Source organism: Rhizobium sp. Root1204 (assembly GCF_001424965.1).
In the GTDB taxonomy this organism is placed as follows: domain Bacteria; phylum Pseudomonadota; class Alphaproteobacteria; order Rhizobiales; family Rhizobiaceae; genus Pararhizobium.
The window spans coordinates 1-104,021 of the sequence record NZ_LMCZ01000021.1; the positions used below are offsets into that span (position 1 = coordinate 1).

Below are 104,021 nucleotides of genomic sequence, written 5' to 3' on the forward strand. Positions count from 1 at the left end.
AGCCGAAGCCGAAGAGCGATACTACGCCATGCTGGACGAGCCAGCCATGGCCGCATAACTTAAACGAAATGGCCTCCGGCAAACCCGGTGCGGTTCACACTGAAGTAACCGTCGAATGCCGGAGTTCCCGATAGAGAAGTCTCTATTCTCTCGAACGCGGCATCTGCATCTATGAAGGTGCGAAAGAAGATGGCCATTGGCCCTCCAAATTAGGCGTAATGTCAGGTCAACCTGATTGTGATGGACGGTCATTGAGGGCGAATCGGGTTCACAGGTTTCATGGCGAAGCTTGCCTGGACCTGAAGGAGACGTTCCTGATTGCCGGACGAACCGAAGTCATGCGCGTTGTGGCGATCCTGCTCCTTTAAGAGAGATCATATCTGATCAACCTTTCCACGCCCGAATTTCGCCACCCAAAGCCGGCCCCTTTGATGCGAGACCAAGACCCCACGGGCAGCCAGCAAGCCCTCGACCATTCGCAGGCAGAGAGGTAGGCTGAAATTGAGCCACACGGCGTTGGCAATGATTTCAACGAGAGAGCAATGGTGCCACAGTGAACGGCAGGCTGGCGTGTCTTTCGATCACAATGCAGCAGCGCTTTGCCAAATCACGTAGATGCTGACCGTGAAGATGACCCAACGAAAAATAACGGCTAGTGCGGTCCGATGGCTGGCAAGATGACCGGCCGCAATCGTCCCAACGATCCCCCCGCCCACGCCTCCGGCGATAAAGTATCCGGCCATCAGCCAATCGACATAACCCGACAGGGCGTAGTTCACCGCTGTCGTGAGCCCGAACGTGCCGACGGCGAACAGGGATGTGCCGACCGCGTTGATGAGAGGCATTCGGGTCGATAGCAGCAGCCCAGGCACAATCAGAAACCCGCCTCCGATGCCAAAGAATCCGGACCCGAACCCTGTTGCGAGCGCGACCGCACCAGTTTTGCCCTGCGTTTGTATTGTCAGCGAACGAGCGGTGATGTCCGCTTGGTTCTGCACATTGCGCATTGCAAAGCTGACGAACATCATCAACAGGCCAAAGGCGAACAACAGGCTCTGGCCGTTCACGAATTTACCGAAGCTGGAACCGAGATAGGCGCCGAGGGCGCCGGCAAATGCAAAGATCAGTGCGCAGCGCCACCAGACATGGCCCTTGATCGCATGGCCGATCAGATTGAGGTAGGCGTTAACCGAGACGCAAAGCGCCCCGGTTCCGATCGCCGTATGAACGTCGCGGATGCCAACCACATAGACGAGGAGTGGCGTCGCTAATATCGACCCGCCGCCTCCGATCAGACCCAGCACGCAGCCAATCAGCGATCCGGAAGCGATTGCGAGCAGGACCTGGTGGAGCGAACCGTCCAAGTGGTCAAGCTCCCCATACCGACCCGGGAAGGGCATCAAGCGGAATCTTCAAGTAACGCCGGCCGTTCTCCTCGCAAGCTGGCAATTCTCCGCCGCGAATATTGATCTGCAGCGCATGCAGTATGAGCTTAGGCATTGGCAAGGTTGCATCACGCGCCTCGCGCAGTCCGACAAAGTCCGACATAGACCGGCCTGCGACATGGGGATTGCTAGCCTTCTGCTCGGCGATAGAGCTTTCCCAAAGCGCCTCACGCCCACCTGGCCGATAGTCATGGCCAGTGAACAACCTGGTTTCCTCCGGCAGGTTCAGGATATCGTTGATCGATTTCCAAAGATCGGTGGCGTTGCCGCCGGGGAAATCCGCGCGCGCGGAACCGCTATCGGGCATGAAGAGCGTGTCGTGGATGAAGGCGGCGTCGCCAATCAGATAAGTGATCGAGGCCAGCGTATGCCCCGGCGAATGCATCACTCGAGCGTCGAGATCACCGATCTTGAAGGTTTCGGCGTCGGCAAACAGACGATCCCATTGCGAGCCGTCGCAGGCGAAATCCGGCCAGTTGTAGATCTGCGCCCAGATTGTCTGCACGTCCCTGACATGCTCGCCGATCGCAGTGAGGGCACCGGTCTTAGCCTTCAGGTATCGCGCTGCGGAAAAATGATCCGCATGCGGATGGGTATCCAGGATCCACACGACCTGAAGGCCGTGGCTACGAACGTGGTCGAGGATGGCGTCGGCGTTGGCGGTGGCCGTCGAGCCCGACTTCTCGTCGAAATCGAGAACCGGATCGATGATGGCGCACTGGCGGGTATTCGGACAGGCGACGACATACTGAATACTGCCGGTACGGGCATCGTAGAAGCCTTTGACCTCAGGCTGCAGCATGAACGGAGCCTTTCCTGACTTCTGCTCGCGGAGAGAAGATCGCCCGGCTAGGATCGACATCGTAGTCGGCCTCGAAATCCGTAGCATCCATGGAGATCTGCGCGACCGAATCGAGAATGAACTGCACCTTGTCGTCTGGCAGCAGAACGCTGAAGTTCAGCCGAATGAACCCCGGCTTTTCGATTTCATCACCGGACAGGATGGCCTGACGGATAGTCTCGGACTGTTCGCCGTCGATCGACAGCAGCCGATGCACGTAAGGGCCGGCACAGGCACAGCCGCCGCGGGCCTGGATGCCGAACCGGTCGCTCAGCATGCGGGTCACCAGTTGCTGGTGGACATGGCCCCCCTTGCCGTTCTTCACACGGAACGAAAAGATCGGCAGCCGATCCGGCTCCACGAGACCGAGAATTTCCAGTTGCGGCAGGCCTTTCCAGGCATCGAACGCGCGCTGCGCCAGTTCGCGGTTGCGCGCGGTCATGGCTTCGGCACCGATTGCCTCCTTGACGATGAAGGCAAGTGCTGCACGGATATCGCCGACGACATTCGGCGTGCCTGCCTCTTCGCGGGATTCAACGCTGTCGGAATAATCATGCGTCTGTGGCGAGACGAACTTGACCGTTCCACCGCCCGGCCACGAGGGTTTGTCAGTCACCAGGCTGTCGCGGCGAAGGATCAGGATGCCTGAGGCACCTGGGCCGCCGATGAACTTGTGCGGTGATACAACGATCGCATCGATGTCGGCGCCGGGCGCCGGCGTCATGGAAATCGGCAGGTAGGGACCGGCGCCGGCATAGTCCCAGATCATCCTGGCACCCGCGGCCTTGACCATCGCAGTGATCGCCGCGACATCACTGATGATGCCAGTGATGTTGGAGGCCGCAGACAGGCTGCAGATGGTCAGATCCGCGCCTGTGTCCTCAAGTGCAGCCTTTAGAAGCGACAGATCAGGACCGCCCTGCGGATGCTCGGCGATTTCGATGATCTCCGCGCCGCTTTCGCGCCAGGGCAGGATGTTTGAGTGGTGTTCGTAAGGGCCGATAATGACGCGGGCATGTTTGCCAGCCGCAACCGTCGCGGTGACACCGAACAGTTTGACCAGGCGGTTGATACCCGCGGTCGCGCCGGAGCCGGTGAAGATCACCGCATGCTGGTCCGTCGAACCGCAGAATTCACCGATCAACGCGCGTGCTTGCCGACGCATACGGGTCATGAAGCCACCGCAATAGGACGCTTCCGTATGGCTATTGGCATAATAGGGGAGCACTTCCTCAAGCACGAAGCTCTCGATCTGGTGAAGCGCTCGACCCGATGCGACATAGTCGGCATAGACCAGCGGCTTGTCACCATAAGGCCCGCAAACCCTCGCCTTCGCGCCAACGAGACCATCGCGCAACTCGGCAATAACGTCCGCAACATTCAGGCTTTGACGAAACCTCGTCAGAGGAGAGCTCTGTTTCGGCACGGGTTGAGCAAGGTCCACGGTGATCTCCTGACATCAATCTATTGACGCAGATCGTATCCTGCTCCACGATCAAATAAGTCACCTATTTTTTGCCTATTTTACGAGAGAACGTGTCATATGAGCGGTGAATCATTCAAAATAGATGATTTTGATATGAAGATTTTGTCCGCCATGCAAAGCAATGCCAGCCTGTCGCAGCGTGACCTCGCCGACAAGGTCGGTATGTCCCAAAATGCGTGCTGGCGCCGCCTGCAGCGCCTTCACGCATCCGGTCTCATTCGCGGCACGCATAGTGAGATCGATCTGAAGGCTCTCGGGCTCGACCTGACCGTTTTTGTGATGATCCGCACCCGCCACCATTCAAAGGAATGGATCGATGGTTTTCGCGTTCATGTGGAACGCCTGCCTGAGGTGATCGACTTCTACCGGATCGGCGGTGACTGGGACTACCTGATCAAGGTCGTGACCCGCGGCATGTCAGGATATGACGCTTTTTACCAGAAACTCATCACGAACTTCGATCTTGCCACTGTCACCGGCTTCTTTTCCATGGAAGCGATCATCAATAATCGCCCGGCCGATTTGAGCCGACTTCGTTAAAGGTTGGCGCTGCCTTAACTTGTCGCAATTCGCGGTGAGGATTTATAACCGCGTTTCAGGCAGCGATCGGCCATAAATCCCCGGGAATCAAGCCGATTCCGAGCAGAAACCTTCTGCAATCGACCGCCCGTTGTCAGCGACAAACTCCCTCTGCTCTTCGGGGAAGACTCTCGCTCAGTTCACAAATTTCCGAAACATTCGCAGACGTGACCCGCCGAAATGTTATCTCTGCATTGCCTACGGAGATCCATATTAAAATTTCCTAAAATGTTGATAACGCTGGAAATTTCGTCTCTCTCTCAAATGCTAGGATGGATCGTATGTCGCCACGTATGCACCTGCCCCTCACGTAGATCTCAAAATAAAAACGATTTTATTCTTGTTGAAAACGTTTTTATTGCCTGATACGAGTCCCGTCATCAGGTCGGCGAGCTGGGAGGCATGCATGGCGGAAACTGAATCAGCGCGCCGCACACCGCCGACCATCAAGACGCTGGCCGATCTCACCGGCTATTCCATCGCCACCATTTCCAAAGCACTCAGGGACTCGCCCGTCGTTGCTCAGGCAACCAAGGATGCTATCTTCAAGGCGGCACAGGAGGTCGGCTATCAGGCCAATGCCCGCGGCATGGCGCTTCGAACCGGCAAGACCTATCAGGCGGCGGTGCTGATGCCGGTGACCGCAGTGCGCGACTATGAATGGGACGGTGTCGAATACACCCAGATCCTCAGCGGCATCAGCCAGGCACTGGAAGGGTCCGACTATCGCATCTCCGTTCATGTCATCCGCGACACCCAGGATGGCTGCGACATGGCGCGCCGGATCATGGATCAGGGCCTTGCCGATGGTATCATCTTTTCCGGCATCCTCGCTGACGATCCGCGCATCGATCTTCTGGTCGAAAGCGGTTTTCCCTTCGTGTCACTCGGCCGCTGCCGCAAGCCGCTCACCTACGCGCATGTCGATATCGACAATGAATGGGCAGCCTTTGCCGCCACGGAACGGCTGATTGCCGGCGGTCATCGCCGCATCGCGCTGATCAACCCTCAACGCCCCCTCTCCTATGCCATGGACAGGATCGACGGTTTTTCCCGCGCATTTGCGCAAGCCCGGCTTCAGACACCGGCGGACCTGATCGCCGAAGGGGACCTGTCGACCCGCTTTGGCCGCGAAAGTGCGCTTGACCTGCTGCAGCAGCCGGAACCGCCGACAGCCTTCATCTGCATCAACGAATCCACGACGCTTGGCGTACTCTCGGGGCTTGGCAGCCTCGGGCTACAGGCGGGCACTCATATCGACGTCATCGCTTACGACGATATCAATGTCAGCGCCTATTTCACGCCGCCGATCACGACCTTTTACCAACCCATCGAAGTCCTCGGCAGGACGCTCGGAGAGTTCCTGTTGCAGCGGATGGCGGGAGGAGATCCGCAGACGCTGAGGCAGGTTTTCAGGCCAACCCTGATCGAAAGGCAGCCCGACAATCTCGGCGCGCGCCCGGCCTGACACCCATTCACAAACGGAGGAGAACGAACGTGAAGACATATTTGATTGCCCTTGCCATGGCAGCACTTGCAGCCGGCGCTTCGCATGCAGCCGATCTCGGCGGCAAGCTTCTGAAGGTCGGTTCCGACACCACCTCGCCGCCAATGGAAAGCATCGATCCGGCCAGCGGCCAGATCGTCGGTTTCGACGTCGATGTGGTCAATGCCATCTGCGCCAAGATCAACTGCCAGGCGGAGTTCGTCACCACCGGCTGGGACGGCATCTTCGCGGCACTCGATCAGGGCAGCTTCGATTTGGTCGCCTCCGGCGTTTCGATCACCGACGAACGCAAGAAGGCGATGGACTTTTCCGACCCCTATATCGTCAACAGTCAAGCAGTGCTGATGCGCGTCGCCGACCAAGGAATTTCGCTGGATGACTTCAAGTCGCAGGGCAAGAAGCTCTCGGCGCAGGCCAATACGACAGACGCACAGGTTGCCGAAGGCATCGTGGGCAAGGAAAACGTCGCCGCATACGATAGCTTCTCAGCCTCCGTCATTGCCCTGAAGAACAAGGATGTCGACGGCGTCGTCATCAATGGCGCCAACGCTGCGGCCTATGAGCGCGAGTTTGCCGGCGAACTCGTCGTTGCCATCAAGGATCTGCAGTCCGACCCGCTCGGCCTCGTCTTCCGCAAGGACGACGCCAACATCGCCGCCTTTAATGAAGGCCTGAAGGCAATCAAGGACGATGGCACGCTCGATCAGCTGATCGGCAAATACTGGGGCCTCAAGTAAGCCCGGCGAACCCGGAGCGTTCGCGCTCCGGGAACCGCTTTCAAAATGTTTCCGAACCACTCCTGCGGAGGAATGAATGTCATTCCTGAAACGCGTGCGGCCCAGCAATCTCATCATCCTGACCGCGCTACCCTTCATCATCTACCTGTTCACGTCCTCGGCAGATTATCAGCGCTCGCTGCGCGCCATCCTTGGCGTCGAAAACGGTTCGTCCGCCTTCGTGCCCGGTTTCCTGGCGCTGGCGATCGCCTTTTCGTCCGGCATTGCCCTGCTTGCCTTCTCGCGCGCCAAGTCAAACCGGCCGCAGCTGGCGCTCGGCTGCGCCGCGCTTAATCTGATGGCGGCGGCAACAATTTTTGCCAGCGGCGCCATTCATCCGTTTGCCGCTTCGGTCGTGGCCAATGGCGTGGATTCTTTCACCTCGACACTCGTCGTCAAGGGTGTCACCCCCCGGCAGCTGACCGAGGCCGCCGATCTCACGCTGCGCCAGGTCGAAGCCATCCTTTATCCCGTCTATTTAATCCTGACGCTGATTGGCCTTGGTCTTTTCATCGCGACACGGCACAAAGGCTCCGAGAACGGTCTGCGCCGCACCGGACGCTGGATTGTCGGCCTGATCAATGGCGCTGGCGCGGCAGGTCTGTTCTTCTTTGCCCATATTGCCTTCGCCGCCGGGGTCGCCACGACCATCCGCGCCGCCGTTGCCGCCTATCTTCTCGCGGCCCTGATGGGGCTGGTCTGGGTTGGACTGCTGCAACTGCATTACAAGAAGCGGACGGGCCAGCTGTTCACAGCCGCAACGCTGCTTCTGGCACTGGCAGCCACCTGGTTCCTCACCCAGCCACGCGACAGCTTTGTGCTGACTGGGACACTGACCGGCAAGGTCGCTATCGTCAGCAATACCCCGTCATCGCTGATTGGCGCTGTTCGCTATGGCCAGTATCCGGGCGGACCGGCGACCGAAACGCCGGTGAGAACCTTCCTCGGCCCTGCCGAAGCGATCGCCGCGCTCGCAAAGAAAGAAGATGTCAGCGCGGCCCTTCTACCAACTGCCTCAGTCCCAGCCGGCTGGCCCGTGCTCTGGCAGACAGAAATGCTGAACGACCGTGACCGCTCGACGGGCATCACTATCGCCGTGCTGGCGATCATTCTCGGCCTGCTCACCTTCGGCGGTTTTCTGCACAGAAGGCATCCATTGGCAATCGGCTCGGAATTCATCGTCGATACCATTCGCGGCATCCCGATGCTGGTGATCGTGCTCTATGTCGGCCTGCCGCTCAGTGGTGCGCTGAAGGATGCGACGCAGGGTGTCGTCGATCCGCCGAACCTCGTGCGCGGTATCGTCGCCATGGCGGTCGCCTATTCCGCCTATCTTGCTGAAATCTTCCGCTCCGGCATCAACGCCATTCCCGCAGGCCAGGTGGAGGCCGCGTATAGTATCGGCCTTACCCGCTGGCAGGCGGCCCGTCTCGTCGTCCTGCCGCAGGCGTTCCGGATCATCATCCCGCCGCTCGGCAACGAGCTGATCGCCATTCTCAAGGACACCTCGCTCCTGTCCATCCTGTCAATCCGCGATATCACCCAGCGCATGCGCGAGTTCCAGTCGGCAAGTTTCCTGCCGTTTGCTCCCTACAACTCGGCTGCCATCTTCTACATCGTCCTGACGCTTGCCGCGGCAAGCCTCGTCAACACCATCGAGAGAAAATATGACGTCAAACATCGCTAATGACCGCAAGATTCTTGAAGCACGCGCAGCAGGTCTCGTACTGCCGCAGGGCTTCGTCTTCGGCGCCGCCACCTCCGCCTACCAGATCGAGGGCGCGCCTTTCGAAGACGGCAAGGGCGAAAGCATCTGGGACCGCTTCTGCAAGGTGCCCGGCGTTATCGTCGACGCGTCCAGCGGCGACGTCGCCTGCGATCACTACCATCGCTGGGGCGAAGACATCGCTGTTCTGAAAGCCATCGGGCTTGGCGCCTACCGGTTTTCCTTTGCCTGGGCACGACTGATCCCGGACGGCTCCGGCGCCGTCAACCAGAAGGGCATCGCCTTCTATGACCGGCTGATCGACGATCTGCTCGCTGCCGGTATCGAGCCCTATGCGACCCTCTATCACTGGGATCTGCCACAGGCGCTGCAGGATCGCGGCGGCTGGTACAATCGCGAAACGGCTGAGCATTTCGCCGATTATGCCGCCGTTGCCACCCGCGCCTTCGGCGACCGCGTCAAGAAATGGACGACGCTCAACGAACCCTGGACATTCTGCTGGTCGGGCCATGCCAGCGGCGAGGATGCGCCCGGTCTTTTCGACGGCACCAAGGGCGGCGTCACCGCCAGCCATCATGCGCTGCTCGCCCATGGCCGCGCAGTGCCCGTCATCCGTTCAGAAGTTCCCGACGCCGCGGTCGGCATCGTCTTCGATCTCAACGTGACAGAGCCCGCAACCGGCGACCCGCGCGATATCGCTGCAGCCAGACGCTTCGACGGCGCCCAGAACCGCTGGTTCCTCGATGCGGTGTTCAAGGGCAGCTATCCGCAGGACATGCTCGACCTCTATGGCGATCTGCTGCCCCCGATCCATGCGGACGACAATGCCGTCATTGCCGCCCCGGTCGATTATCTCGGCGTCAATATCTACCGCAGGTCCGTCATGGCCGAGGGCACGGAGCTGGCACCGCTGAATTTCCAGCGCGTACAGCCGGAAGGCACCTATTCCGAGGTAAACTACGAAATCTGGCCGCGCTGCATCTACGATGTGCTGCACTATGTGCATGAGAATTACGCACCGAAGGAAATCTACATTTCGGAAAACGGCGTTGCCACCGCACCGGAAACCGTCTCGGCCGACGGCCATGTCTGGGACGACATTCGCGCCGCCTATTATGTCGACCATCTCGATTATGTCGCCAAGGCCGCCAGCGAAGGCGTGCCGGTCAAGGGGTACTTCGCCTGGACGCTGACCGACAATTTCGAATGGGCCTATGGCTACACGACGCCGTTCGGCATCACCCATGTCGATTTCCATACGCAGGTAAGGACGATCAAATATTCAGGCGAAATCTACGGCCGGATCGCAGCACAGAGCCATTCGGAATCGGCAAGGAGCGCTGGCAGTGGCCGCTGAAGGCATTCAGTCAACGGTGTTGATTACCGGTGCCATGCGCGGCCTCGGCCGCGTGATGGCACAGCAATATGCAGCGGCCGGTTGGCGTGTGATCGCTTGCGGCCGCGCCATGACACCGGCGGCCGAAGACGGCATCGTGCCGGAGACGCTCGATGTGGCCGACCCGGCATCCATTCTCGATCTGGCGCGCCGCCTGGATGGTATGCCGATCGACGTGCTGATCAACAATGCCGGCATCCGTGGCGACACCGGCGGACTTCAATCGCTGGAGCCTGTCGATTTCCTGGAGGTCATGCGCATCAACACACTCGGGCCCCTGCTCGTGACACGCGCGCTTTTGCCGAACCTGCTGTCCGGCAAACGAAAAATTGTTGCCAATATCAGCAGCCGTGCCGGCTCGATCGCCGAGGGCACGCTGGATGACGACGATGGTGATTATGCATATCGCTGCTCAAAGGCGAGCCTAAACATGGCAACCGTCAAACTCGCTCAGGACCTGCGTGCCGACGGCATCACAGTTGTGTCGCTGCATCCGGGATGGGTGAAAACCGACATGGGCGGCGATGACGCCGTCGTGCCCGTCGCAGATAGCGCTACGGGATTGCGCCGTATCATCGATGGAGCCACGCTGGCGGGCAGTGCCAGTTTCCGCGCCTTCGATGGACAAGCCGTTTCCTGGTGAAGATTAGGCTGGCCGGAAGCCCCGGTCAGCCTAGCGCCAATCCTGTCTGCGCGTCGAACAGATAAAGCGCATCCTCGTCAAAGCTGAAGAGCATCGATCAAAATGTGGGATCTGGTGGGATGACCAGATTTACCCGTGATCCTCTTTATCTTCGCCACCGATTGCTCTTGGCAGGGTAGAAGGCGAGAGTGGTCATGCGACCGCTGTGCGCTAATTTTCGAATTTACCCCATGGCTGACATCGTTGGAGCACGTCGAAAGGTTAGGTGGTGAGACGTAACTTAGATCGCACGCGCGGCTGCGCGATTTCGGCGTGGACCGCGCCCCTCTGGCAGTGCTCACGATGCTCAGACTTTCATCGCGCGGGAAGAGGTCGGTCCTTTCAGCATCCTTTCGAATGGAGGTAAGTCACGGCGATCTCGCGCAACCGCTCTCTCCCAAACGCCGGTCCATGCCCTCCGTGAACGAGGTCTGCGTCAAGCTCTGCCAGTCGTTTCATGGTGCCTTTGTAGTGTTCGACGTTGCATCCCGGCAGATCATCCACCAGACCTCCTTCGTATATGGCGTCTCCGCTAAAGAACTCCCCCGTCCTCTGGTCGAGCAGCCCGATGGATCCGGGAGAATGGCCGGGAAGATGCAAAACCGTGTAACAGGCGTTGCCGATGTCGATGGCGTCGTTCTCCGCCAGCACCCTGGTGAGCGGTGCGGGCGTAATTCTGTAGGTTGCCGGCGTCATTCCCCCGGGAGCTGCTGCGATTAAGGCGTCCGGCTGCCTGCGAAAATAGCCGGCGAGCGTGTCGGCATCCGGCATGAGCGCGAAGGCCTCGGCCTCAACTGTGTGGCCAAGCCGGTCTTCGAATTCGTGGAACGAGCCGACATGATCAACGTGAACGTGAGTTGCTACCGCGAGCACCGGCTTGCCATAAGGAATGCCTAACGCGCTCCCCAGATTGGCGAGGCCCACGCCGAAATCGATGACGAGGTCGGCGTCCTTGCCGATGACATGGAATATATTAGCCTGAAAGAACTTATGGACATGAGGCTCCCAGACGCGGGTGAGCCGATCCGAAATCCTCTCCTTTGAAAACCAGTTCGTGTTGGTCAAGATGGCCTCGCTCAATGCAGCAGCTTGCCGAGGAAGCGCTTTGTGCGCTCGTGTGTCGGTGCGGAAAACAGGATGCCGGGCTTGTTGCGCTCGATGATCTGGCCCCCATCCATGAAGACCACTTCACTCGCGACCTCGCGCGCGAAATTCATCTCGTGGGTGACGCAAACCATGGTCATGCCGTCAGCTGCGAGCGAGATCATCGTGTCGAGCACCTCTTTGACCATTTCAGGATCGAGTGCCGAGGTCGGCTCATCGAACAGCATGATGCTTGGGTTCATGCAGAGGGCGCGTGCAATCGCGACCCGCTGCTGCTGGCCGCCGGAAAGCTGGCCCGGATATTTGTCAGCCTTTTCCGGAATGTGCACACGTTCGAGATATTTCATCGCTACCTCGACTGCCTGCTTTTTTGGCAGCTTGCGCACCCAGCGCTGGGCAACCGTGCAGTTTTCCAGAACCGTCAGGTGCGGGAACAGGTTGAAGTGCTGAAAGACCATGCCCACGTCGCTTCGCACGCGATCGATGCGCTTGAGCTGGCTGGTGAGCTCGACGCCATTGACGACAATCGAGCCCTGCTGATGCTCCTCCAGACGGTTCATACAGCGGATCAGCGTCGATTTTCCCGAGCCTGATGGGCCGCAGATGACAATGCGCTCGCCCTTGTTCACGGCCAAATCAATGCCCTTAAGGACCTGGAAAGTTCCGTACCATTTGCTGACGCCAGAAACCTGAATTGCGGTTTGCGTGTTCATATCCACCCCATGGGTTTACGGCAATCAGCGGTAGCCCCGCGAAAGCACATGTTCGATGCGGTTCTGGGCGAGCGTCAGCACAGAAACGATGACAAGATAGTAGACAAGGGCTGCACCGTACCATTCGAGGAAGCGGAAGCTGGTGGCGATCGCGAATTGCGACACGGTCATCAGTTCCTTCAGCGAGATCACGGTCGCAAGCGACGTGGCCTTCAATAGCGAGATGAACTCGTTCATCAGCGCGGGAACCGCGATCCTGAGCGCCTGCGGCATGGTGATGATCAGAAAGATCTGCCAGCGATGCATACCGAGCGCGGCCGCGCCCTCTCGTTGTCCATGCCCCACAGCGGCAAAGGCGCTGCGCAGGATTTCTGCCAGATAGGCGATCTGGATCAACGATAGCGCCAAGAAGGCCGCGAAGAACGGCGTGAACCAGCCTGCCCGAAAGATTTCGGAAATCTGTGGCAGGCCGTTCCACACAAACAGCAGGACGAGGAGTGCGGGTGCGCCGCGAAACAGCCAAACATAGAACGTTGCCAGCCAACGGGCAGAGCGGCGCGGTGAGCCTGCCATGGAGCCAAGTCCCATGCCAAGCGCGAGGGACACAGCCATGACGCAGAGAGAGAGGCCGATCGTTAGGAGTGCCCCCTTTAAAAGGGGGGCACTGAAGATCGCCTGCAGGAAGAGGTCGAGGTCAAACAACGTGGACCACCTATCGTCAGTTCACGTCGTGGGCAACGTCGGTCGAAGCTTCCGGCAGGTTCCACTTCTTGAGAAACGCCTTCATCTCGCCGCTCGCCTGCAGAGCCTCGATCGCGTCCTTCAGCATCTGCCGGTCGCCATCGCTCTTGCGCAGGTAGATGCCGTAGTTTTCGCTTTCATCGTAAGTATAAGGAATGGCCAGTCGACCCGGCACCTGAAGCATACGATATGCAGCTGTCGTATCCTGCGTGATCGTTGCGGTCGCGCGGCCGACCAGGATTTGCTCGATCACGCCGGACGCGGACGGGTAGGTCTGCGCCTGGATTGGCTCCTTGCCGGCAGCTTCCAATTCGGCATTGAGATCGGCCACCGTCTTTTCGTAAGTCGTGCCGGCCTCGATCGCCATGATCTTGCCGCTAACATTGGCCGGGACCCTTGTCTCCGTGTCGTTCGCCGCAGTGACCAGTACGACGTGAGAACCGAAATACGGGATGCCGTCATATTTTTCCAGGCGGGGCGGCGTGATCATGATGCCGCTTGCAACAAGGTCGCAGCGCTTGGAATCGAGCGAAGGAAGCAGGCCCTTGAAGTCGCCGACGATATATTCGGCCTTAGCACCCCAGCGCTTGGCGATCGCGTCCATGACGTCAATCTCGAAGCCAATCAGGTCCTTATCACCGGGATTTTCATAATACTCCATCGGCGGGAATTCGCCGCTGGTGCATATCTTCAAGATGCCGCCCGATACAAAATCGGGCTTTTGGTCGGCGGAAAGAGCTGTACCGGCGCTGAGGAAAGCGGCAAACATTGTGCCTGCCACAAAAGTCAATTTCGTTCCCAGTGTTGCTTTCATCGTGGTCGTGTTCCCTTGTTTTTGGTTTCTTGGATCAGCCTTTAGTGAAGTCGTATACGAGCGCCATTCGCAAACAAGCTAAATGTTTTCATGAAAAATCCGCAGAAAAACTAAACTTTTTCCTAGCCTACGGCATTTAGAATCTGGCCGTATGTCTCTGTGTCGAATGCCGGGAGGATAAGCGGCTCGACATGTCCGTCGCGGCGCGCGGTGAGGACGTATTGCATCATCGCTTCATTGCTCGGCATTTCAAAAACCTGCATGAAATCATAGTTCCCAAGCAGGGCGTAAAAGGCGATCGACCGCCCGCCGAGCGCTGCGACGCGGTCCTCGCTTACCTTCCGGCGTTTCGCGCTGTCGGTCAGTTCGGTGAGCCCCTTTTGCGTGAGGCGCATCAGGGAGACGTATTTTCGGATCTCGCTCATCGTTTGGAACTTTCCAGTCTTTTCAAACCAGCGAGCACCGCTGCGGTATCGGTCAGCGCGCCAAAAATGCCGTTCTCTACTGTGACCATGTGCAAGGCAGCCTCATGCGCATATTGATCACCGCTGGCGCAGGCGTCCGAGATTGTCAGGCACTGGAAATTCCGGTCGCAGGCTTCGCGCAGCGTCGTGTGGACGCAAACGTCGGTGGTGCAGCCTGAAAAAAGCAGGTGTGTAATGCCCTGCGCGCGCAACACATGCTCGAAATCGGTGTAGGTAAAGGCGCTGTTGCAGGTCTTGTCGACAATGATGTCCTGCGGGCGCACGTCAAGTTCAGGAACGATCTGAAAACCGGGGCTGGACCGTAGCAGCGCAGTCGTACCCTCTAGACCCGACCGCTGCCGGCGCCATTTTTCGTAAGGCGTCATATCCGCAAGGTCTTCGCGATACCCCTGCCGGGTATGAATGATCCGGATGCCCGCCTCGCGGCAGGCAGCGATGAGCTGGTTCACCGCGGGAAGGATCGCGCGAAGGGGCGCTGGATCATAACCCTGGCGGGCGAAATAACCCGTGGTGGAAAGGAAATCCTCCTGCAGGTCGATGACAACAAGCGCCGTTTTGCGAGCATCGAGATTGCCGTCATAGGGGTAGTCGAATGGTTTTGCCGAGATCATTAGAAAGCTCCTCTTTGCAGATTGGATAGCACCCTTAACAGTTTTAAAAAATCAATTTAAAATCACCAATATCGTTCTATAATGCTAAACGATCAGCCGGATATCCAGATGAGCCGCCTCCCGCCCTACCTGCAATATCTCCCCGCGTTCGAAGCGACTGCGCGCCTCGGCAGCGTGAGGCAGGCGGCGGCGGAATTGCACCTCAGTCCGAGCGCGATTTCGTTGCAACTCAAGAAGCTGAGCGATGCGACAGGCATTATCCTGTTCCGGAAGTCAGGCCGGAATGTCGCCCTCACCCAGGCGGGCAGGGATTTTTCGCAGACCGTCGCCATATCCCTCGGCCAGCTCGATACGGCCACGCGGGCATCGCGGAAACTGATCTCCGGAGACCATCCCGCATCACTGTCGGTTTCGGTACCGACTGCGCTCGGGATCGCATGGCTGACAGCGACCCTCGTCGATTTTGCTCAGGGGCACGGCATTTCCAACCTCACCATTAACGAGGCGATCACCGCAGCAGAGGTCGACTGGGCGGAAAACGACATGGCGATCGTCTACGATAATCCGCCGTTCACCGGAAAATACTGGCGCTCGCTTAGCGAGGTCCGGCTCTGCGCCGTGTGTTCGCCAACTTTGTTCCCTCGGCTCGACCTGCGCAATCGCGACGGGAAACTAAGCTCCGTCGCGCTATTACATGAAGATGACGGCGGGGAATGGGCGAAATGGTCCGTCGCGGCCCGGATCGCCCTTGAAGGCAATACACGTGTCCGGGTGAACTCGGTAGCGCAGGCGATCGCTTCCGCTGTTCAGGGCCGCGGCGTGGCACTCGTTTCGGATGTGCTGACGCGAAACTTCCTGAACGAAGGGCGGCTTATCCAGCCGTTCTCCACTACGATCAATGCGGCGCGGGAATATTATATTGTCTGCCCGGTTGACCGCGCGAACGACCCCATCCTGCGGACGCTGGCCGATCGTGTGGTCGAGCAGTTGCGTCCAGGACGGGATCAAAATGCTTGATCCGTTGAACGCCGATTGAGGAAGAATTCGATGTCGCTGCCACCCCTTCATGCATTTCGTGTCTTTGAGAGCGTCGCGCGGCTCGGTAATGTCAGTGCGGCGGCAGCGGAGCTGCATGTGACGCCGGGTGCTGTCAGCCAGCAGATCCGGGCCTTGCAAGTGACACTGGGCGTCGACCTCTTCCAGAAACGCGGCAGGCAACTGGCTTTGACCCCGAGCGGAAGCCAACTCCAGCGCTCGGTGGCAAGCGCCATGGACGCCATTCACACCGGCGTGCGCCAGCTCTCGGTGCATAAATATGGCGGAGCACCAAAGCAGGCCCTGACCATCTCCATCCCGCAAGTTCATGGTGTTGCATGGCTTGCCACCCGACTTTTCACTTTTATGGAGGAAAGCCCCAGTTTCCAATTGAAGGTTCTTACTTCCAGCCGCTTCCATGACGTTGACTGGCGCAAGACCGATGTCGCGATCGTTTATGGCATGCCACCGTGGCCGGGTTTCTGGTGGCGCCTGCTCCACGGAATCCGCATGACTCCGGTTTGCAGCCCCCAGCTCCTGCGCGGACCGAACGCCATCCGACAACCCTCCGATCTCGCCTATCATCGACTGCTGCACGAAGACGACGGTTCGCAATGGCGTCGCTGGCAGGCGGAAGCTGGCATTCCCTATGCTGGTGAGGCCGATGTGCACTTCGACGACTTCGGCATCGTGCTCCAAGCCGCCCGAGATGGCTTTGGCGTGGCGCTTAGCGATGAAGTCGTTTCCGCGCGCGATCTCAATGAGGGACGCCTTGTTCAACCGCTTCAACTCAGCGTCCCAGCCCTTCACAATTACTATTGCATCTGCGCGGAAGCGAAACGGGAGACTGCCGAGGTAAACTCGTTCATCGATTGGCTAATCGAGGAGGCGTCAATGCCTTGAATGCCACATGAACATCAATACGCTTGAAATAAAAGACCCGAGGTCTCCGACGGATTTCAGAGTTAGGTGGGAAGCCACTGAGCATTCTTGCTTGAATCCAACGAAACTCGCGTTGGTCGGACAAACAAGCTCTTGAGAGGATCTTCCCGCCGCCCGGACTAAAATGCAGTAGAGCTTTTATTCTCAATTTTCCGAATTTGAGAATGCGCTACAGAAAATCGTCACGACTTGGCGTGAACGTATCGATCAGCAACCCGTCCTCCAGCGCCACGACGCCGTGGACGAGATTTGGTGCGACGATGAAGCTACTGCCGGCCGGCAGTGTCGTAGTCACGCCATCGGCAGTGACCTCGAAACTCCCCTTGGCCACGTAGCTAACCTGCGTATGCGGATGCGAATGGAGAGCGCCGATCGCCCCCTTGTCGAAGCTGAAGGCGACCAGCATCATTTCGGGACGGTGCGCAAGAACCGCCCGGCGGTTACCAGGCGAGGTTTCCGTCCATGTCAGGCTTTCTGGAAGGGTATAGAAATCAGGCATCATAAATAACTCCTTTATCGTGCCAGCCATCCGCCATCGACGGGCAGGATCGTACCATGCACATAGTCCGACGCACGCGACGCGAGGAAAACAGCAGCACCCGCCATATCGTCCGCGCGCGCCCAGCGCCCGGCGGGAATACGTTTCAGGATATCGGCATTGCGTTCGGCATCCGCCCTGAGCGCCGTGGTGTTGTTGGTTTCGACATAGCCCGGGGCAATCGCATTGACATTGATGCCGCGCAACGCCCATTCATTGGCCATCAGCCGTGTCAGTCCGGCCAAACCGCTCTTGGCTGCGGTGTAGGACGGCACGCGAATGCCACCCTGGAAGGACAGGAGCGAGGCAATATTGATGATCTTGGCCGGCATTTGCGCCGCGATCGCCATCTTCGCGAAGGACTGGCAGAGAAAGAACGCCGATTTCAGGTTGGTATCCATGACGGCATCCCAATCTTCCTCGGTAAAATCGATCGTATCGGCGCGGCGGATAATCCCGGCATTGTTGACCAGGATATCCGGGTGTGGCCGCAGGGCGGAGGCACGCTCGATAAGGATACGGACCTCCTCCATCTGCGAGAGATCGGCCAGAAGCGAATGGAAGACGCGGCCCGTTGCCGCCACCTGACCAGCTGTCTCCGCCATCGGCGAACGGCCGACACCGATGATGTCGGCCCCTGCCGCGGCGAGACCGGCGGCAATCGCCTGACCGATACCGGTATTGGCGCCGGTGACGATGGCGCAGCGGCCCGAAAGATCGAACGGGCTCATCGCAGACTGTCCATCGGCACCCTGTCCATGTCGGTAAAGCTCATATTGTCGCCCGCCATCGCCCAGATGAAGGAGTAGCGGCCGGTGCCGGCACCGGAGTGGATGGACCACCCCGGCGACAGCACCGCATCATGGCTCTTCAGCACGAGGTGGCGTGTTTCATGGGGCTCACCCATGAAATGAAAGATCCGTGTTGATTCTTCCATGCCGAAATAGAGATAGACCTCCATTCGCCGGTCGTGGACATGCGCTGGCATCGTATTCCAGACCGAGCCCGGCTCGAACATGGTGAGCCCCACCAGAAGCTGGCAGCTTTCGCAGACATCCGGATGGACATATTGGTTGATCGTGCGGGCATTGGCCTCCTCAGCGGAACCGGTACGCACCTTCTTGGCCATGTCGAGCGTGATGAGCACGGTGGGGCAGCTGCGATGCGCGGGGGCGCTCAGGACATAGAACTCGGCCGGACTGGCTGGATCGTCGCTTCTGAAGGTCAGATCCCCCTCGCCCATGCCGACATAAAGCGCCTCCTGGAAACCAAGGGTATATTCGGTTTCACCGGCAAGAACCCGACCGCGTCCACCGATATTAAGGATCGCGGCCTCACGCCTTTCGAGAAATTGCTCGGTACCGGTTTCCTTAACCTGGCCGATCATCAAGTCTCTATCCGTCGGGACGACACCACCGACGATCATCCGGTCGAGATGGCTGTAAGTGAGATTGATACGGCCCTTGGAAAACAGCCCCTCGATGAGAAACCCGTCGCGCAGGCCGTTCGTATCGCGCTTCGCAGCATCTTCGGGGCCAACAACTTGGCGAACATTTACGGAAATTGTCACGGATTTGCCTCTTGGCGTTGGATGGGATTGTCAGGTGAGAACGACGTATTCTGTCAGCTGACTGATCGTCGTATCGGCCTTCTTGACGTCGAAGACCTTGGTTCCATGGCTCATGATCACGAAGCGGTCGCAGACCTGATAGGCGTGATAGAGATTGTGCGTCACCAGCACGCTCGAGACGCCTTCAGCCTTCAGTTTCAGAACCTGCGACAGCAACGCCTCGGTTTCTCGCACGGAGAGAGCCGAGGTAGGCTCGTCGAGCAAAAGTACCCGCCGCTTGAAGAACACCGCGCGGGCGATGGCGACTGCCTGCTTTTGCCCGCCAGAGAGATCGCCCACAAGCTTGTCGGGAGAATCGATTCCGGAGATATGGACGGCCTTCTTCAGCACCTCCATGGCGATGTCGCGCATCTCGGCCTGCTTCAGGAAGCCGAAGGCATTGGTGCGCTCGCGGCCCATGAAGATATTGCGGGTGATCGACAGCGAATCCACCAGAGCTGTGTTCTGATAGATGGTTTCGATACCGGCATCGGCAGAATCCGAGCGGCAAGTGAAGAGCGTTTTCTGGCCATCGACGCTCAGATGGCCGGAGGTCGGTTTGTGAATGCCGGAGATCAGATTGACCGTGGTCGACTTGCCGGCGCCGTTGTCGCCGAGAAGACCGACGACTTCGCTTGGGCCGATGTGAAACGATAGGTCCCGCAGCGCTGTCAAGGCACCGAAGCTTTTCGAGATATTGTGCAGTTCGAGTAGATTGGACGCGGACATCACGCAGCCCCCCGGCGTTCGATAAGATGGTTGAAGGCGGCAGCAACGACGATCAGGGTTGCAATGAACATGTCGAGGTAGAAGCCGGGTGCGCGCAGGAGCAGAAGCACGTCGGTGATGGTGTGGATCAGCATAACACCGAGGAAGATGCCGATGATCGAGCCACGGCCGCCGCGAAGGGAAAGCCCGCCAATGACGCAAGCCGCGATCGCCTGCAGTTCGAGACCGGCACCCTGCCCCGGCTGGACGCTGCCGACACGCGCCGTGGCAAGGATGCCGGCAACAGCCGCCATGCCGCCGGCGATGGCAAAAGCGACCATCTTGACGCGATCGGTATTGATGCCGATCGCCGTTGCCGCCGCAGGATTGCCGCCGGTGGCGAACACATGGTTGCCGAACTTGTGACGGTGCATCAACAGATAGAAGCCTATAACGAACAGGACAATCCAGATGAAGGCGGCGTTAATGCCAAAAAGTGTACCGGCAAAGAGGCCGGAAAAGGCCGGTTCCGGATCGAAGCGAACCTGCACGGCGCCATTGTAGAGCAGCACCGCACCCCGCCAGAACAGCAGGCCACCGAGCGTGACGATGAAGGATGGCAGGCCGAAGCGCAGCGTGATCGCGCCATTGAGCAGACCGATCATGATACCCAAGAGAATACCGAGCGGCGCGGCAAGAAAAGCGCTCATGCCGCTATCGACAAGGCTCGCCATCAGCACAGCGGTCAAGGTGTAGACAGAGCCGATCGACAGATCGAACTCTCCGGCGATCATGAGCACGCCGGCGCCCAGCGCCAGGCAGCCGAGGACCGGAATGGCCTTCATCAGGATTGTCAGGTTCTGCGGCGAGAGATAACGGAAGCTGTCGGGATAAATGAGCGCACCGGCGATGCAGACGATCTGCAAGGAGACGAAAACCAGGAGAATGGCTCCGGCCGGCATGGTCATGATCTGCTTGAGCAGCGATTGTTTTTTCGTGCGCGATTTCGGCACGGCACTGTCGGTCATGGCGTAGGTCACTGTCGTTACTCTGTTCCAGGGATCGCGGTGACCTTCCGGCTTGTCGCCGGAAGGCCTTCAGGCGTCTCGCTTACCGGTAGCTGCCGATCAACGGTTTGACGGACGAGATGCGCGACTTGTCGAGGAAAGCGCCCTGGCCGGTGTCGACGTCAGTCGGGGTCAGGCCGTACTTTTTCGCCAGCGCGATCTGGGCGATCGGATAGTAGCCCTGCAGGTAAGGCTGCTGGTCCATCGTCGCGAACATGGCACCTGATTCCACCGCGTTGACAATTTCGACCGCGAGGTCGAATCCGCCGAACGGAATGTTGACACCAGCGTCCTTGATGGCGCCCGCTCCCACGGTCGAGGTAACTGAGCCTGTGCCAAACAGAGCCTTGGTGTTGGGGTTGGCGATGAGGAACTGAGCGAGAATGTTCTGCGCTTCGGCCGGATCGAGGCCGGACTTGACCGTCTCCACCTTGATGCCATGCTCCTTCATCGCCTTTTCGATGCCGCCGCCACGGGCGACGGCGAAACTGGCTTCCGGAATTTCGCGCGGATTGAAGACCATGTCGCCTTCCTTCAGGCCGAACTGCTCGACCATCCGATTACCGAGCTCATAACCCGAGGCAAATTCATCCATGCCGACATAGGCTTGGCGGCAATTACCCTTGGCACCGTCGAGATCGTCGTTGTTGAAGCCGATGACGATGATGCCGGCCTTGACCGCCTTGCAGATGCTTTCGTCGAAAGCGTCAGACGAGGAGATAGCGACGGCGATGCCGTCGACTCCGCTCGCCGTGGCGCTCTCGATCAGGTCATTCTGGCGTACCGGATCGTTGTTGGCATATTGAACGTCGAGATCGACGCCGAACTGTGCTGCAGCATCTTGTGCGCCCTTCACGACGGGGTTAAAGAACTGAACACTCGGATCGAGGTAGATGATCATCGTCGCCTTGACATCGGCCGCCATGGCGGACGTTGTGAAAGCCATAGCTGCGCACGCCGCAAGCATTGCGGTTTTCAGTCTGGTCAATTTCATTTTGCGTATCCTCCCTTTGGATGTGCAATCGGGGTCGAAAGACCCATGTCTCGGCTGGCGGGCTCCGACCAAAGATCGCGCCAGCCGAGATTTTCCTCCTCTGCCTCAGTGTCGAATGAGCAATCTCACCCGAACCAAGGATCCGGCCGGCCCAAGGTCACGTGAATGCCCTTGAACTGCGAATATTCATCGAAGCCGTAGCGGCCGAGCTCCCGCCCGAGACCACTCTTCTTGTAGCCGCCGATTGGCAGTTCAGGCGCACCGTCGATGACGCTGTTGATCCAGCAGCGCCCGGCCCGGATACGGCGGATGCTCTGAAGTGCGTTTTCAAGATTGGTGGACCAGACGCTGGCCGAAAGACCGAATTCCGATGCGTTGGCGAGCGCGACAGCCTCATCTGCCGTCTTGAAGGTCAAGGTCGATAGGACCGGCCCGAAAATCTCCTCGCGGGCAATCGACATGTCGGCGGTGACACCGGAAAAGATTGTCGGCGCATAATAGAGCCCGGCGCCCTCGCCGGCCCTCGATCCACCGAGCAGCAGTTCGGCGCCGGCAGCCTGCCCGGCCTCCACATAGGAGTGCACCTTGGCAGCATGCGTTTCCGAGATCATCGCACCGATCTTCGTGCGCTCGTTCAGCGGATCGCCGAAGGTGACTTTGCGGGAAATTTCGAGCAGGCGATCGAGCAACGCGTCGCGGATGCCTTCCTGTACGAGGAGGCGGCTGCCGGAAATGCAGCACTGGCCGGCATTGTGATAGACGCCGTAGGCGATACCATCGGCAGCCGCCTCGAGGTCCGCATCATTGAAAACGATCTGCGGCCCCTTGCCGCCAAGCTCGAGACCGACGCGCTTGACGCTACGAGCGGCGATTTCGCCAAGTTTGACGCCGACGCGGCCAGAACCGGTAAAGGCGATCATGTCCGTGCCCGGGTCCTCGGCGAGGACTTGGCCCGCCGGGTCACCGTATCCCGTGACGACATTGAAAACGCCATCGGGGATACCGGCCTCGCGGGCGAGCTCCGCCATGCGGATCGAGGTGCCGGAGGTAAATTCCGATGGCTTCAACACGACTGTACAGCCACCGCCGATCGCCCACGGCACACGCTCGGATGCAATAATGAATGGGAAATTCCAGGGCGTGATGATACCGACAACACCGACCGGCTCCCGCAGCACGAGGCCAAGACGGTTATCGCCGATATTGTTGTGCGTCTGGCCTTCCAGTGCGCGCGCCTGCCCGGCCGCATAGGACCAGAGATCGGCGCAAAAGGTGATTTCGCCGCGAGCCTGGGCGATCGGTTTTCCAACCTCCAGACTTTCGATCAGGGCGAGTTCTTCGACATTGGCCAGAATGCGTTCCGCCGTCTTGAACATGAGGCGTGAGCGCTCGGCGCCAGACATGCGTGGCCATGGACCGTTGTCGAAGGCGCGGCGGGCAGCAGCAATCGCCAAGCGAACATCATCGGCGGAAGCCTCCGGCCAGGTTCCGACGACGACGCCGGCATGCCCCGGGCTCACACGGTCGATGGTTTTTCCCGATGCCGCATCAACCGACTTGCCGTCGACAAGCATCTTGTAGCGGGATTTACTCTGCAGACGCGGATCACTAGAATCTGGGCTTATGAAATTGGAATGTATCGTCATCAACTGACCGGGATTTTCACGTCCCGGCTCCTCCATCCTGGCTTGGCGCTTCGAGCGCCGCGCTTGTGCTGTCGTCAAGTTGTATGGTACTGTATGGTGGCTAAAAACGAATGTCAACGAGACCGCGGTGGCGAAAAGCATGAACCTTGAAACTTTGAAGATTGATCCGTTGAAGATCGAGACCGGGGAGACGACGGCTGCTCAGGTCGAGCGTGATTTGCGCGAGGCGATCATCCGCCTCGAGCTGGCGCCAGGCTCCCGCCTGTCCGAACAGGAAATCGCCTCCCGTCTCGGCGTGTCCCGGCAGCCCGTGCGCGAGGCACTGATTGCGCTTGGAAAATCAAAGCTGGTCGAAATCCGCCCCAATCGCGGCACCGTTGTCGTTCGTATCTCGGCGCGCCAAATGATGGAGGCCCGTTTCGTCCGCGAGGCAATCGAGGTGGCTGTCGCCCGGCGCGCGAGCGAAAGCTTCGATACGTGGACGCGCCGGAAGATCGACAGCATTCTCGAACGGCAGCGTATGGCCATGTCAGACCATGATCACAACGCCTTCCGCCGGGAAGACGAGCAATTTCATATCGCCATTGCCGAGGGCGCCGGCTGCGGTCTCGCCTGGAATGCGATTTCAGACATCAAGGCGCATATGGATAGGGTGTGCAATCTGCAGCTCCGCAACCCCGCTTCCATGAACAATCTCATCGAACAACACGAAAAGATCGTTGTCGCCATCGACGCTCGAAATGCCGATGCCGCCGCCGACGCCATGCGCGCTCACCTGAACGGCATCCTCAATGATCTGCCGCAGATTGAAGCGGATAACCGCGAATTGTTCGAATAGCGGCGCTATGACTTGGCGTTGCATTAAACCGGCTTAAGGGTGGACTTGGTAGCAGGTTAGCCCCTCGCCCTCAGAGCAAACGTATTGGTTCGGCCAGTTCTCGCAACCCTGACGTTGCTAAATCTGCGTTCGACGTCGCTGACCGTTTATTTCCGCTGTGGTAGCAGCCGGATCGGCATCAACCCGAGGAAAATTGCGCGGTTCAGCGGCCGCGTCCACCGCCACCCCGGCCACCGCCACCCCGTATAACTGCTCCTCCGCCGCCACGGCCGCCGCCGCCGTAAAAGCCACCATTGCCCCTGCCTCCACCTTGAAAGCCACCACGGTCGAAGTTGTGGAAGTTTCCGCCGGTTTGCGGGGAGCGCCGGCCATAGTTGCGGTTAAGTTCGTACTGATTACCGAACTGTCGGCCGTTCCGGTCAAAATTGAGATGGTCGGGGGCGCGCTGCTGATTGCGTCGCACCGCTGGACTGTCGCGCAGGTTCTGCCCACGTTGCGCCGCTTGCGGTCGCTTTATACCGTCACGCTGCCCCGCATTCTTGAGATTTTCTCCATCCGGGCGCTGAACCGGTTTCCAGCCGTCGGGCGAGTGCTTTTGCCATTGTCCGTCCTGGCGGCGATAAACATTGCCATCCCGCCCGGCATAGACATCGCCGCCCTTGCTTCCGACAAGAAAGCCCTTATCGCCTTCCGTGTTGCGCCAGCGCAGGCCGCCTGCACTACCCGTGGAACCGCCGCTGATACGCGCGAATTCGCCACCGTGCTTGACGGAAACACTGCCCCAGGAACCATAGACGTTCTGACCTCCTCGCGCAGCAAAAGCGTTGCCCGTGCGTGGATTGTAGGCCGAAATGAACCCCCGCTGCCCGCTCGGTCCGGCGACCGCACCGGCGCGAACATGGGTTCCGGTTCTCGGATTGTATGCAGAACCGGCAACCAAGCCCCGTTCCGGCCCGTAGGCATAGCCGTAGCGCCCGAAAGTCCCGTAGGCGGGGTTGTAGTAGGCGCCCACTCCATAGCTGATCGGCGGTGGGTAAGGCGTCCAGTTGCCGTCGTAATCATCGTCCCAATAGGGCGGATAATACCAGCCTGATCCCCACACGAGGGTGTCCCAAGCCAGGTAGACGCCGAGATAGCCGAGCGTGTACCCATACCAGATGGCATCCGGTTCTGCTTCGTAAATGCGGACATAGGTGGCGTTGTAGACCGGCGACGACGGGGGAATCGTGTAGATTTCTTCGGCGACGGTATGTGCGACCGCGAAAGGTCCGGTGGGCGCGTCTCCAACAAACCAGATGCCGTCCTTGAGCACAAAGTACTTGTCCGAGACTTTGATCACCTGTTCGTTCGCATTGATTGCATAGAACATGGACGTGCCTTCGATCGGCTCGAATATCGGTTCCCCGCTGTAACTTACCTCTACTTTGACCGATCCGTCGGTCAATACGCGCGCCATTCTGGGAATGCTGGCTTTCAGGCGCGCCTCCGCGCTCTCCGAGGTTCCTGGGATCGAAGCCCGCACCGCCGAATAGGAGGTATCGTCAGGTATGGCTAGGAAGCCGGCGGGCAATTTGGTTGTCGCAAACGCCCACGGACCGTCGAGCGACGTCGCCGAAAACCATCGCCCGGAAAGAAGCGTATACCAGGTCTTGCTTGCCGTGTGATAGAAGATCGCTCCCGTCGAATTCGATACCCATTCGAGACCTGTGCCCGGTACCGCCTCAAGGACTGGCTGCCCCTCGACAATCATCAGTTCTGCCGGCGTGTCTGAATAAAATACCTTTGGCACCGAATTCGCGGAGAAACGGACCGGCGGAAGCGCTGCTCTCGCGTCTTTCCAGTTCTCGTCGGCCGGCAGCTTGGAAATTAGATCCGGAACCGTGTCAGCCTCGACCCAGCCGCTCTCTAGAGCGGTTGATGTCAGCCAGTTCTTCTCGTCCCGGAGGTAGTAGGCGCCAGTCGCGTCGATCTTAAAAAGGTCCCAATTGGTATTGGCAACAAAGGAAAGCCCCTCTACGCCTTTCACCGGGGCCGAAACCGCCTTGCCGTTGGTCTGAACCAGGACTGCCGACGTTTCACTCGTGAAGATCGGCGGTGGATCCGCCTTGATGTCGGGGATGTTGGCCAGCCTTTTGTAATCCGCGATGCTCGCCGTTAACCGCTCCTGCGAAACGACAATCGGGTCCGTCGGCATCAGGGCTCCAACCTGGAGAGTAAGGTCCGATAGCTGCTTGCGGTCCAGCGTTGAAAAATCCAAGCGCGTGGTCTTAATATCGCTCAACGTGACATTCCCGGCGTCATCATCGGCAACCGTATTGGCTGTGACACCAATGATGCCGTAAACTGGCTTCGCTTCAGCTGGCAGCTTGAGTTCGGTGGCAATAAGTGCGGCAAGCCGGCGGAAATCGGCCCATTCGGTTATCTGTGGTTGAAAAAGCGTAACCGTTGCCCCGGATTGCGTGTTGAAGACCCTCGGCCAGGCAGGAGCATCGGATTCCGACTGGTTGAGGTACTTGCCGGCGACAAAACCATTCTCTCCGGAATAGCTTACCGCACACCATGACGCCTGGCTGTCGCACTCCTTGATATCGACTTCCTCGCCCTGCGGAATGATCCGCATCGCGCTAAAGCCGGTACCGGGACCCGTTCTGAAATTCACATTTGCGGTCAGCACCGCGGGATCTGCGAACGCTGAGGTCGAGAAAAATGAGGCAATCGTAAGATAGGCGAAAATTCTACGCATGATTGTCCCCCCAAACGAACCGAGCGGCACGAGAACCCTGGTTTCAGAGTAATCGGTGTCTGTGTGCGTTTGGACGTATGATACCGGATCATACGACTATCTGATTGACACTATGGGCCTTGAGCGTTTCGGCGCCCATCGCGCCTAATCCTATTTTGATGCGCTTTCGACGTTCCACCGGCGCCTTTTGATCAGATGCCGGCACCAAGTGCTGCAGTCGCATGGCGAAGAATACAACGCACACCGGCATCCCCCCAATTGTTTCAATAGTTTTAGACGTTTTTTCGATTTCTGGTGCTCGCAGATCGCAAACGTGTCGGCGTCCTGCCACTCCACGGCGAATATGCAGCGCGCAGCTAAATCCGCGTACTCTGTTCCAATTCTCGGCTAGACTGGGCAAAGTGACCCTATCCCAGCTATACGCGACTCCGCTGAACGGTTGGCCCTACCGACAGGCCACATGTGAAAACAGATTTGGATTACCGTAACATACGTCCTCATTCCCACCACGCCATGTAAATTCTTGCTCATCGACGTAACTCGCTTCCGTGCGAAAACGAGGGCAAAAAGTTGACACGTAAGGTTCTTTTCGCAGCGTTTGTCTTCTCGACACTCAACTTTGCAGCGCCCGCGCTTGCACAGACACTAAGCTACGCAGACGCCGTCACGAAACTCGCGGACGACTGCGGTTCTGATATCAAAAAGCTATGCAGAGGTTTGAACCTTGGCAGCGGTAGAATTGCTGCGTGCCTGCAGCAGAACTCGGACCGGGTTTCGCCGACATGCAAGGGGACGATCGCTGATGTGTTCCAATCGATCACCAAGCGCGAGCATGCCCAAACTTCATATGAAAAAGTGTGTCAGCGGGATATGATCAAGAGTTGCGGCGGTGTCGAGGGAGATGGCTTTATCCTCAATTGCCTGATCAAGAAAAAGCGGGTCAGTGAAGAATGCAGTCAGGTGCTTACCGATGCGGGATGGAGATAAGCCGATGCGCCAGGCTCTTTCAAAAATACTGTTCCTTGTCGCCGCCACATTTCTCACCCCAGCGGCTGCATTGAGCCAGGAGGTATCCCAAGAGCGGATTGTCGAAGGGCTCGGCAAACTGACCATGGCTGCGCCGGCGATAGACCTAGAGATTCTTCGGCAGGAGGCAATCGACGGCCGGGACCAACCAATGTCGGCGCTTCCCAACTGGAGGAAAATCGCCAAACTACCCCAGATGGTCGTCGAAATAAATTTCGAAAACGATTCAGTCGCCATCGATCCAAAATCGTATCGCACGCTTGGGCTCCTTGCCGATGCGCTGCACCATCCGAACTTGTGGGATTACAAGTTCCTCGTTGTCGGTCATGCCAGCTCTACAGGGAATGAGAAACACAATCTCGAACTGAGCGATCAGCGCGCAGCCGCGATAAAGGAAGCATTGGCAACCACATTCGCCGTCGGCCCAAAACGCCTCTATTCCATCGGCGTGGGAGAATACCTTCCTATCCCTGGGTCCGACAATGCCGCCTCAAGCAACAGGCGTGTACAACTTATCAATCTGGGCGTATTCCAGAAGTAGATATGGTTCGGAAGGTGCCGCGTCGCCATAGTAACCCAGATGTAAAACCACTTTGCGGCTGAAGCTTGCTTCAGTGTGCTTTCGGACGGAACAGCTGTTCAATATCACAATGCCTCGGCTTCTGAAGCCAGTACCCTAACGGACCAATGCTGGCGATGCGCGCCGGACGATCGAGGCGCTCGGTATAGCCACCATGCCGACGCACACGGCATCGCCCGGGATATCGTCAGCAGCTTGAACGGCTTATCGCACACTTTTCTGCAAATCCGCCCCATCGGCAAGAATGGCGGCCGCTTCGTTAAGCAGGACATCCTTGGCATTCTTACGGGCGTTTTCGATTGCAATATCGGCGCTCAGGCTGCGTTCATTTGCTTGCAGCCCATCATCTGCATCGAGGTTCACACCATCCTTGATTTCCGGTCTTGCCTTGAAACGCTTTGCCTGAGCAGCCAGTTCGTTCCGGCGTTCGGTTAGGTTGAGGGAAACAACACTTTTCTCGCGCTGGGCTTTCAATTCGGCAATATCTTCAACGAAGCGCTGAAAATCCTGATCGTTGCGAACGCGGGCATCGTGGCGGGTTTGCAGTTGCGGTAGCACAGCTGATAAATTTCCGGCCGGTACATATTTCGCAGGTTTGATCTGCTGCCATGGCAGTGCATTATCGTAGCTTGCTTCACCAAAGCTCTTCGGGTCCGAAAAACCCGGAAGATTGATATCCGGGGTCACGCCGCGCAGCTGGGTTGTCCCGCCGTTTACCCGGAAAAACTGAGCGATCGTTAATTTCATCTCGCCAAATTTCGGTTTGCTGTTGTTCGCCGTCTTGTCAAGATTGACCACAGTTTGCACGGTGCCCTTGCCAAAACTGGGCTCGCCGACGATCACGCCGCGGCCGTAGTCCTGAATCGCTGCGGCGAAAATCTCAGAGGCGGATGCCGAACCGCGATTGATCAAAACACCAACCGGACCTGTCCATGCAGGCTTGGAGAAATTATTGCTCCCCACCTCCACCTTGCCATTGGCACCGCGTTGCTGAACCACCGGACCTTTCCCGACGAAGAGCCCGGTGACTTCAATTGCTTGGGTCAATGACCCGCCGCCATTATTGCGCAGATCGACAACAACGCCATCGACACGGTCCTGCTTCAGTTCGTCAAGAAGCTCTCCAACATCGCGGCTGGCACTTCTAAAATCGGGGTCGCCTTTTCGCCGCGATTCGAAATCCTCATAAAATGCCGGCAGAGTGATCACTCCGATTTTGCGCTGCGTGCCGCCATCCTTTACGAATAAAATGGATTTTCTCGCGGCCTGTTTTTCAAGACTTATCTTATCGCGCGTAAGAGTGATGACGCGATGGCTGCCGTCTGGTCCTGCATCCGCAGGCAATATTTCCAACCGCACGACGGAGTCTTTTTTACCACGTATCATTTGTACGATTTCATCAAGGCGTGTGCCAACCACTTCCTTGATCGGACCATCCTGGCCTTGTCCGACACCAGTGATACGGTCACCGACCAAGAGTTTTCCGGACAATTGCGCCGGACCGCCCGGGACGAGTTCACGGATCGTGGTGTAGTCGTCACGTTCCTGCAACACTGCCCCAATTCCAACAAGCGAAAGCCTCATGGAAATATCGAACTCAGCCGCAGCCCTCGCGCCTAAATAGTCCGTGTGTGGATCAACCGACCCCGTGTAGGCATCCATGAAAAACTGGAAGACATCCTCGCTCTTATATTTGAAAGCGCGCTCAAGGAAGTTCTGATAGCGTTTGTCTAGCGTATCACGAATGGCGACATCTGATTTTCCCGCCAGTTTCAGCCGAAGCCAATCGCTCTTGACACGTTTGCGCCAAAGATCGTCGCTTTCTGCCACCGATTGCGGCCAAGGAGCATCATCGCGCAACACCGAGTAAACTTCCTGCACACCGAAATCGAAGTTCGATTTGAGCAAGGCACGTGCATATTTCATACGCTCGACGATGCGCTGTTCGAACACGTTGAAAATGGAAAACGGGATTCGCAAGTCTTGCCGTTTAATCGCATCGTCAATATTGGCGCTGTCAACCGTGAACCTGTCGATGTCTGCCTGGAGGAACATCATCCGTTCCGGATCCAGAGACTTGATGAATCGAGTCATAATCTTGGCAGATAAGGCGTCATCAAGTGGTATTGGCCTGTAACCGAAACGCGTGAGAAATTGCGCACTTAAGCGAGCAGCTTGCGCCTGTTGCTGCAGCGGCTCCAAAACGGGCGGCAGCCCAGCCTCCAGAGCATATGCCGATGGCGCGATTGCCAGAAAAATTGAAAGCAGGCCATAACGTATGCGCATTCAGCTGTGATCCAGTTCTTGATATGGCGCCATTGATGATCGCCGTATGGGGGGATTTGGCTCTTTGACAACATAAAGAGATGCGCTGCCTTCTTTCACCATCCCTGTTTGCAATCAATTCTGAAGAGCCACATTCCTTCCATCAATTCAATATCTCGTGACGGGCCGGCCATCCAAGACAATCGCGTGGATCGGACCGTGGCGGCAATAGCATGTGCCGCCGCTACACAGGCCATTTGTTACGGCCTGGCGGGGCCAGGATACGGATGGCCCTTGGAACGCACAACCCGCGAACCAACGGTTATCGGCCGGCAAAACTGTGAAACGGGAGTGGACCCCAAAAATAAACATGATAATTACAATCCAGTAATAATGCATATTTCCAGAGCCGATGCTCTTTCGAGCCTGGCAGCAACCAGGATGAACCGATGAGTACCGGTAGAGACGATATGCGCCAATACTCCCATTGGATCGAACCTGACTTGCTTGGACTGGGACCATGATCGACGTTGAAACACGCCACGCGGTCTACATCGCCAACCGAACGGCATTAATTGCCTATGCCATGCGCATTCTCGGATCACGGGAGGTGGCGGAGGACGTCGTACAAGATGCCTTCCTGCGGTTCGCCCCGGCCAACAGAAATACCGGCACTCCAGCAGAAACACTTGCTTATCTCTATAAAATCGTCCGCAATCTTTGCTTCGATTTTCTCAAGCGTCAAAAAATCGAGATCCGCGAAAAGCAGACCGAACCACCGTTTTGGTCGATACCGACCACAGCGCCCACACCGGAAGACTTTGTTGTTGTCGCGGATGAAGTAAAACAGATCGCGCGGGTTCTGAGCGACCTTCCAGCCGATATCCGCATCGCCCTCGAGATGCACCGGTTCGGAGGTTACAATCTGGAAGAAATCGCCGCGTATCTGGACATCTCGGTTGCAACCGCCCATCGCCATGTGCGCACGGCCATGTTGCGGGTGGCAACCATGTTGATGGCGAATGCATCGTAGAATACCGCAATGCGAGTGAAAAAAAATCGGCCGCAGTTCGTCTTTGTAGAATAGGGGATAATTCGGTTAGAAAATGTCCCAAAGGACATGGCCCGAGCGGCGCAGGAAGTATTTTGAACCAGGACAACCACATATCGCCAGGGATACTGGAAGAAGCCATGGGTTGGTTTCTCGATCTCAAGGATCGGCCGAACTGTCCGCAGACGCACCAGGACTTTCAGGTTTGGATTTCCCGTTCGCCGGAGCACGAACGCGCCTTTGAACAGGCGTTGAAGACCTGGAGACTGCTGGGTGAAGGCGCGCCAGCCTATGAGCACCTCTGGAAGCCGAAAGCTCTCACCGCAGCATCCGTGCCGGTACGCCGTACATGGAAAAGGACCGTCGCCGGGGCGACGCTGGCGCTTGCAGCCTGTGCAGTCGCCCTTCTTGCCGGCCCTTCCGTCCTTCTGCGGCTAAGAGCCGATCACGTAACGGAGACAGCCGAGAGCCGAACGCTTAGGCTCGAGGATGGAACCGTCATCCAGATGGGCGGCGACAGCGCCATTACGACCGAGATCACTGCATCCGTCCGGCGCGTGACACTCTTGTCCGGCGAGGCCTTCTTCGATGTCGCCCATGATGAACGCCGCCCCTTTACGGTCGATGCCGGCGGGGTTTCCGTTGCCGTCCTCGGAACGGCTTTCGACGTGCAATTGGGAGGGCATGAAACAACAGTCGAATTGGCGCGCGGCACCGTGGCCGTTTCCTACGGCGAACGGGACCACAAACAGAACTTCGAGATGGCGCCCGGTGAAATGGCGGCGGTCGACCGCGATACAGGCACCGTAACGCGCGGGACCATTGCGCCGGAGGAAATCGGCGCCTGGCGAACTGGAAAGATGTTTATCAACGACGTCACGATCGCCGTCGCGACCGAACGGCTGCAGCGATATCATCCGGCCTGGATCAGCGTGCCTGACGCGGCGCTGGCCGGCCAGAGAGTGACCGGGCTCTACGATCTCGACAATCCCGACAGAGCTCTTGAGGCCATGGTGAAGCCGTTTGGCGGCAGGATTTGGGAGGCAACGCCCTATGGGCGCGTGCTGACCAGATTCTAAGCTGACAAAAATAATCAGCAAAAATGCGGACAGGGTGAAAAAAAATCCGCAGCTGGTCGTCTTTGGTGGGAAGCGCACGCTGGGGCAGTGCGCAGCAAACCGAGACGGGGTCAAGATGGGTTCGCCGAAATGCCGGAATGGAAATGTAATCTCGCAAACAGGAAGCCGTCGTGCCATCGGCTTGCGCCTGCTTGCCACAACGGCGATCGTCGGACTGTCGGCCCTTGCCGTGGGCTCTCTGAATAGCGCGTCCGCTCAAGAGAGAACCGCGCGCATCAGCAACGCCCGTACATTCAACATCCCCTCCCAATCGCTGGCCAGCGCCCTGAATGCCTTCGGCCGGCAATCCGGCCTGCAGGTAACGCTTGCCGCTTCCACCTCACGGGGCGTCCAATCAAACGCCGTCAACGGGACGCTTGAGCCGCGACAAGCGCTGGCGCAGCTCCTATCCGGCACAGGCATAACCTATGAGATTTCCGGTGGGACAGCGGTCATCGGATCGGCAACTTCGACTGCCGGTGGCACGGACGGAGGGGTGAGTGTTGCCGGTGCCACGGCACTCGACCCGATCTCCGTTTTCGGCGGCAACGGCCGTCTTGGGGCCGGCGAAATCCAGATTTCGGCTGAAGACCTTGAGCAGAAGAATCCCGCCAATATCGCCGACGTCTTTGCCGGCGAGCCGGGCATTTCCGTCGGAAGCTCCCTGCCGATGGCACAGAAGGTCTATGTCCATGGCATCGAGGAAACCAATCTCGCGGTAACAGTCGACGGCAGCCGCCAGAACAACAAGGTTTTCCATCATAGCGGAACCAACCTGATCGATCCCAGCCTGCTCAAGGCTGTCGGCGTCGATGCTGGTGTCGCACCGGCAGATGCCGGTCCAGGTGCGCTCGGCGGTGCGATTGCCTATGAGACCAAGGACGCCCGCGACCTCCTGGACGGCGACGGCCTCGGCGGGTTCGTCACCTCGAGCTATAATTTCAACAGCGATACGGTCACCACCGGCCTTGCCGCCTACGGCCTGCACGACGGGCTGGAATTCCTCGGCGCCTTCAATTTTGGCGAAGGCAATGACTTCAAGGCGGGCAACGGCATTGATGTCGAAGGAACCAGCACCGATATCCTGAGCGGCCTCGGAAAGCTGGCCTACGAATTCGAGAGCGGCGACCGGGTGGAAATCAGCCACGAGCGTGTGCACGACGATGCACCGCGGCCCTACCGCGCCAATACCGGGTTCATTGATGGCCGTCCGCCATGGGAACCGCGGGTTCGCGACTATACACTCGACCGCCAGAACACCGTATTTACCTACACGGACAGCACGCCAGAAGGCTGGTGGGATCCGAAGCTCGTGCTTGCCTACAGTAAGACGGAGCTGGAAATTCCGGTCTTTCTGCCCCCACGGTTGGCCCTCCCGCCCTATGACGCCGTGGGCACCACGGAAAGCTTCAATGGCAAGTTCGAAAACAAATTTTCCTTCGACATGGGCAACGTCGTCGCGGGTGTGGATTTCTACAACGACAAGGCGGAACTCGAGGACCAGTTCGATCCGGGCACCGAAAAATCCCGCAATGTCGGCATCTATGCGCAGGCCCGCATCGAACCGTGGGAAAGAACGCGGCTTTCCTTTGGCGGACGCGGCGATACCCAGAAATTCACCGGTACGACCGGCGAGGAATGGAACAACTCTGGCTTCAGCGGTAACGTCTCGGGCGAGTACGATCTCATTGAGGACGTCCTCATCGCAAAAGGCGGCTATTCGCATGTCTGGGGTGGCGTTCCGCTTGCGGAAAACTTCATCGTCAATCCCAACTGGGATTATGGCAGCGGTCCCGAACCTGTGACCGCCGACAACTACAATGTAGGGCTGGAAGCCAACTATAACGACTTCACGATCGAAGGAAGCATCTTCCAGACCAATCTCGATGACGCCCGCTCGCCGCGTTACTCCCTTCCCGCCGGCGACCCGAACCTGCCTGCCATCAGGATGCAGGACGTTCGCTCAAGAGGATTTGAAATTGGCGGCGGGTACAGTTGGGGTGACGGCAATTTCAAGGTGAAGTACGCAAATATCGACGTTGAGATCAACGGCCAGCCGGCTGATTCCGATCTCGGCACCTATCTGGCTGCACCGGCCGGCGAAATCATCACGCTACAGGCGATCCATACGTTTACCGACTGGGGCGTGACGGTTGGGGCCGATGCCGAAATTGCGCTCGATTATGATGACGTCGCGGCCGGCAGCAAACCGTTTGACGGCTACGAGGTCTTCAACGCCTTCGTCGAATACAGGCCGCCGGCCCGGCCGAACCTGACGTTCCGCGCCGATCTGAAAAACATCTTCGACGAAACCTATTCCGATCGCGCCACGTACGGACAGGAATTCGGAACTGTCACCCCGCTCTACGAACAAGGCCGCGCCTTCATCCTGACGGCTAAGGCAACGTTCTGATCATCTCGATCTGAATGCCCGACAACGCGGGCACAGACTACAGGGAGCGGGGTGAGCCCCCGCTTTCTGCGACCAAAAAGCTGAAAACAGGAATTCCGATGCGAGAAGCGACAACCCGTTTTGCGACGGAAAATGGCCAGAAATATCTGACCCAGCTCTGCAAGCATTTCGCCCACAAGATCGACGTCACTCAGTCAGGGGATCAAGGTGAACTCAGGTTTTCATGCGGAACCGGATATCTCAAAGCGAAGTCCGATGGATTGCATATCCGCGTGCTTTCCCCTGACGACACCAACCTGAACGATACGAAATCCGTCATCGAGGATCATCTCCTGCGGTTTGCATTCCGAGAAAATGCCGGCCCGCTCGTTTGGTATCCGGTCGGCTCGGCGACAGTCAATTTCTTGGAAGACAAAGATGATCAGGATTAAAACTACATCCCTCGCAGGACTTCTGGTGTTCGCCTTTGCAGGCAACGCCATCGCCGCCGATCTCGAGACGGCGAAAGGCCCGGTCTCGATCGCGGCGACACCGGCCAAAATAGCCGTGTTCGACATCGCAGCGATCGATACGCTGGATAGCCTCGGCATCAAGATCGCCGGCCTTCCATCCAATCTTTATTTGCCGGAACTGGCGCATCTGAAGGACGGATCGACGGTCGTCGGCGACATTTTCGAACCCAATCTCGAGGCCTTGAGCGAGCTGCAGCCAGATCTCATCATCCTTGGAGGGCGATCCTCGCCACAGGTCGAAGCGACGTCGCAGGTCGCGCCGACAATCGACATGACCATGGATGGCGATGATCTTCTGAAGCAGGCAAAAACGCGGCTGTCGAGCTATGGGGCGCTGTTTGGCAGGCAGGCGGAAGCTGAGACCACCGCAAAGGCGCTGGACGCTGTGGTCGACAAAGCCCGCGCCGCCGTTACCGGCAAGGGCAAGGCGCTAATCATCATGACCAATGGCCCGAAGGTGACTGCCTATGGACCGGGATCGCGCTTCGGCTGGGTGCACGCGGCACTCGGCCTGCCGGCGGCGGTCCCGGATGTCGAGGCGGCAACCCATGGCGAAACGGTATCGTTTGAATTCATCCGCAATGCCAATCCGGACTGGCTTCTCGTTCTCGACCGAGCCGCCGCGATCGGATCGAAAGACCAGAACGCCAAGGCAACGCTGGACAACGAACTGGTGAAAGAAACCACGGCCTGGAAAAAGGGCCAGGTTATCTACCTGCCGGCCGGGGATTTCTACATCGCAGCCGGTGGTATCCAGGCGATGAGCCGGGTATTCACAGTCATCACCGGCGCATACTCCAAGGCGCAATGACCGTAGGACAGACAACAAAACATAATCTGGCAAAACTGGCCGCTTGTGCGGCCTTTGGCGTGCTTGTGACCTTGAGTATCTTCATCGGTGCCGGAGAGTTTTCGCCGTCGCGGGTCTTCGCCGATCCGGACGCGATCCAGCTGCTTTTCGCCAGCCGCCTGCCGAGAACGATTGCGGCAGTGCTGACCGGAGCTGCACTCGCCATTGCCGGCCTCATCATGCAGGCCATGGTGCGCAATCGTTTCGTCGAGCCTTCGACCGCCGGAACGGCGCAGAGTGCCGCCCTCGGCATCCTGATCATGACGCTTGCTTTTCCGGCAGCAACGCTCGCCGTGAAAATGCTGGCCGCCAGCATTCTCGCCCTGCTCGGCACTTCACTGTTCATGATGACCGCCCACCGGCTGCCGCCGACACAGCCCTATCTCGTGCCGCTCTTCGGCCTCGTATACGGCGGCGTGATCGGGTCGGTTGTGACGTTCGTCGGCTGGCAGACGGATCTCTTGCAGTTCGTCGATATCTGGACCAATGGCGAGTTTTCCGGCGTCGTGCGCGGACGCTACGAACTGCTCTGGGGAACTGCGATCATGGTGGCTATCGCCTGGTGGGCCGCCGACCGGCTGACGGTGCTTTCGCTTGGCCGGGATGTGAGCATCGGGCTCGGCCTCAGTTATCAGCGTACGCTGCAGCTGGGGCTGGTCATCGTATCGGTCATCTCGGCGCTGACGGTAGTGATCGTCGGGATCATCCCGTTTGTCGGCCTTGTCGTGCCCAATCTAGTGTCGCGCCTGATGGGTGACAACCTGCGCGGTACGATCCCGTGGGTGGCGCTGAGTGGCGGCACTCTGGTGCTTGGTTGCGACGTGCTCGGGCGCGTGCTGCGTTATCCCTACGAAATCCCTGTCGCAACGGTCATGGGCGTCGTCGGCGCTTTCCTGTTCCTGCGGCTGATGTTCAGCCGGGCGGCACATGTCTGATCGCCGGTTGATTCTGCTCACGGCCATTGCGCTCCTCGCCGTGTTTGCCTTCATGACCGTCGGGCTCAGGGGCAATATCGCGTTTGTGCTGCAATTGCGGGGACTGAAGCTGCTGGCACTGGTGCAGGTTGCCGTTTCGATTTCCCTATCGACGATACTGTTCCAGACGGTGACGGCAAATCGCATCCTGACGCCATCGATCATGGGGCTCGATGCTCTTTATCTTTTCGGTCAGACGGCATTGGTCTTTTCGCTTGGCGGCATCGGTTATATCAGCCTGAACGGCAACATGAAGTTTGGCGCCGAAGTGCTGCTGATGATCGTCCTTGCGATGCTTTTGTTGTGGCCACTGCTGAGATCGCGAATGGATATGAACCTGATGCTGTTGATGGGCGTCACGCTGGGTCTCCTCTTTCGAAGCCTGTCGATCCTTCTGTCCCGGATGCTCGATCCCAATGCCTTTGCCGTGGTGCAGACAGCGAGCTTTGCAAACTTCAACACGCTGCGGCCCGACCTCACCATCCTGGCAACGATTGCGACCCTGAGTGCCGCCGTTCTCTGTTGGCGCGCACGGCATGTGCTCGACATTATCGGGTTGGGGCGTGAGACCGCCATCGGTCTCGGGGTCAACTGGGCGAAGGCCGCCGCCAGCCTGCTGTTGCTCGTTGCCTTGCTTGTCGCCGTCTCGACGGCACTCGTCGGGCCGGTGGCGTTCTTCGGATTACTGGTCGCGGCACTTGCCGAACGCCTGATGCGGACCCAGCGCCACACCCTGCTTCTGCCCACCGCAACTCTGATTGCCATCATCATTCTCGTCGGCGGGCAGGCAATGCTGCAGCACGGCCTCGGCGGCGCCTCGACGCTTGGCGTGGTGATCGAATTCGTCGGCGGCCTTGTCTTTCTGCTATTGCTAGTCACCGGAAGCCGGAAATGATCCAGATTGAGAATGTCTCGCTATCCTATCGTGATGCGCCGATCCTGCGCGATATCAACCTGTCCTTGCCGAAGGGCGGCATCACGGCACTGGTCGGGCCAAACGGCGCCGGAAAATCCAGCCTGTTTTCGCTGATCGCGCGGTTGCAGCCGCTTCAGGCAGGCCGGATCGTGATCGACGGGTTGCCTGTCGATACCACGCCCAGCCGCATCCTTGCGCAGCGCCTCGCCATCCTTCGCCAGGACGGCGCCGTTGCCAGCCGTCTCACCGTCCGCGAAATGGTCGGCTTCGGCCGTTTTCCGCACCATTATGGGCGGCCGGACAACAACGATCTCGCACTGGTCGATGCGGCTCTGGCACAGTTCGAACTCCAATCACTCGCTGATCGGTTCATCGACACGCTATCCGGCGGCCAGAGACAACGTGCCATGGTCGCGATGACCTTCTGCCAGGGAACGGACTATCTTCTGCTAGACGAGCCGTTGAACAACCTCGACATGTTCCATGCCCGGCAATTGATGCGCTCGCTGCGGACGATTGTCGACGAAAAGCAGCGTACCGCCATCATCGTTCTACACGACATCAATCAAGCGGCAGCCTACGCGGATCGCATCGTCGCACTTCGTGATGGACGGGTAATCGCCGACGGCACGCCGGACGAGGTTTTGACCAAAGACAATCTCGAGGCGATTTTTGGTTACCGTATGCAGACAAGGCAGATCAACGGTAAATCGATAATTTTGCATCACCTTTAACAGGCTTAAGTTGCCACTTAGAGGAACAACAGCGTAAATTAGGCGCGTTGATGGCAAAGGCTGTCTTTCATTGCACGCGGATTCATCTCTGCTTTTTCTCCTCAGATGCCAATTTAGGGAGCCCAGCACGACATATTTCTTGCAAAAACTTCTTTAGACCGAAGATAGGAACCTTGTGTGTACGAATGGCCGATTTGGGGCAGTCATCGGACTATCAGCTTTTGGTCTAGGTCCTTATCAAGCGGGCGTTCAAGGCTCGCCGCAAGTCGCGGACTGCAGCCGCATCCGATCTCCAATACGTGCATGCGCTCAGTGGAAGCACATTGATACAGGGGGTCCAGACGCAGCGACAAGTCTTGTCCCGTCAATGCTTCGCCACAGATGCCCGCCGGCGAGAGGTCTTCATTTTCGGCGGCGTATCCGCGGCTGCGAGGCTTGGATCGAGCGTGAACAATTCCTTGGCTTTTCCAACACCTTTCAACGCAAATCGCCCGACGGAAACGAGCTTGTCTCGTTCCTCCCCCAGCAGGAGATCGGCAAACTCTGAGGAGCAGAGCATGTTTCGTCCTGTGGATTGGCACATGTCGCTGATGCGGCTTACTTCATTGACTGGCTGGCCAACCACAGTGAAATCGAGCCGGTCGGGCGTGCCGATGTTGCCGTAGAACACATCGCCCGCATGTAGACCGAGATGGATGTCAGCGACAGGCAGGCCCTCTGTTTTGCGGCGGTGTTCAAGCTGGCCGAGCCGCAGCCGTAGATCGTGCTCCGCGTCAACGGCCGCCCGGCACGCATATTCCGGCCGGGAACTCGTAAACATCGCCAGCACACCGTCGCCGATCAGCTTCAGAACATCACCGCCGGCCGACTTGACCGCCTCAATCACCGCCTCTGCATAGTCGTTGATCAGAGGGATCAACTGATCGGCCTGCACGGACTCGGAGAGATGGGTGTAGCCGGTGATGTCGGAATACCAGAGCACGGCCCGGATACGCCTCACAGCATCATGTCGAATCGCGCCGCTAAGCACACGCCGGCCGGCATCGCGACCAAGATATGCTTCGGCGAGCGTCTTCGTCAGCCGGGTTTGGGCAGCGGACCTGATGGCGAGGCCGAGATGAGGCGTAAGTTGCGCCAGGCAGGCCACATCACCGTCGCTGAAACCGCCCGGCCGAGCCGTGGTGAAACGCGCATAGAAGGCATTGACGTCTTCGACTCGCACTGCCTGCCGCGTGCGGTAGACGAATGCCAGATAGTCAGTCTGGCCAGCGTCACACAATTCCTGGATCGCTGGATAGCCGTGCGTTTCGCCGCGCTCGAGCCGACAGCGCAACGAGGTCTCGCGCCGACGCAGCATTTGCAGGAAGGGGCTACGCGACCACTGACCCGCACCTTCCGGATCATGACTGCCGACTTGGTCTTCTTCTCGGAAAGGGTTTTCGGGATCCTCGTCCCAAAAAAACGCGCGCGCCTCATACATCGGATGAAGCGTGTCGATCATCACGAAGACTCTGCCGAGCGGCACTCCGGCCTCGACGCATCGTTCGCAGAATGCCCGCGTCAGCGAGGCCTCGTCTCGAATGCCCAGCAGGCCGGCTTCGGCCAACCAGGCGGCGATCTCGGTGCAATCACGGGTTTCCATGCCCCGATCATAGCGGCATCATCAGCAGGTAAAAAGCCGAATTGCGCCGCTGGGCTCGTTAATGTTGTCAGGGTCAATGCAGGACGAGAATTTTTAGTTGACACCGACGACGGTCATCGCTTGCCTGCCTAGCCGGATTTCTCATCGAGCGCGGACGATATGCTGGAGATGCTGACGCCGGCTCTCAGCGCTGCGCTCGGCGAACTGGAAGCCTCACCCGACGACCGACATCGAAGAGGTCGCTTGCCTGCTCGGCTATCAGGACACAACTTCTTTCTATCGTGCTTTTCGCGAATGGGAGGGCATGTCACCCAACCGCTGGCGCGAGATGAATACAGCCAGACATGATACCACGGTGCCAGTCGCTCTTCATTGAACGACAACTTTGCATACCAGGGGACCGGCGCCCCGAACCTACCGAGGGAGACACTGCATGAACCAACGCGTCGTTCTTGCCGGCAGCAACGGCCTGGTTGGCGGACTTGTGAAGGCCCGCCTCGCGGGGCAATCAGGCATGGAGCTCACGAACCTGGTCCGGCATGGCTCAGGGGCACCTGGTCATGCGATCAACTATGAAGAACTCTGTAAATCGCCAAAGGATATCCTCGGGAACGTCGCGCCCGGTGGCATCAACACGACGATCTCCTGCCTGGGAACGACCATCCGCACCGCCGGGTCTCAACCCGCTATGTTTCGCATTGACCACGACTACGTTCTTGCCGTCGCGCAAGGCGCTCGCGCGCTTGGGGCACGCCAGTTTATTCTTGTGACATCGGCTGGGGCCGGTGGGCCGGGCTTCTATCTCAAGACGAAGGGTAAGATCGAAGAGTCAGTGAGCAATCTCGGCTTTGAGCGAGTAGACCTGATCCGTCCGGGCTTTCTCATCGGTGGTCGTAGCGAGCGGCGTGTGTGGGAGTCGATCGGTCAAAATATCTTCGCGACGCTCACGCCTATCTTGTTTGGTCCGCTCGCTCGTTACGGTGCGATCCCAGCGGAGACCGTCGCGGATGCGATCGCAGAGCTTATTGGCATGGGATCGCCGGGCAGTTACAGGCACGAAAACACCGATTTGCGCCTCTTGTCCGCTAAACGAACTTCATCAGCCAGTAGGTGAGCCTTCCCCGGCCGTTCACCTGACCGGAACGGAACTCGCCGGTTTCCTCGTTCCAGGCCAGGATCGCCTTGGAGTGCGCGCCGCCCGCCGGGGTGCCGACGCGCAGAATCTCTTCCAGCATCTCCCGGTCGTCGTCCCCTCTGACAACGCCGGCAAGAGCCTCGCGGCTATTGAGAACCTGATTGGCAAGCGCGGTCAGGGCGTCGATGTCGACCCTTTTCGACCTGTGCGACGGCTTTGAACGTGGTCGGGTGAAATTCGACCACGCCCATGCCGCGTGTACCAAAATCGCAAAGGCGTTCGACCGGATTGAAGCTGCTTGCCGCGCATTGAACTTTCGTGAGTTCGAAATGGTAGCGATAAAGGATGTCTGATTTCGTCAGGTCACCCGGGTCGCATGACAGGTGAGCCGGTTAGCCAAATGGTTTATCGATCGACACGGCCGGTTCGGTGAAGAAGACCGGGCCACTTTCCGACATGTAGATGATGTCTTCCAGACGCACGCCGCACTCACCGTAAAGGGCGAGCATTGGTTCGTCAGAAAAAACCATGCCAGGCTGCAGCAGCATTTTGTTGCCTCGGACGATGTAGGGATCTTCGTGCATGTCCATGCCGAGCCCGTGGCCCGTCCGGTGCGGTAGACCGGGCACCTTGTAATCCGGACCGTAACCAGCATCGGTCAGCACCTTGCGAGCTGCAAAATCGACGTCCTCGCAAGGCACACCGAGCGTGGCGGCATCGAAGGCCGCACGATGGGCCTTATGCTCCAGGCTCCAAAGCTCCCGTTGACGATCAGTCGGCTCGCCGAACACATAGGTGCGGGTGATATCCGAGCAATAGCGGTGGATATGGGCGCCAAGGTCGATCAACACCATGTCGCCGGTTTTCAAGATCTGGGGATAAGGCACGCCATGGGGATAGGCGGTCGCCTCGCCGAACTGGGCGGCGGCGAAGATGTGGCGCATGCCGAGCTTGGTATGTGCGGCGGAGATGAAATTGGTCACTTCAGTGGTCGAAACGCCTTCATATAAACCCTGCCAGACGGCCTTGTGGACGCCTAGACTGGCGCTCATCGCGGCCTGGATGATAGCGATCTCGGTCGCCGATTTGATCTGCCGGCATCCAGCGATCATCTCCTTGGCGCCCGTAACCTTTAGGCGGCCGCCGATATGGCTAGTGATCGCGCTCGAAAAGACGAAAGGCGTTGCCGGATCGAAGGCGAGGGTGTCGCCTTCGGCGGAAAGCCCGCAAATCAGATCGGCGACCAAGAGAGCCGGGTCCTCGTGTTCCTCCCATACAGCGATTTCGCCGCGGATGGTGATCAGCGTCTCGGTCTTCGGCTCCTCGAAGGCCGGGCTGATATAGATCGGCGCGCCGGAGGACGGGATGATCGCACCATGCAGGCGTTCGCTGGCACCGAGCGTGATGGCGGTGAAATAGGTGAGGCTGGTCGAGGTGTCGAGATAGACTGCCTTGGCGCCCTGCGCCTTCATCAGGCCCTGCAGCTTCGCGATGCGGGCGCTCAGTTCCTTTATCGAGATCGGCGGGATGGCGGCGGCGATGTTCTCGAATTCCGACAAGGACTGTTCGAAGGACTTGTATTCCGGGGCACTCATAACGGGGCTTCCTCTTCGGGGCGTGCGCTCGTCATCAGGCGGCGCATCGTTGAATTCGATTGGGTCTCTATTCCGAATAATTGCAGCGCTTGGAAATGTACATGCTGCTGGCGACGGTCAGAATCTGGGGCCGGACGAAGGAGAGCGCCGAGAATCTCATCCTCCCATCGGCGCCGTCATGGGAAAATTCAGGCCGCCGGGCAGGACTGGTGTCGCATAGGCGTACATGCTGAGAATGAAGGAAAACACCAAGGCTGCAGCGCCGAGGGCGGCCCGAACTGCAAGTTTACCCACACGATCAGGGCTGAACGAGTGGCTCTGGTCTCGGCTTGACGTGCAATCTGTCGCCCCCCGCCAAAAGCCCCTGTTGTGCCTGTAGATCGAGCCGTTCGGCATCGCGCCGACGGACGTCTTCAGTGACTTCACTCACGTCAAGTGCTGTCATGCCGAGCACCCTCAGCCCCGCACCGCCGAACACGAGTGCCGACTCGAAGGTTTCGCGGATTTCGTAGTCGACCCCTGCACTGCGTAGATTGATTGAATGGCCCCGATCATAAGAGCGCACAAGAAGGCGGCACGATGGAAAGTGCTCAACCACCAACTCGACGATGCGATCCGTAGCTTCTACGTCATTGACACAGACCATAACCATGTCAGCATTCTCAGCGCCGGATTGGCGCAAAATGTCGAGCCGTGCGCCGTCGCCGAAATATACTTTAAAGCCGAACCGTTCAGCGTCCCGGATGCGACCGGGGTCATTATCGATGAGCGCGACTTCAATGCCTTGTGTAAGCATCATCTGCGAGGCGATCTGGCCAAAGCGGCCGAAGCCGATCATCAGCACACGGCCCTTCAGTGCATATGCGGTTTCGATACCATCCATCGAGGCCGCTTTGTCCTTGAGAAAACGATCGGCGGCGATGAGGACCAGTGGCGTGAGTGCCATGGACAGAATAATGACGCTTGAGAAGACGGCGTTCTCCGCCGCTCCAATCACACCACCACCCGTAGCAGCTGAATAGAGCACGAAGGCGAACTCGCCGCCTTGTGCAAACAGCGAGACGCGACGCAGCGCCTGAATGTGTGCGGTACCGAATATCCGCGCTACAGCATAGATTCCGATCGATTTCACAATCACATAGGCGACCAGCAGCGCAAGGATCATCCACCAGTTTCCGGCCACGACGGTCAGATCAAGCGACATCCCGACCGCCAGGAAGAACAAACCCATCAGCAGGCCTTTGAAGGGATCGATATCCGTTTCAATCTGGTGGCGATAGCTGGACCCCGACAACATAACGCCCGCGAGGAAAGCCCCCATTGCCATCGAAAGGCCGCTTACCTCCATCAGCAGGGCCGATCCCAACACCACAAGGAGCGCGCCGGCCGTCAGAACCTCCGTATTGCGTGCCCGGGCGAGGAGCGCAAAGAAGGGGTCGAGTAGCCAGCGCCCGGCGGCAATCACCACCGCAATGGCGCCCAACGCGACAAGGATTGCGATAAAGTCGATGCCGCGTTGGTCTTCTCCACCTGCAGGAACACTCATGAAGGCGACGATTGCCAGGAGCGGCACGATCATCAGGTCCTCGAGCAGCAAAATCGAAACGGCTTGCTGCCCTTGGCTGCTGGCAAGCTCACCGCGCTCCTTGAGAATAGACATGATCACTGCCGTCGATGACAGGACGAAGCCAGATCCTGCGATGAAAGCCGCTGCCGGAGGTAATCCCAGGAAAAGGCCGGCACCGGTCAAGAGCGCAATACAGACCGCGACCTGAGCAAGGCCAAGCCCGAAGATCTGAGCCCTTAACGCCCATAGCTTCTGCGGGCGCATTTCTATTCCGATCAGGAACAGAAACATCACCACGCCCAGTTCGGAGACGTGCAGGATGGTAGAGGGGTCGTTGAATATCCCCAGCACCGATGGACCAACCAGGAGACCGCCGGCGAAGTATCCTAATACTGAACCGAGCCCGATTTTGCGGAACACGGGCACCGCGACCACTGCCGAGGCGAGAAGGACAACCACCGGTCCAAGCGTCTGTGCAATCCCTGCCTCTGCCATATCATTCTCCTGAAAAGCCCCAACTGGGCCAAGCCAATGCAATTCGTAACATGAAAGATAGCTGCGAAAGCAATAGCCGTTGGCTTCATGTCATTCGAGGGGCTCAATCTTACTTCGATTGATGCGTTCCGGTCCTCAAGGAACGGCCGCAGCGTGTGTTGGTCGCCGAGATTCGGGGAAGGTTGCCACATGGTAAAGACCGAAGCGTCGTCCGAGGCTTTGAACAAAATTCCACTCCCGAAATAAAGCCCGTGGAAGTAATTGCGCTCAAGCTCGCCGGCACTTGGACTCGCGATCGCCCGGGCGAGCAGCTCAAGCCATTCAGAAGATGGGGACGCCAAGGATCTGCTTTTGGTTCTACCGCCCCAATAAATTTGGCAGTGCATTCATCCGGTTTATTGGTATCCTTCATCGCATCGATAATCGCCACGATCGTTGTGGCATTGAACAGGTCTACAATTCCAGGCGTCTTCATTCGGCGCTCGGCTATCGATCACCAGAAGAATTTGAAACCCAACTTGCCCAGCAGACGGCTTAGTTTGATGCGCATCACTGGTCCAGCCCGAGGGGTTCACTCCAGACCGTGTTCTGAAATTCCGGGTGAGTGCCTTACCGCGGCCACAATCCGTTAAAGCGACGCCACCCATCCCAGTGGCGCCGTTGTTGCGATTCAGCTTGCCGATCTCTGCATTCAGCATACAAAGGCCGATCGATCCGGTTGCATTCGGGTTGTAAAACTTGCTGGAGGCAATACATGAAGTGCTTATGTAAAGATAATCTAATACGATCCATTACTTGTATGAATAATCCAATTCTGGGGTAATTTGCATTTTTTGGCTATGTATAGTTGCGTATACGCGCGTCAATCACTACGACGATATCAATCGATAATTTATCGGGTTGTATTGGCCTATGCGCGCTGGGGAGCGCGCGGAAAGCCTTTTGGGGGCGAGTTTTAGATGTATCAGTTTATTTCGCAGTGCGGCCGGGCAGGCCGCAGTTTCACTTCTGTGGCAATTTTTGCCGTTGTGCTTTTTTTAACCTTTTTCGACCTGGCTGCGTCATCCGATGCCGCGCCCTCGACGGACGCAAATCTTTCCGCAATCGGGCTTTTGCAGGGTTCGCTGAGCCCGAGCTTTTCTGCGGGTACTTTGAACTACACGGTCTCCGTTCCGAATGGCGTGCCTGCAACCAAGGTATGGACCTATAAATCTGCTGCGAATGCCACCGTAACGGTGAATGGAACGCCAGTGGCGGGCGATGGCTCGTCCGGTGTCATCAGTCTTCCTGTCGGTCTGACCACGATCCTCATAAAGGTGACGGCTGAAGACGCTACGACGACGCAGACCTATAACGTGGTCTACAACCGCGCAGGCCCCCCGGCCAATGCCGATCTCAATAATCTCGTGCTGTCGAGCGGTTCGCTCAGTCCTTCCTTCAACTCAGGTACAGTGAGCTATGTGACGACGGTTGCCAATGCAGTTACATCGGTTACAGTGACGCCGATTGTCGCGGACGCAACCTCCACGGTCAAGGTAAACGGCACTGGCGTAACGTCGGGCTCACCCTCCGGCTCGATCAGCCTTGTCGAAGGCAGCAACACCATCACCGCGGTGGTGACGGCCCAGGACGGCACGACCATTCGAGCGTATACAGTCACGGTCACGCGATCCGCACCGCCACCGCCCTCGTCGGATGCGAGCCTGCGGGCGATCGGTGTGACAAACGCCAGCCTCAGTTCCGCCTTTTCGCCTGGCACGACAAGCTATACGGCCTTTGTCGCCAACAATATCCCATCCATGCGCGTGATCCCTTATGCATCCGAGGCGAATGCAACAATAACGGTGAACGGCAGCCCGGTGGTCTCCGGTGCGACGTCCGGCGCGATCAGTCTTGGTGTCGGCGCCACCCCCGTCACCATCCTGGTGACTGCCGCCGACGGCGTGACAACGCAGACCTATACCATCACCGTCAATCGTGCGTTGTCGTCGAATGCCGACCTGGCAGGCCTGACATTGTCAGGCGTGCCGCTCTCTCCGTCCTTTTCAGCCGGCACGGTAAGTTATACGGCCACTGTCGCCAATAGCGTGTCGTCGATCACCGCAATGCCAACAGTGATGGACCCGACGGCCACGGTCACCGTCAACGGCACACCGGTGACCTCGGGGTCAGCGTCCGGGACGATCAACCTGGCAGTCGGCGCCAACACCATCACAACTGTGGTAACGGCGGCCGACGCGACAACAAAAACCTATACGGCGACAGTTACCCGTTCCGTGCCGCCGCCGGCATCGTCTGATGCGACACTTGTGGGGATCGGCCTTTCAAACAGCCGCCTCAGCCCTGCCTTCTCTTCCGGAACATTGTTCTATAATTCTACAGTCGCAAACAACATCCCCGCGATACGCGTGACACCCTATGCGTCAGACGCCAATGCAACGATAACAGTTAACGGCATTCCGGTGGTCTCCGGTGCAATGTCCGGCGCGATCAATGTTGCCGTTGGCTCCAACCCCGTGACCATCCTAGTAACTGCTGAAGACGGCTTGACCACGAAGACCTATACGGTTGATATCAGCCGCGCGCCGTCTGCAAATGCCGACCTCGGATCCCTCTACTTATCGCGTGGTTCGCTCAGCCCGTCTTTTAGCGTGGGCACGGCAAGCTACACAGCCTCCGTCCCCAACGGTACGTCAACGATCACGGTCACGCTGGCGACCGCCGACCCGACGGCCACGGTAACGATAAACGGTACGATTGTAACCTCAGGTTCCGCCTCTGCAGCCATACCTTTGATTGTCGGCAGCAATACGATCACGATCGTGACAACTGCCCAAGATGGCACGACGACCAAGACCTATACGGTGGCGGTCACGCGCTTGCTTGCGTCGAATGCCGACCTGTCGGGCCTGTCGTTGTCAAGCGGCACGCTTAGTCCATCCTTCACTGCCGGAACGACAAGCTACACGGCGGCGATCGCCAACGGCGTTGCATCGATCACCCTTACGCCAATGGTCGCGGATCCGGCTGCAACGGTAACGGTCAATGGTACGACGGTTGTCTCCGGTTCTGCCTCAGGCGCCATCGCGCTTGCTGTCGGCACCAATACAATCACGACGGTGGCGACGGCTCAGGATGGTGCCACGGCCAAGACCTATACGGTCACGGTTACCCGTGCCAATCACGACGGTGGCGACGGCTCAGGATGGTGCCACGGCCAAGACCTATACGGTCACGGTTACCCGTGCCGCACCCGTATCGGCGAATGCCGACCTGTCAGGCCTTTCGTTGTCAAGCGGCACGCTTAGTCCATCCTTCGCTGCCGGAACGACAAGCTACACGGCGGCGGTCGCCAACAGTGTTGCATCGATCACCCTTACGCCAATGGTCGCGGATCCGGCTGCAACGGTAACCGTCAATGGTACGACGGTTGCCTCCGGTTCTGCCTCAGGCGCCATCGCGCTTGCTGTCGGCACCAATACAATCACGACGGTGGCGACGGCTCAGGATGGTGCCACGGCCAAGACCTATACGGTCACGGTTACCCGTGCNCTCCGGTTCTGCCTCAGGCGCCATCGCGCTTGCTGTCGGCACCAATACAATCACGACGGTGGCGACGGCTCAGGATGGTGCCACGGCCAAGACCTATACGGTCACGGTTACCCGTGCCGCACCCGTATCGGCGAATGCCGACCTGTCGGGCCTTTCGTTGTCAAGCGGCACGCTTAGTCCATCCTTCGCTGCCGGAACGACAAACTACACGGCGGCGGTCGCCAACAGCGTTGCATCGATCACCCTTACGCCAATGGTCGCGGATCCGGCTGCAACGGTAACCGTCAATGGTGCGACGGTTGTCTCCGGTTCTGCCTCAGGCGCCATCGCGCTTGCTGTCGGTACCAATATGATCACGACGGTGGCGAAGGCTCAGGACGGCACTACGGCCAAGACCTATACGGTCACGGTTACCCGTGCTTTTCCTACCGTTGTCATTACCCTATCTCCTGCAGCTGGCGCCATACCAGACGGCTCGGTGGATGCGGGCTACAGCCAAACTGTCAGCGCTTCCGGCGGGACAGGCCCCTACGCGTACAGCGTGACGGCCGGTGCACTTCCGGCCGGTCTGGCTATCGCCGGTTCCACAGGTGCAATCGCCGGCACACCGACTGCGAGCGGTGACTTCACCTTTATCGTCACGGCGGTTGACGCGAACGGCGCAACGGGTTCTGCCGCCTACACCTTGAAGGTAAAGTCATCCAGCGTGAGATTTGTGTTTACGCCTCCGGGCGGCACGTTGACCAAGGCTATGGCCGGAGAAGATTATAGCCAGTTGATTACGGCAAAAGGCGGCGTCGCACCTCTGTTGTACAGAATTGTCTCCGGCACGCTGCCGAAAGGGATGGTGCTGAACATTTCGACGGGTGAACTCCGTGGTCCACTCGGCGCAGACGCTGGTTCCGGCGACTATGATTTCACCATTCAGGTATCCGACCGCAACGGCGCGACCGGAACGGCGACCTTCCTGTTGCAAGTCACACCTCGGGTGGTCACGGTTCCAAACCTGACCATCGAAGTGCCGGCTGGATCTGCGCCGGGCAATGTCTATCTCAATCGCGGCGCGACCGGCGGGCCGTTCACCGGTGCGGAAGCAGTGTCCGTTGATCCCCCCAGTGCGGGCAGCGCAACTATTATCCGCGGAGAGCTGGCACAGGCTGGAGCTTCCGGTGCGCCAGCCGGATGGTATCTGAAGTTCGTGCCCGATCCGGCCTATTCTGGAGACGTGCGCGTTGGATACCGTCTCATCGGAGCGCTTGGGCCCTCAAACATCGGCATCGTCACCTACAGGCTGGCATATGACGCCGACAAGGTCGTCGACGAGATCAACACGCTTGTGCACGATTTCGTAAGGACCCGGCAGAACATGATCTCGTCGTCTATCAGTGTTCCGGGCCTCTTGGAGCGCCGGCAGATGATGGAGGCAACCGATCCCGTCACTGCGCGCATGATGCCGTCGCAAGAAGGAATGACTGCGAGCTTCTCGACCAGCCTCAATCAAATCGAGGCCGCTCGGGACGCGGCCGACGGCGTCAGCGGGGCAATGGCGCCGCCATTCAATATCTGGATTGATGGGGTTTTCCTCGCGCACAATCGGGATGAAAATGACCGCCGCTGGGGCAGCTTCGCCATGATCAATGCGGGGGCGGACTATCTGATAACAGAAAAGGCACTCGTCGGCCTGTCGTTCCACTACGACAGGATGACCGATCCGACGGATGCGGATGCAGAACTAACGGGCAATGGCTGGCTGGCCGGTCCCTACGCCTCGTTCGAAGTTGCCCGAAATATCTTCTGGAACGCCAGCCTACGATACGGCGGTTCGTCCAACGATATCGACACGCGGTACTGGGATGGAACATTCGATACCACTCGCTGGATGGCGGATACTTCGATCGAGGGCCAGTGGAACATCGACGAGAATACGACCTTCACGCCCAATCTGCGCATTGTCTATTTCTCGGAAAGCGTGGATGACTACGCCGTTAAGAACGACGCCGGCGCGGCAATCGATATCGACGGGTTTGATGAGGAGCAGTTCCGTGTCAGCCTCGGTGCCGAGGTCGCCCGGTCCTTTACGCTGGAAAACGGCGCGGCGCTCACCCCGAAGTTAGGCGTGACGGCTGGCTTCTCCGGACTCGACGGAACCGGGGCCTTCGGATCGGTGACCGCCGGTCTGTCCTTGCAGACAACAAACTTCTGGATGCTGGACCTAAGCCTGCTCCTCAATATCGCCGACGGCGGCGAAACATCAGCGGGTGCGGGCGTCAAAGCGGCCAAACAGTTTTGATAAAACCTTTGTGAGATTGGGCAGCAGCGCGGTTGCGCCGCTGTCCGATCTTCAGTGTGTCGAGTCCTAAAACCGTTGTCGACTTTCTGGCCGTGATCAAGGTTTGATGCGATTGGATGTCAGTTTCACCTCGCCAATATCGAGGCTGCGGTGTTGTTGTCCCCGCAGCGCTCAGGATGCGGATAGCTCGATCTTTGGCCATGTCTTTTGGGCGGCCGTGGCGGTTTCGGCCGACGCTGCATGCCGCTCCCTGAAAGTGGCGACAAGGGTCTGCAAGGCCTTTCTCGAGCGTGCATCGGTCAAGCTCGAATGCAAGACGATCTCCGAGGACGGAAGGTCCGGAAGACCGAACCGCTTGCTGACCTCGACCGTATCGGAGGGCGCCAGGCGGCAGGAGAAGGGGGCAACGGCGAGCCCCGCCGAAACGGCCGCGTTGACCGCAGTCGACACGCCGACGAAGACCTCCACCCAAGGGATGCCAACCGCATCAAGCGCACGGGTTGCGATATCCCGTACGCCGCACAATGGCGCAAGCGCTGCCAACCGTAACGGTTCGCCCGGCACACGTTGAAAGCCGGGCGCTGCAAACCAGCCGAAATGCTCCGGTCCGAGGGTTTCACCGTCGCGCCGGTCTTCGTCGCGCCTTATGATCACGGCGTCGAGTTCACCGCGGTCGAAGGCCTCGAGCAGGTTTCGCGATGTTTCCAGCCGCACCTCAATGCACAGTCCCGGATCGTGGGCGTAGAGGCGCGCCAGCAATGTGGGAACTTCCGGCCCGGCGACATGAGCAGCGATGCCAAGGCCGAACCGGCGCCGCGTTGACGAAAGCCCTGCAATGGCCCGATCATGGGCGGCGAGGAATTCGCGAGCGCCCTCGATGAAGACGGCGCCCTGTGCCGAAAGGCGGACCTGCCGTGGCGTACGCTCGAGCAGCCTGACGCCGAGCCGCTCTTCGAGCCGCTTCAACTTGACGCTGATTGCGCCCTGCGTGCTGCCGAGGAATTCCGCCGCCCGGGTAAAACTCTGAAAATCGGCAATCGCCACAAAGGCCTGAACAGCGTCCACATCCAGCGTCGTCATTTGGAACCATCCGATTTTGTTATCTCTGAAATATATAAGCATCCAATTCAGTTATGATCAAGGTCCGGTTATGGTGCCGCGAACCCACGCGAGATCAACTTCGACGGGTACCGTGGAAGACCGGCAACGGAAATCCGCGATGTCCGCCATGGCATCGAAAGTCTACGAAAATGAACCAACCGATAACCCGCCGCAGCGCGCTGGCATTGGCAGCCGTCTGCCTTTCCTCGCTGATGTTCGGTCTTGAGATTTCAAGCATCCCGGCAATCCTGCCGACGCTGGAGAAGGTGCTCGGCGCAGATTTCAAACAGCTGCAATGGATCATGAACGCCTACACCATTGCGGTAACGGCTGTCCTGATGGCGGCCGGCACGTTGGCCGATCGCTACGGCCGCAAGCGCATATTCGTCGCCGGTATCGTCGCATTCGGCATCGCATCGCTAATCTGCGGACTGACAGAGGACGTATCGGTATTGATCGCCGCCCGCTTCATTCAAGGCATGGCCGGCGGGGTAATGCTCATCTGCCAGATCGCCGTCCTTTCGCACCAATTCCAGTCCGGCCGTCAGCGCGGAATCGCGTTCAGCTGGTGGGGTATCATCTTTGGCATCGGCCTTGGTTTTGGCCCGATCGTCGGTGGCGCGATCGTGTCGCTGATGAGCTGGGAGTGGGTATTTCTTGTCCATGTCGTGCTTGCCGGCGTGACGATGGCGCTGGCGCTCGCCGGCGTCGAGGAATCGCGCGATCCGGATGCCGAAAGCCTCGATATCACCGGCATGGTGACCTTGTCTGCCGCCGTCTTCTGCATCTCCTACTTCATCACCCAAGGGCCTGAACTGGGCTTTGCCAGCCCGGCCGCTTTGTCGATCCTCGGAATTGCCGTCATAAGCTTGCTCGCCTTCGTCATCGCTGAAAAAATCAGTACTCGGCCGATGTTCGATTTTTCGGTGTTCCGCGTCCGCGATTTTTCGGGAGCGCTGTTCGGGTCGGTGGGCATGAACATCAGCTTCTGGCCGTTCATGATCTATCTGCCTATCTTGTTTCAGGCCGGCCTTGGTTATGACGGCGTAACCGCAAGCATTGCTCTGCTCGCCTACACGCTTCCCCCCCTCATCGTCCCGCCCCTTGCCGAGCGCCTGATGCTTCACTTTCGCCCAGGCATCGTCATCCCGGCCGGATTGTTCACGATCGGTCTCGGCTTCCTGTCGATGAAAGCCGGCAGTAGTGTTGAAAACGTCAGTTGGCTGACGATGCTGCCGGGATGCCTGTTGGCCGGCATCGGCCTCGGTTTCACCAATACCACCGTCACCAATGTCGCGACCGGCGCCGTTGCCGCCGAGCGCGCCGGCATGGCCTCGGGCATCGACACTAGTGCACGGATGATTTCGCTGGCGATCAACATCGCGCTGATGGGCCTGATTCTGGTCGAAGGCGTGCGGTCATCGCTGGGCACCGTGCTTTCCGGCCAAATGGCCGGCATGGAGCAGCGCATGCTCGCCGAGAAAATCTCGGCCGGCAGCATGCTGTCATCCAACTATGGTTTGTCTCACACCGCTGTCCAGACGGCGCTGCGGAATGGGTTTGGCTGGGTCATGATCTACGGCGCAGCAGGCGTCTGGCTGTCTGCCACCGCAAGCCTGCTCATCTTCGGAGTCCGGCCCAGGACGAAAGCCGCGCTTGCATGCTCGACGGCGAAGCCGTCATGACGCGCGGCTCTGCCCTTGAAGTCATGGCGTTGCATCGGGCCGAGACAGGCTGTCGGTTAGGCCCCATCGTCGTATTGTTGTCGTAAGAATCGACAGTGCCGCGCTCCAACAGCATTTCTTCCACCATCCGCAGGCTTAAAGGAACCCGAAATACAGCCACACCGCGCGGGCGATGATCTGCGGTGGAAACCGGTGGTTCTTGGAACTGATCGGCGGCGGGGTCATCTCAGACGCATTATCCAACAACCTTTAAGCCCAGGACAACATGACATCGCCGCCGAAGTGGCTATTGCTCAGAACAGCGCCACGACCTTGTCCGCAATGGCGTGTCCGAGCTTGATGTTGGTGTCAGCGGAAAAATGGATGCCGTCTACACCGTCGGTCGTGACATGATCACCGGCAGCCAGGAACTCGACTTTGGTGAAGTCGGCGAGCGCTTTGTAGAGGCCGGAGAGCTGTTTCGACTTCTCGTACCCGCCGCCGAACATGCCTTCGAACCAGGGATCGGGCATCGGCGCGAGCGGCGGCGGGGCGACGACCAGCACCCTCGGCGCCGGATAGGGTGTGCCGACGCCGCCGGCCGAGGTCAGCACCTGTCCGACCAGCTTTCCCATGCCGTTGGCGATCTCATAGGGCGTGCGGTGGAAATAGGATTTCGTATCGTTCGTGCCGAGCATGATGATGACGAGATCAAGCGGCAGGTGGCTGGCGAGCGCGGAAGGCAGGTAAGCGCTGCCGTTCAGCCGCGGATCGTTCGGATCGTCGAGGCTGGTGGTGCGGGCGCTGAGGCCCTCTTCGATGATGTGGTAGCCGTCTCCCAGCTGTGCAGCCATGGCGCCGGTCCAGCGCTGTTCGTAGGGATAGCGCAGGGTGGGGGCGGATTCCTTCACGGGAATCCAGCCCCAGGTCAAAGAATCTCCAAAGCACAGGATTGAGCGCTTTTCGGCCATTTGGTCCTCCTTGAATGGCTGTTGATGTCACTTGCCGGCGCGAAGGCCGTAAAAGATGGCCGCAAACAGGATGATCAGGCCCTGGGCGACGAGTTTTCCCGCATCGCCCACGCCGAACATCGTCATCACGACGAAGAGGAAGGCGAAGCAGAGCACGCCGAAGAACGGCCCCCAGACTCCACCCTCGCCCCGCCCGAAAACCACGCCGCCGAGAATGGTCGCGGCGACCGACAGGATCGGCAGGTCGAGCCCGACGCGCACGCTGCCGACCGCGATGGACGCCGTCTGGACGAGGGCTGCGATGGCCGCCATCAGCCCGGCCAACGTGTGGGCGAGGATGACCGTGCGCTCCACCGGCACGCCGGAAAAATGCGCGGCCGGTATGCTTTCCCCGACGGCGGCGACGCAGCGGCCGAAGACAGTCTGCGACAGGAGCAGCGCCATCAGCGCGGTGAGTGCAATCCAGAACAGAACCGGGCTCGGCAGGCCGATGAAGCGGGTGTTGAACAGTTCGGCAAAAATCTTCGGCACGTCGCCCGGCGGCTTGCCGCTCGACAAATATTGCACGAAGCCGACGAGCACGATGGAGAGCGCCAGCGTGACGATGACGGCGGAAACCCGGCGCTTGGCGACCATCATGCCGTTGAACAGGCCGATGGCAAGGCCGATCGCGAGCGCCAGCACGACATAGAAGCCGAGCGAGGCGCCGGGAAAAATGCCGGACGAGATGCAGTAATTGATGAGCAGGATGACGCCGCCGCCCGAAAGGTCGATCGACTTCACCCGCATGACCAGGAGCTGCCCGAGCACGAGAATACCGAGCGGCACGACCTGGCGGACGAAGACGCCGAGCACATTGGCGTTCAGCATCTGCGGGCGGGCGATGAAGAGGATCACCAGCAGCACGACGAGCAGATAATAGGACGGCGGAACCTTGGAAACGCGCCGGAACAGGGTCGAGTTGACGAGAGCCGACATGATCAGAGTCCGATCTTCTTGCGCGACTGGAGGGCAACGACCGCCATGAGCAGAACGCCCTTGATCGCCGTCTGCACGAAAGGCGTGACATTGAGCAGGTTCATGCCGTTCGACAGCAAGGCGAGAACCGCGACCCCAATGACCGTGCCATGCAGGCTGCCGACCCCGCCGGACAGCTGCGTGCCGCCGATGGCAACCGCAGTGATCGCATCGAGCTCCATCAGCAGGCCGACATTCGGATCGCCGGAGACGATGCGTCCGGCAAGGAACAGGCCGGCAAGGGCGGCAAACAGCGAGCAGATCACATAGGCGAGCAAGATGTTGCGGTTGGCGGGAATGCCGAAGTTGCGTGCCGCATCATTCGAGCCCGAGGCGACACCGCCGCCAATGGCAAAGAGATGCAGGCCGTAACGCGAGCCGTAGAGCAGCTTCCAGGCTACGAGGAGCGTGACGACACCCCAGAAGAGCGGTAGCGGCAGGCCGAAAATCGAGCCCTCCACCAGCCAACGCACGCTGTCCGGCACGGTGCCGCCGGAAACCGGGCGCAACACGCGGGTAATGCCGAGCACGACATATTGCATGGAGAGCGTCGCGACGATCGGATGCACGTTGAGCCGGGTGATGCAGTAGCCGTTGGTGGCGCCGATCAGGCCGGCGAACAGGAAGACACCGGGAATGGTGAGATAGCCCGGCAAATCCAGCGCGAGGATGGCCGTCGTGAAGCTGACGACCGAGCCGATCGAGAGATCGAGCCCGCCGACGAGTACGACGAACATTTGCCCGACCGCCGTGATCAGCAACGGCATGCCCTGCGCGACGAGATTGGTAAGGTTGCTCCATTGGCCGAACTGGCTCGTCGTGATGGCAAGCCACAGCGCCATGGCAATCGCAATGATGAAGGGCAAAAGCCACAGGCCCTGCCGGCTGCCGCGGCCGGTGATCAGTTTCCCAAGGGTGGAAGAAGGGGATGTCATCAGGTTTTTCCGTTCGTCATGCGCTCAGCGCCGCATCGAGAATGCCGTGCTCGGTTGCCTCAGCAGCGCGCATTTCCGATACGATCGTGTTGCCGTGGATCACGTAGAGGCGGTCGCAGAGGCCGATCAGCTCGACCGTCTCGCGCGACAGGACGAGCACCGCACCGCCCGCTTTCGCGAAGTCCCGCAGGATCCGGTAGATTTCCGCCTTGGCGCCGACATCGACGCCGCGCGTCGGCTCCTCGATGAGGAGCAGGTCGGCATCGGTGGCGAGATAGCGCCCCAGCAGCACCTTCTGCTGGTTGCCACCGGAGAGCGCGCCGACCGTGTCGGACGGCCCCGACGCCTTGACGTTCAGCCGCCGCATCGTTTCCGCAATCACGGAACTGTAACGCTTTGCCGCCTTCAAAGCCGGGCGGCCACCATGCAAGGCCGCAACAATGTTCTGGCCGACGGAGTGATCGAGAAACAGGCCCTCATCCTTGCGGTCTTCCGGCACGAAGGCCCCGCCGAGCGCCTGCCAGCGCCGCACGCCGCTCTCCTTGGGCACGGGAAGCCGGATGGTGTTTCCACGGCGTGACACCGTTCCTTCGACCGGCGCAAACTGCCCGACCAGCGCCCGCAACGCTTTCTGCTGCCCCTGCCCTTCAAGCCCGGCAAAGCCGACGATCTCGCCCTTCTTCACCATGAAGGAGAAAGGCTTTGCATCCGCCTGAAGCCTGAGGTCGGAGACAGCGAGCGCAGCGGCGCCCTTTCCTTCGCCGCGCTCGGGGAAAAGATCCTCCAGTTCGCGGCCAACCATCATCGCAATCAGTGAGGACGGCGTCATCTCGGAGAGCGGTCGTGTGCCGACCAGCTGGCCGTCCTTCAGCACCGTCACCACGTCGCAGATGGCAAAAATCTCATCCATGCGGTGAGAGATGTAGACGATGGCCTTACCGGCTTCGCGCAGCGTCCGGATATGCCGGTTGAGCACATCAACGTCGGCCGCATTGAGCGCTGCGGTCGGCTCGTCGAGAATGAAGATGTCGGCATCCGCGTCGATACCATGGGCGATCTCGACGAACTGCCGCTCGGCGATGGACAGTTCGGAGACCAGCGTGTCTGGGTCGAGCGCAAGGCCAAGACGCGCCAGCGCGCCCTTCGTCTCCTCGCGCATGCGTCGCCGGTCGATGCCGCCAAGCCGCCCCAGGGGCTCGCGGCCGAGAAACATGTTTTCCGCAATCGTCATGTTGGGAAGCAGCGACAGTTCCTGGAAGACCGTGGATATGCCGGCCTCCAGCGCCGCGCGCGGATTGGCGAAGCTGACGGTGCGACCCGCACGGCGGATCTCGCCGCTATCCGGCTGATGCACGCCGGCCAGGATCTTCATCAGCGTCGATTTGCCGGCGCCGTTTTCGCCCATCAGGGCGTGCACGGTTCCGGGTGCCAGCGCCAGCGAGACGTCTCGAAGCGCGGCGCTACCGCCGAACGCCTTCGATATTCCGGCCATTTCAATAGGATGCGACATGGATTTCCTCTGTCCGGGTGACGGAAGGCAGGCGCATGCCCGCCTCCCGGCGTGGTCCGCCTTACTGCTTGGCGTAGAACTCTTTGAGCTGCTCTTCGGAGAGTTCCGATGGCCACCAGACATTCGCCGACAGGTCGTCGCGGTAGTATTTCTTGACCTTTTCGAGGTCCCAGCCCGGCGGGTTGTAGTCGTAGTGCTTGTGCAGCGCCTTGCCCTCCAGAAGGGCGACCGCAGCGCGGATGCCGGCAGCGCCCTGGGCGGGGCTGTATTCCGACGAGATCGACTTGAAGCCATCGGCGATCCATTGGCCGAAGAAGCCGTTATTGCCTTCGCCCGAGATCGGCGGGATCGGCGCGCCGAACTGTTTGAAGACGTCGACGCAGGCGCGCGTCATATCCGCACCTGACGACCAGATGCCGGCGACATTGGGATCGTTGAGATAAAGCGTCTCGCAAACCTTCTTGGCCTTGTCGTACTGCCAGTCGCCATGTTCCTCGGCGGCGATCTTGATCTCAGTGCCTTCGAGCGACTGCTTCAGGCCGTTGTAGCGGTTAGTATCTTCCGGATGGCCGGCGAGGCCGCGCAGCACCCAGATATTACCCTTGCCGCCAAGCTCCTTGACGAGGAAGTCACCCATCACCTTGCCGAAATGCTCGGCGCCGCCCTGGATTTCCGTCGTATAGGCCTCGGATTCAATGCGGCCGGTGTGCAGCACGACCGGGATGCCCGCTGCAATAGCCTTCTCGATGCTGGCATTGGCCGAAGTCGAGGTGACCGGCTGGACGATGATCGCATCGACCTTCTGGGCGATCAGGTCCTCGATATCGGCGACCTGTTTCTTCTGGTCGAAGCCGGCATCGAGCAACACGAACTTCGTGATGCGCTTGTCGCGGTCGGCGGCGGCCTGCGCCTCATGTGCCACCTGCACTGTCCAGGTGTTGGCATTGACGCCGAAACTGCTCATGCCGATGATCCAGGGCGCGTCCTTCTTGTATTTGCCCTCTTCCACCGTCGGATTGTTGTCCGCACGGGTCGTGACACCGTCGAGCAGGGGCACCTCCTGCGCAAAGCTGTTCGTTGCGAAGACCACGCCGGCCAAAAGAACCGACAGGCCGATTTTCCTGATGATGCTGCTCATACTTCTCCTCCAAAGCAGGCGTCTAACGAGGGGGAAGGCCCGCCGAAAGGCATGCGGCATCGCCAGCCCGCGACACATGTCCGGTGCTCGTGCACAGCCTTTGAAACGACCTGAAACTTTCCTCCGAGCGTCACAAAAGCACTGGCGCTTTCGCCTGTCAATAGTTATTCAGACTGAATGAATAATAGGCCATCCTTGCAAATCGCCCCTGCGGATGCGAAGTCTGAACCCGAAAAGCGGGCACGCAGCCCGGTGGAGGAGACAGTGACGCGGACCGTTCTATGCTTTGGGGATTCCAACACGCACGGCCAAATTCCGGGCGGGGGACCGCTTGAGCGCTACCCCCGCGGGCAGCGCTGGGGCGGCGTGCTGGAAAGCCTGCTCGACCCCGGCTGGCAGGTGATCGAAGAAGGTCTGAGCGGCCGCACGACCGTGCATGACGACCCGATTGAGGGCGTGCTGAAAAACGGCCGCACCTATCTGCGTCCTTGCCTGCAAAGCCACACGCCGCTTGACCTGATCATCATCATGCTCGGCACCAATGACCTGAAGCGGCGCTTCAACATGCCGCCCTCGGAGGTCGCCATGGGCATCGGCTGCCTCGTGCACGATATCCGTGAACTTTCGCCGGGACCGGCCGGCCACGACCCGGAAATCATGATCGTCGCGCCGCCGCCAATGCTCGACGACCTGCGCGAATGGGAATCGATCTTCTCCGGCGCGCAGGAGAAATCCCGCAAGCTGGGGCTGGAATTCGAGATCATGGCGGATTCGCTGGAGGCGCATTTCTTCGATGCCGGCACGGTCTGCCAATGCTCGCCGGCCGATGGTTTCCATATCGACGAGACAGCGCATCGCCAGCTCGGAGAAGCGCTGGCACAGGAAGTTCTGGCCATCGGGTGGGCCGATGCATAAGCCCTGCCCCCTGATCATCGCCCTTTATGGGAAGGAGCGCGCTCTTGCCTGATATGCGTTTCGCGCCGCCCAACCCGCTTCGCATCGCCGATCGCGCCAGCGGCCTCAATTCGCTGAGCGTGCGTAGCCACAATGAGCGCCTGGTCCTCTCGCTGCTCCTGCAGAGCGAGGCGACGACCCGCCTCGAAATCGGTGAAAAGACCGGCCTCTCGGCGCAGACGATTTCCGTCATCGTGCGCTCACTTGAACAGGAAGGCCTCGTCGTGCGCGGCGAAGCGCAAAAGGGCCGCGTCGGCCCACCCACCACACCGCTGATGCTGAATTCCGAAGGCGCCTATTCCGTCGGCGTCAGTGTCGGCTACCGCAATACCCATATCGCCGTCGTCGACTTTATCGGCAATGTGCAGCACCAGCGCGTGATGCCGCACAAAACGGCCGATACGTTCGATGCACCGGAAGCACTTGCAATCGAAATCCACCAGGCCATCGCCGGACTTTCGGAAAGCCGGCAGGCGCGCGTTGCCGGCGTCGGTCTTGCGTTGCCGACCCCGCCGATACGCTCCGGCCCGGACCATGACGTGCTGCACCGCTATCTGGAGGCCGAGCTTCGCCTTCCCGTCTTCGTGCAGAACGACATCACGGCGGCGGCGGGTGGCGAAAGCCTGTTCGGCACGGCGCGGCAATTGCAGGACTTCCTGTTCTTCTATCTCGGCGCCCGCCTGCATGGCCGCCTCGTGCTCAACCACCAGATCTACAATGGAAATTCACCGCTGAGCTACGACGTCGGCGTATTGGCGCTGGAGCGTGCCTTGCCAGCCGGCGACCCGAGTGCAGCAAGGCTCTGGGAACAACATCCGTCCTGGCCGCCGATGGGACCGGCACTGGCCGATTGGCAGCAGGCCTGCGCAGAAAGCCTCATCAAATCGACGCAGGCGCTGTTGCAATTTATCGAGCTCAAAACCGTCCTGCTGTCGTCCTTCGTTCCGCCCGAGATCTGTATCGCGCTGTGCAAGCTCGTCCAGCAGGAGATTCCGTTCGTCAATGCGGTTGTCGGCCGAACGTCCGTCGCACCAAAGGCCGTCGGTGCGGCCAGCCTGCCGTTCAGTTCCCGATTCATGGTGAATTGATTGTAAATTTAGCTCTCGAGTGGAATTGAACGATGCGCGCATGCCTTGTGGCGGCAAGGTTGGAATGTCCGTATGTGCAAAGTTGGAATGTCACACTCCCCGGGCCTGAAAGATGCGTGGGAGTTTGCAGATGGGATTGATAGCGATAAGCGAGCGCGATCTGCAGCGGATCGAGTTTTTATCGAAAGTGATTGCCGACCGCATGAAGCTGGTGCCGGCGGCGCGTGCGCAGCAATCGCATCCTGATCTGGATGTCACGAAGGGAAATTGCTACGATAACTGCATTGCCCGCAATCGGTGGCTTAAACAATCCCACCCGCACGCGACGCTTCACTACATAAGCCCCACACAGTTCGAGAGACGGACCGCCTAATCTAATTTGCCTTTCCACTTTTCCAAAGCAAGTCCAGCCGGCACACCAAAGCCCGGGAGATCTTGATTGCTTTGGTTCGCTGGTGCGATCTGACTTTTGAGGATGCCACCTTAGTAGTGATTGTGCGTTTTATTGGGATATCTCCTGGGAAACCGCACCGCCTGTCGACGTGTAAATAGGATCGATAATGGGTTGCGAATCCCCATCCTTTTCCCAATACGAGGGACGGAATGCGGTTAGCCCCTAAACTCCGGCTTCCCGTTCTTGTTTGGCAGCCTCATTTGCCTGGTCAGTGGAGTGATGCCGGTCCGATCAGCCGGATCTACCAACGGCTACCGGGTGTTTTATCTTCTCCTGATCGGCTTGAACAGCAATGCGGCCCCCTCCCCTTCTAACGCAGTCGGCCGCGCTGAATTTCCGCCATAAGAGCCCTCTGACGCGTTTTCTTTTGCGGATGCGGTTCCTCATCGTCGGCAGTTGCGTTTCGAGTCTGCCGGGCTTCCTTTTGCACCATAAAACATGCTTGCAAAGGATAGTTTTCTCACGCATTTATATGTGTACAAAAACCTCTGGAACACTTGAAAGAAACCGATGGCGGCGACCGCAAATCTTGGCCCCCCTCCCCCGCCGCAAAGGTTAATTGGATATGCCCGGCTTTCGCCGGACAATCAGTTCAATGACACGCAGATCGACGAGTTGCGAGCGGCCGGCTGCGACCGCATCTATCAAGAACAAGGATCCGGCGCTCCAGGCGCAAGGCCCGTGCTTGCGAAGCTTCTCAAAGATCTCGCTGACGGCGATGTCCTTCTCATCGTTAGCTTGGACCGTCTCGCCCACTCGGTCAGCCATTTGCTTGGCGTGCTCGAAGATCTGGAGAATCGCAGAGTGTATTTCCGCTCGCTGCACGATCCCATCGACACGACGACCCCACACGGGGGGCTTTCCTTGCGGGTGCTCGCTGCTGTGGTCCGGCTCGAACGGACACTGATTGTGGAACGAACCCAGTCGGGCATGAAAATTGCCAAGGCCCAAGGCAGGCTCGCGGGCAACCCCGGACTTCGCGAACGCCGCCCGGAGGCAATCCAGGCCGTTTCGGTCGCGCGCCGGCGGGCCTACCTCGATGAACTGATTTCGTCGGCACAGACATGGTTGCCGACCGTGCGGCAACTGCGTCCACGGCACAGTTGGGACGACGTCGTCGGCATTCTCAATCGTCGGGGCCAAGAATGGACAGTCGAGCGCTTGCGGCGCGCGGTCCACCGCATGGTAGACGAGAACCTTGCAGAGGCTGAGTTGCTGAGCCGGTCTCCGCGTCGGCCCCCTGAACATGATCTGATGCGGTTGGTTGCCGGCATCGCGATTGCCGATCCCAGTCGGTCGCTGCGTGATATTGGGGCTGAATTGGATCGGATGCAGGAGAGGCCGCCGCGTGGCGGCCGCAAATGGCAAGCATCTACCGTCAGGGCATTGCTGGACGAAGCCCGCCGCTTCGGTCTCATTCGCGATCGGGGGCCCGGACCATAAGACGATCACCCCCGGTCTCGCGAACGTCTCCTTGTGACGAAAATCCTCCTTCACGTCGGCCTTGTCATGATCAGTTCGATCAACGGACGGCTTGCCATGCACGGAAAAAAATGCGCTTCACAACAGCCGGTCCGCTCCTGCGAAGTTCGGCGAGCGGCCAAACGGTAAGCCAAAGTGCGGGTCGCACAATGAACAGTTTTCCGTCCGGAGCCAGTTTCGTCCCGTGGCGAGGGCGGCAAACGCCCCTTCTCTGCTCTCCGGCATTAACGTCCGCACCGCAATTGCGGTGCTGAAAATCAGGGCCAATTGATCTGGGTCCCGATCGTCTTGATCGCGTCGAATCCCCTTTCCGAGGAGCGCGTCACTTCCGAAATGGAAGATCGTTACGACGACCGACGGCTGCTTCCGTTCGTCATTCATGAGGAATCAAGATCTGGTGAACGAGCACAACCGAGACCTCGATACAGCAATACCTGACACTGTCCTTGAAGTCCCGCAGACAGGACAGTTACCGTCTCCTTGTCGGTAACGTTCAGGGCACCACCAGTCGAATAGCCATGCGTACCAATCGGATCGCGTCCAACGTCTATCCTGTGCGATCACCCGGCTGACCGCAGTCGACCGGCACTCGCTGATGACGGCGCTCAGGCCATTTTGCTCAAGAACCATGACTCCGCTCGGACCTGTAAAGATAACCTGCATTTGGACTAAATGAGGGAGGCCGCCAATCGCAGTACTCTGCTTTAAGACGCCATGCAGCAGGCGCCTGCCTGTCACCCAGCTCGGCAGGCCATAACACGTGACGAAGAGAAGAATGGCCGATCAACACAGTTGATGATACTCGTTCAGCTGGCTCGAGCGAGGGTAAGAAGCGCGCCCCTTCCGTGCGCGTTACGACACAATCTTCATCAAGCTCTGTCCTCCACAGGGCTTCGTCGAGTTGCTGTATCCCGCAACACGATCTCGCTTTCCAACAAGCCCGAGCAATGCATTCTGGCGGTATGGTTTTCGGTGCTTCCTGGATCATCAAGTCGCCGATCACCCGGCCTGCAGACTGCCGTGCCCCAATCAGTTTCAAGCCGTGGGATGGATTTTTACGATCCTTCAGGTGCTGTTCAGTCAAATGACGACGCAGCGGCAACATACGCAAAGTGTATCGTAGCTGACTGCGGTCACTCGGTTGCCCAAAGATGACGACCGAGTGGAAGGAATTGTCAGTTTGGTTCGAACAGCCACCACTACATTTTATGGATTTATCGCCCCTTCATTCGCTTGTGGTCACTCGCCCTTACGGACAGGAGTTACGACGATTTCAGTTCATCTGTTGACCAACGACGGACGTTAGCGGGCCTCATGCTAGGAAAAACGCTGCTACAGCACTTTCGCGCCAACACAGCCGCTTGGATCTCTCGACCTGACCGCTTTGAGGATGAGCTCTCTGAGTTCTGCCCAGGTAGGAACCCAGCCCGCGATCCAGGATCTTGTTAAGCGCTCTGCGGAGATTGCCTCAGCTGCTTTCCGCTGTCTCCTTCGCGAACACCCTGTCGATCAGCATGCCATGTCTTCATTGGCTGTCAGCTAGCTCGTGGAACTCCCTAGCTCATCCACGTGCTGAAGATGAGTAAACACTATGCCGTGCGTTGCGATACAGGTGCCTAGCGGGTGGAATTTCTGGCCGATGCATCCAGTCCACTGTTCTGGTGGTCGTTCGAGAGAACTTTGCGACAATACGATGAAAGTGCGCACAAGCCGATGTTGCCTACGTCTTGATCCAATGCCGCGTCGGTTCTGGCGTTGTCTGTCTGAGTTGGATCAGTCCCTTTTTCATGACCAAGCTTCTGACAGCGTCTTGGTACCTCTTGGTCAAGACGGTGCGAGACTAAGAGCAAGGCAACCACTGAAACTGCCAAATAACTCTGTCACGCTCGTAACCACGACTGCCAATAGCCTGCGCGAAGGCACGCGTAATTGCCCCCGAACAAAACCCTGACAGCTGTCAGGGTTTTGGTACCTGACAGAAACTCATTGGACCAACTATCCCACCCTGCAATTGCTCTCTCCATTAACCCGTAACCGCGCCATAAGCGCTGGACCGAGTGAAAATTCTCCACGTCTTGCCCTAGAGGTAAGACCACGAAGGTATCCGCCAGCCGAATTTATATGGCCGGCTCGCTCAAGAATGCACGCCATGGCTACTGCGGCGTTTTCCGGCCCCATTGCCTCGCAGGCATCTTCATAGGCGGACGGATCAACTCTGAGCATGGAGCGGACAACAACCGCCGCCGCCATCAAGTCACGCCAGCTGTTGACGCCGCCCCCGGGACCGTAAAGGGCTATCTCAGGGCAAGCTCTCAAAACAAACCCCAGCGAGAATGCAGGAATGTTCCGATTCTGCGACCGGATCGGTTCATTCGGTTTTTCTTCAGATCTTTTTCCTAAGCGAGGTTCAGATTCATTATGAGATTCTGTATTTGAATTCTGTATGTGGCGCTCATTCTGAGCATCATAGGTGCTTAAAATATGGTCTTTTCGTTGCATTTCCAGCAAGTTAAGTACTTCTTGCTGGAGCAGGCTCATCTCGGCCAAAATTGACGTCATGTCGCTGAGTGTTGGAGAACGCGGAATTCTGGCAACCAAGTCAATGTAGGCGCCTTCAATTGTGTGCCAGTTGCCGGGTGCACCTTCCTCGACTGCGGCTGTGATAAGCTTCCGGACATCCCGTCGGCAAATTGTCAGCCTCTCCTTGGCTCGGCGAAAGGCAGCGCGATTGGCTGCCACTTGCTGCGCAAGGCCTGCCAATTCTTCAGCGCGGAGAAGGAGAGGTGAAATATCGAAGCCAAATGCGGCTTCGATATCGCCCGCTCGATCCTTTCTGGCGAAGCGCTTGCCATTGGCACTATCCTTCCGCACGATCAGACCCGCCTCCACGAGAGCGGCGAGATGCCTTCGAAGAGTTGCGCCGGCAATGCCATGCGCCCTGACGGTCAGTTGAGCGTTGGACGGGAAGACAACGAGTTGGGCATCCTGGCGGAGTTCCTTGTCCGGATAGAAGCTTAACAGCGCGTCAAGCACTGCCAGGCTGCGATCCTGTAGACCAAGCAATTCCCTGGCTTCGGAGATGTCCCGAAAGATTTTCCACTTGTCAGCCGACTTACCCGGCTTGATCTCGGTCAGAGCGACTTGCCTCGTAACCAAGGCAAGCGACATCGGCCGCCGCCCAAAGGGCGTCGTTACACGACTAATCTGCATTTCCTTCACCTTTTATTCGGCAAAAGAAATCCGCTCACCAAAAAAACGGTGCCAAAACTCTTGACTGGGATTCGAGGAAATGCGATTCTCTAGTTGTCACACAGAGAGAGAGGCTTCCAAGACGGCAACGTTTAGGGGGCCTTTTTCTTTTGCAGCGTTTCCTTTCTTTAACTCCGAAATCCTGACAGCTGTCAGAGTTATCCTTGCTCTCGCAGACGGACAAAGCGCTCGCTGAGCGCCGGGAGTTCCGCCTCAATAAACTTCAAAAATTCGATCCCGACTGAACCTTCGGCGGAAATTCGAACCTCTTTCGAGGAGATCATTAGTGCACCGAGCCGCGTGCCTGCCTTATCTGTGATCGGGCTGGGTTCGCGGCGCGCGCCGGACGCTGGCTTGATGACGTTCAGCACGCGCTGGAACCTCTGATCGGAAGTCTCGGCCTCGCCATCCTTCTTTGCCAACACCGCCCGCATGGCCTCAAGCGTTCCCGAGCCGCCGGCAACCGTCTTGGCAAGTTCAAGCCAGCGCGGCCGTCCGATTTTCGGTGCGCGACCGATGGCCTCGATAATATCTGCCGGAACAATTCTGTAGACATTCCGCATACGAGCGAGTTCGGCATCTTCGATGGAGAGCGCAGCGTAGATGTGACGCGCCTTAATTCCGGCATCATCCATTCGCGATGCAAACAGGGCGCGCTCAATCCAGGTCAGGTCTTGGCGGCCTGCGTTTTCGATACCCTGGGCGAGGACAAGGTCGAGGTCGGAAATTTCGACCTCGATGGCTTGAACTGGCTTGTTGAGCTGCTTGGCCGCGAGCCAGCGCCGATGACCGTAGACAATCTGGTAGCGGCCGGGCGATGATGGGTGTTTTCGGACTTGAACTGGAACCTTCTGCCCCTCGGTCTCTATCGACCGCTTGAACACTTCAAAGCTCGCTCCATCATCATCCGGCAGTCTGTCCGGATAGGGGGAGGGGTCGATATGCGATGGATCCAGCTCGCGAACCGCACCGCCACCGGCCTCAACGAGAGCCTTCAAACGATCCCGCTCTGATCTGATGTCGTCGATCGCACGGTGAGCTGCGCCGATGACACCGGCTCCGACACGATTGCTGGGCGAGGGGGCAGGGGCCGCAGGCTGCTGGTCGTCAGTCAGCTCGTTCTCCAGTGCGGCAGACAGCAGCCCGAAGTTGGCGACGATCGACTTGCGAGGAGATTTACTCATGTCCGCCCCCAGCTGTCGTTGATCAGCCGAACAATTGAGTCATTCACGGCATCCACCGCCTCGCGGGCACGCTTGTGCGTATCGCGCCCGATATGTCCCATCTCAAGCTCGTATATCGACCTTTTTGCCAGGCCAGCGGCCTCAACGGCTGTACTTTCGATGGCCGTCGGCAACAACACGTCTGCACCGAACAGATGCCGGAGCATCGCGACCACTTGCGATTGGGGCGCGTCATTTGGGTTGTGACGTGTGACGAGGTAACGGATGAAGTCCTGGTCCAGCTGGGCACCGTTCTCATTCAGAACGCTAATCAGGTCGCCCATCATGAGAAGGAACTGGCTCATCGACGCCACGTCCAGCATTGCCGGATGGACGGTGATGATCATGCTGGTGGCGGCGTAAATCGCGCTCAAGGTCAGAAAGCCGAGCGACGGCGGAGTATCAAGGATTACAACGTCGTAGTCAGCCTCGACTTCCGACAGGGCAAGTTTCAGCCTCTCGAAGAAGATTGCGCCAGGGTTGGATTTGTTCGCCAGCATGCGCGGCGTTTCGTGCTCATACTCCATGACTTCCAGGTTGCCAGGGATGAGGTCGATGCCATCGAAATATGTCTTTCGAATAATATCGCGGATTGGACGGCGTTCGGCTTCGTCGTAGCGCAAAGCGGCATAGATCGTTTCATTCGATCCAACATCGATCTCCGGCTGGGCGCCGAACAATGCCGACAAGGATGCCTGCGGGTCCAGGTCCAACGCGAGGACGCGGTAGCCATGAAGAGCGAGATAGTGCGCAAGGTGGACACATGTCGTCGTTTTCGCGCTCCCGCCCTTGAAGTTGGCTATCGCAAGCACTTGCAGGTGTTCGCCAGCCTGACGGCGAGGCAGGAACCGCAGCGCATCCAAGGGCTTCTGCTTGGCAAACAGCTCGCGCAATTCATTGATCTGAGGTAGCGTATAGACGCGATGGTTATTCTCTAGACGGCTGGGAACCGGCCCGCGCCCTTCAGTGGACATGAGCTTCAGGGTTGAATCAGGTATTGACGTCAATTTCGACACTTCATTGGTCAAAAATGGACGGAGCGCCTTTTCCGATTTTGGCGGATACATGCGAGTTCTGAGTTGCTGCAATTGCCCGGACAGAAGCCCTGCATGGCGCGTGATTTTGCTGCCAGCATCTTCCTTCAAACCGACACTTGATTCCACTCGATTTGCTATCGCCATCTGTTCCTCTTGTCGGTCTTTCGTCGGTTTGCCGGTTGGTGCCCGCCAAAGGTAGAACACGATTCTGCAAATCCGTCCAGACGTTTAAGGTTAACAGACGGTTAACGGGGGTGGGCACTTTTCACAAGCAATACGGTTTTCTTGTTATGTGGGCAGGAGTTAACCGGACCCGCTGGCACCCTGATCTCGGTTCGTCTGCCGTAATCACTGGTATCTGTCGGCGGGCGAATGCCGGTAACGCATCGATAGGCTCGACCAGGCGCAGTTGAGATAGGCATGTTCATGTCAGAACACGCCACTGTGCGTTATCCCGTATTTTGATAACATTCCAGCGAGTTGGCTTCAGTGTCTCGCTACATCACGAAGGTGCATCGTCATCATTCCGCACCGTTTTAAATGTGGTTAGGGGAGGGGTGAGCGAAGCACAGGCCGTTGGTTCACAAGGAGGAAGTCAGGCCGACCAGTCGGCTTTGGCGCAGTCCTGGGAGATTGTCGATTCGCCACGGTTCTTATGTTTTCAGAACAGCCGCCGGAATCAGAATGGATAACCTTCAGTTCGCGTATTCGACAGATGGCGGCATGCGTAGTCACGGCACCGGTCATTGTGATTACCACGGCATAATCTGCTTTTGTGACCACGGAACCTGACCCGGCGGCCGGAAAAGGCCGAATTTTCTGGGGGAACGGTGGTTATCCCGTTTGCGAGGGCGGATGGAAATTCACTGGGATAAGGCCCGCTGGAAAGAGGTGATTAACCTTTATTTTCTATTGAAAAGGGTGTGCCCATTGCGCGTGAATTTTGAGTGAGCAGGTCCCTATGCGTCTTTCCCGAACCAATTTTTCGAACGGCTTCGATAACACAGGAGATCAGCCCGCAGACCCGGAAAATCGTCTGGGAAAAGCGGAGCCCCAGCGCCGGATCTACGGCGCTCCCGTCGATCTGAAAAGCGACGAGGGTCCATTTGAGCCCGATACGGACGCGATGGCTGAGATCGAAGGGCGGGGGGATGCACCCGTTTGGCAGAGTGCCTTTGTGCTCGGACCGAATGTGCGTTTTACCCGAACACCGGAGAGTGTCTATTCGAAACGGCCCGCGAGTGATGCAAGCAAGGAACCGGAAGGCATTCGCCCGGTTGAACAGGCGGTTTCCGAAGTGGTGGAGACTGTCACTGTAATCGCAGAACAATTGCCGGTCATCGAGCCCGTCGCTGAGGAAGCGATGGTGGTATCCGGCGTTCAATTGCTTTCCCTTCGTCTGAGGCAGGAGCTGGAAACATCGCTGACCGAACCAGCGGTGGCCGAATATACAGGCCTTGCCGATATCGACTTGGCATGCTTTCCGGCGGAGCAGGAGCCGGAGGCTCTAGACGTACCGGAAACGGCGATCAGACATGCCAGTTCCTTCCAGCACGTCTCCGACGAAGTGTTTTGGAACACCCTGGATATGGAAGCTGATATTGCGGCTCTGGCGCCACTCGTGCATTGGCAGCCCCCGGAGGTTCATTCTCCGGCCGGTTCGGTAACTGCGCTCTACCGCGAGATCGGGATCAGGGCGTCCGAGCGCCGCGTTGTTGCGCCAGTCATTAGCCGTCCTGCACCCCTTGTGACTCCCGCGCCGATCGTTGAAGAAATCCGACCGGTTGTGGCCGAGGCCGCAAGTCCTGCCGAAGCCGTACGTGTCACAAAGCCTCCGGTGGCGGTTTCCAGGCCGATCCGGGCCGTCCGTCCCGATACGTTCGTGGCTATCCCGGAAATGACGGCAGAGCCAGGTGCAGCCGAATATGTCTTTCCCCCGATAGACCTCCTGCAGGAGCCGTCCGTCCAGGAAACGGCCGTTATCACCCAGGAAGCGCTGGAGCAGAGTGCTGGCCTGCTCGAAAGTGTGCTTGAGGATTTTGGCGTCCGCGGCGAGATCATCGATGTTCGCCCAGGCCCCGTCGTTACACTTTACGAATTCGAACCGGCACCGGGCGTGAAATCGTCGCGCGTCATCGGTCTTGCCGACGACATTGCCCGGTCGATGTCGGCGCTCTCGGCGCGCGTGGCCGTCGTACCCGGCCGCAATGTGATTGGTATCGAGCTGCCGAACCCTGTGCGCGAAACGGTGTATTTCCGCGAGTTGATCGAGTCTGAAAACTACGAGGAAACACGCTTCAAGCTGGCGCTTTGCCTCGGCAAGACCATCGGCGGCGAACCGGTGATCGCAGAACTCGCCAAGATGCCGCATCTTCTGGTGGCGGGCACCACAGGTTCGGGCAAATCGGTGGCGATCAACACGATGATCCTGTCCTTGCTCTACCGGCTGAAGCCGGAGGAATGCCGGCTGATCATGGTCGATCCGAAGATGCTGGAACTGTCGGTCTATGACGGCATACCGCATCTCCTGACGCCTGTAGTCACCGACCCGAAAAAGGCGGTGATGGCACTGAAATGGGCCGTGCGCGAAATGGAAGACCGTTACCGCAAGATGTCGCGCCTTGGCGTGCGCAATATCGACGGCTACAACGCGCGTGCTGCAATGGCCCGCTCAAAGGGCGAAACAATCCTATGTAGTGTCCAGACGGGCTTTGACCGCTCGACCGGCGAGCCGATCTTCGAACAGGAGGAAATGGATCTCGCCCCGATGCCCTATATCGTGGTCATCGTTGATGAGATGGCTGACTTGATGATGGTCGCCGGCAAGGAGATCGAGGGCGCGATCCAGCGCCTGGCGCAGATGGCCCGTGCCGCCGGTATCCACCTGATCATGGCAACACAACGCCCGTCGGTTGACGTCATCACCGGCACGATCAAGGCAAACTTCCCGACCCGGATTTCTTTCCAGGTCACTTCGAAGATCGACAGCCGCACCATTTTGGGCGAGCAGGGGGCCGAGCATCTGCTGGGGCAGGGCGATATGCTGCACATGGTGGGCGGCGGCCGGATCGCCCGCGTTCACGGGCCGTTCGTCTCCGATGAGGAAGTCGAAAAGGTCGTCGCGCATCTGAAGACGCAAGGCCGTCCGGAATATCTGGGCACCGTGACGGAGGATGCGGAGGAAATGGACGCGACAGCCGAAGAGGACGCTGCGGTGTTCGACAAGGGTGCAATGGCAGAAGAGGATGGCAACGACCTCTACGACAAGGCGGTCAAGGTCGTGCTACGCGACAAGAAGTGCTCCACGTCCTACATCCAGCGCCGTCTACAGATAGGCTACAACAGAGCAGCTTCGCTGGTCGAACGGATGGAGCGGGAAGGACTGGTCGGATCGGCAAACCATGTCGGTAAACGGTCGATCCTGTCGGCAGGCCGCGAAGTCGCGGAAATGCCTACCGGCGATGAGGAATAAGCGGGATGGCGCCCTGCAGTGTACCAAGCAGGGCGCTTCCTGTGGTATGAATGTGTCGAGTTGGGTTGGTTGAAAGGCACGGTCCAGCGGCCGTGCAGTTGCTGGCGCTGTATGTTTAGAGCGCCAAAAGGAGATCAACTCCGATGCAGTTAGCGGGCCGGACAAATCTGAGTTGTCGCTGGAGACTACCGTGATCGATAACGATATTATCGATCCTTTTTACAAGAAAACAGCCGGTGCGGATTTCTATCTTATTGACGACATAAATCGCACATAGCGGTTCGCGTGAACATCATGGCGCTGGCTCGCCCCGGTCAGTCGCGAATGCATGATCACAATGCGCAGCCAAGCCCTAGCAATAGAAAGTTATCTCAGCCTGTGCCGCACACAACTAAGCCAAGTTGAGGCAACCGGTATCCCGGCGATCTGGTTAGTGGTGACTTCCATTGGATCGGCGTCAGTGCCTACGCAGCCGCTTTTCAAACCCATGCGTGTGTTGCTGTATCCAACGATAGATCGTGGAATGATCGGCTGGTATGCCAAGTTCATCTATCAACTGGTCAAGGTCACGCAGGATGTGACGGCATAGCGGAATGGACCGCGCGAACTGAAGAACCTGCAGCGATATCTCGCGTAACAAAAGCACGTCAACGTGATAGGGATCGGCTTACGCGGGAAACATCGGGGCCAGCGGTCACCACACGTCGCGTAAAAAGGCCGGAGACAAGACTGCGCCCGATCCGCAAAGCTTCCATACCGGCCGAAGTCACATTGCCAAACTGGCGCCATCCAGGCATGACGTCACTCGGGCCACCGTTCCATTTATCGTCCGGCGGATTCGTGGAGGCTGCGAAACCTTGCCGCGGCCTCTGTCCTGTTGTGAACTCCCAACTTCCGAATGATGTGGTGTAGGTGGATTTTGACGGTATGCTCGGACAGTCCACACTCGGCAGCAATCAACTTGTTTTGGAGACCGTGAGAAACCATTCCGAGTATCTGCGATTCGCGGGTGGTTAGTTCTGCCATATTGGCAGTTTGGCTCTGGGCAACGCCATCTTTTGCATAAGGGGCATTCTGGCCGCGGAGTTTTGCCTGAAGGATCAATCCGGGAGGCAGGTACTCCCCGCCACACAGCAGCAAGCGTACGATTGACAACCAGACATCGAGCCGGAGGTCCATTGGTAGCACACTGCGAATGAGCGAAGAGGCAAGCACATCGCTCAGGGACGTGACCAAGACTTTATCATAGGGCTCTATAACGGCGGCCAATGCGTGAGGATGCATGCGCAGGAGTTCCGCTGAGGCTGCTTCGGCTTTTCTCATCAAGGTTACATCGACCAGGATGAGCCCGACGGGATGAGCAAAGGCTGCACATGCAGTGTCGACAGTATCAGTCTGTTCGACCCGTACCCACGGGAACTCACGCTCAATCGCGTTGATAAGGGATTTTGAGACGCTCCCGCTGTTCGTCAGGATCAAAATGACGCGTTGTGGCTCAAGATGCCTTCTGGCTCCTGCGGCGTCATGCTCATTCCCGTCCAACAGCATCATATCCTTACCCATCACTCTCAGTTCGCCTGCGCTGGTAATGGCTACAGAGCGAACGGAATCCACGCGTCGGGGCACACTATCTTACGTCGCCAACATCCGCGACGGCCCAAAAGGGTTGAGACTGGACCGGCGATGTTCAATGCGCCCGGAGAGATTGCGGCATGACCCTTATCCAAATGGGCGAAGTGGGTAGCATACCCAGTCTCCCAGCGGTGGTAAGCACTTGTGTTCGTCCTTTACCTCTCGTCTACCGCCGTCCGCCTTTGGATCGGTCTAGATCAATCGATATAAATGCCATCATACCCACTGCGCGCCGTGCATTGCGTTCTCAACCATATTGATGAAGCAAAGCCGCCGCTCTTCCCCCTTCTCAATCTCTGTCCAATCGGCACACTGAAACCAATTCGCTGCATCCCGTCCTGGGACAGTTTTGTGTTTTTAGCTTGGAGAATACATTGATTGTATCTTTCTGGCGGTACGGTGGCTTCCTTCGAACGACGTTCGCTGTGGCCACTTTGAGTGTTCTCGGCGGTGCGTTTTCCCCCGTTCTGGCGGACAGTGATCAATTGCCGCCGCAAACAAAAATTCGCTTAACGGTCGTACAGTGGCTGCCCACAAAGGGCAGTTATGAAAAGTGGGATGCGCTTGGTGGCGATTTCCTGATTTCGCAGGAAAAGACGGTGTCGCTTCCGATCATCGGCACGATGTCAGTCGGACATCTCGATGGCGCCGGTCTTGCTGCGGAAATTGCCAAGCAGCTAAAGACGAAAATCGGGTTGGTGCAGACCCCCGAGGCGACCGTCGAGATTCTCGAACAGCCGCCGATCTATGTGGTTGGTGACGTCAACAAGCCCGGCGAATACAAATTTCATCCAGGGCTGACGGTTCTGCAATCCTTAGCGATGAGCGGCGGGGAATTGAGGTCATCAAACGCGTCGCAGGCGGGCGCAGACAAGACGGGTTATGTCGGTCAACTGCAGGAGATCGGCAACACAATCTTGCGCAGCAAGGTCAAGATTGCCCGGCTGCAGGCTGAAATTTCAGGCGCCAAGGAAATGCGCCTTGCGCCAGAAATGGAGGACAGCCATGGGGTCGCCTCGGCAATTTTCGAGCAGGAAAAGATTATTTTCGCCGCTCGCATGAATGACATGGATCGCCAATCTAAGTCCTACACTGAACTGCGCGATCTATTGACGTTGGAAATAGCCACGATCGGAAAGAAGATCGACAGTACGGATGAGGATATCGCTTCGGTCGAAAAAGAACTGACCAATGTCAAAAGCATGGTCGAGCGGGGCATTGCTCTTCCGACGCGTCAGTCGGACCTTGAACGCACATTGCGCAGCTACCATGGAAATCGGCTGGATCTATCGACCGCCATCATGCGAGCTCGCCAAAACATCGCCGAAACAACACGCAACCTGGATGGCCTTTACGACAAGCAGCGTACGGAAGTCGCTGTTGAACTCCAATCGGAACAGGCCAGCCTCGACCAGCAAAACCTGAAGCGTGAAACAACGCAGAAGCTATTGCTGGAGGCGCTGTCGGGGGACGCAACTTCTCAAGTCGGCGCCGGCGCGATGATGCTGGCGTTCAGCATCATGCGGCAGGAAGGCTCTGGCGTCCGGGAAATTCTAGCCTCGGATTCAACCGTCCTTCTGCCGGGTGATGTCGTGCGGGTTCTTCGCAAAATGTCTCCAACGCCTGCTGATGCAACTGCTCGGACGGGTGAGCAGAACGCGCAATCCGAACAGGCCAGTCAATGAGGAACCGGGCACTTTGCCTGGCGACCGACACGCTGCGTGGACCAGACCAATCGGGGCAACGAGACAAAGAGAGCAAGGCATAAAGATGAAGGGGATCATACTTGCCGGTGGTAGCGGCACACGTCTCTACCCTCTGACAATCGCGGTATCGAAGCAGATGCTGCCAATCTACGACAAACCGATGATTTTCTATCCCTTGAGCGTTTTGATGCTTGCCGGAATCCGCGAGATTCTCATCATTTCCACACCCCGCGATCTGCCCTGCTTTCAAGAGCTGTTTGGTGACGGTTCCGATTTCGGCCTGAATCTCTCCTACGCCGAACAGACCCATCCGAACGGGCTGGCCGAGGCCTTCATCATTGGCCGCGACTTCATCGGCAAGGACAATGTCGCGATGATCCTCGGCGACAACATTTTCTTCGGACACGGGCTTCCGGACGTTTGCCGGCAGGCGACTGCACGGCAAAAAGGTGCCTCCGTCTTTGCCTACCACGTCGAAGATCCGGAACGCTACGGCGTGGTCAGCTTCGACAGGGCAACAGGCAGGGCGATGACGATTGAGGAGAAGCCTACCAAGCCAAAATCCAATTGGGCCGTGACCGGGCTGTACTTCTATGACAACGATGTCATCGAAATTGCCTCCTCCATCAAGCCCTCTGAGCGGGGTGAGCTTGAGATTACCGCCGTCAACAACATCTACCTTGAAAGGGGCGATCTGCATGTCTGCCAGCTCGGCCGCGGCTATGCCTGGCTGGATACCGGCACATACGACAGTTTGCAGGATGCCTCCTCGTTCGTCCGTACTGTCGAGCGCCGGCAAGGTATTCAGATCGCGTGTCCGGAGGAAATTGCCTTGGATATGGGGTGGCTTCAGCCACAGGACGTGCTGCGGCGTGCATGTCTCCTCGGGAAAACAGCTTATGCCACTTATCTCCGCCAGTGTGTGGAGGATTACGCGGCATGAGCCTCCAGATTAAATCCCTCGGGCTCGATGGCGTGATAGAGATCCTTCCGCCGAAATTCGAAGACGACCGGGGCTTCTTTTCCGAGACGTGGAACGCAGAACTTCTTTGCGAGCACGGTGTGAAACTCGGTTTTGTTCAGGACAACCACTCGCGCTCCATTGCAACGGGGGTGCTACGTGGCCTGCATTACCAGCTGCCGCCATACGCGCAGGACAAGCTGGTCCGCGTGATAAAGGGCTCCATCTTCGACGTGGTCGTTGATATCCGGCGCGGTTCTCCCAGCTTCGCGCACTGGACCGCTCTGCGGATTTCTGCTGCCAAATGGAACCAGGTGCTCGTCCCGAGGGGCTTTGCCCACGGTTTTCTGACGCTCGAGCCGGATACCGAGGTGGTTTATAAGGTCACCAATCCCTACTCCGCCAGCCATAGTCGCTCCATACGCTTTGATGATCCCGACATCGGCATCATCTGGCCGATGAACGCCTCAACGTTTCAACTTTCTGAGAATGATCGGCTGGCGCCGTCCCTGGAGACAGCGGAAATCTTCGATATGCACGGGGAGGGCGGGCAATGAACACTCTCGTGACGGGAGGTGCAGGTTTTATCGGTTCAGCACTTTGCAGGCATCTGGTTTCCGCCGGCGAGAATGTCCTCAACGTTGATAAGCTCACCTATGCCGGCAGCTTGGCTTCGCTCCGGTCCATCGAGAATTGCGCGAACTATCGCTTTGTCAACGCCGATATCGGTGACGAAGTGGTGTTGGGCGAGTTGATGAGGCGGGAAAGGATCGACCGCGTCATCCATCTGGCAGCCGAAACCCATGTGGACCGGTCGATCGATGGGCCGGGCCAGTTCATCGAAACCAACATTGTCGGCACGTTCCAGCTGCTCCAGACGACGTTGAAATACTGGCGCCAGCTATCTGGTGCGGTAAGACAACAATTCCGCTTCCATCACGTGTCCACCGACGAGGTCTTCGGTGACCTTCCGTTCGACGGCAGCACCTTCAACGAGCAAACCCCTTATGCGCCGTCATCGCCCTATTCCGCGTCGAAAGCGGCATCGGATCATCTGGTTCGCGCCTGGCACCAGACATTTGGCCTGCCGATCGTGATGTCCAATTGCTCGAACAACTACGGCCCATACCATTTTCCGGAAAAACTGATCCCCCTCGTGATCTTGAACGCCCTCGACGAAAAGCCGTTGCCTATCTATGGCGCAGGCACGAACGTCCGTGATTGGCTCTATGTCGAGGATCATGCGCGCGCACTCGCGCTGATCGCAAGCGAGGGCACGATCGGCGAAAGTTACAACATCGGTGGAAGCTGTGAGCGCAGCAATCTCGCGGTGGTGCAGGCAATTTGCGACATTCTAGACCGCACCAAGCCTCGCGGCCGCCAAAGAAGCTACCGCGATCTTATCTGTTTCGTGGATGACAGGCCCGGCCATGATCGCCGTTACGCGATGAACACAGCGAAAATAGAAAGTCATCTGGGCTGGAAACCACAGGAGACTTTTGAAACCGGACTGGTCAAAACAATTGCCTGGTATCTCGAGAATGAATGGTGGTGGAAGCCTATTCGCGAAGGCACCTATGCTGGCGCCCGCCTCGGTCGATTGGCAGCCGTGCAATGAAAATCCTGGTGACCGGTTTGAAGGGGCAGGTTGTCACCAGCCTTGTCGAAGCTGCCGCGGCTAGGGATGACATAGAGTTGATCACAGTTGGCCGGCCGGATTTCGACCTCACAGATCCTTCGTCGGTCAGGCAGGCAATACTTGCAGCGAAACCTGAAATCGTTGTGTCGGCTGCCGCTTACACAGCGGTCGATCGAGCCGAGGATGAACGCAACCTGGCTTACGCAATCAACGTGACAGGCGCCGCCGCTGTCGCGGAGGCGGCTGCCGCGTTGCGTGTGCCGATCATTCATCTGTCCACTGATTACGTTTTTTCCGGAACGGATCCCTATCCTTACCTGGAGGATGACGAGGCCGAACCGAAGACCGTGTACGGCTATACCAAGCTGCGCAGCGAGCGCGCTGTTGCAAGCGTCAATCCTCGCCACATAATCCTACGGACAAGCTGGGTCTACAGTCCGTTTGGCACCAATTTTGTGCGAACCATGCTGCGTATCGCCCCCGAACGGGAGAGTATTGGCGTTGTTTCCGATCAGTGGGGCAATCCGACATCAGCTCTGGACCTGGCGGAGGCGATCCTTCTCATCGCGACGTATCCGGACAGACATTATACCGGCATCTATCACTTCACAGGGACGGGTGAGATAAATTGGTCAGGTTTTGCCCGGCATGTTTTCGAGGTGAGCCGGGTCCATGGCGGTCCTTTCGCAGACGTGGAAGACATTCTGTCGTCCGCTTACCGCACCCGGGCCAAACGCCCAGCGAACTCATGCCTTTCAACTGACAAGTTCGAAAGAGCGTTCGGCCAGCGAGCGCCAAGCTGGCAATCGAGCGTAGAAACGGTTGTCCGGCGCATTATCGACAGGGACTACCCCCGTTTCTCTTCGCCGGTGCACGGCAGGCATAAGGCTTGAAATCCCATGAATGCACGCGAAACCCCGTCCGAGGGCCAAACTTACACGCAGATTCTCAAGTCGACAGCCTTGATGGGCGGGTCGTCATTGATAACCGTGGGATTTTCCATCATCCGCAACAAGGCGATGGCCCTGATCCTTGGACCTGAAGGTGTGGGGTTGATGGCTATCTACAGCTCGATCGCCGACATCGCCCAGGCCGTTGCAGGCTTGGGGGTTCAGTCGAGTGGCGTGCGTCAAATTGCCGAGGCGGTTGGGACGGGGGATGCTGAAAAGATAGCAGGAACAGCATTCATTCTTCAGCGAATATCCATTGGGCTGGGTATTGCCGGTACGGTCCTGCTTGCTGCCCTCGCATTTCCGGCTGCGCGCCTCACGTTTGGAGATCATCAGCACGCCACCAGCGTTGCGTTCCTCTCGCTTGCGATTTTCTTCCGGCTTGCTTCGGCGGGGCAGACCGCAATGATTCAAGGGATGCGGGAAATCTCAATCCTTGCCCGCATCAACCTTTTGGGCGCATTCTGGTCAACAGTGGTCACCATTCCCCTTATCTACTACTTTGGCTTTGAAGGGGTTGTACCGTCTCTCATCGCCTCCGCCGCGCTGACACTGCTTATTTCCTGGTGGTACAGCAGGAAGATATCGCAAGGTGCAACCAATCTGTCTGCTCCGCAGTTCAAGCAGGAACTGGGGGGGCTTTTGAAACTTGGCCTTGTCTTCATGGCCAGCGGCTTGCTCACTCTTGCGACCGCTTATGTCGTGCGTATCATCGTCCTGCAGCACGGCGGCATTGTCGCGGCCGGGCTGTATCAAGCCGCCTGGGCGCTCGGCAGCCTTTATGCGGGCTTCATCCTTCAGGCGATGGGTACTGATTTCTATCCGCGTCTGACAGCGGTTGCCGGCGATCATGCTGCATGTAACCGCCTCGTCAATGAGCAGGCGCGAGTCAGCATCCTGCTCGCCTTCCCCGGGGTTCTCGCAACGTTGACGTTTGCGCCTATCGTCATGCAGTTGTTTTATTCCCCTGAATTTTATGGCGCTGCAGATCTCCTGCGCTGGATTTGCCTGGGGATGCTGCTTCGCATCATTGCATGGCCCATGGGCTACATCGTGCTGGCGAAAGGCGAACAGGGTGTCTTTTTCTGGACGGAAGTTGCCGCAACGGTGGTACATATTGGTCTGGCTTGGTTGCTGGTGTCGGAATTCGGCCTGATTGGCTCGGCGGCCGCATTTTTTGGGCTTTACCTCTGGCACAGTCTGCTCATTTACTTTTTCGCACGCAAACTCACGGGATTCCGCTGGTCCCCCGCCAATCTCAAAATCGGATTGATCTTCATCGCCGCGTCGGCGCTGATCTTCAGCGCAACGCTTGTCCTGCCGTTCTGGCAAGCCACTGCGCTAGGCTCTCTTGCCGTGGTGTTGAGCGGGCTGTATTCGCTGAAAATGCTGATAGGGCTATTGCCGCCGGAATTGCTTCCGCTGCCGATCAGAAGGTGGGTTCTCCGAACGACTTGAGAGATGGCCCGAGCCGGGGGAAGCCGCCGAACACACCATCCAGCGCAGAGCGCCCCTTGACGAGATGGGCTCGCAAGAGGCGCGCGGTTTTTCAATTAGAAGATTAGATGTGAAGAGGAGATCAAGCGGTCGCCCTTTGCGGTGCCACGCACAGCTTGCGGAGCGCGTCCGCCACGAACAAAACCTCTTCATCGGTCAGCTGCGCAAACAGCGGAAGAATGATCGCCCCCTCCTGTGCTGCCACGCTTCTGGGAAGCTGGCTTGCGGCGACCCGATGCGTGGTGCTGTCCGCATAGGCGTCTTCGCGATGAATGTTCATGATGCCGCGCCGGGTTGAAATTCCCTTGTCGAGCAGCACCTGCATGGTTTCCCTTTGGTCGAGCCAAGGCGGAAGCATGACGCAATAGCTCTGCCAGTTGCTGCGTGCCCAGGAGGGCTCGACGGGTGTTTCAAGCCATGTAATATCGCGAAGCTCCTGTCGATAGAGCTCGGCAAGATGACGCCGTCGCGATATCAGTTCCGGCAGCCGGGTCAATTGTACCCGGCCCATGGCGGCCTGAAGATCGGTCATGCGGTAGTTGTAGCCGAGCTCCGGATATCCTTCATAGATCACCTGGCGCGAGCCGTGGCGGACTGTATCGGGCACGCTCATACCGTGTTGCCGCCACAGACGAAACTTGCGGTCATACTCAGGATTCGCGGTTGTCAGCATGCCTCCGTCGCCGGTCGTGACGACCTTTCGGGGGTGAAACGAAAAACAGGCTATATCGCCACGCGGCCGGCCGATTTTTTCCCACTGGCCGTTCCAGAGTATTTCGCTCCCGGTCGCGCAAGCCGCATCCTCGATGACCGGAATATCATTGCTCCGGCCGATCTCGACGATTGCTGCAAGATTGCAGGGCATGCCGAGTTGATGCACACACAAGATCGCTTTCGTTCGAGGTGTGATTTCCGCCTGGATCAACTCCGGATCAATATTGAATCCGCTGGTTTCGATGTCGATGAAAACGGGAACCCCGCCCAGATACCGGATGGCATTTGCCGTTGCGATGAACGTATGGCTGACAGTTATGACCTCGTCACCCGGGCCGATCCCAACAGCCTTCAACGCAAGGTGCAGAGCCGTCGTGCAGTTTGAAACCGCACAGGCATGTTCGGTTTGAACGTAAGCCGCAAACTCACTCTCGAATGCAGCAACCTCCGGACCTTGTGTGACCCAGCCGGACAACACAACACGGCGGACTGCCTCTACCTCCAATTCATCGAGGAGGGGCTTGGCGACGGGAATCTGCGGAAGCGCCTGGCTCATGCGGCTTGCCCCCCGATTTCCAGCGCTCTTTCCTTGCGCCACCAGTCGACAAGGCCGCGAAGTCCATCTTCAAGTGTGATCTGAGCCTTGAAGTTCAACATGCTCTCCGCCTTGCTCGTGTCGGCAAGCCGGCGCGACACCGCGTTCACTTTGCGCGCCGCCTGATGCTGCGGTTCCATCGACGCGTTCATCACGCCGGTCAACAGCTGCGCGAGTTCCAGCAGACTGGTTTCCGTACCACTCGCGACGTTGAAGACCTCGTCGGTGACATCAGACTGTGCCGCCAGCATGTTTGCGCGCGCAATATCGTGGATGTGGACGAAATCCATCGTCTGGCTGCCATCCCCGTTGATGAGCGGCGGCAGGCCCGCCGATATCCGCTCCATCCACCGGATCAGCACTTCGGTATAGGCGCCGTAGACATCCATGCGCGGGCCGTAGACGTTGAAGTAGCGCAAGGCGACATAGTTCAAGCCGTACATTTCCGCGAAGCTGCGCAGCAGCCCCTCGTTGAAGGTTTTGGCGGCACCGTAGATCGTCCGGTTGTTGTAGGGATGGTGTTCCTCGGTTGTCGGAAAACTGTCCGCAAGCCCCAGAACGGACGCCGAGGAGGCGGCAATCACTTTTTCCACCTTGGCCTTAACCGCCGCTTCAAGAACATTGAATGTTCCCCCTGCCAGAACGTCAAAGGCAAGACGGGGTTCTTCGGCGCACTGCGTGATCCGGATTGCCGCCTGGTGGAAGACGATATCGACACCATCGAAATGTTTTTCCAGCAACGCCCGATCGCGGATATCGCCTTCGATGATTGTCAGTGGAAAGGCCGCGGAAGCCTGCGCGAGGTTTTCGCGCCGTCCGCGCACGAAATTGTCCAGGATCAGGATTTCGCGCGGTTGCTCGAGAGCAACGAGATCAGCAATGTGTGATCCAACGAGACCGGCACCGCCAGTGATGAGTATCCGCTTGTCTTTCATGATCTGTCCCCAACGTTCAGGATGTGGCTACCGTCGTGTCGCTGTCGCTTCGCCAGCGCAGGAATTTTGCCGGAACACCGGCGACGACCGAGAATGGTGCGACATCGGAAACGACAACCGCTCCCGCACCGACGATCGCGCCCTTGCCGATTGTGACACCGGGAAGGATCGTTGCATTGGTTCCGATATCGGCCCATGCGCCGACGCGGACCGGCTTGATTTCGAGGTCCGTGCGGATGATCGGCACGTCGATTGGAATCGCCGTGTGGCTGGAACCAAGCAGCTTGGCGCCTGGCCCCCAGCCGACGTATTCCTCGATCACAAGGTCGCGCGCATCAAGAAACGCCTGCGGACCGATCCAGACATTGTCGCCGATCACGCATGTTCCATCATACCGGCCCTGAACATAAGCCTGCGCTCCAATGAACACGCCGTTGCCGATCTCGAACGTTTCGGGATGCTTGAACCCGGCACCGCTTCCAATATTCAGGCCGCCACCGCACCGGCGCGTGGCTGCCTGCCAGATCGCCTTGCGCATCAAGGCATCGACATACCCATCCACGGCTGAAAAACGGCCATAGAGCTCGACAAGGCCAGCGGCACCATATGAGCGCTTGAGTTCGGCGGCGAGTTCACGCTGGAAATCCGGGTCTTTAGTGATTTCGCGACGGCCGTGAACCGCTTGAACGATCCGGGCAACGGAGGTGATGTCAGCTGACATAGGCGTCTTGCTCCACCGCGCAGACCACCTGTTCGACCTGTCTTGCCGTCATTTCAGGATAGATCGGTAATGACAGAACCGTGCGTGCAGCAGCTTCCGAGACCGGGAAGTCACCCTGCCGGTATCCGAGGTCTTCGTGCGCCTTTTGAAGATGAACCGGAATGGGATAATGCAGCCCGGACTGGATACCCTCGGCTTCCAAAGCGCGATGGAGGCCGTCCCGATCCCGGCAGCGAACGGCATAGATATGATAGACGTGCCGGCGATACGCCACTTCCACGGGTGTTTCCACGGTGTCCAGATTGGAGAGCATCGAAGAATAGCGTGCGGCATGCGTCCGGCGCGCCGCGGTCCAGGCGTCAAGATGCCGAAGCTTTACCCGCAGGATCGCACCTTGGATGCCGTCCATGCGGTAGTTGAACCCTTTCACGAGATGGTGATAGCGCCGTTCCTGGCCCCAATCCCGCAGCATGCGCATGGTCTTGGCGTGGGCATCATTGTTGGTGACAATAATGCCGCCCTCGCCGCAGGCGCCGAGGTTCTTGCCGGGGTAGAAGCTGAAACAACCGGAAGCGCCGATACTACCTGCGCGGCGGCCTTTGTACTCCGCACCGTGAGCCTGGCAGGCATCTTCGATAACGGCGATACCGTGGCGGGCGGCAATTGCCATGATGGCATCCATATCGGCCATCTGGCCGTACAGATGAACAGGGACGATTGCCTTTGTGCGCGGCGTGATCGCCGCTTCAAGTTTGGCGGGATCCATGGTCAGCGTGACAGGTTCGACATCGACGAACACCGGCAATGCGCCGGCATAGCAGATCGCCGATACGGTCGCGACGAAGGTAAATGGAACGGTAATGACCTCATCGCCGGGGCCGACATCTGCGGCGAGCAGGGCCAGGTGGAGTGCACTTGTGCCGGTGTTGACGGCTACGGCGTGTTTCGCGTCGCAGTAAGCCGCGAACTCCTCTTCAAATTGAGCAACCTCCGGACCGAGCACATATTGTGCCGAAGCCAGTACGCAGAGGACCGCAGCGTCGATCTCGTCCTTGATCGAGGCGTATTGTGCTTTGAGATCAAGGGACGGGATCATGCGATCAGCCTCGCTTGTTCCAGCTCGACCACGCGGCCGCGCTGCGCAAGAGACTGGGTTGCCGCTTCCAGAATGCGCACGACACGCAAACCGGCATTGCCATCGACGATCGGCTGCAGGTTTTCTTCCACGCAATCGACGAACTGTTTGAGTTCACGGCCCAACGCCTCGGTCATGTCCAGCTGCGGCGCATACATATCGCCTGTGCGATAGCCGACCAGCATCTGGTACACCTTCTCGCCATTGCGCTGCGGGTTGCCATTGAGGGTAATGCCCTTGTCGTAGATCTTGATCTTCTCGCTGGGCTCGAGGTCGTCATAGACGATCATCTTGTTGCTACCGCCGATCAGTGTCCGGCGCACCTTGACGGGTGCGAGCCAGTTGACGTGGATATGGGCGATCAGTTTGCTTTCGAAAAACAGGTTAAGATAGGCGATATTCTCTGGTTCGCCGGCGACATGGCTCATCCCGGTTGCCGACACCGCGACCGGCTTTTCCTTCAGCACATAATCCATGATGGAGAGATCGTGGACGGCCAGGTCCCAGATGACGCTGACATCATGCTGGAACAGGCCGAGATTAACCCGCACGGAATCGTAGTAATACATGTCGCCAAGGCCGTTTTCGACGACTTCGCGCATCTTGCGGACGGCGCCCGTATGAACGAACGTATGATCGACGGCGAGAACAAGACGGCGGCGCGCAGCTTCATCGACCATCCGGCGCGCCTCATCCACCGTCGAGGCCATCGGCTTTTCGACGAAGACGTGCTTGCCCGCCATCATTGCTTTCATGGCAAGCTTGAAATGGGTCGAAACCGGTGTGGCGATCGCGATCGCGTGAACGCGGGGGTCGCGCAGAACCTCTTGGAAATCGCTGGTGATCTCCACGGCCGGATAGCGCGCCTTAACGGTCGTCAGCCGCTCCGGCATAAGATCACAAACATACAGAAGGCGCGCATTGGGTACCTCCGCTAGGTTTCTGACAAGATTGGGGCCCCAATAGCCGTAACCGATCACCGCTATGCCGATCATTATACTCTCCTGGATAAAGGGGTTTTGGCCGGTGCGCCCTGGACGCGACCGATAATGTTTGCTGGAACACCTGCGACGATGGCCCAGTCTGGAACATCTTTTGTCACCACCGCGCCCGCGCCGATGACCGCACCGATGCCGATCGTCACCCCCGGAAGGATTGTCGCATTGCTGCCAATCGCCGCCTGACTTTTGACCAGTGTGGGAACAACTTCCCATTGGCCGTCAGTCACCAGCTCGCCGTCGGAATTGACGGCACGCGGGTAGAGATCGTTGGTGAACATGACACCATGGCCGATAAAGACGCCGTCTTCGATCTGCACACCTTCGCAGATGAAAGAGTGGCTGGAGATTTTGCAATTCCGGCCGATGACGGCGTTTTTCTGGATTTCGACGAATGTACCTATACGGGAGCCTGCCCCCACTTGGCATCCGTACAGATTGACCAGATCAGGGTGGTGAATGATCACCCCTTCATCCAAAATGACACTCGATGCGATCATGCCGCGAAGACCCCAAGCCGCCAACTATGCTGAATTCAAACGGGTTGGATGCGGCGATTTCTGCCGCTAAACCATCGGTTATTGCCCCGTTGCTTTTGAATTCTTCCGCATTCAGAAGAATTCCTTTCGACCAGCGAGTAAAGGGAACAAAATGCGGTAATCCGCACTTCGAAAGGCGTAGCCGGGCAGAGGGTGTTGATGCTTCCTGCTGCGGGGCTTGCACCTATCGGCTCCAGCCATGGATGCTTCCATCAAAAGGGGGCTTGCAGGGCATCCCTCCCGTGCAGCTATGGCAAGCTGCGTGTGTTAGCCTGGATTCTGGGCAAAGGCGTTCGGCTTGATGGACCAGAGGCAGGAGCAAACGATGCGCTAGGTACCGCGATATATCAGGGCGCCTTACTTTGCTTGAAACGTGCCATTGCGTTGCGGGTTTTTGGTATGGACGGGGAGCGTCCGGTCAACACAGCCTGAGCCAAGTTTTCGACTATGCGATGGGTCGTTGAGGCCGCCGTTTGAACAATTTTCCAACCGCGATAGTGCCGATCAGGTGCATATGGCGGGGATAGTCTCCGAGCGCGGCAGTCAGAAATTTCACGGCGCTCCGCGTTTTTCCCGCGGTATAAAAATAACGGGCGACATCGATCAGCATCAAGGATCTCTGTTCCTTGCGCCCGCACAGCACCTGCCTGTTCTTCTTCAGGATGCGGAGCAAACCGATGATTTCCCGGCGTCGATTTATCGAAATGCTGTCGCGCGAAATGAACCCGAGCACGACCGGTTCTATGTCTTCATAGATTGACGTGTGCTGGGCCAGCCTGATGGCAAAGTCCCAATCTTCATTGGCCCGGGCGCAGACATCGAACCATTCCGCATCCGGAAAGCAGTCCTTTCGAAACAGAGCATTTTGCAGACTGATCCGATTTTGTGTGAGGAGGCGTCCGAGTTGGTCGTCGTCAAGCGACAGGCGCCCTTCGGGAGGAGGGTCGTAAGCCACCCGGCCGGATCCGTAATTTCGTTGATTGTCGCGCCCATAGACAATTTTCGCGCCGATAACGACACCGACGTGGCCGGGCATCTTGGAAAACAATGCAAACTGCTTCTGCAATTTTCCGGGTAACCACAGGTCGTCGCTGTCCTGGAACGCGATATATTCGCCTTTTGCGTGACAAAGTCCGGTGTTTCGTGCAGCGGCGGCACCGCCGTTTCGAGCGCGCCTTACATAGCTTATACGGTGATCGCTGAAACTGCGCACGACACTTTCGACGTCCTCCGTCGATGCATCATCGACGACAATCAGCTCCAAGTCCTGATGGGATTGGGTGAGGACGCTGTTGATCGCTGCAGCGAGGCAATTGCTCCTGTTATAGGTGGGCAGAATAACCGATATCGTCATCAACTAATTTCCACATACTCAAACGACAGAGACATCGTAAATGCGTTGCGGCAGTACGTCTGGCCTCGGCGCGACGTCTGTGCAATGACCGCGGTTCAAGTCCCTGACGAGCGCGATCCAGCTGTTCCGGCGTAAGGGACCGCCCTGACCAGCGCAATCTAGCTTTATTCATAAGCAGGTCGCCAAGAGGGGAGGCGGCGGGATGCAGCGTGGCCGAAGCTCCGTCCTTTGGAGGAGCCTGCGTTCGCCCGATAGGTGATTTTCAGCTGTCGACTGAAACGGCAGGCCGCATAAGAGGTAGCTGTTTCGGCAAAAACCCCGCCCCCTCTCGACCAAAATCCAGGTTCTTATTGCGCAAAGACTTCGACAGAGTGCAGCCTCATTCAAACGGGTTCCGGCGTCACGGAGTGAAGTTGTGTTTAATCTCCTGCAGATTGCAGTTTCCAGCACGGCGTGCCGCGCCTCTAAGGCAAGCCAGAAATCCGGCCATGGCTTGACGCAACCGTCTCGGCTTGGGTTTACCCTTTCAAATCGGGTTCCTCAGTAATGCACACGAAGCGTGTCGCAAGACGGCGGGCGGAGTTCCACGAGCAGCCACGGCAGCCTGGCTCCGACGCTCGGCCTGTCTTTGCGCGCAGCGCGGATCGTGCGGTCGTTGTTCGCGCGCTTGCAGGGTCTGAGAGAATTGCCGAGTCTGCGAGCCAAAATGCCTTGTCTTGGCCGGCCGTTGTATTTTTGATCACCTTGATCATTCCCTGGATCATCGAGCTCGGCTCGTTGCGCCTGTCGGTTTCCCGCCTCATCCTGATTGCTGCGATCATCCCGTGTCTGGTCATGTGGATGAACGGTAAGGCCGGGCGGATCAGGGCGCCTGATATTCTGGTGATTTTGTTCTGCCTCTGGTGCTCGCTCAGTCTTGCCGCAGTCCATGACCTGGCCACTTCAGTCCAGTCCGGCGGGATGATGGCGATTGAAACGATGGGAGCTTATTTTCTTGCGCGCGTGTGTGTCAGGAATGAGAGGCAGTTTTACGGAATGGTTAAGACCATCTTCTTGTTAATATTGCTTCTTCTCCCATTCTCCATCTATGAATCCGTAACAGGCTCGAACGTAGCGCTCAATTCGTTTCGGGCTGTTCTACCCACTCAGATCGATTATGCGATGGCGCCACGATGGGGCCTGCGTCGTGTGCAGTCGGTCTTCGATCATCCGATTTTATACGGGGTATTCTGCACAATCGTTTTTGCCCTGGTGCACAAGGTTCTGGGGCGGAACCTTTCACTGATACGGCGATGGGGTCGATCGGCGTTGGTGTTCGTGGCCACCCTTTTGTCAATGTCGTCTGGCCCATTGAGCGCACTGGTGATGCAGGCCCTTTTGATGTCCTGGGGATGGATTCTACGCGATTTTCCCTATCGATGGCATGTTCTCGCGGGGGGCTTTGCTGCGCTTTACCTGGGGATTTCCCTGCTTTCGAACCAATCCTTTTTTGAGTTCTATGTTCACTATTTTGCCTTTAGCCAAGATACGGGATGGGATCGCATTCGCATCTGGCACTACGGATGGCTTTCGATCTTCAATCATCCAATATTCGGCATCGGCTTTCATGAGTACCAGCGGCCGGAATGGATGGAGCCGAGCATCGATATGTTCTGGCTGATCAATTTCGTGCGTTTCGGATATCCCGGTGGTATCCTGATGTTCCTGGCTTTCGCGTGGGTCTTTTTCAGTACCGCTTTGAAAAAAGGGCTGACCGCGCAGCAAAATGACTACCGGACCGCTTACCTAATTTCCATGATTGGCATCTTTACGGTGGGGTGGACGGTCCATTTCTGGAACGCACCCTATTTGCTGATCATGTTTTATCTGGGAAGCGCATCCTGGATGCAGGATATTAAAGGCGGCGAAGGTCAGCGCATACAAGCCGGCTCAAAGCGTACGGGCCGAACAGTGCGAACACCGTCATGAGATTTTGGATCAAACCTCGGTGGCATGCAATTTCCTGGTTGCTTGCTGCGGCTGTGGTACAGAGCGCGCCTTCAGCGTCGAGTCAGCCAGCGATCCTGACACAGCCATCTGCTGTTGCGATGACGAAGGACGCTTACCCTGATGAAACGAATACTGGTATCCCTGCCAACACCCCCCTCAATAGAGCGGCCACTTTAACTCTGAACGTCCCCGGAGCGACAGTCAGTGGCCTGGATTTTGCCGGAACTGTCTCGATAACCGCACCGAACGTCACGCTTCGCAATTGCAGGATAAGGGCAAACGGCTGGGCTGTGCTGGACATCCGTGCAGATGGCGTGACCGTTGAGAATTGCGAGATCGATGGTCAAGCCGCGCCTGGTATCCGGGGTATCAGCATTTCCGGCAGTAACGTCACGATACGCCACTGCAACATCCATCATACGGAAGACGGCATATACCTCACAGGCTCATCAAAAATAGGTATCGAAAACAACTATATCCATGACCTGCAATCCCAGTGGGACGGTCCTCATTTTGATGGAATTGCCACGGATGGCGGGATCGCCGATGTTCTCATCCAAGGAAATACCATCGTCAATCCGCACTCGCAGACGTCGGCGATCATGCTTAGCAATTATTTCGGGCCGATCGCGCGCGTGCGCGTTGAAGGAAATCGCCTCGTCGGCGGCGGATATACGGTCTATTCGGACGGTCAATTCGGTGGAGGCAAAATACGAAACGTCTCATTCGTCAATAACAGAATGGGAAAAGGTTATTATGGGTACGCATCGATGAACAATAATTCTCCGGATTGGTCCGGAAACTTTGACGATACACTTGGAACAATATTGAACCAATAACAATTGGCACGCATTGGGGGCCCAGACGACATGAAGGACCTAACGATTAGCCGCTTCAGAACTGCTCGCGGGCGCATTCTAAGACGTCAGATTGAGAAACTTGCCGATCACCTGGGGAGGCCTGTCGCTATTCTGGACGTTGGCGGGCGGCCGGACTATTGGGATAACGTTGGACATGAGCGTATTAGCGAAATTCGGCTTTTGAACATAGATGAGAACGAGATCGACCGGCACGGATTGTCGAATCTCTTTACCAGTGAGATCGGCGATGCGCGCAACTTGAAAGGGTATGCCGATAAGTCGGTTGACCTGGTTCATTCCAACTCGGTGATCGAGCATGTCGGTGCGTGGCCCGACATGAGCGCGATGGCATCCGAGATGCAACGTGTAGGCCTTTCCGGGTGGATACAGACGCCAGCCTGGGAGTTTCCCATCGAGCCGCACTTCCGGCTTCCTTTCCTGCACTGGTTTGCTCCACCCATCCGCCGTGCCGCCCTTAAGTTGTCGAGGGACTATGGCGCTTCCGACATCGCCGTGCGGCGTTATCACACGGATCGGATTAACCTCCTGTCCTACAGCGAAGTCAGAGCTCTGTTTCCCAAGGGCGACATATATGTCGAGAGATTTATCTTCTCGAAAAGCTATTCCGCTCGATGGGGACCGGTGGGCGAATGAAGGCGCCGTTCTCACGGGCAGGAGTATAGGCTGCCGGATTGCCACGTTTACCGTGGCGATGAAGGGCGAGTTGTCGGGCAGGCGCGGTGGACAATTTTGCAAACGTTGCGACGTCAGCTGGTGTGCCCGTTGTCCACGGAAAAGCCATTCTGGAAATTTGAGTTTAACCTGCTGCTGCATTTCCTGAAACAGTAATAATACAAATTTAATATTTAAAATACTTCAAAGTTATTCGCATCATTGTGATTTCATTGAATATGCCGGGTCTCTCCAGTCTCGGCGAGATTGCAAAATCCCCCCTTCAGTCTTTGGCCGGCGAGCTTCTTCTGGCAAAACCCGTAGAAAGGTATTGGCCATTTTCGCAAGTAGCCCCCTTCTTCCTTCCCTCCGGAAGCGCTCCCTTTCGCCAGGGAAAACAAATAATTTAAGGAATCATTCAAATACTAGGCAACGCCGGTAATTTGTGTAATATAAGAAACTGCGAATAGATATTTTGATTTTTTAGAAATGTATCACAGGTTGAAGTCATAGTAAGAATCTGGGGCTGGCGCGTGCGTTTTTTAACGACCTTGGCAAAAGGCAAGGGCTGTTGCACGTGCGTTTTAGGAGTGAATATGTATGAGCTCACTATTGATGACAAATGGCAAGGACATATCGAGTAACCTTTTTCATTCTATAGCAGTTGATCCTCCTCATACTGAAAAGGATAAAAGAACCGGTGAGTTGCCACGGGGGCGCTCGCTTTTAATCATTGACGATCGCGCACTTGACCGGCAATGCCTCGCCTACTGCATCTCTGCCCATAAGATGGATATGGATGTGCTCGCTTTCGGTTCTGTGAACGAATGGGAGCGCAAGCGGCATGACTACCCGTCACTGGCTGCCGTCCTGCTGAATATAGGCGGGAAAAAAATTGGTGATCCTGGGGTGTCCGAGGAAATCACCAGGCTTTCTTCAGCCTTTGAAGCGCCCATCATTGTTCTCGCTGATGCTGATGACCTTCCGCAAATAATGAAGGCGTTGGAGTGCGGAGCAAAGGGTTATATTCCATCTTCCGTCAGCATTGACGTCTGTATTGAAGCGATCGCTCTTTCAATGGCAGGCGGTATCTTCGTGCCGGCCAGCAGCGTATTCGCGATGCGACAGGCAATTGAGACCGGAAGTCCGGCTGCGCGTCCGTTGACAGGCATGTTCACGGAACGGCAGGCCGAAGTCGTTGAGGCGCTTCGGCGTGGCAAAGCCAACAAGATCATCGCCTACGAACTCAATTTGCGGGAAAGCACCGTCAAGGTGCACATCCGCAACATCATGAAGAAGGTCAAGGCGACCAACAGGACCGAAGTCGCTTACAAGATCAAGGATCTTTTCCCGCTTTCTTCCGTTTCCGCCAACGAAGGACGGAATGAGACGATGAAGGGAAGTGAGCACTAACATTGATCCGGACTGGTCTTCATGTACTTTGGGAAGATCATTTGGATTTGTTCCGTTCGGTAAATAATCAGCAAAGCACCGGGTCGTCTTGGTGCTTTGCTTTTTTGTGCGGGCCTTTTTTCAAAGACCCGTCCCTTTGAGGACAACCATTGGCGTCAGGAACAGAATCCACAAATCAGCACTGAAGGACATCATGGCCGAATAGCGTGTGTCATGCATCGCGCGCTCGACGAAGGTGCACGCATTGCGCTCACTGATTTGCCATAGGCCAGTCAAGCCGGGGCGCATGTTGAAGTAGGCCGTTCCGGGATAATGCTGCCGCTGTTCGGGAAGCATCGGACGCGGGCCAACCAGACTCATATCTCCAGCAAGGATATTCAGCAGTTGCGGGAGTTCATCAATTGAATATTTGCGCAGATACTTTCCCAGCCACGTAATGCGGGGATCGTTCTCAAGCTTCTGCTTGGTTTCCCATTCGGCCTTCGCCGAGGGGTCGGTATCCAGATATTCTTGCAGCCTCTTCTCCGCATCGACGGCCATCGTCCGAAGCTTCCAAAGATTGAAGATCTTCCCGCCCTTTCCAACGCGTGGTTGCGAGAAGAAGGCCTTTCCGCCCTTCACCTGGATCAGCAGGGCAAAAACAGTGACGATCGCCAAAGCGAACGGTGCCGCCAACAACGTCGCAGTGATGTCAAAAAAACGTTTGGCAGTAAGATAGAGCGATCGGGATTTGGTTTTTCGGTTGTATGTCGGATTATGTGCAACAAACCGTAAGGGATATCTTAGATTGCTTTCCGACATAACGCCTCCAAAATGGCTTCTTTTTGAAAAGAACCGCACAAGGGGCGTGCAATATGTGAGTATAATCTCGAATTTAGAGGATTATGTATTTCCTCATTTTCGTATGTATTGCCCCAATAGCCGTTATTAATAAGATATTAACCATTGGAAGAGAAATCGCAATAAATCTAATCTAAACAATTCGATGTAGGTCAGGTTGTCGTGAGAAATATCCGGATTTGATTAAACGCTCATCCGACAGGTTGCGGCCGGGTGGATGACAGGAAAAGGCACGGTCAACTCACCGGCGGATGGTGCTTGGAACGGCACGCGAGGTGTATTCGACCAAGTTCTGTCAGCTTGAGTGCGTGCCGCATGCGGGTTGCACGGCGATGTGAGTGTGCCTGTTGCAGGCCGATTTCCTGGGAGCATGCAACGTGGAGGTATCTCAAGATCCTTCGCGGTTCCAGTTTTCGACAAAGCGGCCTGCATCGCCATGAAACACCAGGCCGAACATCCGGCGACCTCTATGAAGCCGAATACGGGTTAAGCATGCGAGCGCGAGCATGCGATTTCGGACACCGGATACGCGATCCGTCTTGAAGATTTTGAAGGCTTCCGCCAACGGTGAGCCGACGACAAGGATGCCATCGACAAGCCAGCGCAGCATCGCCCCTCGGTCACCGGCAACTTTGCGGAATTCGTGGGCTACGTGCCGGTCCCAACGGCGCGCCAGATCGGCAAACGACTTGCACGAGGGGGTAAGAACTCTTGCCTCGGGCAGAAAGATAATGCGGTGGCCTCTCGCCGTTGCCCGCTGTCCCCAGTCGGTATCCTCCATCGTCGAGATCCCGCCGAAAGGTCCTACTGACTGAAAAACCTTCTTTCTGACCGCCATGTTGCCTGTTGCGGCAAATCCGTATTGTTCGACGTAAGCGCGTGCGCGGTAGCTATAGATACTTTCATAGGATTCAATCGCGCTCGGATATCGGGGGTCCGTAACCAAAATTCCGATATCGCCGCCGAGAAGAGCGACGTCGGGCTTGTTCGCCATCAGGCTGACGATCTCTTTTACCCAGCCGGGCTGAGCGACGCAGTCACAGTCTATAAAAGCCAGTAGGTCCGCGCGCGCGAGATCGGCGCCACGATTGCGCGCCGGTCCCGGGCCGGGAACAGTCTCACGCTCTAAACGGAGATCCGGAATACCTGCACATGCCGCCGTAGGCATTTCCGCCGAGCCATTGTCCACCACAATGATCTCGAACGGAATGCCATCTGCGCGTTGTGCATCCAAAAAAATAAGGCACTGGCGCAGATCGTCCGGTTCGTTGAGGTGAGGCACAATCACGCTGAGCTGCAAAGGAGGTAGCATAATAGGGGTTTCCTACTGGATTCAGGCCTGGCTTTGATTTCGACAGCGATGCACCCCCGGCCACGGCAATACCTGCCAATTTTCACTGCGGCTGATCGTCAATGTTCTCCTCATAGGATGAACGGAATGACCGAGCGTAGGAAGACGGTCTGGTCTTCGCCTTGAGGCGCATCAAGATTAGTCTCACCATCCACTTTAGGAGGACCCGGTCCTGCGCCAGAAAACCGGATAAGCCCTTCGGTGGGCGGCGGGGCATAAGCGGAGTTTCCGCTTACCTCCTGTCACATGCCGGCAAAGCCTGAATGCGCCGGGCTGCCTGGAGTGAGGCGTTCTGACGCTGATTGGCAGCCACGCAGGCTGAGAGGCTATCTACAGTATAGGTAGATCAGCTACGTCCAAAAGTATTAATTTAGCAGGCAGTGCTCTGCCGCTCACCCTACATTGACCATCTGTTCCGCGATTTCGAACCACTGAACAATGAACATGGCCACAGTACTGGTCTGGCTCAGAAGTTGGGTGTCTGCGTAATGGGTAATATAGACTTAAAATTCTACTTCTCGATCCTGCTGCGAAGGCTGCCTTATCTCATGGCGATTGTGATCGCGGCCGTGGTGTCGGCTATCGCGGCGACGCGTTTCATTTCACCGGTCTACAGTTCGAGTGCCAAAATCCTGTCCGAGGCGCCACAGATTCCGGCTGAACTTGCGCGCTCAACCGTTCCGCTAGGGGCTGTTGAACAATTGCAGATACTCCAGCAGCAAATCACCACCAGAGATGATCTGCTTGCTCTGGCAACCAGGCTGGCAGTCTACGACAGTGCGGAAAACAAGCCTCTCGAGGACGATATCGTCAGAGATATGCGGTCCCGGATAAAGTTTGAGCAGCTGCAGTTTGACACACCGGGCCGCGATCAGGGAGCGACTGTTTTCAGTGTGTCCTTCCTGGCCGGCAAGCCGGATATGGCGGCCAAAGTGGCCAACGAACTGGCAGCAATGATTTTGAACAGAAATCAGCGTCAACGGACGGATCGTGCCGGAAGCACGTTGCAATTCTTCAACCAGACCGTCGCAAGACTATCCTCAGATTTGAACAAGCTCGAAACGGATATCCTCAAATTCAAGACCGAAAACAAAGACACCCTTCCGGAAAGTCTTGATTTTCGCCGTACACAGCAGGCTAGCCTACAGGAAAGGTTGATTTCGCTTGAACGCGAGGAACCCGATCTTCGCATGAAGCGAGGCAACCTGGTCGCGACATATACCAATGCCGGGCAGTTTGTCGGAGCGGTTGCGCTCACGCCGGAACAACAGATTCTTGCGGATCTCAATCGGTCGCTCGCGGAGCAGCTCGCAATCTTTTCGGAGACGAGCCCTAATATACAGGCTTTGCGCGCGAGGATCGCGGCGCTGCAGAATAACCTGTTGTCCGGGCCTTCGCAGGGGAAAAACAGCGAAAATTCGTCTCCTGCCAGACAGGCCGCTCCCTTCGGTCTCGATCTGCAGCTGGCGGATATCGATAATCGTCTCCAGGCCGTGGCCGCAGAAAAGACCTCAGTCATCCGTGGTATCGACGATCTGACCCGTTCGATTGCTGGCACCGCCGCCAGCGAAGCCGCGCTGAATTCAATGGAGCGAAACCGCCAGAATATTCAAATGCAATACAATGCCGCCATAGCCAGGCGCGCAGAGGCCCTGACCGGCGAGCAAATTGAAATGCGTGCAGACGGCGGCCGGTTTTCACTTCTTGAATCGGCGACGCCGCCCGTCAGGGCGATCAGCCCCCAACGCACCCGCATCGTTGCTCTCGGCGGCCTGGGGGGAATTGGGCTTGGGCTGGCCATCGTCGTGTTGCTCGAGCTGCTCAATAAAACAATCCGCAGGCCGGCGGAACTTGCGCAATTGCTGCAGTCGCAACCGCTCGCCACGATTCCCAACATTAGAACTTCGGGCAAGATGCGTTCCCCAAGTCACAAGCGCCGGATAGCGGCAATGCTTGCTGCAGCGCTGATGCCGCTTTCGTTCATTGGGGGCACGGAAAGTTCAATGTGGCGGCCACTCCCCAGCCACGGCACCGTCGAAGCGCAGAGAGAATGGGATGCCGCCCTTTCGAGAGCGGAAACCTTCGTCACAGGCAGAGTTTAAATCATGGATCAAAATAGAGCATCCCTACAAGACAGTCTCAGATTGCAAAGTGGTGATCAACTGGCGGAGCAGGCAATGCAGGCATGCACGCGGCTGGGATTTGAAATCGCATGGGCAAGTCTCGAGGAGCTGGATCCAGCACCGAGTACGACTTTTCGAAGCCGGATCGTCACGATAGATCGGTCCGATCCGGCCCATGCTCCCTTCGACATGATGCGCACAAGGGTTCTGCAAAGTCTGCGTCAAAACAACTGGACGTCGATTGCGATCACCTCGCCGACAGCGTCCTGCGGGAAATCGCTGGTTGCGCTCAATCTGGCATTCAGCCTCGCACACCAACAGGACTGCCGAACGCTGCTGGTCGATCTTAATCTGAAGCGGCCGCAAATCGGCAAGATGCTCGATGTTGATGGCCAGACCTCCATGGAAGACTTCTTGAAGGGCGATGCGCAGATCCACGATGTCTTCCGGCGCTACGGCGATAACCTGGCCGTGGGTACCAACCATCAACCGGTGCAGTTTTCTGCTGAATTGCTGCAGAGTTTGGAGGCTGCAAGGATATTGCAGGACTTGCGCGTGCGCATGGGGCCAGACGTTATTTTGTACGACTTGCCCCCAATGCTCTCTAACGACGACGTGACAGCATTCCTGCCGAATGTGGACTGCGCAATTCTGGTTGCGGCAGCAGAACACAGCACGTTTACCGAGGTCGATCGTTGCGAGCGGTATCTGTCCGAGCGGACGAACATGCTCGGGGTTGTTTTGAACAAGTGCCGATATTGCACCGATTGATGACGAAATCCGAATAGGGGCGAGAGTGTCTCTTGTTCTTACCCGCCAAAGTGATTGCCAACGCTGGATCAAAGGAAATTGGCATGCGCAAAATACTCGTCGTCTATGGCACTCGACCGGAAGCGATCAAGATGGCTCCATTGGTCCATGCACTCGCTTCCTCGCGCCATTGCACGCCCATCGTCGCCGTGACCGGCCAGCACCGTGAAATGCTTGATCAGGTCAATCGGCTGTTCGAAATTCAACCCGACCATGACCTAAACATCATCACGCAGGCTCAAACGCTTGAGAGTGTCACCGCTCGCGTTCTTGCCGGCGTTTCCAATGTCATTGAAATCGAAGCGCCCGACGCGCTTGTGGTCCAAGGTGACACGACAACCTGCTTTGCCGCCGCGTTGGCCGCCTTCTATCGAAAAATTCCCCTGATCCACCTGGAGGCTGGACTGAGAACGGGCGAGCGCGACAACCCCTTTCCAGAGGAAATCAACCGCCGCTTGACCACTCAGCTCGCAGCACTGCATCTGGCCCCCACCAATACCTCGAAGGTTAACCTCCTTAACGATGGCGTCACAGCCGACGATATTGTCGTCACGGGCAATACCGTCATTGATGCTCTGCTACATGTGTCCGGGCGTAACACTCAGACCGAAAATCAGGATCTCCAGCGGATCACGGGCCGGAGGAGCGTTCTGGTCACGGCGCATCGGCGCGAATCCTGGGGCGAGCCGATGGCGCAAACCGCTCGCGCCATCGCGCGGCTAGCACAAAAATTTCCGGAGATTTCCTTTCTGCTTCCTGCTCATCTCAACCCGGCAGTGCGCAGCGTTCTGCTTCCCCCGCTGCAGGGGCTGGAGAATGTTCAGATTACGCAGCCGCTCGATTATGGTGACTTCGTCAAGGCCATGCGCGATTGTTCTATCGTATTGACGGATAGCGGTGGTGTGCAGGAAGAAGCCCCCACCTTTGGTAAGCCGGTTCTCGTCATGCGCGAAACCACTGAGCGGCCTGAAGCCGTTGCCGCCGGCACAGTGCGGCTGGTTGGAACGAATGAGGACCGTATCGTTAGTGAAGTGACCGAATTGCTGACGAACCGGCGGGCCTATCAGGAGATGGCGCGCGCCGTGAATCCCTACGGAGACGGGCAGGCCGCAATGCGGTCAGTCCAAGCGATCGAGCATTTCTTCGCGCTGGGAGAAAGACCGGATGAGTTCGATGCTGGACCGGGTGCCCCTCAAGCGCCAGCCGTTGCACGGACGATGAGCGGTTTTGCTGCTTAATATCAGCCTCTTTTGATAAGCATGTGGTAATGTAGTGGATGCCGGCCCAGCGTTCGTCGCAAGTCAGCCCGCTACGGATAGCTACCGGCCCTGCTGGAGAGCCGCTGGACAACAGTGTTCTGCCCATCGCTGACCAGCCGGTAAAGGCTGGTCTCTCTTGTGTACGCCTTAAAGATATCTGCTCCGAAAATCTCCGTTCAAGAATGCCGGCAAATGTTTGAGTAAGTATCAAATGGAAAGCCCACGCCATGAGCGAAAACGACATGTCAAAATGGGAGGTGGACGCCGATAACAAGCTGAAGGCCTATACCCTCTTGGAATGGGGTGTAGCCGTTGGCGAACCGTATCATGTCATGTTGCGGATTGGATATGCTGTTTCCAAGTGGGAATGGGACACCTACAAGGATACCGACCGCTCGCCGCATCAGTTTCAGACGGCAATGTCTCCGACTGCGGCCAAGGAGCTTGGAGCGCTTCTCATCCTCTACGCAGAGGAGGTGGAAAATCAGGTTCCTTCAAAGGGCGAACAAAACTGACAGTGCCGAAGGCAAACGGCGTTCGCGCAGCCAGGCTCCCGCCTGCGCTCATCATTCGTTGATGGGCCTCAAACCGTTGTTCAAATAGGTAGTTTTTTCAAGTGGCCGCTCCAGAGCGGCTGGTTTGCCTCTTCTTGTCATTCCGTTCTCGGCGGAAGCACTCCACAGACAGCATAATCGGGAAGTACAACCTACTCCAAAGAGACAGGCCGCCTTCACCCCTTGCAGCGATGGCTGCTTCGGCAAGGAGAGAATATGCTGGATGCTTATCTGTTCATCAGGGGCAATTTATCGGGTTTAACCGAAAAGGAGATGACAATGTCGTCAAGCAAAGAGAAACAGACGCAAATCAATGGTGCGCGGCGGAATTTTCTCGGTTTGGCCGCAGCGACTGGGGCGAAAGTTGCGGCACTGAGTGCCTTGGCAGCAACAACAATACTGCCGGCCTCGATTGCCCAGGCGATGGGGACGCCGTGGTGGAAAAAAGGCGGCGACGGAGGCGGAAATCCCATGTGCTTTCTTTGCGGCACGTCGATCATGACTCCGGCAGGTGAAGCCAGCATCGAGAGCCTTCAAGTCGGTGATTTGGTGAAAACCGCGCGTGGCAAGGACATGGCAGTCAAATGGATCGGCCGTCACCTTTACAGGCGAAACGGTACGTCCTGGCAAGCGAGCGTCGTCCCGATCCGCATTGCGCGGCACGCGATTGACGAGCAGACACCACGCCGGGATCTCTATGTCTCTCCGGGACACGCTCTCTTGATTGATGGTGTGCTCATCAGAGCAAAGGATCTTGTCAACGGCATCTCCATTGCACCCGCGCTTCCGGATGATCGGGAGATGATTGAGTATTACCATATCGTTCTTGATACCCACGAGGCGATCCTGGCGGAGGGGGTCGCTGCCGAAACCTTCCTTCTCAATGCCAACAATCACGAAGCGTTCACCAACTTCGGTGAATTCAAGCGCCTCCATCCTGCCGGTGAGACGACAGTCATGACGCCGTTCGCACCAGTCGTGGCGCTTGATTCCGGCCGGGAACACCTGAAGGCGTTGTTGCCGATGCGGATGCGGCGCCTCTTGCATCTGCGTGAAACAGCGCGCAACGCTCGCCAAAGGTTCGCGGTGCGTGCTGAGCAACTCATCAGCTGAGAGCTGACGTATAGGTCGCATCCAGAGGCGGTTTGGGCCGCCTCTGGTTTGTTTGAATGGGGATGAGGCCGCTTTAGCGGCCTCACTGCGTTACAGCACGAAATAACCCTTGGCGAGCGAGACGGCATCATCCAGGTGAATGGCGAAATCGGCCTTCCCGTCACCGTTGACATCACCGTAGACATAGGTGTCGGAGGCAGCCTTGACGTAGCGCAGTTCTCCCGCCTTGCCGGTGAACGCCGCGGTGCCGACGTAGGTGAAGGCCTGATTGCCGGATGCTGCGGTGTTCGCATCGATCGCCGACAGATCGATCCGGTCACCGCCGGTGCCCGAGAAGTCGAAGATCGTGTCGCGGCCACTCACCGCCACTGTCGAGTCGGGTAGCGCCTTGAAGGTAAAGGTATCAGCGCCAGCGCCTCCCGTCTCCCTTGGCGAGCGAGACGGCATCATCCAGGTGAATGGCGAAATCGGCCTTCCCGTCACCGTTGACATCACCGTAGACATAGGTGTCGGAGGCAGCCTTGACGTAGCGCAGTTCTCCGGCCTTGCCGGTGAACGCGGGGGTGCCGACGTAGGTGAAGGCCTGATTGCCGGATGCTGCGGTGTTCGCATCGATCGCCGACAGATCGATCCGGTCACCGCCGGTGCCCGARAAGTCGAAGATCGTGTCGCGGCCACTCACCGCCACTGTCGAGTCGGSYAGCGCCTTGAAGGTAAAGGTATCAGCGCCAGCGCCTCCCGTCAGATCATCGGCCCCAGCTCCGCCATACAGCACGTCATTGCCTGCACCGCCGTCCAGGACATCATTGCCTGCACCGCCGTCGAGGATGTCATTGCCCCCACCACCACTGAGCAGGTTGGCGCCAGCATTGCCGTAAAGCTTGTCNACCGCCGTCCAGGACATCATTGCCTGCACCGCCGTCGAGGATGTCATTGCCCCCACCACCACTGAGCAGGTTGGCGCCAGCATTGCCGTAAAGCTTGTCRGCGTAGTTCGACCCGGTCAGCTGCTCGATCGAYACATAGGTGTCGCCCTTGGCATCGCCCGTGTTGATGGCGGCATTGGCAAGACTGGCGGTCACGCCAGCCGTCGCGCTCGCATAGGACGCCGTATCGGTTCCTGCTCCGCCATCAAGTTTGTCGGCGCCTGCACCGCCGTCCAGGACGTCATTRCCCGCCCCGCCGGTAAGCACATTGGCGCTACCATTGCCGTAGAGCTTGTCGGCAAAGCTTGAACCGGTCAGCTGCTCGATCGACACAAAGGTGTCACCCTTGGCATCGCCGGTGTTGATGGCGGGGTTGACAAGGCTGACGGTCCGCCATCAAGCTTGTCTGCGCCTGCACCACCATCGAGGATGTCGTTGCCCGCCCCGCCCTTGAGCGTGTCGTTGCCAGCAAGGCCGCTGATGGTGTCATTGCCGGCAAGGCCGTCAATCGAGTCGATCCCCGCCGTGCCGGTGAGAATGTCATCCCCGCTTGTCGCGCCAGTAGGAACGGGCGTTGGCCAATTGGTGCCGATTTCGTCATTGTTCGACAGGAGGGGTGTATTGCCCTTGAAGTAATAATAGCCCCAATGGCCCTGACCGAGTTCGTTGTTGGTGATTTCAACACCGGAAATTTTATCGGTGCTGCTGAAACTGCCATCTGAGTAGATGGTATAGCCGCCGCCTGCGAGATAGTTGCCGTCTATCTGAATGTCGGAAACCGGCCCGAAGTCATTGTTGATCATCACGGCCGAGGTTTGGCCATTGTCGTTGATGATCGTGTTGTGTCGAATATCGACGCCTGAAACGCCGCCGTTGATCTCGATGCCATCGTAGTGCGGGCCACCCCAAACTGTGCCGGCACGGACATTAGGAGCATTCATATCGTGGATATAATTATCCTGGATAAGGCTTGCGCCTGTCACATTGATGCCGTTCTCCACGTCGTGGATATCGTTACGCAAGAAGGTACCCGAACCAAAAATGCCGTTCGCGCCATCCTTGCTGCTTCCAACGTTTAGAATCTCGTTGTCTTTAACGATGGTGCCCGTAATGCCTGGCTTGATCCAGATGCCCGTCCAGTCAGTAGAGGTGATGCGGCTATTTTGAATTGTGACGTTCGGGGCCATGACCCAAATCGTTCCCTTGACATCAAGAGCATTGATGACAGTGCCTGCCTTGGTGACGTTTACATCGCCAGATGGGGTCAGGATAACGCCATCCGGAAGACCGGTGTTGGTCGCATTCGGAAATCCCGCGAGCGTTTTGGTTGAGGTAATAGCCATACTTAAGGGCTCCCGTTTAAGTGCTGGAATTTGGGAGGTAACCTCCACAGACGAACCGGGTGCAGATCCCCGCTTCAGGTTCCGGCCAAGTCGTTTTCACTTTGAAGCTGACGCTTGACGCAAGGAACGGGCACAGCAATCCGCCGCAAGATTGCGTCACCGATTGTTGCCGCCAGAGGCGGTTTGGTCCGCCTCTGGTTTGTTTGAATGGGGATGAGGCCGCTTTAGCGGCCTCACTACGTTACAGCACGAAATATCCCTTGGCGAGCGAGACGGCATCATCCAGGTGAATGGCGAAATCGGCCTTCCCGTCACCGTTGACATCACCGTAGACATAGGTGTCGGAGGCAGCCTTG

At 57.9% G+C, this 104,021-nt stretch carries 85 protein-coding genes and 6 pseudogenes; 44 read left to right on the top strand and 47 right to left on the bottom strand.

All coding sequences use genetic code 11. The features are described 5' to 3' along the window. Positions 1 to 428: 428 nt before the first annotated feature. The 4 genes and pseudogenes from ASC96_RS33925 to ASC96_RS18045 all read right to left on the bottom strand — a co-directional run. A pseudogene (locus ASC96_RS33925) lies at positions 429 to 554 on the bottom strand (IS6 family transposase); the annotation flags it as partial. Between the two features lie 27 nt (positions 555 to 581). Next, complete coding sequence (locus tag ASC96_RS18035; protein ID WP_244482160.1) at positions 582 to 1,364, bottom strand: sulfite exporter TauE/SafE family protein; 783 nt, start codon at positions 1,362 to 1,364, stop codon at positions 582 to 584. Positions 1,365 to 1,368: 4 nt separating this feature from the next. Continuing rightward, entirely contained in the window at positions 1,369 to 2,247 is an 879-nt protein-coding gene (locus ASC96_RS18040; protein ID WP_060504519.1) for an MBL fold metallo-hydrolase, read from the bottom strand. Then, positions 2,234 to 3,730 carry an aminotransferase class V-fold PLP-dependent enzyme gene (locus tag ASC96_RS18045; protein WP_060504520.1) on the bottom strand — a complete coding sequence of 499 codons (1,497 nt, stop codon included), beginning with the start codon at positions 3,728 to 3,730 and terminating at the stop codon, positions 2,234 to 2,236. The genes ASC96_RS18040 and ASC96_RS18045 overlap by 14 nt, the downstream gene beginning before the upstream one ends. A gap of 99 nt (positions 3,731 to 3,829) precedes the next feature. Here ASC96_RS18045 and ASC96_RS18050 point away from each other — a divergent pair, with 99 nt between their 5' ends. The 6 genes from ASC96_RS18050 to ASC96_RS18075 all read left to right on the top strand — a co-directional run bounded on the left by ASC96_RS18050 (position 3,830) and on the right by ASC96_RS18075 (position 10,399). After that, positions 3,830 to 4,312, top strand: a complete 483-nt coding sequence (locus ASC96_RS18050) for an Lrp/AsnC family transcriptional regulator (protein WP_060504521.1) — start codon at positions 3,830 to 3,832, stop codon at positions 4,310 to 4,312. 445 nt (positions 4,313 to 4,757) lie between these two features. Continuing rightward, positions 4,758 to 5,819: a LacI family transcriptional regulator gene (locus ASC96_RS18055; protein ID WP_060504522.1), complete on the top strand. Its 1,062-nt coding sequence runs from the start codon at positions 4,758 to 4,760 to the stop codon at positions 5,817 to 5,819. A 29-nt stretch (positions 5,820 to 5,848) separates the two neighbouring features. After that, positions 5,849 to 6,595, top strand: a complete 747-nt coding sequence (locus tag ASC96_RS18060) for a transporter substrate-binding domain-containing protein (protein ID WP_060504523.1) — start codon at positions 5,849 to 5,851, stop codon at positions 6,593 to 6,595. A gap of 76 nt (positions 6,596 to 6,671) precedes the next feature. After that, positions 6,672 to 8,321, top strand: coding sequence for an amino acid ABC transporter permease (locus ASC96_RS18065; RefSeq protein WP_060504524.1), 1,650 nt, complete (start codon positions 6,672 to 6,674; stop codon positions 8,319 to 8,321). Next, positions 8,302 to 9,717: a GH1 family beta-glucosidase gene (locus ASC96_RS18070; RefSeq protein ID WP_060504525.1), complete on the top strand. Its 1,416-nt coding sequence runs from the start codon at positions 8,302 to 8,304 to the stop codon at positions 9,715 to 9,717. Before ASC96_RS18065 ends, ASC96_RS18070 begins: the two co-directional genes overlap by 20 nt. A gap of 16 nt (positions 9,718 to 9,733) precedes the next feature. Then, a complete protein-coding gene (locus ASC96_RS18075) occupies positions 9,734 to 10,399 on the top strand; it encodes an SDR family oxidoreductase (protein WP_060504593.1) in 666 nt (221 codons plus the stop codon). Between the two features lie 381 nt (positions 10,400 to 10,780). Here the strand turns inward: ASC96_RS18075 and ASC96_RS18080 are convergent, their stop codons facing one another. The 6 genes from ASC96_RS18080 to ASC96_RS18105 all read right to left on the bottom strand — a co-directional run bounded on the left by ASC96_RS18080 (position 10,781) and on the right by ASC96_RS18105 (position 14,906). Further along, complete coding sequence (locus ASC96_RS18080) at positions 10,781 to 11,503, bottom strand: MBL fold metallo-hydrolase (RefSeq protein WP_060504594.1); 723 nt, start codon at positions 11,501 to 11,503, stop codon at positions 10,781 to 10,783. A gap of 11 nt (positions 11,504 to 11,514) precedes the next feature. Then, the gene (locus ASC96_RS18085; protein WP_060504526.1) at positions 11,515 to 12,255 is read right to left on the bottom strand and encodes an amino acid ABC transporter ATP-binding protein; all 741 of its coding nucleotides are present in this window, start codon (positions 12,253 to 12,255) and stop codon (positions 11,515 to 11,517) included. 24 nt (positions 12,256 to 12,279) lie between these two features. Further along, positions 12,280 to 12,957, bottom strand: a complete 678-nt coding sequence (locus ASC96_RS18090; protein WP_060504527.1) for an amino acid ABC transporter permease — start codon at positions 12,955 to 12,957, stop codon at positions 12,280 to 12,282. Positions 12,958 to 12,973: 16 nt separating this feature from the next. After that, positions 12,974 to 13,810, bottom strand: coding sequence for a transporter substrate-binding domain-containing protein (locus tag ASC96_RS18095; RefSeq protein ID WP_082512151.1), 837 nt, complete (start codon positions 13,808 to 13,810; stop codon positions 12,974 to 12,976). Positions 13,811 to 13,932: 122 nt separating this feature from the next. Beyond that, the gene (locus ASC96_RS18100) at positions 13,933 to 14,235 is read right to left on the bottom strand and encodes a GYD domain-containing protein (protein WP_060504528.1); all 303 of its coding nucleotides are present in this window, start codon (positions 14,233 to 14,235) and stop codon (positions 13,933 to 13,935) included. Then, positions 14,232 to 14,906 (bottom strand): isochorismatase family cysteine hydrolase, encoded by a 675-nt coding sequence (locus ASC96_RS18105; protein ID WP_060504529.1) that lies wholly within the window; start codon positions 14,904 to 14,906, stop codon positions 14,232 to 14,234. Before ASC96_RS18105 ends, ASC96_RS18100 begins: the two co-directional genes overlap by 4 nt. Positions 14,907 to 15,014: 108 nt before the next feature. Between ASC96_RS18105 and ASC96_RS18110 the strand changes: the two genes are divergently transcribed. Together ASC96_RS18110 and ASC96_RS18115 are read left to right on the top strand one after the other, a co-directional pair. Then, positions 15,015 to 15,923: a LysR substrate-binding domain-containing protein gene (locus tag ASC96_RS18110; RefSeq protein ID WP_244482164.1), complete on the top strand. Its 909-nt coding sequence runs from the start codon at positions 15,015 to 15,017 to the stop codon at positions 15,921 to 15,923. A 30-nt stretch (positions 15,924 to 15,953) separates the two neighbouring features. Then, positions 15,954 to 16,844, top strand: coding sequence for a LysR substrate-binding domain-containing protein (locus ASC96_RS18115; protein WP_060504531.1), 891 nt, complete (start codon positions 15,954 to 15,956; stop codon positions 16,842 to 16,844). Between the two features lie 208 nt (positions 16,845 to 17,052). Here ASC96_RS18115 and ASC96_RS18120 read toward each other — a convergent pair whose 3' ends face one another. The 7 genes from ASC96_RS18120 to ASC96_RS18150 all read right to left on the bottom strand — a co-directional run bounded on the left by ASC96_RS18120 (position 17,053) and on the right by ASC96_RS18150 (position 23,439). Continuing rightward, positions 17,053 to 17,385: a cupin domain-containing protein gene (locus ASC96_RS18120; RefSeq protein ID WP_060504532.1), complete on the bottom strand. Its 333-nt coding sequence runs from the start codon at positions 17,383 to 17,385 to the stop codon at positions 17,053 to 17,055. Positions 17,386 to 17,396: 11 nt separating this feature from the next. Next, complete coding sequence (gene kduD, locus ASC96_RS18125) at positions 17,397 to 18,152, bottom strand: 2-dehydro-3-deoxy-D-gluconate 5-dehydrogenase KduD (RefSeq protein ID WP_060504533.1); 756 nt, start codon at positions 18,150 to 18,152, stop codon at positions 17,397 to 17,399. Next, a complete protein-coding gene (gene kduI, locus ASC96_RS18130; RefSeq protein ID WP_060504534.1) occupies positions 18,149 to 18,991 on the bottom strand; it encodes a 5-dehydro-4-deoxy-D-glucuronate isomerase in 843 nt (280 codons plus the stop codon). The genes kduD and kduI overlap by 4 nt, the downstream gene beginning before the upstream one ends. A 30-nt stretch (positions 18,992 to 19,021) precedes the next feature. After that, a complete protein-coding gene (locus ASC96_RS18135) occupies positions 19,022 to 19,759 on the bottom strand; it encodes an ATP-binding cassette domain-containing protein (RefSeq protein ID WP_060504535.1) in 738 nt (245 codons plus the stop codon). Beyond that, complete coding sequence (locus tag ASC96_RS18140) at positions 19,759 to 20,778, bottom strand: ABC transporter permease (RefSeq protein WP_200956640.1); 1,020 nt, start codon at positions 20,776 to 20,778, stop codon at positions 19,759 to 19,761. Before ASC96_RS18140 ends, ASC96_RS18135 begins: the two co-directional genes overlap by 1 nt. A 70-nt stretch (positions 20,779 to 20,848) precedes the next feature. Beyond that, a complete protein-coding gene (locus tag ASC96_RS18145; RefSeq protein ID WP_060504536.1) occupies positions 20,849 to 21,799 on the bottom strand; it encodes a substrate-binding domain-containing protein in 951 nt (316 codons plus the stop codon). Positions 21,800 to 21,924: 125 nt separating this feature from the next. Then, entirely contained in the window at positions 21,925 to 23,439 is a 1,515-nt protein-coding gene (locus ASC96_RS18150) for an aldehyde dehydrogenase family protein (protein WP_060504597.1), read from the bottom strand. A 145-nt stretch (positions 23,440 to 23,584) separates the two neighbouring features. Here ASC96_RS18150 and ASC96_RS18155 point away from each other — a divergent pair, with 145 nt between their 5' ends. After that, on the top strand, positions 23,585 to 24,283 hold the full coding sequence (locus tag ASC96_RS18155; protein ID WP_060504537.1) for a GntR family transcriptional regulator: 699 nt from the start codon (positions 23,585 to 23,587) through the stop codon (positions 24,281 to 24,283). Between the two features lie 202 nt (positions 24,284 to 24,485). Here ASC96_RS18155 and ASC96_RS18160 read toward each other — a convergent pair whose 3' ends face one another. Continuing rightward, positions 24,486 to 26,957, bottom strand: coding sequence for an SH3 domain-containing protein (locus tag ASC96_RS18160; protein WP_244482166.1), 2,472 nt, complete (start codon positions 26,955 to 26,957; stop codon positions 24,486 to 24,488). Between the two features lie 639 nt (positions 26,958 to 27,596). Between ASC96_RS18160 and ASC96_RS18165 the strand changes: the two genes are divergently transcribed. Both ASC96_RS18165 and ASC96_RS18170 read left to right on the top strand, forming a co-directional pair. Continuing rightward, a complete protein-coding gene (locus ASC96_RS18165) occupies positions 27,597 to 28,013 on the top strand; it encodes a hypothetical protein (RefSeq protein ID WP_060504538.1) in 417 nt (138 codons plus the stop codon). A 4-nt stretch (positions 28,014 to 28,017) separates the two neighbouring features. Then, the gene (locus ASC96_RS18170) at positions 28,018 to 28,593 is read left to right on the top strand and encodes an OmpA family protein (RefSeq protein ID WP_060504539.1); all 576 of its coding nucleotides are present in this window, start codon (positions 28,018 to 28,020) and stop codon (positions 28,591 to 28,593) included. Positions 28,594 to 28,836: 243 nt separating this feature from the next. On the opposite strand, the gene ASC96_RS18175 is transcribed toward ASC96_RS18170, so the two are convergent. Further along, complete coding sequence (locus ASC96_RS18175; RefSeq protein WP_060504540.1) at positions 28,837 to 30,918, bottom strand: carboxy terminal-processing peptidase; 2,082 nt, start codon at positions 30,916 to 30,918, stop codon at positions 28,837 to 28,839. Positions 30,919 to 31,417: 499 nt separating this feature from the next. On the opposite strand from ASC96_RS18175, the gene ASC96_RS18180 reads away from it, so the two are divergent. From ASC96_RS18180 to ASC96_RS18215, 8 genes are all read left to right on the top strand, one after another. Further along, the gene (locus ASC96_RS18180; RefSeq protein WP_060504541.1) at positions 31,418 to 31,930 is read left to right on the top strand and encodes a sigma-70 family RNA polymerase sigma factor; all 513 of its coding nucleotides are present in this window, start codon (positions 31,418 to 31,420) and stop codon (positions 31,928 to 31,930) included. A gap of 158 nt (positions 31,931 to 32,088) precedes the next feature. After that, positions 32,089 to 33,027: a FecR family protein gene (locus ASC96_RS18185; protein ID WP_060504542.1), complete on the top strand. Its 939-nt coding sequence runs from the start codon at positions 32,089 to 32,091 to the stop codon at positions 33,025 to 33,027. A 115-nt stretch (positions 33,028 to 33,142) separates the two neighbouring features. Further along, the gene (locus tag ASC96_RS18190; protein WP_060504599.1) at positions 33,143 to 35,479 is read left to right on the top strand and encodes a TonB-dependent receptor; all 2,337 of its coding nucleotides are present in this window, start codon (positions 33,143 to 33,145) and stop codon (positions 35,477 to 35,479) included. 14 nt (positions 35,480 to 35,493) lie between these two features. After that, positions 35,494 to 35,910: a DUF2218 domain-containing protein gene (locus ASC96_RS18195; protein WP_244482168.1), complete on the top strand. Its 417-nt coding sequence runs from the start codon at positions 35,494 to 35,496 to the stop codon at positions 35,908 to 35,910. Continuing rightward, complete coding sequence (locus tag ASC96_RS18200; protein WP_060504544.1) at positions 35,897 to 36,802, top strand: siderophore ABC transporter substrate-binding protein; 906 nt, start codon at positions 35,897 to 35,899, stop codon at positions 36,800 to 36,802. The genes ASC96_RS18195 and ASC96_RS18200 overlap by 14 nt, the downstream gene beginning before the upstream one ends. After that, on the top strand, positions 36,799 to 37,776 hold the full coding sequence (locus ASC96_RS18205; protein ID WP_060504545.1) for an iron chelate uptake ABC transporter family permease subunit: 978 nt from the start codon (positions 36,799 to 36,801) through the stop codon (positions 37,774 to 37,776). The genes ASC96_RS18200 and ASC96_RS18205 overlap by 4 nt, the downstream gene beginning before the upstream one ends. Further along, the gene (locus tag ASC96_RS18210; protein WP_060504546.1) at positions 37,769 to 38,710 is read left to right on the top strand and encodes an iron chelate uptake ABC transporter family permease subunit; all 942 of its coding nucleotides are present in this window, start codon (positions 37,769 to 37,771) and stop codon (positions 38,708 to 38,710) included. Before ASC96_RS18205 ends, ASC96_RS18210 begins: the two co-directional genes overlap by 8 nt. Further along, complete coding sequence (locus ASC96_RS18215) at positions 38,707 to 39,465, top strand: ATP-binding cassette domain-containing protein (RefSeq protein ID WP_060504547.1); 759 nt, start codon at positions 38,707 to 38,709, stop codon at positions 39,463 to 39,465. The genes ASC96_RS18210 and ASC96_RS18215 overlap by 4 nt, the downstream gene beginning before the upstream one ends. A 364-nt stretch (positions 39,466 to 39,829) precedes the next feature. Here ASC96_RS18215 and ASC96_RS18220 read toward each other — a convergent pair whose 3' ends face one another. Further along, positions 39,830 to 41,071 (bottom strand): adenylate/guanylate cyclase domain-containing protein, encoded by a 1,242-nt coding sequence (locus tag ASC96_RS18220; protein WP_244482170.1) that lies wholly within the window; start codon positions 41,069 to 41,071, stop codon positions 39,830 to 39,832. Between the two features lie 253 nt (positions 41,072 to 41,324). Between ASC96_RS18220 and ASC96_RS31945 the strand changes: the two are divergent. Together ASC96_RS31945 and ASC96_RS18225 are read left to right on the top strand one after the other, a co-directional pair. Further along, a pseudogene (locus ASC96_RS31945) lies at positions 41,325 to 41,483 on the top strand (helix-turn-helix domain-containing protein); the annotation flags it as partial. Positions 41,484 to 41,540: 57 nt separating this feature from the next. Beyond that, complete coding sequence (locus ASC96_RS18225; RefSeq protein WP_060504548.1) at positions 41,541 to 42,221, top strand: hypothetical protein; 681 nt, start codon at positions 41,541 to 41,543, stop codon at positions 42,219 to 42,221. On the opposite strand, the gene ASC96_RS32785 is transcribed toward ASC96_RS18225, so the two are convergent. The 3 genes from ASC96_RS32785 to ASC96_RS18235 all read right to left on the bottom strand — a co-directional run bounded on the left by ASC96_RS32785 (position 42,193) and on the right by ASC96_RS18235 (position 45,899). Beyond that, on the bottom strand, positions 42,193 to 42,507 hold the full coding sequence (locus ASC96_RS32785; protein WP_156397640.1) for a hypothetical protein: 315 nt from the start codon (positions 42,505 to 42,507) through the stop codon (positions 42,193 to 42,195). The two genes, ASC96_RS18225 and ASC96_RS32785, sit on opposite strands and share 29 nt — an antisense overlap. Positions 42,508 to 42,634: 127 nt before the next feature. Beyond that, positions 42,635 to 43,837 (bottom strand): Xaa-Pro peptidase family protein, encoded by a 1,203-nt coding sequence (locus ASC96_RS18230; protein ID WP_060504549.1) that lies wholly within the window; start codon positions 43,835 to 43,837, stop codon positions 42,635 to 42,637. Between the two features lie 298 nt (positions 43,838 to 44,135). After that, on the bottom strand, positions 44,136 to 45,899 hold the full coding sequence (locus ASC96_RS18235) for a monovalent cation:proton antiporter-2 (CPA2) family protein (RefSeq protein ID WP_060504550.1): 1,764 nt from the start codon (positions 45,897 to 45,899) through the stop codon (positions 44,136 to 44,138). 959 nt (positions 45,900 to 46,858) lie between these two features. Between ASC96_RS18235 and ASC96_RS18240 the strand changes: the two genes are divergently transcribed. Then, positions 46,859 to 49,207: a cadherin-like beta sandwich domain-containing protein gene (locus tag ASC96_RS18240; RefSeq protein ID WP_060504551.1), complete on the top strand. Its 2,349-nt coding sequence runs from the start codon at positions 46,859 to 46,861 to the stop codon at positions 49,205 to 49,207. A 2,705-nt stretch (positions 49,208 to 51,912) separates the two neighbouring features. Here the strand turns inward: ASC96_RS18240 and ASC96_RS18250 are convergent. Further along, positions 51,913 to 52,821 carry a LysR family transcriptional regulator gene (locus ASC96_RS18250; protein ID WP_060504553.1) on the bottom strand — a complete coding sequence of 303 codons (909 nt, stop codon included), beginning with the start codon at positions 52,819 to 52,821 and terminating at the stop codon, positions 51,913 to 51,915. A 170-nt stretch (positions 52,822 to 52,991) separates the two neighbouring features. Here ASC96_RS18250 and ASC96_RS18255 point away from each other — a divergent pair, with 170 nt between their 5' ends. Further along, a complete protein-coding gene (locus tag ASC96_RS18255) occupies positions 52,992 to 54,527 on the top strand; it encodes an MFS transporter (RefSeq protein ID WP_060504554.1) in 1,536 nt (511 codons plus the stop codon). Positions 54,528 to 54,624: 97 nt separating this feature from the next. Here the strand turns inward: ASC96_RS18255 and ASC96_RS33930 are convergent. The 6 genes and pseudogenes from ASC96_RS33930 to ASC96_RS18285 form a co-directional block, all read right to left on the bottom strand. Then, positions 54,625 to 54,752 (bottom strand): annotated as a pseudogene (locus ASC96_RS33930) (IS6 family transposase); the annotation flags it as partial. A gap of 68 nt (positions 54,753 to 54,820) precedes the next feature. Next, positions 54,821 to 55,477: an SGNH/GDSL hydrolase family protein gene (locus tag ASC96_RS18265; RefSeq protein WP_060504555.1), complete on the bottom strand. Its 657-nt coding sequence runs from the start codon at positions 55,475 to 55,477 to the stop codon at positions 54,821 to 54,823. 27 nt (positions 55,478 to 55,504) lie between these two features. Beyond that, the gene (locus tag ASC96_RS18270; protein WP_060504556.1) at positions 55,505 to 56,455 is read right to left on the bottom strand and encodes an ABC transporter permease; all 951 of its coding nucleotides are present in this window, start codon (positions 56,453 to 56,455) and stop codon (positions 55,505 to 55,507) included. A 2-nt stretch (positions 56,456 to 56,457) separates the two neighbouring features. Further along, positions 56,458 to 57,429 carry an ABC transporter permease gene (locus ASC96_RS18275; RefSeq protein WP_060504557.1) on the bottom strand — a complete coding sequence of 324 codons (972 nt, stop codon included), beginning with the start codon at positions 57,427 to 57,429 and terminating at the stop codon, positions 56,458 to 56,460. A 16-nt stretch (positions 57,430 to 57,445) separates the two neighbouring features. Next, entirely contained in the window at positions 57,446 to 58,939 is a 1,494-nt protein-coding gene (locus ASC96_RS18280; RefSeq protein WP_060504558.1) for a sugar ABC transporter ATP-binding protein, read from the bottom strand. Positions 58,940 to 59,000: 61 nt separating this feature from the next. After that, positions 59,001 to 60,077, bottom strand: coding sequence for an ABC transporter substrate-binding protein (locus tag ASC96_RS18285; RefSeq protein WP_060504559.1), 1,077 nt, complete (start codon positions 60,075 to 60,077; stop codon positions 59,001 to 59,003). Between the two features lie 264 nt (positions 60,078 to 60,341). Between ASC96_RS18285 and ASC96_RS18290 the strand changes: the two genes are divergently transcribed. The 4 genes from ASC96_RS18290 (at position 60,342) to ASC96_RS18305 (ending at position 64,016) form a co-directional block, all read left to right on the top strand. After that, positions 60,342 to 60,992 carry an SGNH/GDSL hydrolase family protein gene (locus tag ASC96_RS18290; protein WP_060504560.1) on the top strand — a complete coding sequence of 217 codons (651 nt, stop codon included), beginning with the start codon at positions 60,342 to 60,344 and terminating at the stop codon, positions 60,990 to 60,992. A 53-nt stretch (positions 60,993 to 61,045) separates the two neighbouring features. After that, positions 61,046 to 62,119: an ROK family transcriptional regulator gene (locus tag ASC96_RS18295; RefSeq protein ID WP_060504561.1), complete on the top strand. Its 1,074-nt coding sequence runs from the start codon at positions 61,046 to 61,048 to the stop codon at positions 62,117 to 62,119. Positions 62,120 to 62,249: 130 nt separating this feature from the next. After that, positions 62,250 to 62,492, top strand: a complete 243-nt coding sequence (locus tag ASC96_RS18300) for a hypothetical protein (protein WP_060504562.1) — start codon at positions 62,250 to 62,252, stop codon at positions 62,490 to 62,492. 591 nt (positions 62,493 to 63,083) lie between these two features. Continuing rightward, a complete protein-coding gene (locus tag ASC96_RS18305) occupies positions 63,084 to 64,016 on the top strand; it encodes a recombinase family protein (RefSeq protein ID WP_060504563.1) in 933 nt (310 codons plus the stop codon). Positions 64,017 to 66,050: 2,034 nt separating this feature from the next. On the opposite strand, the gene repC is transcribed toward ASC96_RS18305, so the two are convergent. The 3 genes from repC to repA form a co-directional block, all read right to left on the bottom strand. Then, positions 66,051 to 67,265, bottom strand: coding sequence for a plasmid replication protein RepC (gene repC / locus ASC96_RS18315; protein ID WP_060504565.1), 1,215 nt, complete (start codon positions 67,263 to 67,265; stop codon positions 66,051 to 66,053). A gap of 197 nt (positions 67,266 to 67,462) precedes the next feature. Further along, entirely contained in the window at positions 67,463 to 68,488 is a 1,026-nt protein-coding gene (gene repB / locus ASC96_RS18320; RefSeq protein ID WP_060504566.1) for a plasmid partitioning protein RepB, read from the bottom strand. Then, positions 68,485 to 69,708: a plasmid partitioning protein RepA gene (gene repA / locus ASC96_RS18325; protein WP_060504567.1), complete on the bottom strand. Its 1,224-nt coding sequence runs from the start codon at positions 69,706 to 69,708 to the stop codon at positions 68,485 to 68,487. The genes repB and repA overlap by 4 nt, the downstream gene beginning before the upstream one ends. An 817-nt stretch (positions 69,709 to 70,525) precedes the next feature. Here repA and ASC96_RS18330 point away from each other — a divergent pair. Together ASC96_RS18330 and ASC96_RS32790 are read left to right on the top strand one after the other, a co-directional pair. Continuing rightward, positions 70,526 to 73,036: a DNA translocase FtsK gene (locus tag ASC96_RS18330; protein ID WP_082512157.1), complete on the top strand. Its 2,511-nt coding sequence runs from the start codon at positions 70,526 to 70,528 to the stop codon at positions 73,034 to 73,036. 337 nt (positions 73,037 to 73,373) lie between these two features. After that, entirely contained in the window at positions 73,374 to 73,625 is a 252-nt protein-coding gene (locus ASC96_RS32790) for a hypothetical protein (RefSeq protein ID WP_210171871.1), read from the top strand. Between the two features lie 233 nt (positions 73,626 to 73,858). Here the strand turns inward: ASC96_RS32790 and ASC96_RS18335 are convergent, their stop codons facing one another. Beyond that, positions 73,859 to 74,584, bottom strand: coding sequence for a response regulator transcription factor (locus ASC96_RS18335; RefSeq protein ID WP_082512161.1), 726 nt, complete (start codon positions 74,582 to 74,584; stop codon positions 73,859 to 73,861). 446 nt (positions 74,585 to 75,030) lie between these two features. Here ASC96_RS18335 and ASC96_RS18340 point away from each other — a divergent pair, with 446 nt between their 5' ends. The 6 genes from ASC96_RS18340 (at position 75,031) to ASC96_RS18365 (ending at position 81,382) form a co-directional block, all read left to right on the top strand. Continuing rightward, positions 75,031 to 76,353: an exopolysaccharide biosynthesis protein gene (locus ASC96_RS18340; protein ID WP_244482172.1), complete on the top strand. Its 1,323-nt coding sequence runs from the start codon at positions 75,031 to 75,033 to the stop codon at positions 76,351 to 76,353. 85 nt (positions 76,354 to 76,438) lie between these two features. Further along, positions 76,439 to 77,317, top strand: coding sequence for a glucose-1-phosphate thymidylyltransferase RfbA (gene rfbA / locus ASC96_RS18345; RefSeq protein WP_060504569.1), 879 nt, complete (start codon positions 76,439 to 76,441; stop codon positions 77,315 to 77,317). Further along, the gene (rfbC, locus tag ASC96_RS18350) at positions 77,314 to 77,892 is read left to right on the top strand and encodes a dTDP-4-dehydrorhamnose 3,5-epimerase (protein WP_060504570.1); all 579 of its coding nucleotides are present in this window, start codon (positions 77,314 to 77,316) and stop codon (positions 77,890 to 77,892) included. The genes rfbA and rfbC overlap by 4 nt, the downstream gene beginning before the upstream one ends. Next, positions 77,889 to 78,953, top strand: coding sequence for a dTDP-glucose 4,6-dehydratase (rfbB, locus tag ASC96_RS18355; RefSeq protein WP_060504571.1), 1,065 nt, complete (start codon positions 77,889 to 77,891; stop codon positions 78,951 to 78,953). Before rfbC ends, rfbB begins: the two co-directional genes overlap by 4 nt. Beyond that, a complete protein-coding gene (gene rfbD, locus ASC96_RS18360; protein WP_060504572.1) occupies positions 78,950 to 79,867 on the top strand; it encodes a dTDP-4-dehydrorhamnose reductase in 918 nt (305 codons plus the stop codon). The genes rfbB and rfbD overlap by 4 nt, the downstream gene beginning before the upstream one ends. Positions 79,868 to 79,873: 6 nt before the next feature. Continuing rightward, a complete protein-coding gene (locus ASC96_RS18365; protein ID WP_060504573.1) occupies positions 79,874 to 81,382 on the top strand; it encodes an O-antigen translocase in 1,509 nt (502 codons plus the stop codon). A 121-nt stretch (positions 81,383 to 81,503) separates the two neighbouring features. Here ASC96_RS18365 and ASC96_RS18370 read toward each other — a convergent pair whose 3' ends face one another. The 7 genes from ASC96_RS18370 to ASC96_RS18400 form a co-directional block, all read right to left on the bottom strand. Then, entirely contained in the window at positions 81,504 to 82,691 is a 1,188-nt protein-coding gene (locus tag ASC96_RS18370) for a DegT/DnrJ/EryC1/StrS family aminotransferase (protein WP_060504574.1), read from the bottom strand. Continuing rightward, positions 82,688 to 83,665, bottom strand: coding sequence for an NAD-dependent epimerase/dehydratase family protein (locus ASC96_RS18375; protein ID WP_060504575.1), 978 nt, complete (start codon positions 83,663 to 83,665; stop codon positions 82,688 to 82,690). The genes ASC96_RS18370 and ASC96_RS18375 overlap by 4 nt, the downstream gene beginning before the upstream one ends. Positions 83,666 to 83,681: 16 nt before the next feature. Next, a complete protein-coding gene (locus ASC96_RS18380; RefSeq protein WP_060504576.1) occupies positions 83,682 to 84,386 on the bottom strand; it encodes an acyltransferase in 705 nt (234 codons plus the stop codon). Beyond that, positions 84,376 to 85,482 (bottom strand): DegT/DnrJ/EryC1/StrS family aminotransferase, encoded by a 1,107-nt coding sequence (locus tag ASC96_RS18385; protein ID WP_060504577.1) that lies wholly within the window; start codon positions 85,480 to 85,482, stop codon positions 84,376 to 84,378. The genes ASC96_RS18380 and ASC96_RS18385 overlap by 11 nt, the downstream gene beginning before the upstream one ends. After that, entirely contained in the window at positions 85,479 to 86,516 is a 1,038-nt protein-coding gene (locus ASC96_RS18390; RefSeq protein WP_060504578.1) for a Gfo/Idh/MocA family oxidoreductase, read from the bottom strand. The genes ASC96_RS18385 and ASC96_RS18390 overlap by 4 nt, the downstream gene beginning before the upstream one ends. Continuing rightward, positions 86,516 to 87,019, bottom strand: a complete 504-nt coding sequence (locus ASC96_RS18395) for an acyltransferase (RefSeq protein WP_060504602.1) — start codon at positions 87,017 to 87,019, stop codon at positions 86,516 to 86,518. Before ASC96_RS18395 ends, ASC96_RS18390 begins: the two co-directional genes overlap by 1 nt. Positions 87,020 to 87,503: 484 nt before the next feature. Next, positions 87,504 to 88,412, bottom strand: coding sequence for a glycosyltransferase (locus tag ASC96_RS18400; RefSeq protein ID WP_060504579.1), 909 nt, complete (start codon positions 88,410 to 88,412; stop codon positions 87,504 to 87,506). A gap of 546 nt (positions 88,413 to 88,958) precedes the next feature. On the opposite strand from ASC96_RS18400, the gene ASC96_RS18405 reads away from it, so the two are divergent. From ASC96_RS18405 to ASC96_RS18420, 4 genes are all read left to right on the top strand, one after another. Then, positions 88,959 to 90,380 (top strand): O-antigen ligase family protein, encoded by a 1,422-nt coding sequence (locus tag ASC96_RS18405; protein WP_060504580.1) that lies wholly within the window; start codon positions 88,959 to 88,961, stop codon positions 90,378 to 90,380. Further along, positions 90,377 to 91,240, top strand: coding sequence for a right-handed parallel beta-helix repeat-containing protein (locus tag ASC96_RS31960; protein ID WP_082512158.1), 864 nt, complete (start codon positions 90,377 to 90,379; stop codon positions 91,238 to 91,240). The genes ASC96_RS18405 and ASC96_RS31960 overlap by 4 nt, the downstream gene beginning before the upstream one ends. A gap of 30 nt (positions 91,241 to 91,270) precedes the next feature. After that, entirely contained in the window at positions 91,271 to 91,915 is a 645-nt protein-coding gene (locus tag ASC96_RS18415) for a class I SAM-dependent methyltransferase (RefSeq protein WP_156397646.1), read from the top strand. 618 nt (positions 91,916 to 92,533) lie between these two features. Further along, positions 92,534 to 93,346, top strand: coding sequence for a response regulator transcription factor (locus tag ASC96_RS18420; RefSeq protein WP_060504583.1), 813 nt, complete (start codon positions 92,534 to 92,536; stop codon positions 93,344 to 93,346). Between the two features lie 120 nt (positions 93,347 to 93,466). Here ASC96_RS18420 and ASC96_RS18425 read toward each other — a convergent pair whose 3' ends face one another. Together ASC96_RS18425 and ASC96_RS18430 are read right to left on the bottom strand one after the other, a co-directional pair. Then, complete coding sequence (locus tag ASC96_RS18425; protein ID WP_060504584.1) at positions 93,467 to 94,147, bottom strand: sugar transferase; 681 nt, start codon at positions 94,145 to 94,147, stop codon at positions 93,467 to 93,469. A 427-nt stretch (positions 94,148 to 94,574) separates the two neighbouring features. Then, positions 94,575 to 95,498, bottom strand: coding sequence for a glycosyltransferase (locus ASC96_RS18430; RefSeq protein WP_060504585.1), 924 nt, complete (start codon positions 95,496 to 95,498; stop codon positions 94,575 to 94,577). A gap of 527 nt (positions 95,499 to 96,025) precedes the next feature. Here ASC96_RS18430 and ASC96_RS18435 point away from each other — a divergent pair. The 5 genes from ASC96_RS18435 (at position 96,026) to ASC96_RS18455 (ending at position 101,396) form a co-directional block, all read left to right on the top strand. Continuing rightward, positions 96,026 to 97,639, top strand: a complete 1,614-nt coding sequence (locus ASC96_RS18435) for a Wzz/FepE/Etk N-terminal domain-containing protein (RefSeq protein ID WP_082512159.1) — start codon at positions 96,026 to 96,028, stop codon at positions 97,637 to 97,639. Positions 97,640 to 97,642: 3 nt separating this feature from the next. After that, entirely contained in the window at positions 97,643 to 98,431 is a 789-nt protein-coding gene (locus tag ASC96_RS18440; RefSeq protein ID WP_060504586.1) for a CpsD/CapB family tyrosine-protein kinase, read from the top strand. Between the two features lie 83 nt (positions 98,432 to 98,514). Next, positions 98,515 to 99,708: a UDP-N-acetylglucosamine 2-epimerase (non-hydrolyzing) gene (gene wecB / locus ASC96_RS18445; protein WP_060504587.1), complete on the top strand. Its 1,194-nt coding sequence runs from the start codon at positions 98,515 to 98,517 to the stop codon at positions 99,706 to 99,708. A 248-nt stretch (positions 99,709 to 99,956) separates the two neighbouring features. Continuing rightward, entirely contained in the window at positions 99,957 to 100,244 is a 288-nt protein-coding gene (locus ASC96_RS18450) for a hypothetical protein (protein WP_060504588.1), read from the top strand. A gap of 255 nt (positions 100,245 to 100,499) precedes the next feature. Continuing rightward, positions 100,500 to 101,396, top strand: coding sequence for a Hint domain-containing protein (locus ASC96_RS18455; protein WP_244482174.1), 897 nt, complete (start codon positions 100,500 to 100,502; stop codon positions 101,394 to 101,396). A 90-nt stretch (positions 101,397 to 101,486) separates the two neighbouring features. Here ASC96_RS18455 and ASC96_RS18460 read toward each other — a convergent pair. The 4 genes and pseudogenes from ASC96_RS18460 to ASC96_RS34285 all read right to left on the bottom strand — a co-directional run. Continuing rightward, a pseudogene (locus ASC96_RS18460) lies at positions 101,487 to 101,816 on the bottom strand (M10 family metallopeptidase C-terminal domain-containing protein); the annotation flags it as partial. Then, positions 101,800 to 102,282 (bottom strand): annotated as a pseudogene (locus tag ASC96_RS32795) (hypothetical protein); the annotation flags it as partial. The pseudogenes ASC96_RS18460 and ASC96_RS32795, both read right to left, overlap by 17 nt. Position 102,283: 1 nt before the next feature. After that, positions 102,284 to 102,655 (bottom strand): annotated as a pseudogene (locus ASC96_RS34425) (calcium-binding protein); the annotation flags it as partial. Continuing rightward, positions 102,637 to 103,713: a hypothetical protein gene (locus tag ASC96_RS34285; RefSeq protein WP_156397652.1), complete on the bottom strand. Its 1,077-nt coding sequence runs from the start codon at positions 103,711 to 103,713 to the stop codon at positions 102,637 to 102,639. The gene ASC96_RS34285 and the pseudogene ASC96_RS34425, both read right to left, overlap by 19 nt. Between the last annotated feature and the right edge of the window lie 308 nt (positions 103,714 to 104,021).

Bases quoted from the DNA above. Each gene is read 5' to 3' on its own strand.
- ASC96_RS18040 (WP_060504519.1), bottom strand. From the start codon at position 2,247: ATGCTGCAGCCTGAGGTCAAAGGCTTCTACGATGCCCGTACCGGCAGT.
- ASC96_RS18050 (WP_060504521.1), top strand. From the start codon at position 3,830: ATGAGCGGTGAATCATTCAAAATAGATGATTTTGATATGAAGATTTTG.
- ASC96_RS18055 (WP_060504522.1), top strand. From the start codon at position 4,758: ATGGCGGAAACTGAATCAGCGCGCCGCACACCGCCGACCATCAAGACG.
- ASC96_RS18065 (WP_060504524.1), top strand. From the start codon at position 6,672: ATGTCATTCCTGAAACGCGTGCGGCCCAGCAATCTCATCATCCTGACC.
- ASC96_RS18070 (WP_060504525.1), top strand. From the start codon at position 8,302: ATGACGTCAAACATCGCTAATGACCGCAAGATTCTTGAAGCACGCGCA.
- ASC96_RS18085 (WP_060504526.1), bottom strand. From the start codon at position 12,255: ATGAACACGCAAACCGCAATTCAGGTTTCTGGCGTCAGCAAATGGTAC.
- ASC96_RS18095 (WP_082512151.1), bottom strand. From the start codon at position 13,810: ATGAAAGCAACACTGGGAACGAAATTGACTTTTGTGGCAGGCACAATG.
- ASC96_RS18100 (WP_060504528.1), bottom strand. From the start codon at position 14,235: ATGAGCGAGATCCGAAAATACGTCTCCCTGATGCGCCTCACGCAAAAG.
- ASC96_RS18105 (WP_060504529.1), bottom strand. From the start codon at position 14,906: ATGATCTCGGCAAAACCATTCGACTACCCCTATGACGGCAATCTCGAT.
- ASC96_RS18110 (WP_244482164.1), top strand. From the start codon at position 15,015: ATGAGCCGCCTCCCGCCCTACCTGCAATATCTCCCCGCGTTCGAAGCG.
- ASC96_RS18115 (WP_060504531.1), top strand. From the start codon at position 15,954: ATGTCGCTGCCACCCCTTCATGCATTTCGTGTCTTTGAGAGCGTCGCG.
- ASC96_RS18120 (WP_060504532.1), bottom strand. From the start codon at position 17,385: ATGATGCCTGATTTCTATACCCTTCCAGAAAGCCTGACATGGACGGAA.
- kduD (WP_060504533.1), bottom strand. From the start codon at position 18,152: ATGAGCCCGTTCGATCTTTCGGGCCGCTGCGCCATCGTCACCGGCGCC.
- ASC96_RS18135 (WP_060504535.1), bottom strand. From the start codon at position 19,759: ATGTCCGCGTCCAATCTACTCGAACTGCACAATATCTCGAAAAGCTTC.
- ASC96_RS18145 (WP_060504536.1), bottom strand. From the start codon at position 21,799: ATGAAATTGACCAGACTGAAAACCGCAATGCTTGCGGCGTGCGCAGCT.
- ASC96_RS18155 (WP_060504537.1), top strand. From the start codon at position 23,585: ATGAACCTTGAAACTTTGAAGATTGATCCGTTGAAGATCGAGACCGGG.
- ASC96_RS18170 (WP_060504539.1), top strand. From the start codon at position 28,018: ATGCGCCAGGCTCTTTCAAAAATACTGTTCCTTGTCGCCGCCACATTT.
- ASC96_RS18175 (WP_060504540.1), bottom strand. From the start codon at position 30,918: ATGCGCATACGTTATGGCCTGCTTTCAATTTTTCTGGCAATCGCGCCA.
- ASC96_RS18180 (WP_060504541.1), top strand. From the start codon at position 31,418: ATGATCGACGTTGAAACACGCCACGCGGTCTACATCGCCAACCGAACG.
- ASC96_RS18185 (WP_060504542.1), top strand. From the start codon at position 32,089: ATGGGTTGGTTTCTCGATCTCAAGGATCGGCCGAACTGTCCGCAGACG.
- ASC96_RS18190 (WP_060504599.1), top strand. From the start codon at position 33,143: ATGGGTTCGCCGAAATGCCGGAATGGAAATGTAATCTCGCAAACAGGA.
- ASC96_RS18195 (WP_244482168.1), top strand. From the start codon at position 35,494: ATGCCCGACAACGCGGGCACAGACTACAGGGAGCGGGGTGAGCCCCCG.
- ASC96_RS18200 (WP_060504544.1), top strand. From the start codon at position 35,897: ATGATCAGGATTAAAACTACATCCCTCGCAGGACTTCTGGTGTTCGCC.
- ASC96_RS18205 (WP_060504545.1), top strand. From the start codon at position 36,799: ATGACCGTAGGACAGACAACAAAACATAATCTGGCAAAACTGGCCGCT.
- ASC96_RS18210 (WP_060504546.1), top strand. From the start codon at position 37,769: ATGTCTGATCGCCGGTTGATTCTGCTCACGGCCATTGCGCTCCTCGCC.
- ASC96_RS18215 (WP_060504547.1), top strand. From the start codon at position 38,707: ATGATCCAGATTGAGAATGTCTCGCTATCCTATCGTGATGCGCCGATC.
- ASC96_RS18225 (WP_060504548.1), top strand. From the start codon at position 41,541: ATGAACCAACGCGTCGTTCTTGCCGGCAGCAACGGCCTGGTTGGCGGA.
- ASC96_RS18230 (WP_060504549.1), bottom strand. From the start codon at position 43,837: ATGAGTGCCCCGGAATACAAGTCCTTCGAACAGTCCTTGTCGGAATTC.
- ASC96_RS18235 (WP_060504550.1), bottom strand. From the start codon at position 45,899: ATGGCAGAGGCAGGGATTGCACAGACGCTTGGACCGGTGGTTGTCCTT.
- ASC96_RS18240 (WP_060504551.1), top strand. From the start codon at position 46,859: ATGTATCAGTTTATTTCGCAGTGCGGCCGGGCAGGCCGCAGTTTCACT.
- ASC96_RS18250 (WP_060504553.1), bottom strand. From the start codon at position 52,821: ATGACGACGCTGGATGTGGACGCTGTTCAGGCCTTTGTGGCGATTGCC.
- ASC96_RS18255 (WP_060504554.1), top strand. From the start codon at position 52,992: ATGAACCAACCGATAACCCGCCGCAGCGCGCTGGCATTGGCAGCCGTC.
- ASC96_RS18265 (WP_060504555.1), bottom strand. From the start codon at position 55,477: ATGGCCGAAAAGCGCTCAATCCTGTGCTTTGGAGATTCTTTGACCTGG.
- ASC96_RS18270 (WP_060504556.1), bottom strand. From the start codon at position 56,455: ATGTCGGCTCTCGTCAACTCGACCCTGTTCCGGCGCGTTTCCAAGGTT.
- ASC96_RS18275 (WP_060504557.1), bottom strand. From the start codon at position 57,429: ATGACATCCCCTTCTTCCACCCTTGGGAAACTGATCACCGGCCGCGGC.
- ASC96_RS18280 (WP_060504558.1), bottom strand. From the start codon at position 58,939: ATGTCGCATCCTATTGAAATGGCCGGAATATCGAAGGCGTTCGGCGGT.
- ASC96_RS18285 (WP_060504559.1), bottom strand. From the start codon at position 60,077: ATGAGCAGCATCATCAGGAAAATCGGCCTGTCGGTTCTTTTGGCCGGC.
- ASC96_RS18295 (WP_060504561.1), top strand. From the start codon at position 61,046: ATGCGTTTCGCGCCGCCCAACCCGCTTCGCATCGCCGATCGCGCCAGC.
- ASC96_RS18300 (WP_060504562.1), top strand. From the start codon at position 62,250: ATGGGATTGATAGCGATAAGCGAGCGCGATCTGCAGCGGATCGAGTTT.
- ASC96_RS18305 (WP_060504563.1), top strand. From the start codon at position 63,084: ATGGCGGCGACCGCAAATCTTGGCCCCCCTCCCCCGCCGCAAAGGTTA.
- repC (WP_060504565.1), bottom strand. From the start codon at position 67,265: ATGCAGATTAGTCGTGTAACGACGCCCTTTGGGCGGCGGCCGATGTCG.
- repB (WP_060504566.1), bottom strand. From the start codon at position 68,488: ATGAGTAAATCTCCTCGCAAGTCGATCGTCGCCAACTTCGGGCTGCTG.
- repA (WP_060504567.1), bottom strand. From the start codon at position 69,708: ATGGCGATAGCAAATCGAGTGGAATCAAGTGTCGGTTTGAAGGAAGAT.
- ASC96_RS18330 (WP_082512157.1), top strand. From the start codon at position 70,526: ATGCGTCTTTCCCGAACCAATTTTTCGAACGGCTTCGATAACACAGGA.
- ASC96_RS32790 (WP_210171871.1), top strand. From the start codon at position 73,374: ATGCGCAGCCAAGCCCTAGCAATAGAAAGTTATCTCAGCCTGTGCCGC.
- ASC96_RS18335 (WP_082512161.1), bottom strand. From the start codon at position 74,584: ATGCTGTTGGACGGGAATGAGCATGACGCCGCAGGAGCCAGAAGGCAT.
- rfbA (WP_060504569.1), top strand. From the start codon at position 76,439: ATGAAGGGGATCATACTTGCCGGTGGTAGCGGCACACGTCTCTACCCT.
- rfbC (WP_060504570.1), top strand. From the start codon at position 77,314: ATGAGCCTCCAGATTAAATCCCTCGGGCTCGATGGCGTGATAGAGATC.
- rfbB (WP_060504571.1), top strand. From the start codon at position 77,889: ATGAACACTCTCGTGACGGGAGGTGCAGGTTTTATCGGTTCAGCACTT.
- rfbD (WP_060504572.1), top strand. From the start codon at position 78,950: ATGAAAATCCTGGTGACCGGTTTGAAGGGGCAGGTTGTCACCAGCCTT.
- ASC96_RS18365 (WP_060504573.1), top strand. From the start codon at position 79,874: ATGAATGCACGCGAAACCCCGTCCGAGGGCCAAACTTACACGCAGATT.
- ASC96_RS18370 (WP_060504574.1), bottom strand. From the start codon at position 82,691: ATGAGCCAGGCGCTTCCGCAGATTCCCGTCGCCAAGCCCCTCCTCGAT.
- ASC96_RS18375 (WP_060504575.1), bottom strand. From the start codon at position 83,665: ATGAAAGACAAGCGGATACTCATCACTGGCGGTGCCGGTCTCGTTGGA.
- ASC96_RS18380 (WP_060504576.1), bottom strand. From the start codon at position 84,386: ATGTCAGCTGACATCACCTCCGTTGCCCGGATCGTTCAAGCGGTTCAC.
- ASC96_RS18385 (WP_060504577.1), bottom strand. From the start codon at position 85,482: ATGATCCCGTCCCTTGATCTCAAAGCACAATACGCCTCGATCAAGGAC.
- ASC96_RS18390 (WP_060504578.1), bottom strand. From the start codon at position 86,516: ATGATCGGCATAGCGGTGATCGGTTACGGCTATTGGGGCCCCAATCTT.
- ASC96_RS18395 (WP_060504602.1), bottom strand. From the start codon at position 87,019: ATGATCGCATCGAGTGTCATTTTGGATGAAGGGGTGATCATTCACCAC.
- ASC96_RS18400 (WP_060504579.1), bottom strand. From the start codon at position 88,412: ATGACGATATCGGTTATTCTGCCCACCTATAACAGGAGCAATTGCCTC.
- ASC96_RS18405 (WP_060504580.1), top strand. From the start codon at position 88,959: ATGCACACGAAGCGTGTCGCAAGACGGCGGGCGGAGTTCCACGAGCAG.
- ASC96_RS31960 (WP_082512158.1), top strand. From the start codon at position 90,377: ATGAGATTTTGGATCAAACCTCGGTGGCATGCAATTTCCTGGTTGCTT.
- ASC96_RS18415 (WP_156397646.1), top strand. From the start codon at position 91,271: ATGAAGGACCTAACGATTAGCCGCTTCAGAACTGCTCGCGGGCGCATT.
- ASC96_RS18420 (WP_060504583.1), top strand. From the start codon at position 92,534: ATGAGCTCACTATTGATGACAAATGGCAAGGACATATCGAGTAACCTT.
- ASC96_RS18425 (WP_060504584.1), bottom strand. From the start codon at position 94,147: ATGTCGGAAAGCAATCTAAGATATCCCTTACGGTTTGTTGCACATAAT.
- ASC96_RS18430 (WP_060504585.1), bottom strand. From the start codon at position 95,498: ATGCTACCTCCTTTGCAGCTCAGCGTGATTGTGCCTCACCTCAACGAA.
- ASC96_RS18435 (WP_082512159.1), top strand. From the start codon at position 96,026: ATGGGTAATATAGACTTAAAATTCTACTTCTCGATCCTGCTGCGAAGG.
- ASC96_RS18440 (WP_060504586.1), top strand. From the start codon at position 97,643: ATGGATCAAAATAGAGCATCCCTACAAGACAGTCTCAGATTGCAAAGT.
- wecB (WP_060504587.1), top strand. From the start codon at position 98,515: ATGCGCAAAATACTCGTCGTCTATGGCACTCGACCGGAAGCGATCAAG.
- ASC96_RS18450 (WP_060504588.1), top strand. From the start codon at position 99,957: ATGAGCGAAAACGACATGTCAAAATGGGAGGTGGACGCCGATAACAAG.
- ASC96_RS18455 (WP_244482174.1), top strand. From the start codon at position 100,500: ATGCTGGATGCTTATCTGTTCATCAGGGGCAATTTATCGGGTTTAACC.